Here is a 115343-nt window from a genome sequence, read left to right on the forward strand (position 1 = left end):
CTCAAGATGAGATTTCCCAATTTAGTAAGACCCCTTGAAGACGACGAGGTTGATAGGTTCGGGGTGGAAGTGCAGCAATGCATGGAGCTGACGAATACTAATCGGTCGAGGGCTTATCCAAATATATACTCAAAAAAGTGAGTTCATCATAGCTGATTCCCAGTTCATGGATGAACTGGTGTCGGAATTGCCACAGGAAGTGGCAGTTTATGATCGACCGAGTACTTTTTCGGGGCCCAGTAACAAATGTAATTCCATTTATAATTCTTTGTTTCGCATCTAGTTTTCAGGGAACACTATACATAATGACGCGGGGTGGAGCAGTCTGGTAGCTCGTCGGGCTCATAACCCGAAGGTCGTAGGTTCAAATCCTGCCCCCGCAACCAATTACATATGGAGCTGTGGTGTAGAGGCCTAACATGCCTGCCTGTCACGCAGGAGATCGCGGGTTCGAATCCCGTCAGCTCCGCCATCAAAAAAGAACTGGAAGTTCTTTTTTTTATGCTTACAAATAAGAGGGATGTTGAACCCAGAAGGGTTCGTCGGAGCATAAACTTCGGGAGGAATACATCGCAGTCTCGTAACGAAGTGAAGAGTATCCCGTCAGCTCCGCCATTAAAATAAGAACCGAAGGAATGAAGGTTCTTTTTTTGTTGGTAACTAGGGATGATGAACCCATAGGGGTTCGTCGAAGCATAAACTTCGGGAGGAATACATCGCAGTCTTTAACTACATGTGGCTAAGGGGTCCCCGGAAAGTAATCGGTGAATACATAGAATCATAAGCGTCACTTTTTGGGGTATATACAGTCAGCTCCGCCATCAAAAAAGAACTGGAAGTTCTTTTTTTCTAGTCTGAAGTTGAATTAGCTATGAAATAGCGGGAATTTTTGGTCTTATCTTTAAAAAATTAGCCCAAAGTAAAAATTAGCGGGAATCCGTGGTCTTATATCATTCATATTCACATCAAACTACCATATCTAGCCTTGAAACAGCAATTTAAGACCATAATTTCCCGTTATATTATGAAATTCTTTAGATCGTACGGAATAAGACCTTTTATTTCCTTTAGTTTTTAGTTTTTCTTTAAGCAAGTCTCCTCTAGTTCCAAAATGAAATAAGACAAAGGGACTTCCATTATGGAGTCCCTTTTATAAATTTTAGATTATTCTATATTAGTCCTTAAATTCTTGATATATAACTACTCTTGTTTGTTTCTGTATCTACGAATGAAAAAGATCACTGTAACTGTAATCAGTCCTAAAATGATTAAAATAGGTGAATTACCAATCAGGAGAATAAATAAATTTGAAAAGAAGTGTATGATTCCATTCATTGAGTTTACAAATTGTTCTTTTGTTTTAGCCCAAACATTTAAATTTTTATTATTTAACTCAGGGACACTGATTTTCTCTTCATTGATGGAAATAGAGACACTTGCCAAGGCACTATGATTTTGTAAGTAAATCATTCTGCCCTTAATTTGCTCAATTTCCTCTTGAATTCTAGCCAGACTATCTGATATTTTTAATAAATCTTCCGTTTTATCTGCATTTTCCATAAACCCTAAAAGTCTTTCTTCAACAATCTCTTTTGATTTCATACGTGACTCTAAATCTACATATTCTTCGGTTACATCTGTACCAGATATATTTCGATTCGTTACATTTATACTTAGAGCTTCTACTTCTTCTAAAAATTTAGTAAATTGAGCTTGAGGAATTCTTACATCAAGTTGTGCACTTATATTTTGTTCTGAATGACGATATACTGATGAATTTACGATATACCCTTTCATATGTAATAAAATTTGCTCTATTTTTTGTTGAGTTTGTAAATAATCCTCTACATCGATAGATAGGTTAGCATTGTAAATGATCATTCTTTCTGTATTTTTTTGAACAGATTCAGACTGTATTTCTTCATAACTTTCATTGGACTCACTAAAATATACATCAGCATCAGCTTCATCAAAAATTGCTTCTTCTCCTGACGATTCCTCAGTTGCGATTGATGATAGATCATTACTAATTTTTTCAACACTACTGCAAGCAGCCAATAGAACCGAAACTACCCCAATCATAAAAATAAACCTTATTTTCTTTTTCATCTGTATTTCCCCCTTTTTATAATGAACGTAGTTAAAATATAAAATGTTTCACCATTAGAATTATTTTATGAATGTTAATTACACGAAATAATCATAATTTCTCAAAGTGAAAAAACCCAAAATATGAAACTTTGATTGTCGTTTCATTTTATGGGTTTTGTTTTCATTACTAATAGTATATGCTTGTTCATTAAATCAATCATCTTTTCTCGGTTTGGTTATAACTCTATAATATCGATCTCCATTTTTTGAATTGTAATAAACTTGTTTACGTTCCTTTGAAATGGGATCAATAAAGATCTCATTTGTTTCTTCATAACCAGGTGGAATTTTATCACCGTCTTGGAAATCTGCTCTTCTATCTAAAAGGGGTTGAAGAAGAAGTGCTCCTAAGATGATCAGAATAGGTGTAAAAGCAAAAAAATAGAAAAAGGAATCCATTATTCATCAGCTACCTTTTCTACAATGACAGCCGTACCATAAGCAGCAACCTCACTTAATTGTCCATTTGAACCAGAATCAAAACGCATCATGATGATGGCGTTTGCACCCATCACACTTGCATTTTCTACCATACGATCAATGGCTTGTTTTCTTGAATCCTCAAGTAATACAGTATATTCTTTTATTTCTCCCCCAACTAATGAGCGTAAACCTGCCACAATGTCATTTCCTATCCCTCTTGCACGTACAACAACGCCAAATACAGGTCCTTTTGTCTCTTTCACTTTGTAACCTTTTAAATTTTCTGTTGTTACAACGATCATGTTATTACCTCATTTCTTTTTTAAAGTGAATGTTTTAGAAAAGTACATATTATTTCATACTATTTATACGATTAGATTCTGTATTGTGTTTCAAATTATTCTTTCCATTTTATGATTTGTTAATGTTCTTATGAGTGTTCGATTTTGATTTAGACATCATTTTGACTATTTAGTGTTTTTTGTTTATGAAATAGGGGTTTTTACCAACCCTTTTCAGGGAGTTCCCCGAATTACATATCCTACCTTTGAATCTACAATAAAAGTATAAATTAATTCTTTCTTAATTATAAGATCTGGAGGAGATTAGGATGCAGAGTTCAATTAAAAGATGGGAACCAGAAGATAAAACTTTTTGGACACAAACAGGAAGGAAAGTAGCGACTAGAAATCTATGGATATCAATTCCAGCTTTATTGTTAGCATTTTGTGTGTGGATGGTATGGTCCGCAGTAGCAGTTAACTTAAACAGTATTGGGTTTAATTTTACTGACAACCAATTATTTACTTTAGCAGCATTACCTGGTTTAGTTGGTGCAACATTGAGAGTGTTTTATAGTTTTATGGTTCCTATATTTGGAGGTAGAAACTGGACGATAATCACAACAGCGTCATTACTAATTCCAGCTATTGGAATAGGGATGGCAGTTCAAGATCCAACAACATCTTTTATGACAATGGCTATTTTATCTGCATTATGCGGATTTGGTGGAGGTAACTTTGCTTCTTCCATGGCGAATATCAGTTTCTTTTATCCAAAAGAGGTAAAAGGAGCAGCATTAGGATTAAATGCAGGCTTAGGTAATTTAGGTGTAAGTGTTGTTCAATTTTTAGTCCCTGTGGTTATAGGACTAAGCATGTTTGGAGTTTTTGGTGGAGAATCTCAAACGATGATTACGGACAGCGGGACAAGAGAAGTGTGGATGCAAAATGCAGCTTACGTTTGGGTTATACCTATTGTAATTACTTGTATCGCAGCCTTTTTTGGAATGAACAATTTAGCTTCAGCTCAAGCTTCTTTTAGAGAACAGGCTGTTGTTTTTAAAAGAAAACATACGTGGATTATGAGTTGGTTATATACGATGTGTTTTGGCTCTTTTATCGGTTATTCTGCAGCATTTCCTTTACTAATCAAAACACAATTTCCTGAAGTAAATCCATTACAATATGCTTTCCTTGGACCATTAGTTGGAGCACTGATTCGTCCTGTAGGAGGTTGGATGGCTGATAAATTAGGTGGAGCTCGTGTTACATTCTGGGATGTTATTATCATGATCATAGCAACTGGTGGAGTCGTTTACTTCTTAAATGCAGATAACTTCTGGGGATTCTTCCTTATGTTTATGATTTTGTTTATAACAACTGGGGTAGCAAATGGTTCTACGTTCCGTATGATTCCAGTTATATTTGAACCGAAAGAAGCAGCTCCTGTGTTAGGTTTCACATCTGCAATCGCAGCTTATGGTGCCTTCTTTATACCTAAAGCGTTTGGTACATCCATTTCTGCAACAGGTTCACCAAATGCAGCACTATATGCATTTATGGCATATTACGTTATTAGTTTGTTCGTCACTTGGTACTGGTATTCACGTAAAAATGCAGAAATCAAATGTTAGGGTGAGGGAATTCCCTGATATCATTTAAAAGAATCATTGTAAAAGATTTATGAATTGAAATTTAAGTGGGGGATCTGCCCTCACTTAAATTCATCTTAAGTTATTAGTATTAACATTTCTGAAAAATTTATCTGGATTTATAAGAAAGGAGGTTTTCCAAATGGGCAGCTTGCAACCAGAGATTGAGAAGCATTTAGAAGGTATTCGATTACTAAGCTCAAGTGATTTTGCAGGATTTGCTATCCTAGATCATCAAGAATATATCATTCGTTGGAAATACGTTTCTGGCAACCGAAACGAGCGTTATAAACGTATAAGACTTCGTCCAGGAAAAGGAATTGCTGGTCAGGTCATTAAACATGGTCGCCCTGTGATATTTGATTCTCAATATGATAAAAGGTTAATTGATCTTCGCGAATACCCCATATTACTCGCTGAAAGTTTGGAAGCTGTTGCCGCTGTACCTGTTACTTTGAAATATGCTGTTACTGGAGTATTGATGATAGGTAGCAGGATCCTAAGAGATTTTGATAAACAAACCGTTGAATTATTAGAAAGCATAGCGGAACAACTGGGTTCTATGATTCAAAATTATAATAAACAAGAAGATAGAGATATATTTCAATCAATTAGAACACCAAATTCAAATAAAACAAATAGAAAGTTAGGAGGTTAACCTGAATGAATACTAAAGTAAATCAAAATCAACCCTCCATTCAAAGAGCGTTTGTTTCTAGGTTTGCGATGCATCTATTTTTTACAATTCTGATTCTTTTCATAATGACTTATGTTGGATCAAGAATGTTTACTCATATGGATTTAAATTTATATGGTTACATGGTGGGTACGTTGGTATTTTTAATCGGTTTATTTTACCGCTTTTTAAGTTGGAGTGAAAGGCCACCTGCAAAATTAATGATCAAAAAAGGAAAAAAACTAATTTTTCGTAAAAAAACGGTTAAAACCACAACCACTGATATCGGAATGCAACGTTTCATATGGAATAGAGGTATTTATAGATGGTTTCAACATATGCTCATGGGATGGGGAGTGATTATCTCTTGTTTTGTAACTTTCCCATTAGTATTTGGATGGATGTATTTTACGATGGATGATAATGGATTTTATACGGTCGTTTTCATGGGCTTAAATTTGATGAAAATCAGTGCGGATGGGTTTTTAGCGTTCCTCTTTTATAACTCCTTAAACATTACAGCAATTATGGTTATTACTGGAGCAAGTATGGCCATTTATAGACGTTTGAAAAATTTGCAAGCTAGGGCTGAACAGACGGTTATATTTGATTTTATGCCCTTATATATGCTTCTTTTTATAAGTATTACGGGATTATTACTTACCGTGAGTAATGTGTTTTTCCATGGTTTTATCCAACCTGAATTATCACTAGTTCATCAATTTTCAGTGATTGTGACATTAATTTACTTACCTTTTGGTAAACTTGCTCATATTCCTATGAGACCTTTAGGTATCTATGTCAAAAACTACAGAGAGCATTATGCAAATCAATCCATGAAAAAATGTAAAGTTTGTAGCAATGAATTTGTATCTACTGAACAATCTAATGATGTGATACATGTCTTAGATCAAAACGCAATTCAATTTAAAAAAGAAGAGGGTTTCCACTTAGCAGAGTTATGTTTACCTTGTCGCCGAAATTATCGGATTTCAAAATTTAGTGGTGTAAAAACTCATCTAACAAAAGCAAAGGAGGCGAATCAAGATGCAAGGGGATAAAGCATTAAGAGAGATTCCGAAGAATGTCATCCATCCAAATGAAGAACTGATTAAAACACATTGTAGTTATTGTGGTATGCAATGTGGGATGAACCTTCGTGTAAACACTAAAACTAATAAAATCATCGGTGTAGAACCCCGATATGAGTGGCCTGTAACAGAAGGTAAAATGTGTCCTAAAGGAGTCACTGCATATCAACAAACAAATCATAAAGATCGCCTTTTAAAACCATTAATACGTGACGATGCTTCTAAAAAAGGAACAAAAGAGGGATTTCGTGAAGCTAGTTGGGATGAGGCTCTTGATCTTATTGTAAAGAACTTTAAAGCATTACAAGAGAAACATGGTGATGATACCTTATCTGTATATAGCGGTGTATCAATGACGAATGAAAAATGTTATTTAACAGGTAAATTTGCAAGAGTAGCATTAAAGACACGTTACATTGACTACAATGGTCGATTTTGTATGGCGAGTGCTGCAGGTGGTTCTTTAAGATCACTAGGGGTGGATCGTGGTTCCAGTTTACCTTGGACCGACTTACACCAAACAGATTGTCTATTTATTGCTGGTAGTAATACAGCAGAATGTCACCCTACTTCTATGTATCGAATATGGGAAGTGCAGAATCGTGGTGGGTATCTGATCGTTGTTGATCCTCGTGAGACACCGATTGCTAGACGTGCTGATCTTCATTTAGATTTAAAACCAGGTACGGATTTAGCTTTAGCGAACTGTATGGTGCATTTATTAATTAAAAATGGGCACATTGATGATGAATTTATTAATCAACATACTAACGGATTTGAAGAAACAAAAGAATTAGTAGAAATTTTCACACCTGAATATACAAGTGAAATTACTGGAGTATGTCCAGAAAAACTGATTAAAGCAGCAGAAATATATGGAAAAGCACCGAATGGCATTGTTCTGTTTGCTAGAGGAATTGAACAACAATCTAAAGGTGTAGATAATGTTTCTGGTTATATTAATATGTCTTTGGTCACAGGGAAAATAGGAAGACCTAAATCAGGTGTGGCTACGTTCACAGGACAGGGAAATGGACAGGGCGGAAGAGAACATGGGCAGAAATCAGATTTACTTCCGGGATATAGAAAGATTACCAATCCACAACATGTAAAGGAAGTATGTGAATTTTGGGGCATTACGCCTGAAGAAATGCCTGGACCTGGGGTTTCCGCATATGAATTGTTCGAACTCATGGAACAAAAGACCATTCGTGGAATGTACTTATTATGTTCAAATCCAGCTATATCTGCACCAAATTTAAATTTTGTAAGAAATGCAATGAAAAATTTAGACTTTATGGTTTGCAGTGATTTCTATTTATCCGATTCTGCGGAGTTTGCTGACGTAGTTTTACCGACTACTACTTGGTCAGAGGATGAGGGAACGGTCACTAACTTAGAAGGAAGAATTATCAAGATTAATCAAGCTCAAAAACCGATTGGAGAGAGTAAAACCGATTGGGAAATACAAGTTGAAATTGCTAAACGATATGGAAAAGGTAAGTATTTTGAACATTTAAAAACGGCAAAAGATGTAGCTGATGAATTTAGATTAGCTACAAAGGGAGGTAATGCAGATTATTCAGGTGCTACATGGGAAAAAATCGAAAAACAAAACGGAGTATTTTGGCCATGTAATGAAGAAAATGCGACTGGAACGCCTCACATGTTTTTGGATAAGAAATTTTATCATCCAGATGGAAAAGCTAAGATTTGTGCACTTCCATATAGACCACCTGCTGAAGAACCAGATGAGAAGTATCCTCTTAGGTTAACAACTGGAAGAGTAGTTTATCACTATTTATCTGGAAATCAGACGAGAAGAATTCCATTTTTAAAAGATATGTGTCCTGAACCCTATGTAGAAATTCATCCAGAAATGGCTATGAAGTATCAGATTGAACATGATGAAGTTATTCGTTTATACACACGACGAGGGGAAGCATATTACAAAGTTAAAATAACAGAAGCGATACGTAAAGATACTATATTTGTCCCATATCATTGGGATCATGAAAAATCTATTAATCTACTAACAATCCCTGCGTTAGATCCGATGTCACGTATGCCGGAATTTAAAGTATGCGCTGCACAAATAGAGAAAAAGTGAGGTGTGAACATATGAAAAAGGTTTTATATATTGAATTAGAAAATTGTATTGGTTGTCGTTCATGCCTTGCTGCTTGTACACAGTGCGGTGGGCATGAACAAAGAAATCGAAATTATGTGATAGATGTAAATCCATTTGTAGACCGTCAAACGATGCCAATGATGTGTTTGCATTGCGAAAACCCTCCATGTGCAAGAAGTTGTCCAGTTCAAGCGATTCAAGTACATGAAACTGGAGCGGTATTATCAGCAATGACTGAAAAATGTCTTGGTTGTCAAAATTGTACGATCGCTTGCCCTTATGGAATTCCAAAATTTGATGTAGAGCAAAACTTAATGTATAAATGTGATTTATGTATAGATCGTACGAAGGATGGTATACCACCTATGTGTGCAAGTGTATGTCCTACGAATACTTTACAATGGGTAACAGAAGAAGAGCTGGCTGTGAAGAAAAGTCAATTTAGATTAAACAATGGAATGATGGCTAGTATGGAAGATCCATATTTGGAAAATAAAACGAATGTACATGTCAGTTTGCCGGGTATATTAGAAGGTAAAGAAAAACTATTTTAAACACCCAAAAAAGTGAAGCAAAACATCTAGCTTTTCAGCACAGGACGTGCTGATCCTACATTAGAACAATAAATTCAAATAATCGTTAGGGAGTGAAAAAATGGATAAAAATAATAAAATCCCTTTTGACGAAGATAATTATACTCATAATATTAATAAAAATAATGAACGGAAATTAGATCGAAGAGGTTTCATGAAAACGATGGTTGGAGCTGCAGGGTTATTTGCAGTTTCTACATTACCATGGGGTTCTATTGCTGCTACAGAGTTAATGGGTTTAAGAGAGAAAAAATATCCCAAAAAAGAAATTATAGATGTAAAAAAATTAAAGGTTGGGGATGCATTTGAATTTGCATATCCCACTGATCATGATTCAGCATTGTTGGTCCGATTAGGTGAAAATGAATTTAAAGCATATCAAAATGCATGTACACATCTTCGTTGCCCAGTTTTTTGGGAACAAAGTAAAAGCGAACTTGTATGTCCATGTCACCACGGCTTTTTTGATGTAAAAACGGGTTCACCAACAGCTGGACCACCTAGAAGACCACTTCCTGAAATTACAATTCAAGTTGAAGCGGGTAAAATCGTAGCAACAGGGGTGAAACGATATGAAACGTAGTTATCGAGGGGTTATTTTACTGTGTGCCGTGCTTTTTTTAAACATTATATTTACTCAAAAAGCGATTCATCAATATTATTATGAAGATTATACAGCGACAGTTATTTATGCAGTATTAAATCTGGTATTATTCCCAGTAGCACTATTCATCTACTATAAAGAAAAGAATGTATAACTGTACCCCATAACCTAATTTGAACTATTTAAAAAGGATGGTGGACTAGATGAATGATTTTCGCATGGAGATATGTTTCATTCAACAAAAAGGGTTAGCATTATCGGATAAAGTAAAGAGACAGATGAGTGAATTATTTGGTAAAGAAGCAGAATGTTTTATAGAAACCAAAGAAAAGGACAATATGGAAATTGCTACAACAGAGATTAGAGGTAAAGGTAGCTGGGAAAATGAAGAGCAATTAATTTCCTATATTGAGGAACAATTGGAATTGGAGATACTAACCTCCATATACGGATATAGTGTTCAAGTGTTTCCAAATAAAAAAGGCTGTCGTCATTGCGGTTAACCAATTTTAACATTTATGATAAACTGATAATTAAAATATCTATATTCATGGGAAGTAGGGATATGATATGACAAAAATTCTTATCGTAGACGATCATGCCGTTGTCAGGACTGGTCTAATGATGTTGTTAGATGCAAATCCACATGTTGAAGTCATTGGTGAAGCTGCAGAAGGTAATGAGGCCATTCAAAAATCACTTGATTTAAAACCTGACGTTGTATTAATGGATCTCAGTATGCCACATGGAAAAGATGGCCTATCAGCTACCACAGAACTTAAAAAAATAATGCCAGAAATAAACATATTGATTCTTACAATGCACGATGATGAAGAATATTTGTTTCGAGTGATTCAAGCTGGGGCTTCTGGATACATTCTTAAAAGCGCTCCACATGAGGAATTATTAAACGCGATTCAATGTGTGGCGTCAGGATCTGCTTATTTATACCCTTCAGCAATCAGAACACTTATGGAGGAGTATTTGGAGAAAGTAAAACAGGGTGAAAACTTTGATACTTTTGATTTATTATCTGATCGTGAAAAAGAAGTACTAACTTGGGTAGCTAAAGGGTATGCCAATAAGGACATCGGTGAGCAATTAAATATTAGTGTTAAAACAGTTGAAACACATAAAAGCAAATTAATGGAGAAGTTGAATCTAAGAACAAGGCCAGAATTAGTGAAATATGCCTTGAAAAAGGGGTTGCTTCATTTTGAATAGAAATAATCTATATCCTGATATTAATCAAAATGTAAAACAACTTCTTTCGAATATAGATGCTAGTATCGTTTCTTCGAAAACAAAGGAAAAATTACAAGAAACATTAAATCAATTGGTGGATCTTAAAACGGCACTAGATGAATCGTCCATCGTGGCAGTAACTGATCAGCATGGCATCATTAATTATGTAAATGATAAGTTTTGTGAAATTTCCAAATATACAACAAAAGAGTTAATAGGACAAAATCATCGTATTGTTAATTCTGGACTTCACTCTGAAGAATTCATGAGAGATTTATGGGATACGATATTGAATGGCAAGGTATGGAAAGGTGAAATAAAAAATAAAGCGAAAGATGGGTCGTATTATTGGGTAAACACAACAATCGTGCCTTTTTTAAACGAAACAAACCAACCTTATCAGTTTTTATCAATTCGGACAGAGATTACAAAGCTAAAACAAGCAGAAAAAGAACTTAAAAACATGATGACTAAATTAATGAATGTGCAAGAGGACGAGAGAAGGAAAATATCTAGGGAATTACACGATGGAATTGGCCAGCGATTGTTTTCTTTACTCATACAAATTGATCAGATATCTCATGACATAGAACATGATAGCTTAGAATTAATGAGGAATGATGTTTCGAATATCATACAAGATATTCGTAACATGTCTTGGGAGCTTAGACCTTCTGTTTTAGATGATTTAGGTGTAGTTCCAGCTATTCGCTCCTACTTGAAGGAATATTCTCAGCATTATGGTATTGAAGTACAATTAGATACGAATATAAAAAAACGTCTGGAAATAGATATAGAAACAACAATTTATCGTGTAATTCAAGAAGCTTTGACGAACATAGGTAAATATGCAGATGTCTCTGAAGCATTTGTGAAAATGATGGAGGATGATAGTAAGATTGTAGTTAGTATTATGGATTACGGTCACGGGTTTGTAAGACAACCTGATATGAAGGGTGTAGGATTATTTAGTATGGAGGAGAGGGCAAGGGCTGTGAATGGACACTTAGAAATAGAATCTGAGCCTGAAAAAGGTACTCAAATTAAACTCACCATAAATAAATCACAAGTGAAGAGTCTTATGTGAGAGGAAGACGATATATGAATGGAAACAAAGATATTCCTTCAAAATTCAAGCGAAACATAGTACAAGTTTCAGAAGCCCAGAAGCTTATATTTAAACATATTCAAAATGTTGATATTGAAAAGGTTCCTTTGATTGAATCGTTTGGGAGGCGATTGGCGCAAGATTTTATTGCCCCAATTGACCTCCCTCATTTTCGAAGATCAGGTATGGATGGTTATGCGATACGATCAATAGATACAAAGGATATCTCTTCCTCAAATCCAATCATATTAGAAGTTATAGAAACAATACCGTCTGGTAAAGTACCTTCACAATCTATTTCAATAAAACAAGCCGCGAGAATTATGACAGGTGCAATGTTACCAGACGGAGCAGATGCGGTCATTATGTTTGAAATGACCGAAGAATTTATTGAAAATGATAAAAAATACATTCGTGTTAAAAGAGAGATTAACAAAAAACAAAATGTAACAAATATTGGTGAAGAAATTGAATCAGGCACTCATTTAATGAACAAAGGAAGGAAAATTGGTGTTGGGGAAATAGCCCTGCTTGCTACGTATGGATATCACTCTATTGAAGTATATAAAAAACCTACAGTTGCTATCATTGCCACTGGATCAGAACTTCAAGATATTCAGGAACCTTTAGAACTAGGGAAAATTAAAAACAGTAATTCTAGCATGATTACTTCTCTTGTATTAGAAGCAGGGGGAAATCCAGTATGGATAGATAAATTGCCAGATGATTTAAATATTGCAAAAAATAAAATATTAGAGTTGATTCAAACCGTAGATGTTGTGATTACCACAGGGGGCGTTTCTGTTGGTGATTATGATATCATGTTTGATTTTTTCCAACAGTGGAAGGCTGGGGAGATGTTGTTCAATAAAGTAGCCATGCGCCCTGGTAGTCCCACAACAGTTGGTGTTTTTCAAAATCACTTTTTGTTTGCATTATCAGGCAATCCTGGTGCCTGTTTTATAGGTTTCGAATTGTTTATCCGTCCTGTTTTAAAAGGAATGCAGGGAGCAAAGCAGTTATATCCGGATACTTTCACAGCGTATCTTGAGGAGGATTTTACAAAAGTAAATGCATTCCAAAGATTTATAAGAGCAAAGAGTAGGATTGATCAGGGTTCTGTGTATGTCAAACCTATTGGTGAGGATAAATCAAGTATTATGGTTTCCATAAAAGATTCGAACTGTTTAATTATAATACCACCTAGTGGTCAAGGATTAAGTAAAGGAGATATGGTTACAGTGATCCGGTTAAAGGAATTGGAGTGATAACATGAAAGAACCAAAAGTCATTCAAATTGTTGGATACAAAAATACTGGGAAAACGACTTTAGTATGCAGATTAATTGAAAAGTTACAAATAGATGGGTTCATGGTTGGAGCGATTAAACATGATGCACATGAGTTTGAGCTGGATATGGAAGGAAGAGATACTTGGATGTATCAGAAGGCTGGTGCAGATAGTATCGCAATTACATCTGATAAAGGAAACGAAACCTGTATTATACACAAAAAATATACACCATTAAATAAGCTAATCATGCAAATGAAGGACAAAGACTTGATCATTGTGGAAGGTTTTAAACTTGAAAAATATCAGAAAATTGTTATGATCAAATCTGAAGACGAAATCGAACTTCTCTCTAGTTTGGAAAATGTCATTGCTGCTGTAACATGGATTCCTGTTAAATTTAATGATCTTCCAGTGTTTTCAATAGATGATATCAATTCAATTTTGTCTTTGATTTATTCACAAAAGTAAAGAACAATATAAAAAGGAGATGTTTTAAGATGATAAAAATACTATTATTTGCTGGTTTAGCTGATGCGGCTGGTGTTCGTGAAATTGAAATAGATCTTATTAAACCGAGTATGACAGTTGAAAGTGTCAAAAAATTGTTGAAAAAACAATATTCTTCAACAGCATTTATAGATGAATTAGATAAAAGCTTTGCTTCGATTAATCAGGAATATGTAGATCAAAATACTGCTGTTTCAGATCATGATGAAGTTGCTTTTATTCCACCTGTAAGTGGAGGGTGATTATCTTTGAGTGGCAACTTCGACATCAGCACATCCACGAAATGGCAAATGTCGAAATCAATCCGTCCCGTTTAAGAGCCGAGACGCCCACCCACACTTAATTCCACTTGTTTTGGCACCTTTATACCACAGCTTCCTAAAACTGGCTTAAATCCACATTTATTTTCCTTATAGCTGCACATTTCTACAATCTTATAGTTCGCCTTATAATAAATCAGGTAGTAAATATAAAACAGCGAAGAAGTGGGACACACTTCCTGCAAGTACAAATAGATGCCAAACTGCATGATGGTAAGGGAATTTTCTCCAAACGTAAAAAATAGTTCCAGCGGTATATAATATTCCCCCGAGCACTAACCAAATAAAACCATTTAACATCATATTCTCATACAAAGGTTTAATACCTATCATAATCATCCAGCCCATTAAAACATAAAAAATTGTAGACATTATAATGAATCTTTTTACAAAAAACACTTTAAAGACAATTCCAATAACTGCCAATCCCCATATGATACCAAATAATGTCCATCCTAATGGTCCTCTAAGTGTTACTAATACAAATGGTGTGTATGATCCAGCAATTAACAAATAAATAGCTGAATGGTCTAACACTTCAAATACATTTTTTGTAACACCTTCTTTAAAACTATGTAATAAGGTGGAAAATACATAAAGTAAAACTAATGAAGTTCCAAATATTGTAAAACTAACAATATGCCATGGAGATCCATATAGACTTGAAAACACGATCAATAAAACAAGCGCTGCAATACTCAGTAAAGCTCCAATGCCGTGTGTGATGGCATTAACTATTTCTTCTTTATGCGAATATTCCATAAAAAAAATCCCTTCCTTTATTATAATTTGATATATAAATCATATCTTAATTCACATTCGTAAATCAATCTTTAAAATTCTTTAAAATTTTTGTTTTCAAATCATCCACAACTAGGTATAATAATACAGGACGATTTTTGTCGAACTATGTTTATAATTAAAATCAGGGGGATTTGAAGACTTATGGACTGGCAGGATTTGATTTTTAAATTTGTAGGTGGATTAGGGATCTTTTTATTTGGTTTGAAGTACATGTCAGAAGGCTTACAGAAAACTGCTGGCGACAAATTAAGAAGTTTGTTATCTAAATACACTACGAATCCGTTATTAGGTGTTTTAGTTGGGGTAGTAGTTACGATATTAATACAATCTTCTTCAGGTACAACGGTATTAGCTGTTGGATTAGTCAATGCTGGGTTAATGACATTAAGACAATCCATTGGTGTTATTATGGGAGCTAACATAGGGACTACAATGACAGCTTTTATCATCGCAGGAGTTAAAATTCAAAACTATGCACTTCCGATAATAGCAGTCGGGGTATTTCTTATCTTCTTTCTAAAGAAAAAATTGTACAATTACATAGGACAAGTCATTTTTGGATTTGGAATGTTATTTTACGGACTGAAAACGATGGGAAGTGGAGTTAAACCACTAAAAGACCTTGAAGTGTTTAAAGATTTTATTATTAATTTGGACAATCCGATTTTAGGTGTAGTTGTTGGAACATTATTTACGGTGGTCGTACAAAGTTCAAGTGCAACGATAGGTATATTACAAACCATTGCTTCAGAGGACTTGATCAATATAAGCCAAGCTTTACCTGTATTATTTGGAGATAATATCGGAACAACAATTACTGCAATTATTGCATCTATTGGTGCCTCAGTAGCGGCTAAACGAGCTGCTGCAGCACACGTAATTTTTAATATAATAGGTGCAACTTTATTTCTAATTTTTCTATATCCAGTAACCAATATAATCATATGGTTAGGGGATTACACTGGAGCGAGTGTTAGTATGCAAATCGCTTACGGACATGGTTTCTTTAACATTACTAACACATTAATACAAATACCGTTCGTAGGATTGTTAGCATATCTTGTTACAAAACTTGTTCCAGGTGAAATGAAGGAATTAGAGTTTGAAGCCAAATACTTAGACGAACGTTTATTATCTAATCCATCTGTTGGATTAGGACAAGCTCAGCATGAAATTATTCGTATGGGTGAATTGGCACGAGAAAGTTTACAGGAAGCTTCGGAATACTTTTTTAATAAAAATGACAAAGCCAGAAATATGGTTGAACAAACGGAAGAGTTAATTAATGAACTTGATAAAAAAACAACAGAATATTTAGTCAAAATTCAACAGAATGAACTTAGTGAAAAAGAATCAGGAAAAGCATCAGTTCTAATGCAGTCAATCAATGATATTGAAAGAATAGGTGATCATTCAGAGAACATTATGGAACTGGCTGATTTATCCATTTTAAAGAAAGCTGAGTTTTCAGATGAAGCATGTTCTGAATTGAAAAAAATGATTAACCTTACAGACAAAACAATTCAGCAATCCATCGAAAGTTTAGAGAATGATGATAAGGAGTTAGCTGAGCAAGTATTAGAAAATGAAGCTGAATTAGATATAATGGAAAAACAATTCCGTAAAGCACATATTAAACGTTTAAATCAAAATTTATGTAGTGGGACCTCAGGTGCAGTATTTTTGGATATCTTGAGTAATTTAGAAAGAATGGGAGATCATTCGAAAAATATTGCTCAATACGTTATTTATGGTGAGTAATGAGATTAATTTTATATATTTAAATTTAAAAAAGTGTGGGTTTATTGTGACCCACACTTTTTTGCTATATTTGATATAATAAAATAAAAAAAATAAGAAGTGATGATTGTGAAGAATAAACAAGATACTCAATATAGATCTTACTATTTTGCTTATGGTTCATGTATGAATCGAAGCTCATTTCAAGGAACTGTTCATGAGTTTGAGGTATTAGGTAGAGCTGAATTAATGGATTATAGAGTTGCATTTACTAGGGAATCAGACAAATGGGGTAAAGGAGGAATCGCTGATATCCTTTTTACTCCCGACCATATCATGGAAGGTATTCTTTATTGGATTCCAAATCATCTTATACCTAATCTTGATCGTAGAGAACGAGCTGGAGCAGAGTTTTCAAATCCTATGTACAAAAGAATCAATGTGAGTGTGTTGTTTAATAGTGATCCTATAGAAGCATTTACTTATGAAGTGATTAATAAAGAGGATTCTGAAATTGCACCGAGTGAAAAATATAAAAATGCAATCATAGGTGGAACGGATTTGTTAAGCAGTAAGTATGCGAATAACTTGAAAGAACATATGATTCAATTAATGAAATAATCAAATTGTAAAGGTTATATAATTTATTTTGAGCATGAAAAAAGTATGAACTCGTATTGAACTCATACCCTTTTTATTATCATATTAAAAATTGTTAAACTGAATTTCACGTGATTTATTAAATCTAGGCCCCGCAAAAGTATTAGGACTAATCTTCAAAGCATTATTACTTCACTTTTGTGGGTATCTTAGTAATAAGGTGATATCAATAAATAAACGAGTACACCTGTAAAACTTACGTATAACCAAATCGGCATCGTCCATCGTGCGATTTTACGATGACGTTCGATTTGCATATTGAAACCCCTTGTGATTGAAATGAGTGCCAGTGGTATGATTACGATGGACAATAATATGTGTGTTAATAATACAAAATAATAAATATAACGTAATAAGCCGTCTCCACCATACATTGTAGATTCACTTAAAGAATGGTATGTTACATATGAAATCAAAAATAAAAATGTAGTTGAAAAAGCTAACATAATAAAATTACGGTGCACTTTAATATTTTTCTTCTTAATTGAAATTAAAGCCAACAATAAAAAGATAAATGTAAAGCTGTTAAATATAGCATTAAGCATTGGCAACAAGGTGATATCAAATCCTACCTCAGCATCATATGAAGGTAGAAAGTATAGTAGTGCGATAACAGCTACTAGTGTAATGGATAAAACGATAATTAACGGTGTGAAATTTCGTTGTTTCACAGGTGAATGGTTTGACATGGGTTCCTCCTAATTCATTTTCAAATTTCATTTAACTAAAATTCAAGATAGAAAATCCTAATTTAGGATAAACGATATTTCTTTCAAACACAATAATACCTTTTACAAAAAACATGACTTTTTTATGAACACTATCCACCAATATGAGACATTTCAACTTTTTTTCTATTTAATTCCTTAGTTTCTTTTAGTCTATCTTCAGAATAGCGATCATCTCGTTTGTTCCAAATATTTAGAATGATTTGTTCTATTTCTTTATCGGTAGCTCCGTCTCTTAAAGGTGTTCGCAAATCGTGACTTTTATTTGCAAATAAACAAGTGTATAAAAACCCTTCAGCAGATAATCTTGCTCTAGTACATGAAGAGCAAAATGCTTGGGTTACAGAGGAAATAAATCCAATCTCCGTATTAGATCCTTTATATTTATATCTTTTGGCTACTTCTCCAAAATAATTCGCTTCTACAGGTTCTAATGGCATTTCTTTATGGATTATATCTAAAATTTGTTTACTTGGAACAACTTCATCTAATTTCCATCCATTGCTATTTCCTACATCCATAAATTCAATAAATCTTAACGTGTGCCCTTTATTTTTAAAATATTTAGCCATCGGTAAAATATCTTGCTCATTTATTCCCTTTTTTACAACCATATTGATTTTTATTGGAAAACCCGCCTCATGAGCCACGTCTATAGCTTCTAAAATAGGTTCTACATCATGTCCTATTCCATTCATCTGTTGAAAGCGTTCATGATTTAAACTATCTATACTAACTGTGACGCGATCTAAATTTGCTTTTTTTAAATGCGGAGTGAATTTTTTTAATAGTGAGCCATTTGTAGTTAATGCAATATCCTTAATTCCATTAACTTGTGAAATTTGATGGATCAAATCAGGCAACTGTTTTCTTAAGAGGGGCTCGCCTCCAGTAATTCGTATCTTTTCAACGCCGATATTTGCAAATATTTTAACTAATCTTTCCAATTCTTCGAAAGATAAAAGCTTGTTTTTAGGTAAAAATTCAAAATCAGGTCCAAAAATCTCCGCAGGCATACAATAGGAGCATCGGAAATTACATCGATCAGTGACCGAAATTCTTAAATCGCGTAAAGGTCTTTGATATGAATCCAAATTATTTGAACTATAGTTTTTATTTATCATCTATGATTCCTCCAAGTTGAGAGAACGTTTTGATTAAGAGTTTGATTTTTCATAACTTAGTATTTCTATTATAATACATTAAAAGGGCTTCATGTTGAAAATGTAAAGGATAAAGGATAATGAATATGCATAAACGGGTTACATTGATATTAGCAGGGGGACAAAGTAGAAGAATGGGAACTTCAAAAACATTTCTCCCTCGTAGAGATCAATTGATGATTGAGCACTTAGTATTTATTTCACAAAAGGTTTCAGAGCACACGATCATTATAAGCCATAAAAATGATGTGCTAAAATTGAATAAATTATTCATACAGAATAAAAATATTTCAGTTTTACAGGATGAACAACAATTTAAAGGTTTTGGACCTTTGGCTGGTATATACTCCGGTATGAAACATATCAAAGCAGAGTGGTATTTTGTTTTAGCTAATGATATGCCAAATATAAATATTTCTTTTTTAAAGGGATTACAGCAATGTACATTGACTCATTCCGAGTCTGACATCATTATTCCGATAGATAATGGACGTATGCACCCTTTAGCTGGTGTATATCGAAATCAAAAAAATGAAATATATGAGTATTTAAAAGAAGGTAATAAAAAAATGACGACCTTCATTGATTCTCGTTCAACATACAAGATATTAGAACAGGAATGGGGAGAATGGACGAATCAAGGAAACATATTTTTTAATATGAATACACCTGCAGATTTAACAGCTTGGGAAAAAAATATGGATAGATGAATACAATTGACACGTATGTGGCTATCGCATAAATATAATGACTCGTTGGAGATGATGGTATGGGGAATACAAAACATTCAGGTCCAATCAAAATTTCAAAGAAATTAAATCCCAAACATTGGGTAAGTAAAGTTCCATTTGGATTTGGCAAGGTCAAACCTCATCATATAAAGGACACTTTAAAAGTGGTTTGGGAAAATAGAGACCAGTTACCCTATGCAGGAAGAATATTAACTCAAGGTGTTTGTGATGGCTGTGCTTTAGGTGTAAGCGGATTAAAAGATCAAACATTAACAGGTCCACATGTATGCACGACCCGTTTAAATGTTTTAAGATTAAACACGATGCCTGCTATAAAATCAGACGTGTTACACAAAGATATCTCAGATTTGCAGAAATTAAGCAGTGCGGAGCTGAGGCAATTAGGTAGGATTCCATATCCATTAATTCGAAATGCAGGAGAAAACAAATTTCAGCGAATTACGTGGGATCAAGCACTCGATTTCATCACAAAAAAAATGAAATTAATTGACCCTAAACAAATCGCATTTTATTTAACTTCTCGTGGTATCACAAATGAAGTTTATTATACAGCTGCGAAAGCTGCTCGTTTAATTGGTACAAATCATATAGACAATGCTTCTCGTATTTGTCATTCCCCTTCAAAAACGGCATTAACTCGTTCACTTGGCATAGGGGCATCTAGTTGTAGTTATAAAGATTGGATAGGGACAGATGTGTTAATTTTTTGGGGATCTGTTGCAGCGAATAATCAACCTGTTTCAACGAAGTATATGTATGCTGCTAAACAAAAAGGGACCAGAATTATTGTCATTAATCCATATCATGAACCTGCAATGGACCAATATTGGATACCTTCGATAGCAGAATCTGCATTATTCGGAACAAAAATCACAGATGATTTTTATCAAGTGAATATTGGTGGTGATATTGCCTTTATGAATGGAATTATTAAACATTGGTTAGAAATGGAGGCTAAAACTCCAGGAACAGCCATTAACCATGATTTTGTGGAAAAACATGTGCAAGGATATGAAAACTTAAAGAACCATGTTCAACGAGAAAAATGGGATGAAATTGTGTCTTCTTCAGGAATTTCACATCAACGAATCATACAACTAGCAGAAGTATTAGCAAATGCTAAATCTGCTGTGTTTGTTTGGTCCATGGGATTAACTCAGCATCGTTTTGGATCAGATAATATATCTCAAATTGCAAATTTAGCGTTATTGCAAGGATTTATAGGAAGAGAGTTTTGTGGAGTAATGCCAATAAGAGGTCATTCAGGGGTGCAAGGTGCAGGTGAAATGGGGGCAGATCCATTCAGCTTACCTGGTGGTGGATTTGATTCAATCCATAAAAGACGTATTGAGGAAATATGGGGGTTTGAACTACCTGATTGGCAAGGAGATATCGTGGGGGTATCTTTAGAAAAGACCCTTCTTTCTGAAGAAAATGAACAAAAATTAAAGTTATATTATATGTCTGGTGGAAATTTCCTTGAAACGATGCCAGATCCGACATTTGTTAGAGAATGTTTAGAAAATGTTGAGGTTCGTGTACATCAAGATATTATATTGAATTCTTCAACATTAGTTGATAGTAAGGAAGCGGTTATCGTACTACCTGCCCAAACTAGATATGAACAATTTGGTGGTGGTACTTCGACCTCAACAGAAAGAATGGTATATTATTCACCAGAAATTAAAGGCCCTAGAATTGAAGAAGCCAGAGCAGAGTGGGAAATTTACGTTGATTTGGTTAAACGAATGAAACCAGAATTTAATCATCTTATTAACTTCCAAAACACACAATCAATCAGGGAAGAAATAGCAAAAGCAAACCGGAATTATGATGGAATTCAGCATTTATCCAAAAAGGGTGATTTTTTTCAATGGGGTGGAGCTTGGTTATGTGAAGATGGTTTTTTTCCAACTGAAAACAGAAAGGGAACCCTATTACCTATCCATTTACCAGAAATGAGAAAAACAGAAGGTCACTTTTATATTACGACTAGAAGAGGCAAACAGTTTAATTCAATGATTTATGGTTCAAATGATCCTTTTAATTCAGCTGGTAGAAATGGTGTTCTTATACATCTGGACGATGCTCAAGAACTATACATTTCAGAAAATGATGCAGTTGTTGTTTACAATCAATATGGGTTATTCCACGGTCGAGCTAAATTTGTGAATATTAGAAGAGGAAATGTTGAAGTTTATTGGCCAGAAGGAAATGTTTTAATACCAAAAGGGGTATATGAAAAGCATGCTGGTATACCTGAATACAATACAAAGGTAATAATAGAAAAGGCAGAATCTTTTCATGCACAAAAAGATGTGAAATACATTGAAAAAAGAATTGAAGATTTAGAAATGGATGTAAGCTGATGGATGTTCAAGATGATAAAGTGATGCAAAAAAGGCAGATATTAAAATTTGACCTAAAAAAAATGGATGAACAAGTAAAAGAAGTTTCAGATGATATTGCTGTAGAATTTGCGCTCACGATTAAAGTAAATGGGGAAGAGTTTGCAACGATGATTTGTACACCAACGCATTTAAAAGAGTTAGTGATCGGTTTTTTGGCTAGTGAAGGATTGATTCGGTTTAAAGAGGATATAGAGGATATAAACATCGATATAAATACGGGATTTGCATTCATTGAATTAAAAAATAAATCTATAAAAGCAAGTGAGTTTAATGAAAAACGTTTTGTTGGTTCCTGTTGTGGTAAAAGTAGACAATTTTATTTTCAAAATGATGTAAAAACAGCAAAAACAATAAATAGTAAAATGTCTATCACAGTTCCGCAATGTTTGAACTTAATGTCATTGTTAGAAGGTCAATCTAAACACTTTAAAAAAACAGGTGGGGTCCATCAAGGAGCACTTTGCAATAGTACTGATATCGTTATATTCCAATCAGATATAGGCAGACATAATGTTCTAGATAAAATATATGGTCAGTGGTTATTTAAAAAAATGACGCTTCAAGATAAGTGCATCGTGTTTAGTGGTCGTATCTCTTCAGAAGTTCTTTTAAAAGTTGCAAAAATTGGTGTGGGATTGATCATTTCAAAATCAGCTCCAACAAATTTAGCACTTGATTTAGCTGATGATTTAGGAATTACAGTGATTGGATTTGTAAGAGGAAGTAAATTAAATGTGTATACACACCCAGAACGGATTATCACCTGATTTAATTGAAGATATGAAAGTCGGTATAACTTTATAAGTTATGCCGACTTTTTACTATATAAATTTAGATTTTCATTTTATGTATTTAAAATATGTGATTTTATAACATTGTATTTTCGAAAAATGTTCAAATGTTTTAGAAAAATACTTGTCTATCGGAATATTATGTGTGATATTATTTTGTTTGTATTTGTTATAATATGTGATTTTATTTCATAGTTATGAAAAATAGGAGGGGTTAAAAGATGCTGCCAGCTGAAAGAAGAAATCTAATACTGGATTATATTCGTGAAAAAAAATCACTAAAAATCACTCAGTTAAGTGAAATGTTTAGTGTATCTGAAATGACCATTCACCGTGATATAAAACCGTTAGTTGAAGAAGGATTGATTATTAAAACTTTTGGCGGGATTTCGTTGAATCAGGAACGGAACGGAGCTTTTGTTAACAAGCAAGATTGTGTTTATTGTTATAGTCCAATAAATCAAAGGTTAGCCTATCGATTAATTTTACAAGATCAAAGTATTGAAACGACTTGCTGTGCACACTGTGGTTTGTTACGACACCAACAAAAGGGAGATAAAGTATTACAAGCAATTTGTCCTGATTTCTTAATGCAAACAACGATCAGTGCAACTTCTGCTTGGTACTTAATGGATACTTCTTTGAATCTTGGATGCTGTCAACCTCAAGTATTAGCATTTCAGCACAAAGAACATGCAAATAAATTTGCACTTGGTTTTGGGGGAACCATTTATTCTTTTTCGGAAGCTTTTCATATGGTTTTTAATCAAATGCAAGGTAAGAATAAAGGTTGCTGTGATTAAATTCCTCTTGCATTAGTTAATCAAGATAGAGCAGATGGGGAGTGATGCATATGGAACTGATTTTACAATCAGGTCTTTTGGAATGGAATAAACAATTATTCGTTTTTATCACATTATTATCCACTGTATATTGGTTACTAACAGGATTGCTCATTGAAAGAGGAAGGACGAAAATTCAATCTAAACATAGATTATATTTTTTAATAGGACTTTTTTTGTTTTATATATGTTGGGGAAGTCCTTTGTACGGTTTTGCTCATCTAATGTTTAGTGTACACATGTTGCAAATGAGCCTATTATATTTTTTAGTTACCCCACTATTGCTTTCGGGAATTCAAATACATCAGTTTTATTTTCCTAAAAGGTTTCAAACTATTGTTAAAGTAAGGTCAGTTATAATGAGTCCAATCGTATCACTTATATTATTTAATGGTCTGTTTATTGTTTACCATATTCCAGTAGTAATGGATACAATCATGATGAATAAATGGTTATATTATAGTTTTCATATATTACTAGCCTATGCTTCTTTTTGCGTTTGGAAATCTATAGTTGGAAGCTTTTCACAAAAAAAATTAACAGATCTAAACCGAAGACATTATGTTATGGCAAATACATTAGTTCTACTTCCTGTTTGTTTGTTATTATTTTTTTCTACGTTACCTTATCGAACATTTACTGAAGTTACTACTCAATTTAATATGCTACAAATCTGTTTTGGTCAAAATGTAGATTTAAGTGTTTTAATAGGTATGAACATGATGCCTACTGATGTTGATCAAAAATTGGGTGGTGCAATTATGCTGTTAGTACATAAAATGTCATTTATAGTAGGGCAGTATATTCAACCTAAAACTTCTGATTTAGGAGAGAAATTAGAATAAACCTAAAAAGTTAATTAAATTATTGTTGGAGGAAAAAAATGAGATCATTAATATCAATTTTAATATTACTAACTATAGTACTTACAGGCTGTTCTAATGGAAGTTCAGAAAGTGAAACACATATAGATATGAAGTCTATGGACAATCCTATGGAAGAGTCTCTAAGTCCACTTCAGGTAGAATTAAAAACTGATTCAGAAAATGTAGAGGTAGGGAGTGAAGTAACCTTTGAAGCTGTAGTTTCTCAAAATAATGAATCAGTAGAAGATGCAAGTGAAGTGAAATTTGAGATTCGAATGAATGGAAAAGAAGAATCAGAGATGGTACAAGGACAACACCAAGGTGATGGAGTTTATTCAATTCAAAAAACATTTAATCAAGAAGGAATATATACGATTATATCCCATGTTACTGCAAGAGATATGCATAATATGCCTAGCCTAGTATTAAAAGTAGGTCAAGTAGAGATGTCTCATTCTATTGATGAAGGCCATTCTCAATCAGAAAATCCTATGGATGAATCGACTGAGGGACATACAGACCAGCATTAATTTAGGAGGGATTTTGTGTATAGATCTAGTAAATTAAAAACAATCATATTAAGTATTTGTTTTTTATCCATCATATCTGCATGTAGTTTATCAAGCGAAAAACCGAATGATCTAAATATTGAAGTCGAAAATTTTACTTATACGAATCAAGAAAATGTCCCTTTTGGTTTATCTGATTTAGAAAATAAGGTTTGGATAGCGGATTTTATTTTTACAAACTGTACTACGGTATGTCCAGGCATGACATACAATATGGTTCAGCTTCAATCTAAAATGAAAGAAGCGGGTGTAGATGCAGAAATAGTATCTTTTAGTGTGGACCCAAGTATTGATACACCTGAGGTTTTAAAGGAATACGTGAGTAAATTCGGGGCAGACTTCTCCAACTGGCATCTTTTAACTGGATATTCGGATGATATCATCCAAAAGTTCGCTAAAAACTCATTTCTAACTATTGCGCAGAAAGATGAAAATTCTGATCAAGTCATTCATGGAACTGCGTTTTATTTGATTGATCAGCAGGGGATAGTATTAACGAAATATGATGGTAATAATCCTGATTTTGATCAAATTATAAAAGATATTAAGTCGTTAGAATAAAAATTTTTTTATAGCCCAGAAGTTAAATAACTTTTGGGCTATTTATCATTTCAAGAAGTTCTTTTTCATACATTGGATATATACGATAGATTGTCCATGTGAATAAAGTAAATTGGGGGCGGCATTATGTCTTTATTGAATGAAAAAGAAGGACAAGTCACAATACAAATCTCAGGAATGACATGTGGTAATTGTGCTGCTAGAATTGAGAAATCATTAAGTAAAATAGAGTCAATTCACGAAGCAAAAGTGAATCTAGCGATAGAGCGAGCTTCAGTACGGTTTAATCAAAAAACAATAAATATAGATCAAATCATTCATAAAATTGAAAAGTTAGGATTTGGTGCAAATATTTATAAAGATATATTAAAGAAACAGATAGATTTCCGTAAAATAGAGTATAGAAGTTTACGGAACAGGTTTGTGATATCAGCTATATTAACTATCCCACTATTATGGACTATGTTTACCCACTTTTCTTTTACATCTAGTATTTGGGTTCCAGAGTTGTTCATGAATTCTTGGTTTCAATTAATGTTGGCAACTCCAGTTCAGTTTATGATCGGAATGCCTTTTTATTTTAGTGCGTTTCATGCTGTCAAAAATAAAACTGCCAATATGGATGTGCTGGTTGTTTTAGGTACTTCTTCTGCTTATTTTTATAGCCATTACTTAACTATAAACTCTATCTCTTCCTCGATGGAGAATCACCATGTTCCTCTTTATTTTGAGACTAGCTCTATGATCATAACCGTTGTGTTATTAGGTAAATTATTAGAATTGAGAGCGAGAAGTAAAACGCTACAAGTTGTTCATCGATTACAGGACATTGGAATGAAGGAAACGACGATTATTAGAGATAACATTTCCATGTCTGTTCCAGCTGAAAAGATTCAGGTTGGAGATATAATGATTATTCATGCTGGAGAATACATTCCTGTTGATGGAAAAATTGTTGAAGGAAATTCAGTTATTGATGAATCTATGATTACTGGAGAGTCTATTCCAATTGAAAAGAAACAAGGAGACACTATAATTAGTGGATCGATTAATATGAATGGATTACTTAAAATTGTTGCTACAAGAACAGGTCAACAATCTACGATTGCACAAATCAATAAGTTCATTGAGGAAGCTCAGGTCTCTAAACCACCTATTCAACGCGCAGCAGATCGATTTGCTGGAATATTTGTACCCGTTATTGTTAGCTTATCCTTATTCACTTTTTTCACTTGGTATTATGTAATAAAACCTGGAGACTTTGCGTTATCTTTAGAACATGCAATTGCAGTGATGGTTATTGCATGTCCTTGTGCACTAGGTTTAGCAACACCCACATCTATTATGGTTGCTACTGGAAGAGCTGCAGAGAATGGTATTTTATTTAAAGAGGGGAGTCACATTGAAGCTTTAGATCATGGTAGTGTTATTTTCCTTGATAAAACTGGAACAATAACCGAAGGGAAACCTTCTGTCACTAAAGTTATTAGTACAAATGTTTCTGAATCATATTTATTGTGTATGGCTGCAGCAGTGGAAACTTATTCTGAACATCCTATGGCTAAAGCGATAGTGAAAGAAGCAAAAAATAAAAGATTAATTTTACCTGATTCGCACTCTATCATTACTTTCCCGGGCTATGGCATAAGTGGAAATGTTGAGGGTTCTAAGGTGATCATTGGTACAAAACAATTGTTAGAAAATCAAGGTGTATCGATTAATATAGACAATAGAAGGGTACAACAGTTGCAAGAGCAAGGGAAAAGTGTATTATTTGTATCTATTCAACAGAAATTTTCTGGCATGATATGTGTTTCAGATACATTAAAACAAAATTCGATTGAAGCCATTCGTTTATTAAAACTATTACGCTTTAAGGTTGTAATGGTTACTGGTGATCATGATTATACGTCTAAATCAATCGCCAAAGAAGTTGGGATTAAACATATTTATTCAAATGCTTTGCCAAAGGATAAAGGTGACTTAGTTAGAAAATGGCAGCAAAAAGGAGAAAATGTTGTATTTGTGGGAGATGGTATGAACGACGCTCCTGCTTTAGCAGCAGCAAATATTGGATTCGCGATGGGGACTGGAACGGATTTAACGAATGCAGCAGCTGACGTAAATTTAATGAAAAATGATTTGATAGATGTTTCAAAAGCAATTAAACTAAGTAGAAAAACGATGAGAAATATTAAACAAAATTTGAGTTTTGCACTCCTTTATAATTTAATCGCTATTCCTTTTGCAATAATGGGATTATTAGAACCTTGGATGGCTGGAACTGCAATGGCACTAAGTTCGGTTTCTGTGGTGAGTAATTCTCTCAGGTTACAAAAGTTAAAATTAAATTAAGGAAAAAAAATTCCTATGCTCATATGAACATAGGATAAGGAGTGGAGAGATATTAATTTTTTATCTAAGGAGTATAGAGAATTATTTATTTTTCTATATATGAAGTATCTACAGTACGGTTTCTTTTAAATAAATTTCTAACGTATGGTACTACGTAATAATCTAGACCCATTTTACCAGCATTTGCTCCTGCTACAAGAATAAATATCGTTAAAATAACCATTTGCGGGTTTGTACTTGTTGTTCCAGATAATAAGAATGCAAAGTTCATGATGATTCCCATCAGTGCAGCAAATGTAGTAAATATACCAAGAATTAATGCTAAACCTACTAAAAATTCACCCCATGCAACGAGAAAATTGAAAAGTCCAGCATTAGGAATCGCAAAATCCTCTAAGAAGTTTGCCCACCATGTTTGAACGGCAGGATGATCTCCAGTCGCTTTACCAACAGCTCCTTTTAAAAATCCAGACGTATCAAAATCTCCAGTGATTTTGCCCCAACCAGCAGTTAACCATTCCCAGCCTAAGTAAATTCTTAAGAATAAAAGAACGATAGAAGCATAAATATTTTCTCTTAAAAACTTAACAAACATTTTACTCAACTCCTTTAGAGTTTAACTCTAAACATTTTATTCTTTAATTCATGAGGTAGGTTCCAGCAAGAGCCTATTTGTAATTCTCTTGTCTGTTATTTCTAAGATACTCTTGTGGTTGTTTTGTATAGTTTTATTTTAAAACAGTGCATTCAATTTAAAAGTGAAAAAAATCACAATAAATACTATGATTGTGACAAAATATTGAATGTATTTCATTATTTGACCAAAAAAACACCCTTAATAATCACGTGCATTTGATTGTTAAGGGTATAAGAGATATGAGGTTGTTAACATCATGTTTGTTACATTTTTAATTTAACTCATTCAGGTGAAATTGAAGTGAACTCTAAATGAAATGGACGTGAAGGATAAAACTGGTTGTTAGTTCACATGGATTACACATGATTTAGATATAATATTAGAAAATATTTAAAATAATCTAAGCACATGAACTAATAAGATAGATAACAATAAATAAAAGAGGTATTGAAATATGAATCGAACCGTTTTATTTGTAGAAGATGAGGATAGACTTCGTGAAATTGGTAAGGATTATTTTTCATCTGAGGGATTTATTGTTCTAGAGGCGAGTGATGGTAAACAGGCACTAGAAATTTTTGAAATGAATAAGATTGATTTACTCATATTAGATATTATGTTACCAGAACTGGATGGTTGGGCTGTATGTAGACGAATTAGAAATGAATCAGATGTACCTATTATTATGTTAACAGCGCGAACGGAAGAAGAAGATAAGTTAATGGGATTTGATCTAGGTGCTGATGAGTATGTGACAAAACCATTTAGTCCTAAAGTATTGGTCGCTAGAGCAAAAATGTTGATTAAACGAGCTGAGGGAACGATTGGGAATCAAAACGAAATATTTGATTTGAATGGGATTCAAATCAACAAACAATCAAGGCAAGTGATCGTAAACAATAATGAACTGACATTAACTCATAAGGAATATGAACTATTAGTATTCTTAATAGAAAATAAAGGTATCGTTCTATCGAGAGAAAAGTTGTTGAATCAAGTGTGGGGGTATGATTTCTTTGGTGATTTGCGAACAGTAGATACTCATATCAAAAAAATTAGGAGTAAATTAGGACGACAAAAAGCAAAATATATAAAAACAGTGATCAGATCTGGTTACAAGTTTGAGGTGGCAAATGAAACGTAACAGTATTGTATTTAAATTATTCATTGTGACTACCTTATTCTTTTCAATATTTGTAGGTTTAATTGTCATTAGTCAAACGTTATTTTTTGATACATTTTATATGAAAAAAAAAGAAAAAGAAATTACAAATGAAGTTGAATTGTATCGTGATAAATATTTAGATGATCCTAATCTTTTGGATCAAATATCCAATGAATATTATGAAAAAAATAATGCATTTATCTCCGTTTTAAATGTGGATCAACATTCAGAACCATCTTCTGCAGATCAAGATAGTGTAGATTATGTAATAGTAGAAGTACCTGATCCACCAGTTATTTTTGAAAATGGACTTCAAATTTCCATGCTATCGGAAGATGGAGAAGTATTTACTGTTTCTCTAACTGAATTTTTCTTAAATGGTGCTTTTGATACGACAAATTTAGAATCCATTGGTATGAGTAAAGGGAATTATATTGAAGTAATTGGTATTAGGGAAGAGGGCAAACTTACTCCCGTTTATATAAAGTCATCAAATAAAGAATTAAGATCTTATCAAGTTGACGATAATGGAAAATACGAATTTTTTAGAGGAACAATAATAAAAATGGATATAAACATAGGGGAGGAAACGAAGCTTAAGTGGGACTTATATATGCGTGCATTTCAAAAATTCAGAGAAAATAATAGTTCATTAATATTTTCTACAGATGAAACTATTTTGATGTCATATTATGACTCAAATACTGGAACCGACAATCTCACTTTAGTTCAACCCATTTTTGAAAGTAATAATGCTAAGAAGTATATATTCACTATGGAATCTTTACAACCTGTGAATGAAGCGGTTGATGTGATGAAAGATTATTATATTTATGCTGCATTCATTTTTCTAATCCTTATTTTTATGATGTCGATGTACTATTCAAGAATCATATCTAAACCTTTAATTAAAATAAATAGTGTTGCAACTAAAATGTCCAATCTTAATTTTACTGAAGAACTCGAAATAAAAGCAGACGATGAAATCGGGAATTTATCCAAAAGTATAAATAAACTTTCTTCAAAATTACATGAAACAATTTCAAATTTGCAGAAGGCAAATAAAAAATTACAAGAAGATATAGAGAGAGAACGAAAATTAGAAAAAATGAGAAAAGAATTTGTATCTGGGATTTCTCACGAATTAAAAACTCCGCTGAGTATCATTCAAAGTTATGCAGAAGGTATTAAAGACGGAGTCTCAGTAGATAAGTCGGACTATTATACAGATGTTATTATTCAAGAATCTAATAAAATGAACGAATTGATTTCAGATATGTTGGAGTTATCACGTCTGGAATCTGGTTTTTATCATTTAAATATTGAAAAGTTTTCCATGAGTGATTTAGTGAATGAAGTTCAATCCAAGTTGAAATTTAATATAGATGAGAAAAATTTAAAGATAATGAATAACATAGAATCGGATTGTGTTGTGTATGCTGATCGAAAGAAAATGGAGCAAGTGATTTCAAATTTTTATAGTAATGCAATTCGATATACACCTAAAGATATGGAAATTCATGTCCAAGTGAAAAAGGTAAAAGGTCAAACTTATTTTTCTATCGAAAATCAAGGTGTATCGTTGCCAGATAGTGAGATCCATAAAATATGGGAACGATTTTATCGTATTGAAGGTTCAAGAAATAAAGAAACAGGGGGCACTGGGCTTGGACTTTCTATAGTTAAAAATATATTGGAACTTCATCATGCTCAATTTGGAGTTCAAAATACAGAGAAGGGTATATGTTTTTATTTTAATTTAAACCGAGAAGAATTCACATCATTTACATAACAAGGACACTTCGATTTCACATCCGTTTTGTACATTATTCATGTAAGGAAAAACAAAATCGAAGGAGAGAAAATCATGAGAAGTAAAAAAATGATCACATCAGCAGCATTATCAGCTTTATTATTAGGAGGTGTAGTAGGTGCAGTAAATGCAAATGAAAGTAATGTTCAAGTAATTCCATTTCATGATAATAAAGGTACGGAAGTTGATTTGAACAAATATGAGATGATTACTGTAGATGAAAAAACGGGTAAAGCTTATGATAAAGATGGAAATGTAGTTCAAATACCAAAATCTAATGGGGATGAAACTTGGGTGGAAATTACTTTTGATCAAGAAACAGATAAGTATTACGATCAAGATGGAAACGAAGTTAACATAAATGACTATAATGATAAAAACGTAAAATTTGAACGAGGAGGATTTACAAATACAGAAGCATTAGAGGACTACGAATATACAATACACACAGTAGATGAAGAAACAGGGAAAGTTTATGATCAGGATGGAAATGAAATTGAATTCATTGAGTCTAATTTTTCAGAGGTAGGTGAAATTGTCGAATTTACAATCGACGAGGAGACAGGTAAAGTTTATGATCAAGACGGAAATGAAATTGAACGAGGAGGATTTACAAATACAGGAACATTAGAGGACTACGAATATACAATGCACACAGTAGATGAAGAAACAGGAAAAGTATATGATCAAGATGGGAATGAAATTGATATAGAAGATATAGAATGGGTAACAATAACTTTTGACAGAAAAACAGGTAAATATTATGATCAGGAAGGCAATGAAATTGATATAAACGACTATAATGATAAAAACGTACAAATTGAATTTGGAACATAAAATTAATTTTTATTAATGATGGACACCCTCCAATGAAGGGTGTCTTTATTTATGTCTTCAATTCATTCTTCGATTAAAACTTTTACGTAAAAACAAGTTATCTTTTTTTATTTTGTGGAGGAGAGGGTTCTATTTGTTGTACCTCAAGTGCATCCACCTTTGTTTGAGTTAATTGTTGTTGCATATATTTTACCTGCTGTTCCTGTGATTCATTAGCTTGAAAATCTAGATTCGTTTGTACCTTTTTTAAATTGGTCATCGCATAGTCTAATTGATCTTCAGATTTTTTAATATCCTGGGGACTTGCAGTTGCTTTAGCCTTTAATACAGCTTGTTGTGATTTTTGCAACAAAGTAATTGCATCATCTGCTCTCTCTACAGCATTTTGTAAGTTTTGTTGATGTTGACTCTTTTCAGCCATATTCATACCTCCTTCTTGAATAAGAAACAAAATAAACTTCATTTAGTATGTGATAATTTTAAAACAAACATTCTAAATATATATTTATTTCTTGATGTTTTAAGGAATATTGTTTTGCTGTACTGCAAAACTTAATAAGGTAATCGATAAACAATAGATAAGAACTAGGTGATTAAATGAAAAAATTAATCTTTTTTCTTATAGCATTATTTATATATGTAATTTATGTTTTCACAAAGAGCTTTTGGGATAGTCAAATTTTTACTTTCATTAGTCTTTTTTTTTCTGTGATCTCGTTTATAATCGGAATTCTCCTTATTTTTGAAAATCGCTCCCCAACAAAAACAATAACTTGGTTGATCGTCCTAATATTCTTACCTATCTTTGGTTTCATTTTTTATATATTATTTGGACGTAGTTATTTAAAAAGAAAAATTAATGAAAAGAATATCTTTATTCAGAACAATAACGATAATAATATTGAATTAACCAAATTAATGAGTACAAATATAGAACTGTTGGATGAAAGGCAAAGAATTTTTTCAAGATTAGCCTACAATTTAGGTAACAGTCCATTATCTTACAAAACAGAGGTAAAGATATTAACTAATGGTAAAGTTACGTTTGAAGAAATCATAAAATCATTACAAAAAGCAAAGCATCATATCCATTTGGAGTATTACATCGTCAGAGATGATGAGATAGGTCAAAAGATAAAAAATATTTTGATTCAAAAAGCAATTGAAGGTGTGAAAATTAGATTTATTTATGATCTCTTTGGCAGTTGGAAGTTACATAAACAATACTTAAAGGATCTTAGGTCTGTAGGCGTAACGATTGAACCATTTTTACCTTTGAAAATTCGCTTTTTAAATAATCATATCAATTATCGGAATCACAAAAAAATGATCGTAATTGACGGTAAAGTAGGGTTTACTGGTGGTATTAATATAGGTGATGAATACTTAGGAAAAGATAAAAAGGTTGGGTTTTGGAGAGACACTCATTTACAGCTAAAAGGAGAAGCTGTAAATGCACTTCAGTACTTCTTTCAAAAGGATTGGTTATTTGCTACGAATGAAGAATTTGCTTCAGACGAATATTTTATTAAAAATGTTAAATCAAGTATTCAAAATACAGAGACAGGTGCTGTACAGGTTATTAATAGTGGACCAGATCAAAAGTGGAATGTCATTAAAGATTTATTTTTTTCTATGATTACTTCAGCTAAAAAATCGATATGGCTTGCTTCCCCTTATTTTATACCGGATGAAGATATCATTAGTGCTTTGAGAATTGCTTGTTTAAGCGGAATTGATGTTAAATTACTGTTCCCTTTAAACCCTGACAATCGATTTGTATTTTATGCATCAAGGTCATATTTTTCAGAGCTTTTAGAAGCTGAAATGAAAATTTTTGAATACAAAAATGGGTTTATGCATAGTAAGTTCATTATTATTGATGAAGAATTTGCTACAATTGGAACGACAAATATGGATTTGAGAAGTTTTTATTTGAATTTTGAAATCAATGTAATTTTATATCAACAAGAAAGTGTAAGAAAATTAGTGGATGATTTTCAAGCTGATCTTTTAGTATCAACATTAATTGAATATGAACAGTTTTCACATCGTTCAAGAACCCAGAAAATAGCAGAGTCGCTTGCAAGACTTGCTTCCCCTTTTCTTTAATCATAAAGTTTCAATAGATATATGTGAACATCTCTTGGATGCATCTGTGAAAGGTGATCGGTAGGTGATTTTCTTTTAACTAATGTTATAATATATAATCATGTACATACATAGGAGATGAGTGAACTTTGAAAAAGCTTGAGGGGAAAAAGATTGCAATAGCTGGTGGAAGAAAAGCGGATGAAATTAGCAAACTTATTGAAAATTTCGGAGGTACCCCATTAATACGTCCTGCTCAAGGTACTGTTTTTCTTGATGATTCTAATGTAAAAGAATCATTACATCGATTGCTTCATGAAAAATGTGATTGGATCATTTTTACAACAGGAATTGGAACGGATAAATTACATACTCTAGCTAAAGAATCTGGAAATGAAAATCAATTTATAAATGTTTTAAAAGGTGCGAAAATTGCTGCAAGAGGATATAAAACATTGAATGTTTTAAAAAAATTGGGAATACAACCAACCATAAGGGATGATGATGGGACAACAGCAGGACTTACTCGAATGTTCCAACCTTATCAATTAGAAGGAAAACATATAGCACTCCAGCTCTATGGCGCTCCTGCACCAAAAATGATTAATTGGTTAGAAAAATCAGGTGCTAATTATTTTGAAATATTGCCCTATAGACATGTACCACCTGCTGATGAGAAAATGGAGCAAATTGTTTCTGAAATTTTAAATGGTGAAGTGGATGTGGTGGCTTTTACTAGTGGCCCTCAAATTCGATTTATGGTTGAATATGCTGACAAAAATATGAAGCGTTCAGAATTCATTCACGCCTTAAACGAGAAAGTACTTGCATTATCTGTTGGAAAAGTAACTGAAGCGGCTTTAAGAGAAGAGGGAATCAATAGAGTTGTAACTCCTGAAATAGAAAGAATGGGAAGTATGATCGTTACATTAGCGGAGTACTTTGAAAAAAATAATTAATCAAGAGGTGTATCAAATGCGTAAATATTTTGATGAAACTATTGATCGTAATCGTACGTTTTCATATAAATGGGATGAAAGAAAGAGGTTTTTTGATAGTGATGAAGTATTACCCATGTGGGTAGCAGATATGGATTTTCGTTCCCCTAAACCTGTAGTGGATGCTTTAATTAAAAGAGCAGAACATGGTGTTTACGGATACTCATCCTCTCCTAATTCTTATGATGAAGCCGTAGTAAGTTGGTTAGAACAAAGACATCGCTGGAAAATCGAAAAAGAATGGCTATCTTATTCTCCTGGTGTGATGCCTACAATTGGTTTCTTAATTTCTTGTTTGACTGAACCAGGTGATAAAGTTGTTTTACAATCTCCTGTATATTATCCATTTTTTGATGTTATTAATAGAAGTGGAAGAGTGATTGTAGATAATGCTCTTATTCTTGAAGATAATACTTATAAAATGGATTTAGACAAACTAGAATACCAACTCGATTCCTCTGTTAAAATGTTATTACTTTGTAGTCCACATAACCCAGTTGGCAGAGTATGGACGAAAGATGAGTTGGTACGTTTAGGTGAGATTTGTATAAAACATAATATTATTATTGTTGCTGATGAGATTCATGCAGACTTAGTTTTTAAACAAAGTAAACATATCCCATTAGCTACCATCAGTGAAGAGTTGGCTCAACAGACCATTACTTGTATAGCACCTAGTAAGACGTTTAACATTGCAGGGTTGCAAGCTTCAAGCGTAATTATTTCAAATGCTGATTTACGGTTGAAATTTAGAAAAGAAATTAGCAGGTACTCTTTAAATATGATGAATACTTTCGGAAGGGTAGCTGCTGAAGCTTCATATAAACAAGGTGGTGAGTGGCTAGATCAATGTATAGATTACATATACGATAATAATCAGTATGTAAAACAATATGTAGAAACAAATATGCCACTAATTAAAGTCATCCAGTCTGAAGGTACATATCTTGTATGGTTAGATTGTAGAAAATTAGGGATGAATGGACAAGAACTACGAGAATTTATGTTGAAAAAAGCAAAAGTAGCTTTAAGTGACGGGTTTATTTTTGGTGAGAATGGTGATGGTTTCACAAGAATGAATATCGGATGCCCTAGAGAAATGTTAGTAGAAGGACTGGAAAGAATCAAATCAGCATATATTAGTACCTTTAAATAAAATTAGTATGAGGGCTAGAGAAAGGGTGTTATAATGAAAGTTACTTTTTATGGACATTCATGTTTCCTTGTTGAGGGTAATGGTAAGAGTATTTTGATCGATCCTTTTCTAAAGGGAAATTCACAAACTTCAGCTTCTCCTGATGATTTTAAAGTAGATGCGATCATTTTAAGTCATGGACATGAGGATCATTTTGGTGATTGTTTACAGATTGCTGCTGAGAATCAATGCCCTATTATTGCTACATATGAATTAGCGATGTATTGTCAATCTCAAGGTGCAAATGTACACCCCATGCATATTGGTGGAGCATTTCAATTTGAAGGATTTAAGGTTAAATTAACTCAGGCATTCCACGGTTCTTCAGTAAAACATGGAGATCAAACGATTTATACTGGAATGCCAGCTGGTATTTTATTAACCATGAATGATCGTACATTTTATCATGCTGGGGACACAGGATTATTTGGAGATATGAAAATGATTGGTGAATTAAATAAGATTGATTTAGCCGCTTTACCTATGGGAGATAACTTCACGATGGGACCAGAGGATGCTCTAATCGCAGCTAAGTGGCTTCAGACTAATCGAGTAATTCCAATACATTATAATACGTTTCCAATCATTGAACAGAATGTAGATGAATTTGCTCAAAATTTAGATGAACAGGGAATGAAATGTCATATTTTAATGAGTGGGGATCAAGTTGAAATTTAACATAAAACAGCAGAGAAGGTTATGAACTCTCTGCTGTTTTATTAAATTATTGCTAGAAGGAACTTCGTCACTTTTTGGAGTGCATTTCTTGTTTGGGCAGGTATTTATTAATATTCTTCTTTTACTTTTCTTGAAAATAGTCTTTTCAACCAAGCGAAGAAACCTGATTTCGAGACCTTAGATTCATTTTTTACATTTTCAACCTCTGTTTTTAATTTTTCTATATTTTCATTTAATTCAGCAATATGATTTCCTGTAACTTCAGGTTCTTCTGTTTGTAATTGTAAAATCTCATGGTTTACTTCATTCATCTCATTATCGTTAATTTCGAGTGTTTTTTCCTCCTGTGTCTCTGAATGAGTTTTTACATGAACTTCAGCATTTAAAGTGATCTTTTCATTCATCTTCTCCATAAGTTCTTTTAATCGAGATATTTCAAAATTTAATTCAGATATATGGTTGTTTACATTTTCAAAAGTTTTATCTTGTTCTTGGGAATCAATTAGGGGTTCTGGATGAACTTCTACTTCTATACTCCCGTTTATTTCATTCTGAACCGATGATTTTATTGTTGCAATGTCATCACTTTTATTTACATCTAAATCTTCTTGTTGTTCTGACTCAAGTTCAAAACATTCAATGGGTTTTTCTTCTTCAGGTTCAGGACAAACAGTAACGGGTCCTGGTTCAGGTTCAGGAACAGGTTCAGGAACAGGTTCAGGAACAGGTTCAGGAACAGGTTCAGGTACAGGTACAGGAACAGGTTCAGGTACAGGCGTTGGTTCTGTAACATTAACAGGAGTTTTGATAGAAGTTATTATCGTTTTTACTTGTTTTTGCGTAAGCGTTATCGTTAAGCTGACAACCATTTTTTCTCTAATTGTTGTGAAAGTACCTTCATCTTTAGGACCGTATAGTAATGGGGTACGATTGCTAAATAAATCTCTTTCATTAATTGCAACTTGCTCAACCTCACATTCTACAGGTGAGTTAATAGGTTGCCATAATGATTGATCGAACTGAGTAAGTTTACGTCCATGAAAGCTTTTTGTAGCACTATCATTGTGGTCGAGTATTGGGAATATATTTTCAACGGGTAATGCACAATTGAATGGTACATTCACAGTGCAATGTCTGATTTTACCACAAACCCCATCATTTGAATCGTAATCTACTGAAGAATAACGTATATTTTTACGAACAAACCCGCCTAGAAATAACTTACCTGCTAATTTACAGGGAATATTTGGATTGGTAATTTCAATAAATTCAGATTGAGTAATACAAACTTCTTTATCAATATCTTTGATATCTAAAGCAGGACAATCTAATTCAATATCAGCTTCGATGTCGATTTGAACATTCAATGATCCTAGAACAACATCCAATTGAAAGGTATTCTGGTGGTCTGCTGGTGTTGTCTGAGAAGTACAATCAGATAATATTGGTGTCACTTTTACGCCATCATCATATTTATCAAACACTATATTTTACTCCTTTCTCTATAGATTTAGATATTATATTCTTCTTTATATCTTTTTGATTGGTTATTAGCTGATATATATTAAGAAACGGGCTAATTTCTATTTTTTTAATAATAATAAGATAAATCTGGATTGATGGCTTTAGAATTTATTAGTAATTGTCATGTTAATTTTAAAGTTACTACACCTTTTTGAGTGAGTGTAATGTTTAAAGATACAACCATTTTCTCTCTTATTTGAGTAAAGGCACCTTCATTTTTAGGACCGTGAGATAGTGCAGTACGATTACTGAACAGATCTCTTTCATTAATATTTACACTGTTAATTTCACATTCTACTGGTGCATTTAAAGGCTGCCAAAAACTTTGGTCAAATTGTGTAAGCTTGCGACCATGGAAGCTCATTGCTTCACGTTCGTTATGATTGTTTGTTGGGAATATTCCTTCTACAGGAATAGCACAATTAAAAGGTATATTCGCAGTGCAATGACGAATTTTTCCACACACCCCATCATCAGTTACAGATTCAACTGAAGCATAACGAATGTTTTTGCGAACATATCCACCTAAAAACAATTTTCCTGTGATTGCACAATTAGCAATGGGACTAGATACTTCTATAAACTCAGATTGTGTTACACATACCTCTTTGTCAATATCTTTAATATCTAAAGCAGGAACATCTAATTTAATATCAGCTTCAATATCTATCTGACAATTTAAAGTTCCTAATACGATATCTAATTTAAACATGTTCGGTTCGGCTGGTGTTGTTTGAGCAGTACAATCACTTAAAATCGTTGTTGCTTTAGCACTACAATTACTCATATTTATTGTCTCCCTTCGAGTAAACATAAGTGTAAATTAAAACAATTTTAAATTAACTGGGGTTTTGTTAATTAATTTAAAATGGCTTCTACTTGAAAAAAAATTCACCTCTAACTATCCAATTAAAGGTGAATTTATAAATTTCAATTTACATTTGTACATTTCATTATTATTCTATCAACAGGTAGTAGTACTAGTCTTAGGTGGTTTTATAGTGCGTATAGTTTTTTGAGTAAGAGTAATGTTTAAAAGGATAACCATTTTTTCTCTTAATGTACAGAAAGTACCTTCACCTTCGGGACCATAAGGTAATGGTTTACGATTTTTGAATAAATCTCGTTCATTAATCGTAACACTGTTAATTTCACATTCTACTGGTGCATTCAGAGGCTGCCATAAACTTTGGTCAAATTGAGTAAGCTTACGACCATGGAAGCTTTTTGTTGCACTATCGTTGTGATCAGAAACTGGGAATAATCCTTCAATAGGTACAGCACAATTAAAAGGTACTTTTACAGTACAATGACGAATTTCACCACATACGCCTTGATCCGTTACACATCCAACAGCAGAATAACGAATATTTTTGCGAACAAACCCGCCTAAAAATAATTTTCCAGTTAGTTTACAAACATCAACTGGACTTGTTACCTCAATAAATTCACACTGTGTGACACATACCTCTTTGTCAATATCTTTAATATCTAGAGCAGGTTCATCTAAGTCGATGTCAGCTTCAACATCTATTTGAACTTCACAAGTACCTAATACTAAATCTACTTTAAACGTATCACATTCTGCTGGAAAACATTGAGCTGTACAATCAGATAAAATAGGGGTAACTCTTGCACAATCCTTATCACTCATTTGTTTAACTCCTTTCATTAATTTAAAGTTGAAATGATATTTCAATAACATCATATTCTATTTTTTGTATTTGGTTTGGACATTTGCACTATTTTTTAAAGAAAAGGCTCCTGTGTAGTTTTTAAGAATAAATATTGTAATAAGATTTATGATGATTTCTTGATTAATGTATTCACACTTGTAGTATATTTGTGAATTTATGCATTTGATTGGATTTGAGCCTAAATAAAATACATTATTCAAATACCTATCTTGAGTTCATCTTTATTTCATAAACATTTCATAATTTTAACAACAATCCTTTGCTACAATATAGATATGAAAATAAACTAATGGACGTGAAATAATATGCACAATATTTTTGGACTTTTATCATTGAATCAAGTTGAAAAGAAATTAGATGAAATATCAGTAGGAGATTTAAGTAAAGAAATAAATGAATCAAAAAGAAAAAGGGGTCTAATGAAAAAAATACATCAAACCTCTAAAAGTTTAGTTAGATTAATCATTTCAGTTGATCGAGGTTCAAAAAGATTAGATCAAGAGGTGTTAATGCTTGGTAAAAACTCTGAGATTGTAAACGAGCAAGTAAATACTGTGACAACAACGATACGAGATATTACAAATGGCATTCAAGATGCAGCAGAATATGTACAAACTATTTCAACTGAAATGTGTAACATTAATGATCTTTTAAATGAAGTAAAGACAGATAATCAATCTTTAACTAATAATGCGATGAAGTATATGAATGAATTAGTCCAATCTAAAAAAGAAACAACTTTGACAATGGAACAAATTAGAGTGGTTTCAGAAGATAAGGAAAAAGTGCACCAATCTATGAATCATTTAGATCAATCGATCAGTCATATTAGCTCTGTCAGTACGTTATTAAGTAAGTTATCTAATGAAACCCATATATTGTCCTTAAATGCTAATATAGTTGCTTCACAAGCAGGTGAACATGGGAAAGCATTTCAGGTAATTGCGAATGAAGTATCAATTTTAGCACAGCAATCTAAAGAAGAAATTACTAAAATACAGCAACAGATTCAAGATATATCTGATTATGAGGAACAATTAAAGTATCGCTTTCAAGAAATGGACACACATGTTGAGAAAAGCGTACTTTCAATGCAAGAATCCATTCAAAAATATGAATATATGGAGTCGTTTCTCCTATCTTCAATCAATAACATTGACGTAGTTAATAACAAAATAAATAATATTTCAACAAGTACACATAATTCTGTTCAATCAACAAATCAAACTAATGCATTTTTTCAAGAGATTGCAGCAGGAAGTGAGGAAATGTTAGCGTCTTCTGAAATACAGCTACAAAGTATTAATCAGATGAATGAGGATATACAAAGAATGAAATTAAACAGCTTATCCTTAAGGTCTGTTGTTTCACAATTTAAAACTCCAATTGTTTCTGTCAACATGTATTTAAAAGATGAAATTAATGCATGGATTGATATTGCCATCATGATTCGTGCAATAATGTTATCCATGATAGAGTCGACTGATTTACAAAAGATTCGGGAATGGAATAGTGAGAAAGAGTTAAAGGAAGAGGAATTATCAAAAACTTTTAAAAAGCTCTCTAATAAAATAAATAGAGAAAGTGATAAGGTTTATTTGCAAGCATTAAAGGAAGCATGGGCTGAATTTTCGAAGATTAAAGATCAAAACGCTAAATGGATGTTAGAAGAAGAGTTTAAAAAAGCATCTCAAGCGTTAAAAAATGAAGGTAGAAAGTCTTTTAAAATTGCTTTGGATATTGCTAATGAATGGTTAGAGATTGAATAGAAATTGAATTCTTGTTAAGATATAATTAAGTTTGTTTAATGACTGGAGGAAGATGAAATGAATTATAGACAACTTGGTAATCGTGATCTAAAAGTAAGTGAAGTCAGTTTTGGTACTTGGGCAATTGGTGGTTCTTGGGGTTCTACGAGCGATGAAGAGTCATTAAGAGCTTTACATAGAGCGATGGACGAAGGTGTAAACTTTTTTGATACTGCGGATGTTTATGGTGGAGGGCACAGTGAAGAATTATTAGCTAAGGCTACCAAAGGGAAAGAAGATTCCATACATATAGCGACTAAATTTTGTCGTTTTGGAGACATTCATGATCCAAATACATATTCTATGGAGACAGTCCGAAATTATTGTGAAACAAGTTTAAAAAAACTTAATAGAGAAAGAATCGATCTATATCAAATTCATTGTCCACCTATGGATATTTTAAAAGATGGTAGCGTGTTTGAGGTTTTAGATAAATTGAAGGAAGAAGGGAAAATCCGTCACTATGGCGTTAGTGTTGAAACAGCTGAAGAGGGTTTAGTATGTTTGGAAAATCCTAATGTAGCTGCACTTCAAGTTATTTTTAATATTTTTAGACAAAAACCGTCTGAACAATTACTACCCAAAGCAAAAGAGAAAGGAACAGGTATACTTGTCAGATTACCTTTAGCAAGTGGTTTGTTAACGGGTAAATTCACGGCACAAAGTACTTTTGAAGAAGATGATCATCGAAACTTTAATGAAAATGGTGAACAGTTTAATGTAGGTGAAACCTTTGCTGGTTTAGGTTTATCTAAAGGATCGGAATTAGCAAGTCAATTGAAATGGATTTCGGAAGGCAGAGAGAATATGACAAGAGCTGCTTTACGTTGGATCCTTGACCATGAAGAAGTAAGCTGTGTCATTCCTGGATTTAAAAATGTGAAACAAGTAGAAGATAATTTGCAGGCCATTCAAGTTTCTTCATTTTCAAGTGAAGAGATGAAGAAGTTGAGTGATTTTTATAAAAATGAAGTTTTTGCTCATATTAGAGGTGTTTATTAAGAAATAAGAAAAGATGTTACCATGACTGGAGGTAACTTATGGCATTTAGTCGAATATTTTGGGGCATTATTTTTTGGTTTGATTTTAGAATTAATGGTTTTGATATTTTACCTGATATTATAGGTTATGTGCTTATTTTTTCTGGACTAAAGTTATTGTTACATATCAATACCCATTTTATATCTGCACAAAAAATATCTATTCCATTGATCGTGTTATCCATGTTTAATATTTTTGAAATAAACTTTGGAATTTTTGGTTTTTTAATATTTGTTAGTTTTACGATTTTAAATTTATTGCTTGTGTTTCATCTTTGTAAGGGAATTGAGGTTTGGGCCAAATATAATGGACGGTATCGTCTTGCGGATGAAGCAACCCATAGATGGAAGATTTATTTTGTTTTAACTGTAGTAGCGGCTGTTTTAATGATGGGATCCTTGGTGCTTCTTCCAATCGCTTTGTTATTAGTTATTCCTTTACTTATTGCAAACATCATTGCTCTCATTTTATTATTGACTTTAATGAAAAATGCAGAAAAAGAATTAAGATATTAATCAATATTTTTTATTTTGATTATAGTAAAAGGGTGAGTGAACTATTAAAAGTTCATTCACCTTTTTCATTTTTTGTTCATTGAAAATTCATAATCATATTCAATTATATATTGATTCATTTCTTTCACAATTGTAGACTGTAAAAGTGAATAACAACATTCATTGGTAATAAAGAAATTCCTCAGTGTAAATGAATTATTTATTGTAAACAATGGTTGTTAATGAAAAATACTAAAATGAAATCAACAAGAATGGTGTTGACTTAAGAAAAGGGAAGGTTACATACAAATGGAAAAGAAATTAACATTTAAATCACTAATTATTATGATTATGGTATTAGTATTAGTAACTGGATGTACCGATAGTCAAGAAGAAACGTCTGAATTACCGCCTCTTAAATTATTTGATGTAGACATTCAAATTAGTTCTGAAGAAATTCAACCTGGAGAGCCTGTTACATTCAAAGCCATTGTCACTCTTGATGCTGAAAAAATTGAAGATGCAAGTGAAGTGAAATTTGAATTTAAAAAAGATGGCAGTGAAGATTCTACGTTTGCCTACGGAACTCATCAAGGAGAAGGCGTTTATGCTGTAGAACAAATATTTGATGAAGACGGTGTGTATAGTGTAACTGCACATGTGACCGCAAGAAATATGCATAATATGCCTAAAAAACAGTTTACTGTTGGAGAAGTAGATGAAATGATGGATGAGAACATGGAATCAGGCGAAATGAACCATGAGGACATGGATGGTTCCATGGGGGATTCTGATGAAGGTGGATTAGGAATACATTTAATGGGTGTTGAAACTGTGGTTGCAAATGAAGAAGTAGAATTAACAGCTCATCTTCAACAAGGTGATCAGTTGTTAACGGATGCTAACGTTAAATTTGAGATTTGGTTTGACGATAACGAGAAACATGAATATGTTGATGCTGCTTCTGAGGATATGAAAGGAATGTACAAATCAGATTATATCTTCACTTCAACCGGTACCTATAATGTTACAGTACACGTTGAAAAAGGTGAGGAAATTCATGATCATAAGGAACATACTGTGGTTGTAAAATAAATTATAATAACCTAAGAGAAGAAAGTGGGGGAGATAACCCTCACTTTTTTTCTTTTTTTTTAAAAAATAAAACCTTTTAGATAATTTGTCAGTCTAATATAGAGATAGAATAAAGAGGGGAGAAATATGAGTGGAAATTGAACAACTTGTGAAAGAGGCTCAGAAGAAAAATGATGACGCTTTTTATGAATTAATTTCAATTCATAAAGTTCAATTATATAAAATAGCATATTCTTATTTTAATAATGAACAAGATGCACTTGAAGCCATTCAGGAAGTAACATACCGTACTTACTTAAAAATTAATAAACTCAAATATCCAAAATATTTTAATACATGGATTATTCGGATTTTATTGAATTATTGTAATGACGAGATAAAAAGAAAAAAGAGGATGAATAAACAACAAATTGAGATAAAAGTTCATCAAAATGAAAATGAATTTATAAATAGGCTAGAAATCGAAAGTTTAATAGAGAATTTAGAGCCAAAATTTCAAGAAATAATAAAACTAAAATATATACAGGATTTAACAATCCCACAAATTTCGCAAATCTTAGAATTTCCTGAAGGCACGGTAAAAACCTGGTTGAATAAATCCTTAAAAATATTACGGAAAGAATTAGAAAGGGAGGGTGAATATTATGATGGAAAATAAAGAGGACCATTTATTAAATGAATTAAAAGATCACTATAGCAAATTATCAATTCCAGACCAGATGGATCAAATGATTAACAATGGAATAATGAAAGCAAAAAAGAAACAAAGACTTAAACGATCTACCTACGTAACTACTATTGCGGTTAGTATTCTTATGTTGTTGTTTGTTACTTCGATAAGGGTTTCACCGGTTTTTGCATCATTTGTAACTAATATACCGGGATTATCTAAAGTTGTAGAATTAATTAATTACGATAAAGGTCTTCAATCTGCAGTAGACAATGGATTTATCCAAGTAATTGGGAAATCTGATGAACACGAAGAGATCACTTTTACTGTAGATTCAGTCATTATTGATGAATCAAAATTGATTGTTTTTTATACAATTACTGGAATAGAAGAATATAATTATATCAGTTTGAGTAAAGTTGAATTGTTGAAATCAAATGGAGAGCGTTATAAAGTGGGTACTTCGTACGATCATAACATAAATGAAGTAGAAGATATGGTTAGTAATAAAATTGATTTTTCATTTCATGGAGATACTCCAGAGGAATTCACATTAAATGTGAACATTTCAACAAGTGAAAATGCTGATACGGAAGAAAACTTACCTTATACTTGGTCTGTTCCTTTTCAAGTAGATAAAACGTTATTTGAAAATATGAAACATATATATGATATTAATCAAACAGTGAATATAGAAGATCAGTTGATTACGTTTGAAAAAGTAACAATATATCCAACAAGATCAGAATTAAGTATCTCATTTGATGAAAACAATTCAAAAAAAATATTTGGGTTTGATGACTTACGTATCGTTGACCAGTCTAAAAATGAATGGAGTACAAATAATGGAGTGTCTGCTGTACACATCAGTGATCATGAGAGGCTGCTTTATTTTGACAGTAATTATTTTTATGAGCCTGACGAAATGTATATTGAGTTTAAATCTATAAGGACACTAGATAAAGATAAATTAGAATTACAAGTGGATTTAGAACAACAAAAATTAATTAAAGCACCGGATGAGAATATTACCCTTGAATTTATAAATGAAAAGGGAGGTGAATTAGAAATAGGATTTCGTATTAAATATGACGGATTACATCAGATACGTTCTGAAGAAATATCTCATGAATTTCATGATTCGTCAGCTACTTATTCATTCAGAACTAGTACATCAAGTATTTTAAGTAACGACAATGCAAAGGAAACCGTCTTATTGATTCCAAAGAGAGAATATTCGAATCCACTTACTTTTTCTTTCTGGGATTATCCAGCCAGAATTTATGAGGATGTACAAATTAAAATAAAATGAGTAAGTTTTTTTGAAAAAAGTGATTATAAAATATAAAGTATAAATTAATAAACACAAAAGCTGTCCTTAAAATGTGTGACAGCTTTTGTTTTAATCGTGCATAGTAAATTCATATTGATGTTTATATTCAATATAACTTTACGGACGATGTAACCTTGTACGATCACCGGAGAGTTTTTTCCACTTGTCTTTTTCAAGTTTTTGAGCCTTTTTATCATTTTTTCTTTCTAAAAAAGCTAATTCCTTTTTCAGTTTTAAGTAGCTTTCATATCGAGTTGCTTCTAGACTTCCATTTTCAATTGCTTTTTTAACTGCACATTTTGGTTCATTATTATGAGAACAATCTTTAAAATAACATTCACTTGCTAATTGTTCGATATCTGAGAAGGTATGATCAAAACTATCATCTGCTTCCCACAGTTGAAATTCTCTCATTCCAGGTGTATCCACCATGATCACATCATTCGGCAATACAAATAGTTCTCTATACGTGGTTGTATGTTTTCCTTTATCATCATGTCTTATATCTTGAATCTCTTGAACTTCTTTTTCCATTAATAAATTTACTAAAGTAGATTTACCTACACCAGAGGAACCCGTAAGTGTAATCGTTTCTCCTACATTCATATAGGGACCTAATTGCTCAACCCCTGTATTTTCTACTGAACTAATGACACAAATCGGTACGCCAATTGCAATTGTTTCAACTTGGGATACCTTTTCATCAACATCTTTACACAAATCCGCTTTACTTAACAAAATAACTGGATTTGCTCCACTTTCCCATACCATGATTAAATATCGTTCAATTCTTCTCATGTTAAAATCATCATTTAGAGAAATTACGATAAAAACCGTGTCTACATTCGCTGCTACAATTTGTTCCTCTGTTGTAATACCTGCAACTTTTCTTGAGAACTTACTTGTTCGTGGTAAAACAGCATGGATAATCGCTTTGTTTTCTCCTTCCATTTGTTGAAGGACAACCCAGTCCCCTACTGCAGGATAATCTTCTCGTGAAGCAGACTCAAATCTAAATTTCCCAGATACTTCTCCTAATACCTCTCCGTTCTCTGTATATACTCTGTATAAACGTTTATGTTCTAACGCCACACGACCAACTGTAAATTGTTTTTCCTTATATGGTAAAAATTCATTTTCAAAATATTCGTTCCAACCTAATTTGTTTATATTCAATGTAAAAGCCTCCAATTATTATATACTGTAAATTTTAATTAAAAAAAGACCGTTTTAAACGGTCTTAGTAGTAGATAAGAAGATAAACCTATCTATCCATTAAAAAACCGTGGGTTTAATACACAACCCACGGTACAGTAATCAATTGAAGTCAAACTAACTGATTATCGTATCATCATAATGGAGGGTTGTGTATTATTCAATGCAATTAACGTATAAACTCGTAATTTGATTGTCATAAAACATTCCTCCTTTGATTTAGTAAGTAATTCTAAATTAATATACAATAATTTCATGAAGTTGTAAAGTCGTTTTTTTATTCTCTGCTTCACTTTACTTAATAGGGATCAATTTAAACACTAATCCAGTTACCAACCCATATATGCCATGACTAACCAAGCTTAACCACATGCCTGATGATGAACCCCCACCACAAGCGTTGCCACATGGATCACTTGCAGCTCCGCAAGCGCTTCCACAAATAGAACCACAAACAGCTACATCACCACCCATTAACATTGGCATAATTACAAGGGGGCCGATAACCCATATGATTACTCCAAAGATTACACCTGCAACTATGGGTTGTTTGATAAACCCAATAAAATATGCAAAACCAATCCCAAAGATAGCACTGATGACTAAATGAACAATAAAACCAACAATGGCAGAGTCACTACCAACCATTGATGCGATCCCAGGGAAAGATCCCATCATTCCTAACATGATAGACATCACAAGTCCACCAATTAAACTTGCGTAAATTCCGGCTTTTAGATTAAATTTTTTTGCTGTTCCAGCCATAAAAGTATACCTCCTTTAATTTTAATCTCATTATATTGGTAATGAAAATTATAGTATGTAAAACAGATTACATAATTTGTATTATGTTCATGATATGATTTGATTTAATGGATAAAAAAGAGAGGAAAGTGATAGAGAATGGTATTTAAAAAATATTGGAAGTTAATGATTATGATTGGTGTTCCTTTCTTGTTAGGAACTTTAGAAATTTGGCACCCGCATCATGTTGATTTTAATGACATGGTTTCTTCAAATGAAAAAGCAAATCGGTGGTTAACAATACATCTTTTACAACTCCCATTATTTGGATTGTTGGCTCTATCCATTTTGTTTTTATTAGAAAAAGCTCGAAATGCAGCTTCATTCATAAGTAAAATCGCATTGTGTTTTTTTGTTGTGTATTATACTGCTTTAGACTCTGTCGCAGGCATCTCCACAGGAATATTATTTAATTTTCTAAAATCCAATCCAGATTTAGCTCAAACTGAGGCAATGAATCAACTTTTTTTATCCCTGTTTCACATCCAAGTCCCTGGGGGTACTATGATTGTTAAGATAGCGGTTGTTTCTTGGTTAGTAGCTGGGATTTCTGCAACGATCGCACTTTATATAAAAGGTTATAATCGGGTAGGTGTTATTTTGATAGGAATTGCTACGATTGTTTTTCAATCTCACGCTTATCCAAATGGTACCATTGCTATGTATTTGTTGACAATTGGAATTATAATGATTCAATTTTTCCCATGGCACTTTACGGAAGTGAAAAACCCTTCAACAATTAGAAAAAAATTAGAAATCAAATAAGAACTATGTTAAAATGATCCATGAAAATTGGAGGGATGAACGATGAAAAGGTTAGATGGTCAGTTAGCTTTAGTCACAGGTTCTAGTCGTGGAATTGGTGCAAAAGTTGCGGAAGGATTAGCAGATAGAGGATGTGATGTCATCCTCCATGGAAGAACGATAGAAAATACTTTACATACGAAAGAAATCATTGAATCTAAAGGTGTTAAAGTTTATTCTGTTGAAGGAGAATTATCCTCTGTTGAAGGTGTGAACCACATCATTCATCAAGTGAAAAAAATTGGACATATCGATATTTTATACAATAATGCCGGTATTAGTAATCAATATAAACCTATTTTTGAGTATAAGGTGGAAGATTGGCAAGAAATCATGCAGGTCAATGTATATAGTTTATCCTTATTATGTAGTGCTTTTGCTCCTGCTATGAAAGAGAAAGGGTATGGTCGAATTGTAAATGTTAGTTCTGGTATTCAAGACCAGCCACATTTAGTTGCCTATAGTGTTTCAAAGGCAGCTGTAGATAAGTATACGAAGGATCTTTCATTCGAACTCAAAGATGTAGATATAAAAGTTAGTTATATTGATCCTGGTTGGATTAAAACTGATTTAGGTGGACCCAATGCTGAAAATGATCTAAGTAGTGTTTTGCCAGGTATGTTAATCCCTGTTTTACTGGAAAAAGAAGATGTTACTGGCCAAAGTTTTCGTGCACAGGATTATAGAGACAAAGAAATTTAAGTATATAAACTTATAAAAAGTTACAACATTTTCCTCCTTTATACCGTCTATGGATTAAAGGGGGTTTTTTATAATGAAAAAAATAGGGTTAGTTATATTTAGTTTTGTGTTGTTTTTGGCTATCATCGGGTGCTCTAATCAATCTGAAGAAAATCCAATGTTAGAGGGGGAGAATATTTCTAGAGAAACTGAACGGAATGACATGGTTATTGAGCCACAAGGTCAAGAAGAACCGAAATATGAAGAATCTTCATCAATGGATTCTGCTGTAAGTCTAGAATTTTCTGAAAGTTTAAATCAAAATGAAAAAAGTATGGTTATAACTCCACCAAACAGAGAAGAAATAGAAGATATGAATTTCAAAGGTTATGGCACCAATCCATTTATTTCAACAGAAGATGATACATTATCTACTTTTGCTATTGATGTGGACACTGGTTCTTATACAGTGGTTCGAAACTATATTCAAAGGGGGACATTACCACCTCCAGAAGCTGTGAGGGTGGAAGAGTTTATTAATTATTTTAAAACAGATTTGGAAGCCTCAAAAAATAAACCATTTGCGATTCAAGTTGATGGTGGTGAATCTCCGTTTGGTGAAGGTTATAAACTAATGAGAGTCGCTATTAAAGGGGAAGAAATAGCAGATGAAAACAGAAAACCTGCTAACTTAGTATTTGTCATTGATGTATCTGGTTCTATGAATCAAGAGAATCGATTAGGACTTGTGAAAAAAAGTTTATATCTTCTTGTAGACCAATTAAAAGATAATGATAGGGTAGGTTTAATTGTATATGGATCAACAGCTAGAACTATACTTGAACAAACTTCAGTTGAAGATAAACAACGAATTATAGCAGCAATAGATCAATTAGAATCATCTGGATCAACGAATGCAGAAGAAGGATTAGTCCTGGGTTACGAAACGGTATCTGAGTATTTTCAAAAAAATGCTTTAAATAGAGTGATTCTTTGCTCAGACGGTGTTGCTAATGTAGGCGAAACAGGAGCAGAGGGGATTTTAGGAGAAATCAAAAGGTATGCTAGAGATGATATAACATTAAGTACTTTCGGGTTTGGTATGGGAAACTATAATGACGTTCTAATGGAGCAGTTAGCGGACCAAGGCGATGGTAACTATGCATATATTGATTCTTTTTCAGAAGCTAGACGTATTTTTACTGAAGAATTAACAGGTACATTACAAACGATTGCAAAGGATGTAAAGATCCAAGTTGAATTTGACCCTGAAAAAGTGGATAGATATCGATTAATTGGTTATGAAAATCGTGATGTAAGAGATGAGGATTTTCGCAATGATACAGTTGATGGGGGTGAGATTGGAGCCGGACACGCCGTAACTGCTTTATACGAGATTAAAGTGAAAGATGATGAACTAGATGATTTGGGGTTAATTCGATTAAGATTTAAAGATGTAAAGGTGGATGATGTTATAGAGCTTTCTAGTTCTCTTTCTATCAAAAATGAACTTGATAGGGAACTGAAGTTTCAAGCAGCCGTTGCTGAATTTGCTGAAATATTAAGGCAAAGTTATTGGGCTAAGGAAAGTACTCTGAATCAAGTATTAGAACTAGCTGAACAAAATGCAGTAGGAGAAAAACAATTGCAATTTGTTTCTTTAGTAAGAGATGCAGTCGCTATTCAATCCTATGATTAGTAATCGAGGTTTTTCTTAAAAACCGAACACTATCTCGACAACTACTTCAATTACTTGCTATAATCATGGAATATTGAATTTACTTGAAAGGAAGACGGCAACAGATGGAAGTGAAAGTGGCAAAAAATGAACAAGAACTTAAAGATGCGTTTACAGTAAGAATGGATGTATTTGTTGAAGAACAGAAAGTGCCTTCAGAAATTGAGATTGATGAATTTGAGGATGAATCTACGCATGTTGTTATTTATGATAAAGGAAAACCTATAGCAACAGGACGTATTCGAGAAGCGGATGGTTATGGAAAACTAGAACGTATTTGTGTTTTAAAAACCCACCGTAAATTTGGATTGGGTAAAATGATTATGGATAGTTTAGAGTCAATAGGGCGTAAGATGGATTTAAAACAATTCAAGCTAAATGCCCAAACTCAAGCGGAGTCATTTTACGAAAAGCAAGGTTATAAAACAGTATCTGGAGAGTTTTTAGATGCAAATATACCACATGTGACGATGGTGAAAAAATAATAGAATATAGGTTATTAAACCCGTCTTGGAATCTTTAATAAGAGTAGTCTAAAGGCGGGTTTATATTATCCATTCATTGATTTAATGATTTAGATTGATCTTTATCATTAAATTTAATGAACACCCAAACTCCAAATAATAATATAAATCCAGCAAAAGCTTGTTGAATTGAAATATGTTCATTCAGCAGGAAATATGCAAGTAAAGCTGCTCCTAATGGTTCCCCTAATATAGACATAGATACAGTTGTAGCATTCATATATTTTAATAACCAATTAAACAGTAGATGACCAAATACTGTTGGTACGATAGCCAATATGATAAAAATTCCCCAATCTATTGAAGTATAATTAAAGAAAGAATATCCTAAAAATAAATTATAAAAATGAAGTGAGAAAGCGGCTGTTAAAAATACAAAGAAACTATAAACATAATTGGACATTTTGCGTAGTAATTGTTTTCCAATAAGCATATGTAGTGCAACTGCAATTGCTCCTAACAAAGCTAGTAGATCTCCAAAGAATGCTTCTGAAGAAACTCCAAAATCACCCCATCCAATTAAAACTGCACCAAGAACTGCGATAAACATACCCATTACAGATAGAACGTTTGTTCTTATTTTGAAAAATAGAAAAGATCCAATGAGCACAAATATAGGTTCTAGTGCAACAATTGCTGTTGAATTTGCAACAGAAGTAAATCTTAAAGAACCCATCCATAATAAAAAATGTAAACCTAATAAAAGACCAGATAAAGATAAATAATACCAGTCTTTTTTGGAAAGGCTTTTGATTTCATCCCAGTACCTCAGCATGAATGGTATCATGAATAAGTTTGTAAAATATAAGCGATACATTGCCATAACAGATACGGGTGCATCGGACCATCGAATAAAAATAGAGGAAAAAGAAATAGCTATAATTCCAACGAGTAAAATAATCCAAAGTGGAATGGGGAATGGTTTTGTGTTGTTCATTAAACTGTATCTCCTAATATAATTTGGCTTGTTAGAATGGTCTGATTCTATGAAACTATGAATGAATACCTATTCTTATTTCTCTTCAAATACATATACATAATATATATGATTTTTAAGGTGGGGTAAATGGTGATCGAAAAAATAAAAAAATACGTAGAGCTTAAATCAAAACAGAAACAAATAACAGAGGAATTATCAATTTTACGTGATGATATTCTTTCTTTTATGGAAAAAGTTAATGAAGTGGAGATGGATTTTGAAAGTTATCAAGTTAAAGTTGTGCCTCAGGAGAGGAGATTATATGACGACGATGTATTATATAAATCACTTCCTGATGAGAGCTTATGGAGATTAATGTCTAAAGCAGACACATCAAAAATTAATGGTTTATTAAAATTAAACATTATTAAGGATGAGTTGTTAAATGGTTCTTATCAAATTAAAAAAGTGTCTAATTTACAAATAAATAAGAAATAGAGGTGATCTGGGTTAGGGCAGAAGTTAAATTGATGATTAGTATGAACAAAAACCATCCTCGATTATAACTTACGAGAAGGAAACATGGAAATAAGAAAACAATAGACAAATAACTACGAAAAAGCAGCCTGACGATTAACATTCTGTTTTTCGTCAGCTGCTTTTTCGTTTTCATCTATTAATGGCTAACTCCTAATACAAGTTCTTTTAATCTTTGATCTACAAATTCACTTTCGAAAAATAACCCTTTTACTTCTACTGAAACAAGAATGACATTTCTTTTTAAATAAGATGGAAATAATTCAAGATAAAGGAACTGTGCGATGTTTTCAACTGATGGCACAAAATCAACAGCAAATGGTGATTTTTTCAAGTCATCAGGTGGAGTTACACCTTTCTTGATTAACGTTCGATTATTAATATCATTTCCAATTACTTCATCGAATATTTCAACCGCAGTAGGAGCAAAGATGACAAATCCATTTTCTGGTATAATAGTTGTTATTCCAAATGTTAGTTGGATTTCATTAATTGGAAATTCACCGATCTCTTGTAAAAAATAACAATTGTTGGGATTAGTGATAACTTTAAATAGAGTTCTTCCACCGCTCATACACTCACCTCCTTGTAATACTATAAGGTATGTTAAAGGAGAAAAAATGAGTGTGCGGATGAACATAAAAGTATAGAATTTTAAAAAAAGTGAGGGAAATGAATTGGTATTTCCCGGGCGAGCGCATAGAAAGATAAATATTATAATGAATCGACAACAGTTTAATATTTTTTTATCCTTTCATAGGATATAATGTCGAATCGCCTCGCACTTTTAATCAGATTATAATATGTGATAGACCAAAGCCTCGTGTGGTCTTAAATCAATATCATCATTCTCTAAATCAACTTCCGCATCCTGGTAATTGCTGATGATTAGATTTTTTCTTTTATTCTGATAAGGTTCAGAAAATTGGAACATATGATGATCATCTGAATGATTTAAAATGATCATCCATATGTTATTTTCCAACTTTCTTGTATACACGTATAAATGCTTGTCCTCTGGTAGCAAATCCTCATATTCCCCATAAACCATAATTTCATGCTTTTTTCTGAGAGAAATGAGCTTTTGATAATAATAGTAAATGGAATTAGGATCCTTTAAAGCTGATTTTACATTAATGGTTTTATAATTTGAATTGATATTAATCCATGGGGTTCCATCCGTAAAACCGGCATTTTTTGTATCATCCCATTGAACAGGTGTACGTGAATTATCTCTACTTAGAAGTTTTAAAGACTGGATCACCTCTTTAGGATCTTTCCCTTTGTTTACTTCTTCTTTGTATTTATTCATCATCGCAATATCGTTGTATTCCTCAATGGATTCATAGTTGACACCTGTCATGCCTATTTCTTCACCTTGAAAAATGTAAGGCATTCCAGGCAAGGTATGCAGCATGGTTGCGAACAACTTTGCTGACTCTACTCTATATTTTTGATCATTACCGTATCTTGTAACTTGTCTTGTATGGTCATGATTATTTAAAAATTGTGAATTCCATCCTGAATCTTTTAATGCCACATACCACTCTTTTTGAATCGATTTGTATTTCACCGTATCCCAAGTAGGCATATCATCTGCAACTTGAAAGTGAAACAAAGTATTTAATTCTTTATTTTCTTCTGCAACATATTGTTTTCCCATTTCAGGAGTGACAAAAGGAACTTCACCAACGGTCATAATATCATAATGTTTTAATACTTTATCATTCATTTCTCGTAAATACTCATGGATACCTGGGTTATTTCCAAGATAATGAATGTTCTCTGGATTTTCAACATTGGAAAAATGTTCTGGTTTAGCAAGTAAGTTTATGACATCCATTCTAAACCCATCTATCCCTTTATCCAGCCAAAATTTCATCATGTCATAGATGACTTTACGTACATTGGGATTTTTCCAATTTAAATCAGGCTGTTGGGTGGCAAAGGAGTGCATATAATATTGATTGGTGTTTTCATCAAACTCCCATACAGAAGGTGTGAAATAAGAACGCCAATTGTTTGGCTCTTGTCCATTTTTTGGATCTTTCCAAATGTACCAATCCCGTTTTTCATTCGTTAAAGAAGAACGTGATTCAATAAACCATGGGTGTTCAGAAGAGGTGTGATTTACAACTAAATCCATGATTAATTTCATCCCTCTATTGTGAACTTCAGTTAAAAGCAGATCCCATATTTCCATAGATCCTGCTCGTGGTGTGATGCCTAAATAATTACTTATATCATAACCATTGTCAACATCAGGTGATTCATATATAGGATTTAACCAGATGATGTCAACTCCAAGATTTTCAATGTAGTCTAATTTTTTTATGAGACCTTGTAAATCACCAAATCCGTCTCCATTGGAGTCATAAAAACTTCTCCAATAAACTTGATATACAACAGCCTCTTTCCACCAAGTTTTTTTCATGTCCATCCTCCAATTGTAATAAGTGGAATTTTATTAATTGAAAAGCTTTTCAAATTTTGTTAAAATGAAATAGAAACATTTTAATTATTACACTTTTTTCGTATACTTGTAAAGAATATTTTAAATTGTTAAAGGAAGTATAATTCTCCGCCCAATTTTCTAATGCCCTATATAGCTAATATATTTAAACTTCCAATTTTTCACGTCAATTATGCGGGAAATTTGAAAGTATTTTCAAGGAGGTAAATCATTGACAGCTACAATACATGATGTCGCCAGAAAAGCAGATGTATCTATTTCTACTGTTTCAAGGGTAGTTAATAATCCATCTTCAGTTAGACTTGAAAAACGTAAAAGAGTATTAGAAGCCATCAAAGAATTAAATTATGAACCTAACCCCTTTGCAGCAGGGTTAAGGGACAACAGAACAATGACTATTGCAGCCATTATTCCCGATATATCCAATCCATTTTATTCTTCTCTACTTCGAGGTATCGAAGATGTTGCAAGAAAGAAAAAAAACAATGTAATCATCTGCAATACAGAGCAGGATGATGAGCGTTTTCGAGAATATATGTTGTATTTTAAAAAGAAAAAAATTGATGGGGTTATTTTTACTAGTGCAGCTATTAGTGACTATGTTTATCAATCATTTCAGGAATTAAATAAACCAGCTGTGCTTGCAGCAACAAAAAGTGAAGATCGTAATTTACCCTATGTGAAAATAAATGATTTTCAAGCTAGTTATGATGCAACCCAATTTTTAATAAAAAATGGTCATCATTCTATTGGAATGATTAGCGGCACTTTAAGTGATCCAATCGCTGGAAAGCCTAGACATGATGGTTTTTTAGAAGCATTGAAAGATGAAAATATTCCTTTTTCTGATCAATCAGTTTCCTTTGGTAATTTAGATTTTGATAGTGGTTATGAAGCTATGAGTAAACTTTATGCCCAAAAACCTGAAATCACAGCAGTGTTTGCTGCATCTGATTTAATGGCTCTTGGTGCGATGTCATTTCTACAAGAAAGAGACATACAAATTCCAAAACACATCTCCATTGTCGGATTTGATAATATTGATTTTTCACGTATGGTATCACCACCATTAACTACTATTTCTCAGCCTATTTATGATATTGGGAAAAGTGCAGCAGCTTTATTATTTCAATTTATAGAAGAAAAACAACCTCCAGAAAGTATATATTTGAAACATGAGTTAATAATCAGACATACTGTATTTAATAAAAATTAGACTTAAACATAAGATGCAACCCACTTATTTATAATTTTTACTGATTACTAACATTTGTTATTGACGAGTGATTTGTAATCAGTTAAAATTAAATCGTAATCTTGAAAAGCTTTTCATAATTGAAATATAGAAACAGTAGTAATCAAAATTTAAGACTGAATAAGTTCCATATGAAAAAGAAATAAATAGAGGGAGGGTTTAAGGTGAATGAGGGATCACTAAAAGGAGGAGAGATCTAAATTGAGATTTGTAAAGAAGTACTGGTTGGAAATGTTGATGGTACTTCCGTTGTTCGCTTATTTGTTTTATTTTACATTTATACCTGTATTACAAACGATACAAATTAGTTTTATTGATGATAAAAGCAATCAAGTTTCATTGATAAATTATGAATCCCTTTTCTCTCATATTGATTTTAACAGTGCTTTGTTTAACACTATTTTCATAACTATCGTTGGCATTACTGTGCAGATTGTAATCGCTTTAGTGATTGCTTTGATTTTAAAAAAGAAATTCTTTGGCAGAGGTTTTTTTAGAACCATAATGTTGATTCCAATGGGGGTACCTACTCTTGTATCAGGAGTAACATTACTTTTTGTATTTGGTCAGACAGGTTACTTCAATGAATTGTTATATCGTTTAGGTTTGGTAAGTACACAACCTTATTGGCTAGGTGGAGGATTTGAATCACTGGCAGTTATCATTTTTGCAGACATGTGGAAGGTTTTGCCTTTAACAGTTCTTCTTTTACTAGCTGGATTAGAAAGTATAGGTGAAGATGTTTATGAAGCCTCTTCTATAGATGGAGCAAATGGTTGGAAAAAATTTTGGCATATCACTTTACCGTTACTAAAACCATCGATTACGATGGCGATTATTTTAAGAGCTATTGATTCTTTTAGAATATTTGAATTGCCTCTTGTCATGACAGGTAAAAATGTACCTGTGTTATCGACCTTTGCTTATGAAGCCTTTCAGCGAAATCAATATGGATTGTCTGGAGCAGCCGCAGTTATTTTATTACTCATTATCATTCTATTTATATTACTTTATTTCTTTATAGTAGAGCGGAAGGAAGCGAGGGATGGTAGATGAAGAGATTAACTTCAGATCGCATTTTCAAATTCATATCGTTTCCTTTGCTTCTAATAATCGCTTTTATGATGATTTTTCCAGTATATATTTTAGTGAAAGTTTCGATCAGTGAACCTAGTGAGGTGAATACAGATCATCCAACATTTTTAGTTCATGATATTACACTTGAGCATTGGAAAAACATTATTTTAACGGATAAAAAAACAGAATCAGGTCAAATTGTATATAAAATCAATATTGATGAATTGATGGTTGCAAGTGAAGAAGAAGAGCAAATTATAATCACACCAGATGAACAATACACAATAAATGGTGTGACTAGAAAATTATCCTTTATAGAAGGAGCAACATATAAACTCAGTAGAGAAGAGTTAAAGAAAGTTAGGGATGCCAGTACCACCAAAAAAATCTTTTTTGGGGAAGAAACGATTCAGAAATTATATATGCCAATTTGGAAAAGTTTAAGTGTTGCAACTCTGACAACTATATTTGCTATTTTCATAGCTGCACCAGCAGCCTACGTAATCTCTAGGATGCCAAAGAGTATAGGGTACATCATTATATTAGGTTTATTATTTACACGAATGTTTCCTGATGTTGGAATAGCGTTGCCTATTGCCACAAGATTTGTATCCTGGCAATTAACAGATACAACCTTAGGGTTAATTTTCGCACATTTAATACCTAACTTGCCATTTTTAGCTTGGATATTAGTAGGTACTTTTCAGGTCATACCTAGAGATGTGGAAAAATCAGCGATGATTGATGGTGCAGGCAGATTAACAACCCTTCGTAAAATTATTTTTCCAATTGCTGCACCTGGAATTGCTGTTGGAGCAATGTTTGTTTGGTTGAATTCGTGGAATGAATTTTTATATGCAAGATATTTAACTACAGTGGAAGGAACGTTACCTATCAAAACATTTGAAATCATTACAACAGGTAGTTATTTTACAGCGGCAGCATATTCTACGATTCTTACGATTCCAATCATCATTATTACGTTTTATTTACAAAGATATTTAAAATCTGGGATGTTATCCGGTGCTGTAAAGTAAATCTTTCTTTTCAGTGAAATTTCTATTTTGCTGAAAGTTAGAAAAAATAGGAAGTTTTGATGCATCGTTGACCACATGGACGTGGTCTTTTGTAGATGTAACCCTTACAGACCGTTTTTATACTATTTATAAAAATTACGGACTGTTAATCCGGGGTAAAGTAAATCTTTCTTTCAGATAATTAAGAATAACAGGGGGAATATAAAATGAAGTTTAATAAATTATTTTTATCCATTTTAGCAGTTATATTTATTTTTGGTATTGCAATTGTTGGATGCTCCACATCAGATGATGAAGTGTCAGAGCAACCTACTGAAACTGAAAATCAGTCTGATGAGTCAGCAACTGAAAATGTAGCAACCACTGATCCAGAAGCATTACGTGTAGCTTTTGGCATGGCAGAAACAGAATGGGATCTTTTCAATAATGAGATATTACCAGCATTTGAATCCGAAACTGGTATAAAGGTAGAGGCAGTTGAATTGAAAGCAGAAGATTTAATTAACAGCCTAACCGCACAAGTAGAATCCGGTCAAGTTACAATTGATATGTTTGCTCAAGATATCAATAATTTATCTGGGTTAGTGACTCGAGATTTAGTTGAAGATTTGTCAGCATATAATGATAATATTCCCGAAGCCGTGATCCCTGGGATGTTAGAAGCTACTGAGTTTGATGGAAAAAGATTGTTTTTACCTTATCGCCCAAATGTAGAAATTGCTTTTTATAACGAGAGTAAATTTAATGAGCTTGGCTTACAAGTGCCAACTACTTGGGAAGAATTATTAAACGTTGCAAAAGCTGCGAATGATGCAACTGGCCAAGGAAGAGTAGCGATTAAAGCGAATTTGCAAGGAGACAACATTTTGCATATGTTTGATTTTATAAAACAAGCAGGTGGAGATCCTTACACATTAAATGATGAAGGAAGCGTACTAGCATTTGAATTTTTACAGGAGTTATATCCTTATTTAAATGAACAAAGCTCAACAGCAGCATGGGACACCATGAACGAGTACTTATTGAAAGATAGCGTATATCTCGGAACAAACTGGCCATTTTATATTCCAGAATTTCATAATCAAGGTAAAGATGAAATAAAAGCCTATAGTGGATGGAGTGGACCAGTGAAGGAGTCGCACGTACTAGGTGGAGAAGTGATTGGTATCCCTACAGGATCTACAAAAGTTGACGAGGCGATCCAGTTTGCTGAGTTTTTAATGTCAAAAGACGTACAGGAATTGCTTGTGAGTGAATTAGCCTGGCCTTCTGTTAGATCTGATGCATATGGTTTAGTTCAAGGGTACCAAGAACCATATTTTGAAGCTATACAAAAAGCGTTAAATTATGCAGAGCCAAGAGGGAACGAACCATATTGGGCTGATGCAGAACCAATCTATTTAGAAGTATTTCAAAAAGTTGTTGTGAATGGTGAGGATGTTAAAGCTACGTTAGATGAAGCTGCAGAAAAATTAAGTGCTTTAAAATAAGTTTTTCAAATTATATTATCTCAAACCTCCAGTAAATAGATGAACAACTATCTATTTTGGAGGTTTTTTCTCTTACAGACATGCATATGATATTAGTATAACAATGGTGTATGGAGGAGGGGGAGTCCATTGTATATAAAATCGTACCGGCTGATTTATTTAACGATGTTTATTGTTTTTATAAATGTAATTCTTGTATTACTTCTTATCATTCCGCGAAATCATCATCAAACATCACAAATTTTAGATGGAAGTGAAGCCGCATATATTGTGGAATGGACGGAAGAAATTCCTGTTAATTCTCAATTAAATAGAACTGAAAATACAGAGTCGAAAGGTAATAAGTATTTTGTGACATTGGAAAAGCAATTGGTGGATTCAAAGGTTGAAGGAGAAGTATTGATTGAAACCTATCAGGAATTCGAAATATATAAGAATCAATTTGGAGAAGTGGTGCAGATTTTTCCTACATCAAATTTTGAATATTTAAGATATTCTATACGAAAATAAAATAAAATATCTAAAGAACCCTTTATATTACTAGTACGGTGGTTTAGAAGGGTTCTTTTTATTATTAGATGTTAACTTAATGTCTGAAAAAATAACATGAAGTTGCATGATTTATTCTAAAATGTGGTGAGATTCTAACATTTATGATAATATTAATGATAATAAGTCCAAATGATGACATAGAAATAACTTTTGAGACGGGATGTATGAAAGGAAGAAAAATGATGAGTGAAAAAAATAATGGTAAATTAACTACAAAAGAGAGAATCTTAAAGGCTAGTCTTAAATTGTTTTCTGAAAATGGTTACAAAGGTGCAACATTGAAAAAAATAGCACAAGAAGCAGGAGTTACAGAAATGACTGTTTTCAGAATTTTTGAAACAAAAGAAAAAATTTATGAAGAAATCATGGGAACGTTTAAATCTGCGATACCAAGTATTCGAAATTATATTGAAAAAAAAGCAACTTTTGTTTTGGAAGAAGATTTGAAGGAAATTTCTAAGTTATTTTATAATCAATTGTTAGATAACGCTCAAATTATGATGATTATTTTTAAGGAAAAGGATATAAAATCCATCATTACGGACAAAAGTTTGTTGGAGTTAAGGTATTTGTTCGTTCATTATTTTGATAAAATGAAGGAAAAAGGAAAAATAAGAGAAGATGTTGATTCAGAAATTCTAACTTTCACTTTTTTAACTTCTACGTTAGGAACTTTTTTAACAAGACAAAGATTTTTAGATGTCCCACTACCATCTCAAGACGATCTTATTGAAGCAATGGTTCCTATATTAGCAAGGGGAATTAAGCTTGAATCTTGATCTTAAATAAATGAAATTTGTCACTTTATTTGAATGAACAATACTATCTATTTTTCATATGGTAGTATTGTATTTTTTTCCTCTGACACCAAATTAGTGTTAGCAGATCAGGGTAGTTTACTTCAAATTAAAATGAAGATTTAATGAAAATTGGAATTAAGTATTGTTAATTTTATTTAGATCGTGTAATATACTATTATATATGTTAGTTTATTATAACAAACTAATATTATACGCTGAAGATACCTTCGACTATTTAATATAAAAATATAATTTCTTGGTTTGGAGAGAAATAAAAAATGAGCGGATATCATTTTTAGAGATTATGTCGAAGGTATCTATATTTTAGTTAATATAATATAAATAAAATACATTCAAAATTTTTTCATTCACCCTCTATATTAATGATAGTAGGTGATTTTTTTGATATTAGCAATTATAATTAAAATTACTGCTTCAATAAAAAAGGATGAATTTACAATAATAAATCAAAAGAAATGCAAAAAGTTAATAAATGATTTAATAATTAGGAAGGAGTAGATTAAATGGCAATCGCAGATATTACAATCATACCAATCGGAACAAAAAGTCCTAGTGTTAGTGATTATTTATGTAGTAGAAATCCATAAAAAGCTTGATCAGTTTGCAGATAAAATAAAAGTTCAACTTACACCGATGAGCACACTTATTGAAGGTGAATTAAATGATTTATTTGAAGTCATCAAAGAGATTCATGAAATTCCATTTTCAAAAGGTGCCCAAAGAGTTGCAACCAATATCCGTATAGATGATCGAAGAGACAAACCTTTAAATATGCAGGAAAAGGTAAATAGGGTTCAGAGTAAATTGAAAGATTGATTTTAAAATGAATAAAGATTGAAGGGGGCTTAACATGCCCCCTTTTATTAATTGATGGAACCTATTTTTTATCTATGGTTGGTATGTTAATCCGAAACCATAAGGAAATAACGGATCATACTGTGGATCACCAATATTAATAGGAATTTGCTCCTCTGTAAGAGGCCAACTCATAGGTAAAGTTCCAGTAAAGTTGTAATCCCCAAAAATTACGTCTGCAACACCATCTCCTTCTGTTCCTGGTAACCAAGCTTCAACTAAAGCATTCCAATCGGTCAATTGATCTGTGATAATAAGTGGTCTACCTGACACTAAGATAACAACAGTTGGAACACCAGCTCTTTTCATCTTATCCAAAAGGGTTAAATCAGTACGTTCTAGTCCAAAACTTCCTTGTTTATCTCCGTTACCTTCAGCATAAGGTCTTTCCCCTATGACTACAATGGCAACATCATAATCAGATTTAATTCCAATTCCTCTTTCGTTGTATGTGACTGTAGTGTTTGGAGAGACAGTATTTTGAATCCCTTCTAAGATGGTAGTACCAGAAGTTATATCTCCACTTGTTCCTTGCCAACTTATCGTCCACCCTCCTGATTGATTTCCGATATTATCTGCATTTTTCCCTGCTACAAATACTTTATTTAAGTCTTTAGACAATGGGAGAATATTTCCTTCGTTTTTAAGAAGTACTAAAGATTGCCTTACAGCTTCTCTTGCAACATCTCTGTGTTCTTGTGATCCGATAGAAGCTGTGAAAGTACGATCCGTATATGGGTTTTCAAACAAACCTAATTCAAATTTTTTTGTTAATATTCTAGAAACGGCATCATCGATTCGATTCATTGAGATGCGACCTTCATTAACTTCAGTACGTAATGTATTGATGAAATTCACGTAATTATCAGGGATCATAATCATATCGATTCCTGCATTAATCGAAGTTCTAACATCACTTGCATAGTCTCCTGGCAATTGATCAATAGCAGCCCAATCAGACACGATAAAACCATCAAAACCCAGTTCGCCTTTTAACACATCATGAATTAAGTAATCATGACCGTGAAGTTTCTCACTATTCCAACTGCTATATGAAATCATAATAGATCCGACTCCGCTATTGATGGCATTAATATATGGAGCTATATGAATGTCCCTTAAATCTTGTTCAGATATTTGAGTATCCCCTTGATCGTCCCCGCCTGTAGTTCCACCATCCCCGACCCAATGTTTTGCTGTAGCTAAAATGGTGGAAGGATCATTTAAGTTAGTACCCTGTAAACCTTCTATGATCGTAGCATATGAACTAGCAATCTCAGGATCTTCACCATAGCTTTCATATGTACGTCCCCAACGTTCATTTCTAGCTACGCTAAGAGCTGGTGCAAATGTCCAGTCAATTCCTGTTCCAGCTACCTCTTTAGCAGTGACTTCACCTATTTGGTTTAATAGAGTAGGGTTTCTAGTTGCACCTAAGCCAATATTATGTGGAAATACAGTTGCACCATACACATTATTATGTCCATGTACAGCATCTATGCCATATATGATTGGAATACTGAGGTTGTTTGTAAGTGCTATAGATTGATAATGATCATACATATCAGCCCAAGTTTCAGGGGTGTTTGGTGTTGGGGCAGATCCTCCACCACTTAATAAGGACCCCAAATAATAGGTTGCAATATCGTTATCACTATTTAAAAAAGTGCGATCAACTTGTGTCATTTGACCTATTTTTTCATCTAAACTCATTCTGGCTAATAAATCTGTTACTCGATCAGGAATCGCCGCATTGGGGTCCTGATAAACTAGTGCTTCTCCATTTACAACTTTGGGATCACCCATTGAGGGAATCAATAAACTAAACAACAATACTGTACTGAGTAAGAACACGAACAACTTCTTACTAAAAACAAATTTGTTCATTACCATTGTAATTCCTCCCTTGTATATTCATTTGTTACATCATTTAAAAAGTATTCCATTAAAGTCTGTTCATACATTGATTTACAACACTATTTTGTTATTTATAGCATTAAATTGATACGGACAGTCTGATTTAAAAAAATAAAGAAACTACGAAATGAAAACATTTTCATCTTGACTCAATTTTCAGAATATTATATGATATTTATATCAAATGGTTAGACCATTAGATATTTAAAGGTTATACCATTGGACATTTATGAGGGGGAGATCAACGGACAAAGTTTCCCTTGTCCTAAACCGCTGCGAATGCAGAGAGGAGATTAATTCACTTTTTACACACCTATATTATACATACCAACGAGTAAGCGTTTCCATCAGTTGTGAGGTTTATAAATTTCATTAACGAAAAATTTAATAGATAGATTCAGAACATATCAACTCCCAAATAGGCATCTTAGACTTGTTCAGCCTTTATATCTCCTAATATTTATTTTGACATTTCATTAATGAATTTATGAAAATGAAAAACTCTACTAAATGAAGTAATGGGTTAGGTAATAAAATTGTGTGACAAAGTTGAATGATGTAATTAAAAGGAGGATAACATGATGAAGAGTAGTAACAAGAGAATGATGATGATTTTAGCATTGTTTATGGCTGTAATTGTAGGTCTTGCAGCTTGTGGTGGAGAAGAAACATCTTCTACTGAACCATCCAATTCTTCTGAAACTGATAATAGCAGTGAAGAGGGAAGTAGTAGTGTGGGAGAGCAAGTTTTAAATTTAACAGCAGGTGAACCTACAGCATTAAATCCTGGTCAAGCAAATTATTCGCAAGATCAATTAATTACGAATAATATTCAAGAAGGTTTAATGAGAAAAGGTTTAGACGGTGCTACTCTTGAAAATGGATTAGCAGAAAGTTTTGAAGTAGATGGATTTACGTATACTTTCAAAATTAAAGATGATGTAATTTGGTCTAATGGTGAACCAATTACTGCTCATGACTTTGAATTTGGTTGGAAGGAAGCAATGGATCCTAGAAACGCTTCTCCATACTCTTGGTTGTTTGAGCTTATAGCACTTGAAAACGCTGCAGAATTAGCTTATATGGAAGTACCAGAAGATGAAGCAGAAGCTGAAACACAAATCCAAGCTGCTAAGGATGCAGTAGGTATTAAAGCATTAGATGATAAAACTTTGCAAGTAACTTTAACAAGGCAACATCCAGCATTTTTAGAATTAACAGCATTTCCTACTTTCTTTCCAGTGAATCAAAAGTACTATGAAGAAGTTGGCGGATTAGATGGATATGCCACGGAAGCAGATACAATGTTATATTCAGGTCCGTTTGCTATATCTGAATGGTCTCATGATGAAAAAATAGTATTAGTTAAAAACGAGAAGTATTGGGATAAAGAAGCAGTAAAACTTGACAAAATAGTATTCTCAGATGTAGCTGATGAAAATACACAAGTTCAACTATACAACAGTAATGGCGTTGATGCGATTCGAGTTCCTAACGATTATGTAGATCAATATAAAGATTCTGAAGAAGCTACACAATATGCTAGGATTCAAACTTGGTGGTTCGTATTAAATATGGAAGCTGATGGTGTAGAAGGAGACTTTTTAAGAAACGAGAAATTCCGCGAAGCTATGGCGATTGGGGTAAATCGTGAAGAGTTAGTTAATGTAGCATTTGGAGGATTACATGTACCTGGTACTGGACTCATTCCACCTGGATTAGCTGGCACAACACCTGATCAAGATTATCGTTCAACGAATCCAGAACATACTGATTTTCTTGCATATGACTTTGAAAGAGCACAACAACTTCTTGAAGAAGCAAAGGCAGAGGTAGGTCAAGATTTACCAACATTAGGACTGAGTATTTATGAAAGACAAAGTAAAGAAGCTCAATATTTACAAGAGCAATATCGTAAGTTAGGTGTTAACTTAGAAATCACAGTTACTGATTCAAAAATTAGAAAATCATTATTTAATTCAAGAGACTACCATATCATATATGCAGGATGGTTTGCAGATTATGATGAGCCAAGTACTTATTTAGATCTATTCTCAAGCACATCAGGATTCCCTAAAAATGGGTTTGCAATGGATGAATATGATGCTTTATTAGAGCAAACACAAAATACTATTGATAAAGAAGAAAAATATAAATTATACGCTGAAATGGAATCATTAGTTTTATCCAATTTTTCATTTATTCCAATGTCACATGATGGATTTTATTCTCTACAAAAATCATATTTAAAAGATGTTGCAGTTCATTCAACAGGACCTAGTAGAACTTATAAGTGGGCATATATATCTGGTAAATAAAATTTGTTGTGAAATTTTATATTAAAAGAAATCAAGGTATATGTACCAATACATATACCTTGATTTCTAACTTTAAAATGCATTGAATGTGCCTGTGACATTATAAGATTGGAGATGAGAAAGTTGGGGAAATACTTACTTAGGCGTTTCGCTTTTATGATTATCACACTATGGGTGATCATAACAATTTCTTTTTTCTTTATGAAGTTGTTACCTGGAACGCCTTTTGATGATGAAAGAATTCCAGAAGCTGTTCTTGAGAATATGATGGCTCAATACGGACTTGATAAATCAATTCCAGAGCAATATGTATTATATCTTTCTAATGTAGTACAAGGAGATTTTGGTGTTTCTTATCGAATCAAAAACAGAGAAGTAACTACAATTATAGCTGAGAAATTTGCCCCATCAGCAATTATTGGTATTCATGCACTTATTATTAGTGTTCCATTAGGCATAATCTTAGGAATGATAGCAGCATTAAGAAGAGGAACTGCTATTGATTATGCAGCTGTAGGGTTTGCTGTTATTGGTTTTGCAATACCTAGTTTTGTAGTTGCTGTTGCACTGCAATATTTGATTGCTGGAAATGGACTACTTCCTTCGGCGCTTTGGGGAACCTATGAACATGTCATTCTGCCTTCCATTGCTCTAGCATTAAGTATGTTTGCATACTATGCAAGAATGATGAGGTCTGAAATGTTAGAAGTTCTTGGTCAGGATTATATAAAAACTGCAAAGTCTAAAGGATTATCTAGTACAGCAATCATATTCAAACATGCTTTTAGAAACTCTTTAATTCCAATTATCACGAGCCTACCAGTTGTTATATTGTTTACAATTTCAGGGTCATTGGTTATCGAACAAATATATTCGATTCCAGGTTTAGGTACAGAATTAGTTAAATCCGTATTAAGTAGGGATTACACTGTTAGTATGGGGTTAACTTTATTTTATGCAGTGATGTATATCGTAGCATTATTTATCGTTGATCTTTTATATTCTGTTGTTGATCCTAGAATCCGTGTTGCAGGAGGGAGTGAATAGAATGAATACAAATCCAAGCACAACTAATGAAAAATTTACTCCGTTAAATAAAGAGACCCTTTTTGCAAATGAAAAAGATTATAAAAGCGTCTCTTTTTCACAAGATGTATGGCGTCGATTAAAGAAACATAAACCTGCAATGGTATCCATTGCTGTTTTAATTACGATCACATTATTGGTATTTGTTGGTCCATTTATGAACGAACATGATGCAACTTCTCAAAATTATGAAATGATTAAACTTAAGCCAACAATGGAAGGTAGTTATTGGTTTGGATCAGATGATTTAGGTCGAGATATGTGGACTAGGACGTGGGAAGGCGCTAAAGTATCACTGCTAATAGGTGTTGTAGCTGCGCTATTAGATGTCGTATTCGGTATCGTTTATGGTGTAATTTCAGGTTATTTTGGTGGTAGAACAGACTTTATCATGATGCGGTTTATAGAAATTATAGTAGGTATTCCTAATATTATCATTACAATACTACTTGTTATCATATTAGAGCCTGGGATCACTGCCATTATCATTGCAATTGCAGTATCAGGATGGGCTGGTATGGCACGTCTCGTGCGAGGACAAGTATTAAGTTTGAAAAACAAAGAATTTATTTTAGCCGCTCGTTCTCTTGGAACGAAACCAGCAAAAATGATGCGAGTTCATCTTATTCCTAACATGGTTGGACCAGTATTAGTAAATATTTCTTTTACGATACCTTATGCTATTTTTGCAGAAGCTGTATTAAGTTTTATTGGATTAGGTGTACCTGTTCCAGATGCTTCTCTAGGAACTTTAATTAATGATGGACGGAAATTTCTATTAACTGGTTCACCCTATCTATTATTTATTCCAGCTACGATTTTAACTCTTATTGTCACAGCATTTAGTATTTTTGGAGATGGCTTACGGGATGCAGTTGACCCTCGTTTGCGAAAATAAAAAATGCCATTACTATGTATAGCATAAGGAGGTTTCAATGACGATGAGCAATCTATTAGAGGTGAAAGGTTTAAGCTTTTCATTTGATACATTTCAAGGAGAAGTAGAAGCTATTCGTGGGATCAACTTTGAACTTAAAAAGGGGGAGGTAGTTGCTCTTGTAGGAGAATCAGGCTCTGGTAAGAGTGTTACATCACAGGCAATCATTGGCTTGAACCCAATGCCCCCTGGACGTTATAAATCTGGTTCTATCTTATTTGAAGGGTTAGATATAACAACTCAACCTGAAAAAAATATGCAAAAAATTCGCGGTGCAGAAATCTCCATGATATTTCAAGATCCTATGACATCTTTAAATCCAACGATGAAAATAGGAAGACAAATTGTAGAGGGGTTAATAAAACATCAAGGATTAACAAAACCAGAAGCTAAACGAAGAGCAATAGAAATGTTAGGATTAGTTGGATTACCAAACCCTGATAAGCTTATATTTAGTTATCCGCATCAATTTAGTGGTGGGATGAGGCAAAGAGTGATGATTGCCATTGCATTAGCATGTAATCCTAAATTGTTAATAGCAGATGAACCAACTACTGCTCTGGATGTTACTATCCAAGCTCAGATTATTGAATTGATGAAAGATTTACAAAAAAAATTACATACTTCAATTATGTTAATTACACATGATTTAGGGGTCGTAGCAAATATAGCTCAACGTGTAATCATCATGTATGCTGGTAAAATCGTTGAACAAGGTACATTAAACGAAATTTTTTATGAATCACGGCATCCATATACCTGGGGTTTGTTAGAATCAGTACCACGTCTTGACTCAAAAGAAAGTGGAAGGTTGGCATCTATTCCTGGAACACCTCCACAATTGATACACCCTCCAAAAGGTTGTCCTTTTGCAGAACGATGTGAATTCGCTATGAAGGCTTGTATAGAGGAATATCCAGATGAAACGGCTTTGTCTTCTACTCATAAAGTAAACTGTTGGTTAGAAGATCCTTCAGCTCCAACAGTAAAGAGACCGGTACACTTAGGGGGAAGAGTATAATGGGTGAAACAACAAATACACTATTGGACGTTAAAAATTTATCTAAAGAGTTTAGTGTTGGTGGAGGACGTAAATTGAAAGCTGTAAATGATGTATCGTTTTCAATTTTGGAAGGTGAAACCTTTGGTTTAGTAGGTGAATCTGGATGTGGGAAATCTACCACAGGACGTACTATACTACAATTATATAATGCAAGTAGTGGTGAAATTCATTTTAAAGGCGAAGATATTGTGAAAATGAATAAAAAACAGAAGTATGGATTACATCGGGATATGCAAATGATCTTTCAGGATCCGTACGCTTCGCTTAATCCAAGATTAACTGTTACTGAAATTATTTCTGAGGGTATGGATGCTCTTGGAATGTACAAAGGAGATAAGGCTGGTAAATACGATAAGGTACTTGAATTATTAAATAAAGTTGGTTTAAAGAAAAATCATGCGAATCGTTATCCACATGAGTTTTCTGGTGGACAGCGTCAACGAATAGGAATTGCTAGAGCCCTAGCAGTAAAACCGAAATTTATTATTGCAGATGAACCGATTTCAGCACTTGATGTATCTATTCAAGCTCAGGTGGTTAATTTATTTCAGGATTTACAGGAAGAAGAAAACCTTACTTATTTATTTATAGCCCATGATTTATCTATGGTAAAACATATTTCAGATCGAATCGGTGTGATGTACTTAGGAAAACTTGTTGAAGTATCAGAGAGTGTGGAGTTATATGAAAAACCTCTTCACCCATACACTCAAGCTCTTTTATCAGCAATTCCAATTCCTGATCCAAAAGTGGAAATGGCAAGAGAACGTATTGTTTTACAAGGAGATGTTCCAAGTCCAATGAATCCACCTAGTGGCTGCCATTTTCGAACTAGATGCCCTCATGCAACAAAAGAATGCGAAGAAATAGTTCCTGCTTTAAAAGAAGTGGAAAGTGGCCATTTTGTAGCATGTCATTTGTATTAATAAAAAAAATGAGATGAATCACTTATTTATTAAATAGAAGTATTTATTCATTATGAACTTTTTTTTGGAGGTGTGTTTTTGAACTTGCCAATAAAATTAAGAATCCTCACACCTGTATCAGCAATGATTTTTTGTGTCTTTTACAGTTTGTTTTTTTATGACATTAGCATATACCTAACACTTATTAATGTTTCATTTGTGATTGGCATTTTGCTTTTATCTATGAGTGCAATGATTTATATTTCCAATGGATGGTTTCAACCTTTATATCATTTCATGATTAGAAGGAAAAAACCATCTAAGGAACAATTAAATGAAAGTTTGGTGGATTATCAAATTGCCTCTGATGTTATTAAAGAAAAAGAAAAATTGAGACTAAAAAAACAGAATTTAAGAAAAGAATCTATACTGCTCCCACTCATCACAGCAATTACATTAATGATTACGTCATTCGTTGTTTTGTTTATACATTCTTAATTAAAGAATTTAACTATGAAAGTATTCAATTCTATTATGCAATAATAGAAAATTATAAAATTGTTCTATGTATCTTAAATTTCAACTACAATTCCTTAAAAAATCACCCTTATTTAATTAAGCTCATAACAAATTTCATCACATTAGTCTTGTTGCTAACTTTTATGAACGTTTTCAAATCTGTATCATGACATAATGGATTATTGAAATGTACTCTTACTATATTTAGTCAAGGAGGTGAAACTAGTTTTATATAATGTGAAATATAAAAACAATATTTAAGGAGGATATATCAAAAAATGAAAAAATTCTTATCCGCTGCAATGGCTCTCGCTTTAGGTGTTAGTATACTAAGTCCTGCATTAGCTAAGGACGATGGTAATAAATCCATAGAGTCTTTTAAAGAAACAACTTATTCTCATAACTCTCATTTATCAGCCAGTAATGAAGATAGAGTCATTGAAATGTTGAAAGATAGTGGTTATATAGCAGATAATGCTTCACCAGAAGAAAGTCAATTGCGATTAAAACAATATATTCAAGAATTTGAGGATACATTTACTAAACAAAAAGGTGAACTGTATTCAAATGAAGTTCAGAGACAAGCTTACTTAATGGAACAATATAATAACTCTCCTATAGTTAATGGAGCGGGTAACAAATTAGGATTAGCTGAAGAGGTAGAGTCAGTTGATATCGAAGACTGGGATGGTTCAACTCAAATTGATAATGTTCTAGTATTACTAATTGAATATCCTGATTATCCAGCAACATCTATTCAACCGGAAGATACGGATCATTATTATGATGAGTATTCAAAAGAGCATTATGAGAACTTGGTTTTTGGTGAAAACGGTTATATAGGACCTAATGGAGAAACATTTATTTCTGTAAAGCAATTTTATGAACAACAGTCTGGCGGAAGTTATTCTATTGATGGAGAAATAGCTGGGTGGTATATGGCGCAAAACCCAGCAGCTTACTATGGAGGGAACATTGATGGAGTAAGGGACAAAAATAGAAAAGAACTTATACTTGAAGCGCTAGATGCAGTAGGACAGGATGAAGATGTTGATTTATCTAAGTTTGATATCGAAGATCGATATGACCTAGATGGAGATGGGAATTATCGAGAATCGGATGGGATTATAGATCATCTAATGATTGTACATTCTAGCGTTGGAGAAGATGATGGCGGCGGTGGACTAGGCAGTGATGCTATATGGTCTTATCGCTGGAATTTAGAAGAAATTTACGATATACCTGGAACGGATTTCTCTGCATATGACTATACCATGCAACCTGCAAGTGGAGCTCCTGGGGTATTTGCACATGAATATGGCCATGATTTAGGATTACCAGATGAGTACGATACGTCAAATTCAGGTTTAGGTGAACCAATTTCTCATTGGTCTATTATGGCTAGAGGAAGTTGGTCTGGTACGCTACCTGGTACAGAACCATCAGGGTTTAGTCCTTTTGCTAAAGAATTTATTCAAGCAACAATAGGTGGGAATTGGTTAACAGGAACAACGATTGACTTAGACGATATTGATAGTGAAGGTATTGAAGTTTTAATAGATCAAGCTAGTTCTAAAGGAACAAATCATGATGTAGTCAAAATCCAATTACCTGAAAAAGTGATTGAAATTAATGAGCCATTCAGTGGAAGTTATGCTTACCATAGTGGGAAAGGTGATTATTTAAATCATTCTCTAATCACTTCTGTGGATTTATCGGATGCGATTGAAGCTTCTTTAACATTTAAAACTTGGTATGAAATCGAGCAAGATTTTGATTTCGCTTCTATTCAAGTAAAAGAAGAAAACTCTAATGTTTGGGTTACAATACCAGGAAATATTACAACAGAAGAAGGTTATGAAGACCGAAATCCTGGACATGGAATTACTGGACATAGTAATGGCTGGATTGATGGGATTTTTGACTTATCTGATTTTGCTGGGCAAAGTATTGAATTAAAATTTAATTACTTAACGGATACAAACACAATTGAACTTGGATTGTGGGTAGATGAAATAGAAATCAGTGTAGATGGTGAGGTAGTCATTTTTGACGATGCCGAATCTGAATCAGCATTCTCCTTTGATGGATTTAAATTAAATGAAGGGAAATTTATAGGTGATCACTATTATTTACTTGAATGGAGAAATCACCAGGGAGTAGATGAAGGTTTAGCACATATTAAGTTTGGAAAAAGCATTATGCAATATGACCCAGGACTAGTTGTATGGTACGTGGATCATACTGCAGATAATAATGCTGTAGGTAGCCATCCTGGCGAAGGGTTTTTAGGTGTTGTTGATGCAGACCAACATACTATCACGTGGAGTGATCGATATCTTGCTTCAACTCGTTATCAAGTCCATGATGCTGCGTTTAGTTTAAATAAAACAGAAAAGTTATATGTTGATTATAACTACTTATATGGTGCGGATATTACAGATAACTTTACTCAACAAACACCATTATTTGATGATAGCCAATCCTATTTGAATTCTGGCCAACCTGATGCAGGACGTAACATCCCTAATTACGGCCTTAGGATTCGTGTTATAGGAGAAAGTGATGATCAATCTGTAGGGAAAATACTGATTTTCCGATAAACTATTGATTCTATATAAAAATTCATATTAAATGAATCAACTACGAAGAACCCTACCTTAAATCGGGTTCTTCGTATTAGGACATCTTCTTCTAATCTTTTAAATCGAACTTAGAAAAAGTATATCTTCAAATTGTTGATGTTTATCAATTTCCTCCTTTTGGAAGAAAAATAAGTAATACGCCTACTAATGGGAAAAAACTTAACCAGTACATGACTTGATCTAAACCAATATTTTCAATAGTTAACCCGAGTACTCCTGAACCGATCGCACCTAATCCAAAAGCTAATCCTAGTATAATACCAGTGACAGTTCCAATTTTATTAGGAATCAATTCTTGAGCATAAATTACCATAACAGTGAAGCTAGAAAGCATGATAAACCCTATCATGAAACAAAGTAACATAGCCCAAAAGGGATTAGCGAATGGCAGAGCTAATGAAAAGGGGACTGTACCAAACATAGATAATAACATGATATTCTTTCTACCCCAACGATCCGATAACGTTCCCCCTAAAAAAGTACCTAACACACCACCAAATAAAAAGAGAAAAACATACACTTGAGCATCACTAAAAGTGAGATGATATTTTTCCATAATATAAAACTGATAGAAACTTGTGATCCCTGAATAATACCATGTTCTTGCTGTAATAAAAATAACTAAAATGGAGAAGACATATATTATTTTTTTATTATCTATATGGGATGTCTGATGATCAACTTGTTTTTTCTTTAAAACTTGAAGACTATAAGTTTTTTTATACCAAGCTGATACTTTCAGAAGAGAGAGTATCGCAATCATTACCGCAACACTAAACCAAAGAGTTCCTGATTTACCTAAAGGCGCAAATACTAATGCAGCCATAATAGGAGCAAATGCTTGTCCGAAATTACCACCAACTTGAAATATAGATTGTGATAAACCTCTTTTGTTCCCTGCAGCATAATACACGACTCTTGAGCCTTCAGGATGGTATACAGCAGATCCTATGCCGATAAACATAATTCCAATAAGAAGTAAATAATAGTCATCTACGATGCCAATAAATAAGACACCTATCAATGTAAATAACATTCCTAATGGTAGTGAATAAGGACTAAATCGTGTATCTCCCCACCAGCCCATGAAAGGTTGTATGATCGCAGTGGTAATACTTAAAGTAAAACCCATTATTCCAATTTGGAAATAGGAAAGATTCAAACCCTCTCTTAAAATTGGATATAAAGCAGGAACAATAGCTTGAACTAAATCATTAAGAAAATGAGTAAAACCCATCAAATATACAATGATATAAATAGTTTGGTTTTGCGGTTCTCCAGTTTGTTTACCTATTTGTACCCTGCTCATTTCTATCTCACTCCTTATGTAACTACTCCTAATGGACATTAGTATATTTGTAACATATCTTCTAATGAAATAAAAGATATTATTATTGGTGATTGTAGCCTTTGTTTAAATATTTGCACATTATTTTATATGAAGAGTTATAATATTATTTAAGAGGTTATCCTGAGTTAGGGGATTAATATAGAAGAGAAAATAATAATGAATACTATTAAATTAAGTCACCGTTTTCATGTAAACGATGACTTTTCTTTGTATAGATATATTTAATGATTATTAATATGTCTATAATTTTTTTTATTATCGGTCATATTGTGTATAACATCTCATGTAATAAATATTCATTTTCTTCTTGACTCGAATTAAAGAGTATTGTATGATTATCACGAATGGTTAGACCATTAGACTTTTATTAAAAATATATCAATATATAAGGAGTACATTATGAAAGATAGAGCGAATTTAGGAGGGATCTTTAATAAGGTTAAACCTGTTAGAGGATTCGAAGACATTGCAATGCAAATTCAAGAAGCGATTTATAGCGGTCAGCTAAAAAGTGGTGACCGTTTACCAAGTGAACGTGATTTGGCTGAGATGTTTCAAGTGAGTCGGTCAACTGTACGTGAGGCGATTCGTGTTTTAGAAGCTGAAAAAATTGTAGAAGTTCGTAGAGGAGTTAAAGGTGGGATTATCATAGTTGAACCCAAACCTGAGCAAGTAGGACGCTCTATTGAAGCTTTAATACGATTTAGAGGTGCAACGGCTGAGGAGTTGGGTGAGTTCAGAACAGATTTTGAAAGTCAAACTGCATATTTAGCAGCTAAAAGAGCTACACAAGAGCAATTGGATCGTTTGCAGGAAATTACGAACTTATTTCGTGATGAATCCAGTACTTTTGAAACACCGTGGTCTAGATTGGTAGAATATGATCTTATGTTTCATGAAGAGGTTGCAAACGCTTCCCATAACAAAATTCGTGTCGCGATTATGATGGCCACTCATGGAATACTTCAGAAGTCATCATTGAGTATAGAGAAAGTAGATACGACTGAATGGAGAAAGCAACAAGCGATAGATTTACAGAATATAACGGATGCTATTACGGAGCGTGATCAGGAAAAAGCAAGAAAAGCGATGGAAGATCATGTGGGTAGAAATGTAGATAAATATACGGATCAATGATTTATATATGCATAATTGATAACAACGAAGATTATAATTTTTTAAGATCAGGGAATTAAGTTTTATGGATTAAACATCTGATCGTTTGAACAAAATCAGCATTTTACAATTCTAATTCATTTAATGGTTGGTTTTGTTCAAACTTAGATCTTGTTCTAAGTATTTTTACAAAAGTTCCGTAAAAGTAATTCTATATATATTTGACGGTCCTTTGTTTACTTGGATATTGAAAATCTAGGTTAAAAAATTATAACTTAATACAGTAAGGAGAGGTTTAAATGAAACAGTTTGAAGGAGTATTTGTAGCTATAGTTACACCATTTACCGAAAATTATGAAGTGGATTATCAAGGATTGAAAGATCACTGTGACTGGTTAATTCGTGAAGGAGTACACGGTTTAATTCCAGCTGGGTCTGTTGGGGAATATGCGGCTCTTACAAAAGAAGAAAGAGCCAAAGTTGTTGAAACCGTGATTGAAACTGCAGACGGAAGAGTACCAGTAGTAGTAGGAACAGGCGCACCATCAACTGACCAAGTTGTTAGTTGGGTTCAGCATGCAAAAGATGCAGGAGCAGCAGGTGTAATGGCGCTTCCTCCGATTAACTATAATCCAAGTGAAGCAGAAATTTTTGCTCATTATGAAGCAATTTCAAACGTGGGTCTTCCAATCATTGCATATAATAATCCACATGATTATAAAACCGATTTAACCCCGGAATTATTAAGTAAATTATCTAAGATTGAAAACGTAGTTGCTGTTAAAGAGTTTTCTGGAGATATTCGTAGGGTTCAAGATATTTATGCAAGTGCTGATTTAGAGATTTTAATTGGTGTTGATGATTTAGGTTTTGAAGGTCCATTAATGGGAACAACAGGGTGGATCGCTGGATTTGCGAATGCATTACCTAAAGAAAGTGTAAAAGTATTTGAATTAGGTAGACAAGGGAAAACAGAAGAAGCACTTCCATTATATCGAAAGCTGTTACCTTTATTCCATTATGATGCTAGACCTGATTTAGTGCAAGCTATCAAATATACGCTAGAATTAGCAGGAAGACCTGCTGGACCAACTCGTCCACCACGTTTACCATTAAGTTCATCAGATTTGAAACTAATTAAGGAAGCATATGAACTAGCTATTAGCAAAGATGAAGTTAAAATTTAATAGAAAGGAGAATCAGACTATGAACAGTAAAAATTGGATAGGAGGAGAATGGATTACGCCTAATGAAGGAACTTCAGTTGTGAAAAATCCTTCAAATCTCCAAGAAGAAGTTGGTGTGATTCACTTATCCGATGAATCACAAGTATTCCAGGCAGAACAGGCAGCCAAACAAACTTTTAAGCAATGGTCTAAACTTACTGCAGCAGCTCGAGGTGAACATTTGTATAAAATGGCTGCATCACTTGAAAAACATAGTGAAGAACTAGCTACTCTAGCAAGTTCTGAGATGGGTAAACCTATCACTGAAATGAAAGGTGAAGTAACCAGAGGAATTCATTTATTACGTTATTATGCTGGTGAAGGTGTACGCTCTGACGGAGAAATCATTCCTTCTAGTGATGTGAATGTATTACAATATTCACGCCGTACCCCACTGGGCGTAGTTGGTGTTATTACACCTTGGAACTTTCCTGTGGCGATACCAATTTGGAAGTTTGCTCCCGCTTTGATATGTGGAAATACTGTCATTTGGAAACCTGCAGAAATTGCATCACTAACTGCAACTAAGATGGCAGAAATATTTGAAGAAGCAGGTTTACCAGCAGGTGTATTAAACCTTGTTATTGGTAAAGGAAGAGTTATCGGAGAAACTTTATTAGAGAAAATTGAAATGAATGGGCTTAGTTTTACTGGGTCTACTGATACAGGAAGGAAAATAGCAGCTTTATGTGCAAGTAGGAATATTAAATATCAAACAGAAATGGGCGGGAAAAATGCTGCTATTATTCTGAATGATGCTGATATAACTAAAACGATTCCAATGGTGATCAGTGGTGCATTTCGTTCATCTGGTCAAAAGTGTACAGCTACTAGTAGAATTATTGTGGAAAAAGAGATTTATCCTGCTTTTATAGAACAGTTACAAAAGGCAGTTTCAGAAATTAAAATTGCAAATGCTCTAGATCCTACGGCTTATTTAGGTCCAGTTGCTTCTAAATCTCAATATGACATTGTGAATTCGTATACCGAAATGGCTCGTAGTCAAGCAGAAATCATAGCAGAATGTCAAACTTCCATCTCGGAAGAGGGATATTACATTAAACCTCTAATTGCATCTGGAGTACAGGCGAATCATTCTCTAGTACAAGAGGAAATATTCGGACCAGTGGCTGTGACTTTACAAGCTGAAAACTTTGAAGATGCAATTGAACTATGCAACCAAACCATATTTGGTTTAAGTGCTTCTTTATTTACAACTGATTTATCTAAGGCACATCGTTTTTTAGATGAAGCAAATGCTGGAATGGTAAGAGTGAATCAGGAAACAGCCGGGGTAGAATACCAAGCTCCATTTGGTGGAATGAAACTTTCAAGCTCACATACTCGTGAGCAAGGTCAGGCTGCTTTAAGTTTTTATAGTGAAATTAAGACTTGCGCTATTAAACACACATTCTAAAAACAAATTTATTAGAGGTTGTTCAAAAAGTTTGAACTCGTACCTATTATATTAAGCGCAGGACACACCAACCTTATGGGTAAGGAACGAATGCGCTTAATGTTGTTTTTAGCGAATCAGGAGGATCGTCATGAGAGACCATAAAACAATCATATGTCGTTGTGAAGAAGTAACATTGGAACAATTAGTTCATACTGCAGAGTCATATCGGTGTTCCTCACGAGAGCTTAAACTGCGTACCAGAGCTGGCATGGGACAATGCGGAGGAAGGACATGTCGTGTTTTATTGGATACAATTGTCCAAAAGTGTGCAGATGATCGTACACCGCATGATATACCCTTAGGATATCAAGCTCCAATACGTCCGATTACATTTTCATTAATGGGGGAAAAGGATCATGATTAATAGTAGAATTGTGAATCACCCTATTCTTGGTCGTTTAAAAGAACGAGAAAAGGTTCATTTTACTTTTGATGATAATGAATTTATTGGCTATGAAGGGGAGACGATAGCAGCTGCCATGTTAGCAAATGGAGAACGTGTTTTACGCTGCCATGAGGAGACAGGGAGTTTACGTGGAATCTACTGTAATATTGGTCACTGTATGGAATGTCGTGTAAAGGTTGGCGAACAAAAATCAGTACGTGCTTGTCTAACTCTTGTAGAGGAAGGGATGAAAGTAAACTCTGGTAAAAAATTGCCAACACCATTTAAGAAAGGTGAGACACTATGGTAGATGTCATGATTGTAGGAGCTGGACCTGCTGGTTTATCTGCAGCTAACGTTTGTGCCAAAAATGGCTTAAAAGTAAAAGTTGTTGATGAGTTTATGAAAGCAGGTGGGCGATTACTTGGACAATTACATGAGGAACCTGACGGTACTTGGTGGAATGGCATTGAAGAAGCAAAAAAGCTATATCATAAAACCCAAAGTTTAGATGTAGAAGTCAAATGTGGTGTTTCTGTTTACAATATTAAAAAACTGAAAAAAAGCTGGAAAGTTTATACTACAAAGGGGAACTTTCAAACGAAAGCTTTATTGTTAGCGACAGGTGCTGCTGAAACAGCTTTACCTGTACCAGGTTGGACTCTTCCAGGTGTGATGTCCATCGGAGCTGCTCAAGTGATGACAAATGTACATAGAGTCAGAGTTGGAAATCGAGGGGTTGTCGTAGGTATTAACATCTTGTCGGCCGCCATTACTAGGGAGTTGCAATTGGCAGGAATTGAAGTTACCAGTATGTATCTACCTGGTAAAAATAGGGTCACTAGCGATCAAGCCATTCCATTATCAACGATGAAATCTATGTTAAAAGTTGCTTCTTTAGCTCCTTCAAAATTAATCCGTTTTGGTAGTTATTTTATGAAATTTGAATCGCTTCAATCCTTAGCAGTTAAATTTTATCCTAATAGTGGGATGAAGGTTTGGGGAATGCCAGTCCATTTACGAAAAGCAGTGATTGAAATTGTAGGTGATAAGCAGGTAGAAGGTGTTCGTGTAGCGCAAGTGGATGTGAATGGAGAGCCTATTTTATCCAAGGAAGAATTTGTACCCGCTGATTTTGTTTGCATAGCTGGAGGATTATATCCTCTTGTAGAGTTAGCTGCAGTATCTGGTTGTCCCTTTCAATATGTTCCTGAATTAGGCGGTCATGTACCTGTTCATAATGAAAAGATGAAAACTCCATTAGAGGGTTTATATGTTGCAGGAAACATTACTGGTATAGAAAGCGCGAAAGTAGCCATGAAACAAGGTACAGTGGCTGGCTATTCAGTGGTACAAGATTTGTCAAATAAAAAAGAAACGATTGAAATTCAATTAAAGCAAGCTATGCAAACAGTTGAACATACTCGTGATCAAGCGACGATTCAATTTCATCCTGATATACGTAGTGGTCGTAAGAAAGTGTATATGTCTTTTAATAATATTAAAAAAGCTTAAGCCTCACTTCATACAGTGGTAAAAGGGTTTAAATATGAAAAAGAGGGATTTCTATGGATAGTAGAAATACAGAGGTGTTAATCATTGGTGGTGGTGTAATAGGTGCAGCAACTGCCTATTATGTTGCAAAAAGTGGAATGGAAGTTACCGTCATTGACAAAGGTGATATTGCTTGTGGTACCTCCTCACGTTGTGATGGCAATATTCTAGCCATTGATAAAGAACCTGGATTTGATAGTCAGATGTCTCTAGTAAGCCAAAAGTTAGTTGACCAATTAAGCAAAGAACTTGATCTGCAATTTGAATACAGAGCACCTGGGAGTATTTTAGTTTGTGAAAGTGAAGATGAGATGATAGCTGCAAAGAGTTGGGTGGATAGGCAGAAAAAAGCAGGTCTTTCTTTTAAAATGTTAGATCGAAGTGATATCAAACAAGAATCTCCATATTTTGCTGATGATCTATTGGGTGGACTTGAATGTGAAACTGACTCAACTATTAATCCTTATTTGTTTACCTATTCTTTGTTTCACGGAGCTATGAAATATGGAGCAAAGGTGAAACTTAGATGTGAAATAAAAGGAATGACTAGGGATTCAGAAACCGGCTTATTTAAAGTGAACACGGATAACGGTGAATTTATTGCAAGAAAAGTTGTTAATGCAGGTGGGGTTTGGGCGCCGTACCTTGGAAGTATGCTTGATTTAGAAATCCCTATTAAACCAAGAAAAGGTCATATCATAGTTGCTTCACGTGATATGCCTGTAGGGTTGAGAAAAGTAATGGAATTTGGATATTTAATGTCTAAATTCGGAAAAGAAAGAACAGTTGATGAGGAAACAGATAAATATGGAGTTGCACTTGTCTTCGAACCGACTGAAAGTCAGAATTTTTTAATCGGAAGTAGTCGAGAATTTGTAGGTTTCAATACGAAGGTAGACATGGACGTTGTGAATTGCATTGCTCATAGAACCATACGTTTTTATCCTAAAATAGCTGATTTCCTACTTATCCGTACGTATGCTGGATTAAGACCATGGACACCTGATCATTTACCCATTGTTTCCCCTGTAGAGAAAATTCCAAATTATTATATTGCTGCAGGTCATGAAGGAGACGGCATTAGTTTAGCAGCGATTACGGGGAAATTAATGACAGAATTATTACATGAACAAAGTGATACTATCATTCCTACCGACCCTATTCGTTTTAGTAGATTTCAAAATGTGTCCGAGATTCTAACTTAAGAGGGTGTATTTATGAAAAGTAATAAGATGTTTAGAACGATAGATACGCATACTGGCGGAAATCCAACTCGAACTGTCATCAGCGGACTTCCAAAATTGATTGGGAAAACAATGTCAGATAAAATGTTGCAAATGAAAGAAGAGTATGATTGGATTAGAAAGTTGTTGATGTTTGAGCCTAGAGGTCACGATGTGATGTCTGGAGTATTACTCGTCGAACCATGCCATCCCGATGCAGACCTAGGTGTTATTTATATTGAGACTGGTGGTTACTTACCAATGTGCGGTCACGATACGATCGGATTTTGTACGGCTATGATTGAATCTGGAATGGTGGAAGTTGTTGAACCTATAACGACGTTAACGCTAGATACACCTGCAGGGTTGGTGAAAACGGAAATACTAGTTAAAAACGGAAAAGCAAAGGAAGTATCCTTTCTTAATATAGATTCATTTTTGTATAAAAGTGTTAAGATTTACGTGGAAGGAATAGGGAGCATATCATGTGATATTGCTTATGGAGGAAATTTTTATGCGATTACTGATGCCAGGAAGCTTGGTCTTGATTTAATCCCTTCTAATTCAGCGGAAATTATAGAAACAGCAATTAAAATTCGAAAAGAAATCAATCAAACAGTTGAAGTAGTTCATCCTCAATACCCTTTTATTCATGGATGTACTCATGTGGAGTTTTTTACAGATCCATCCCATAACGATGCTCATGTGAAAAATACTGTTGTAGTACCTCCTGGAGGAATTGATCGCTCACCATGTGGAACAGGAACTTCTGCAAAACTAGCAACTTTATTTGCAAATGATCAAATTAAAATGGAAGAAGAGTTCGTACATGAGAGTATTGTGGGCACATTGTTTAAAGCAAAAGTTAAAGAAAAAACTCAAGTTGGAAGACGACCCGCAGTTGTCACAGAAATAACAGGATCTGCATGGGTCATGGGATTTCATACCTTTTTCAGTCATGATGAGGATGAGTTGAATGAAGGATTTTTACTCATTCCCCCTGCTGATGATCATTAATAGATTGGAGTGGATGAGTTATGGAAATGGTAAAACATTTTACGACGACAGATCTGCATGCGGCTGGTGAACCTCTTAGGGTAATTACGGCGGGAATCCCTTATATAATGGGGAGCACTATGAAGGAGAAACAAGTCTATTTCAATGAACATTTTGATTATGTAAAAAAGATCTTACTTAGTGAACCTCGAGGTCACCTTAATATGAAGGGATGCATCATTACTCCTCCAATATATGAGGAATCAAATTTTGGTGTTTTATTTATAAATCATGATGAAGATCACTCTTTTTGCAGTCATAGTATTATAGCAGTTATTACATACATGTTAGAAACGGGAATGGTAAAATTAAACGAAGAAAAACAAGTGATTATAGATACTCCTTCTGGAAAAGTAATTACATACCCGGTTTGTAAAGGTTCGCAAGTTACAGAAGTTTCTTTTGATCATTTACCAGCTTACGTTTACAAACATAACATTGCAATTCATTCAATTGGAAAAGGACTTACAGCAGATCTGGTGTTTAGTGATTTCTTTTACGTGATGATAAATGCAGAAGAGTTAGGTATACAAGTTGTCATTGATCAACTCCCTGAGCTTAATAAATGGAGTCAAATCATAAAAAAAGAGATTGAAGAACTTGATCTGATAAAAGAAAAGAATCAAAGTATAAAAGGAATAGTTTTCTCAGAAACACCTAATCATTCAGAATCAAATTTACGCTTTGTTACAATATTTGAAAATGGACAAATTGATCGTTCTCCCTATGGAGCTGGAGTTGGCGCGCAATTGGCACAGCTTCATCATAAAGGAGAACTAGAAACAGATGAACGTATTATTTTGGAAAGTATTATAGGTGTTAGAACCCATTGCAAAATATCTATCAACCGTAAAACGATGACGAAATCTATCGTTCCTCATATTAGCGGAAGAGCATTTATTACTGGTATGCATCAATTTGTTGTAGATCCATCAGATCCTTTATTTGAAGGGTTTTTATTAAAGTAGATTTTGTTCAATTTAATACAAAATTTTATAAGTTTACTATATTAAATCATGTAGTAGGCTTTTTATTATGAATTAAATGATTGACTTTTGATTCTTATTGCGGTTATAGTGATTTTGGGAGATGTTCATTACTAACATTAGGGGGAAGATTTGTGGTTAGTAAAAAAACAAAAAAAGCGAGGATGAACCTACTATCATTTTTGAATAAAAACATAACCAAAGCACGGATCATAAAAACATTTATTGTTATTATAGGAGCATTTTTTAATGCAATTGCTTTTAATTTTTTTTTAATACCTGCTGATGTTTATTCTAGTGGTTTTGCAGGACTAGCTCAGCTTACATCCAGTGTTTTTGAAGATTTTACTCCAATTAATATCTCTACAGGTATCGTTCTATTTTTATTAAATATTCCAATCGCAATTCTTGGATGGAGATATTTAGGGAAATCATTTACTTTGTATAGTTTTTTCAGTGTTATATTATTAGCCTTGTTCATGGAATTAATTCCTGTTAAAGCTGTAGCTGAGAATGATATTTTATTAAATGCAGTTTTCGGGGGTGTCATGTCTGCAATAGGTGTTGGATTAACACTAAAGTGGGGTGCTTCTACTGGAGGGATGGATGTCATTGTTATGATCCTGTCTAGAATGAAGGATCGACCTGCAGGGACATATTATTTAATATTAAATGGTGTTATTATAACAGCTGCAGGAGCTTTGTATGGATGGCAAAACGCACTTTATACATTAGTTGCTTTATATGCTGCAACACGTGTAATTGATGCAATACATACACGCCATATTAAATTAACAGCAATGATTATTACATCAAAACCTGACCAATTAGAAGTAGCGATTCGAGAAAAACTATCAAGAGGAATTACGAAACTTCCAGCAAAAGGTTCATATTCTCAAGAGGATAAAGAAATGTTATTAATTGTGATTACTCGTTATGAATTATTTGACTTAAAGAAAGTCTTGAGTGAAACAGATTCAAATGCTTTTACTAATATCGTACAAACGACAGGGATTTTTGGATTTTTCCGAAAGGAATCCAGATTGAGTTAAAAGAAAATTAGTATCTAGATACAAAAAAATGTATAATAGATATGTTGTGGTTAAAAACTGACTTCTTTTCCTATTTTCATAGAGTAATATTATTTTACTCTCAAGATTTAAACAATTTGAAGTGGAAACTCTTTATTTATCGTCTAAAATCATATAATAAAAAACACAAAACAGAGAGCCTTGTGTTTACTGGGATTTTAAATTTTATTGCATATTGCAATATCCAGTATTCTACATTATTTACTATTAATTATTAACTTTAAATTGTTTAGGAGGAAAACATGAGTAAAAAAAATCGAATTAACTTTAAAAAATTGCTAGCACCTTTCGAAAAATCTAGTACCAAATCAAGTACGAGGCAAATATTGAATACATTTCTGCCGTTTTTTATACTTTGGTTCGCAGCGTATCAAAGTTTAAGTGTTTCTTTTTGGTTATCTCTTTTGTTTTCAATCCCTGCTTCAGGGTTTCTAGTACGTATTTTTATTATATTTCATGATTGTTGCCATCAATCCTTTTTCAAAAGTCGAATGAAAAATGATATTCTTGGTTCAATTAGTGGAGTTTTGACTCTGTTTCCTTATGAAAAATGGAAAAGAGAACATTCCATTCATCATGCTACGAATGGAAATTTAAACAAAAGAGGTACTGGAGATATATGGGTTCTTACAGTAGATGAATATGTAAAAGCATCATTTTGGAAAAGATTGGCATATCGGCTGTATAGGAATCCACTTGTTATGTTTGGCTTAGGTCCAATTTATATTTTAATCATTTTAAATCGTTTTAATGCAAAAGATGCAAGAAAAAAAGAACGAATCAGCACTTATATGACTAATTTATTCATTATTGCTCTATATAGTTTAATGTGTATTGTCATTGGTTGGAAAGCATTTTTAATGATTCAAGCACCCATTCTTTTTGTAAGTGGTGTATTAGGAATATGGTTATTTTATGTTCAACACCAATTTGAAGATTCTTACTTTGAAGATGAAGAAAATTGGGATTACGTTAAAGCAGCAATAGATGGCAGTTCATATTATAAATTACCAAAAATTTTACAGTGGATCACTGGGAATATTGGTTTTCATCATGTCCATCATCTTAGTTCAAAAATACCAAATTATAACTTGGAAAAAGTGCATAAATCAATATCTGAATTAAAAAAAGCGACAACGATAAAAATAGGTACTAGTTTGAAATCACTTCGTTTCAAACTTTGGGATGAAAGACGAAAAACTTTTATCAGTTTTAGAGAGTTAAAGAAATTTTATTTTAGTACGAAGGTAAATGCAAAGTAATTCATTCTTGCATCCATATATATAAATTCCTTTTAAGAAAGGTGTAAATTTCATGGGGGTTCATACATGAAATATCCATCATACTTAAAGGGTTTTTTTATTTTTAACTATTCTCTCTAGAACCAAAAACAATGATGGTCATTTATTTTAATGGGCGTGAACCCATTAACAATTTAATGCATAGGATATAGAACCAAAAAAAGATCGGTCAATCAATACAAAGACTAGAGAGGATGATATAAGTTGATTAATTATTTAGCTTTAGGTGATTCCTTAACGGTTGGTGTGGGTGCTTCGTCTCCGCAATATGGTTTTGTTCCTCAGTATATTTCAAAGACAAATAGAGAATTAAAAAAATATATCTTTTGTGAAAATATGGGTGTATCTGGTGCAACTTCAGAGGATGTTTTAGATATGGTTATTAATTTTGAGGATATTCAACTGCTAATTAAGCAAGCGGATATGATTTCCATAACAGTAGGTGGAAATGATATGAAAAATGCTGCAGTGCAATTTTTAAGAAGTAAAAATGAAAGTGTATTAGCTGCAGCCCTTAAACGATTTAATTATAATTTTGACAACATCATTGATATCATACATCAATTAAAAAAACATAATAAGAAAAATTATATGCTCAGAGGTATGAATTTATATAATCCATTTCCAAAAATACCAGGAACTGCAGTTTGGGTTAAACGATTTAATCAACATATAGAAAGCTTTGAAGGTAAGAATATTGGAATTGCTAACGTATATCCAATTTTTGTAGGTAGAGAAAAAGAATTATTATCATCAGACAATTTTCACCCGAATGGTAAAGGATATTACTTGATGGCCGAAGCGTTAAATGCACTAGGTTATTATCCATTATATAAGTGAATCTTGCTACCTCCTCATTGAAATAAAGATCTGCAATATTTAGGAAAAAGAAAAAGACGCTGTTATAGTCCCCACTGTTCATTTAATATAATGTGTTCAGACCTATCACTCTTTTTAACATTTTTAGGGGAGCATTTTCATCAAATAATAAGCACAACAATGTTGAATTTATTTCTCTTCATTTGGCCACAGTCACTAAGACTTTTTATTTGATGAAATTTACTCCTTAGATTAAAACTTCGTGTTGCACCAACTACTCATTAAAAAGTCTCGCCGAATTCTTCTATTGAGAATATTTGAGAAATGTGGTTTTGAAATAGATATTATCGGTATTAAAAGAATCCAGTCCTCAGGATGACGGTGGAGGGCCAAATCTTTCTGCTTTACAACTAGATACAGCAGATGTATTTTGTCCATCACTAGTAACTACAATTCCTTCTCCAACTTTTATAATTCTGGTCTCATCCGAAAAAGTTTCAAATTGACCAGCTACAATTTGTACCAGTTCCCCTATCATAGATTGTGCTAAGTTTGTTGTTGGCTCTTCAGTACACGAGCATTCTCCAGTACTTTTTCTAATGGGTTTTAATTTAAAATCAATTAGTGCTAAAATATCAACAGCACAAATATTATGAATTGGAATTTTGAAAATATCGCCTTCTGTTCCAAATTGATCTGATTCCAAACAAGCGATTAAATTGTCCACACTAAGCAATGTGCCACTATTGTCAGTTGTAAGAGTTAGTATTCCAACGTTCTCTCTCCCCACCAACTGCTCTAACACACATTGCATCGGACAGACACAACAATCACATATAGATTCGTCGAAGTGTCCCATAAGTCTCACCTCCATTCATATTTTAGTTAGTATATTGTATTAGTTTTGTTGGAGGTTTGACTGGACTGATGTTCCACTCTACAGATTTTCCGCTAATATACCGTATCGATCGTATCTACGTAGTCACCAAACGGATGGTTATCCTAGATGTGGTCACATCATTTTTCAAGAACGGTGATATTTCAGAACAAATTTCGATATTTTTTTGTATACTATAAATAAAAAGTATAGATAGGAAGAAATGAGGAATTATTTATGGAACATAAGTTTTATCATAATGAGATGTATCGAATTATGAAAAATCGGGATTCATCGTATGATGGATATTTTTTTATGTGTAATAAGTTAACTCAAACTTATTGTTTAATTTCATGTGAGGCAACCTTGCCTAAAACTGAAAATGTAGAATTTGTTCAAACCTATGCTGAAGCAGATGCTAAGGGCTTTCAGCCTTGTAAATTGTGTAACCCTAATGTTTTTCATGTCAAATGGGTTGACTATGTTGATACCATTGAAATCGAAGTACCTGAAGAATTTGATTTTACTGAATGTTTGGTCTTTTTAAAAAGATCAGAAGAAGAATGTTTACATAAGGTCGTCCAAAATAAACTATTTAAATTACTGAAATTTGATCAAAAATTTGTGCTGTTAGAAATATCAAGTGTTAATAGAAAAATGATCATTACATTTTTGAAGGGAATTCCTACCCATTGGATGAGAGCTCAAACTGCAAAATATATTTGGGATATGTTTGATCTTGATACAGAATTAGCCCCCTTTTATTCATCTTTAAAAAAAGATCCTATAATGGGACAGCTTATTAAAGATTATTACGGATTAAGATTAATTAAAATCAATGATTTATTTGAAGCATTATGTTGGTCTATTCTAGGACAACAGATCAATTTGAGGTTTGCTTATACTTTAAAAAAACGTTTTGTTCAGGCATATGGTGAAAAATTTACATACAAAGATGAAGATTATTGGATTTTCCCTAAGGCAAATCATATATGTGAAATCCCAATTGAAGATTTAAAGGAAATGCAGATATCAACAAGAAAAGCAGAGTATATTGTTGGGGTTGCAAAGAAGATCACGGATGGAACTTTAAATCAAAAACAATTAGGATTTGAAAACAATTATAATAAAATGGTGGATCAACTTACTTCTATTAGGGGAGTAGGAAAATGGACAGCGGATTATACGATTATGAAGTGTTATTCTATCAATAGCGCTTTTCCAATAGCAGATGTAGGAATTCACAATGCTTTAAAAGCAATCTTAGCATTAAATCAAAAACCATCTATTGATGAAATAAAGGTACTAGTTAAACAATGGACAGGTTGGGAGTCTTACGCTGCGTTTTATCTTTGGAGATCATTGTATGATTAAATAATATTTGTTTTAAAATTCTTTAATATTGGTGATTACTCATTAGTTCTAGCTGATGAGTTTTTTTCAATTGAAGTAAAAAGATGAATTGGATTGTATTATATCTATTTCTTAAAGAATGTTCATACAATAAAAACAAAAGCTTCTTGAGGGGGAATAATATTGGTTATCACTCCAGGCATTCCAAACCTTCCTTACGTTATGAAAGACGGTATTAAACATTTTACACTTGTAGCCGAACCTGTGACCCAACAATTGCTGCCGGGGTTGTATATGAATGGATGGGGGTATAATGGGTATATCCCAGGTCCTACAATACAAGTTTTTCACGGGGATAGAGTAAATATTAGAGTATATAACAAACTTCCAGAACCAACGAGTGTCCATTGGCATGGGATTGATTTACCTAATGTCATGGATGGGGTTCCAGAAGTAGAACCTTCCCCTAGAATTGATCCAAATCATTATTTTGACTATCAATTTAATATTATTAACCCACCAGGTACACATATGTATCATACACATTATCATACTGCTAAACAAGAAATGATGGGTCTTGGTGGAACTTTTATTATATTAGAACCACCTCAAAAGAAATCCGTAATTCAAAGAGACTATTTTATGATGTTACAGGAATTTGCAGTTATAGGACTTGAGAAAGGGACTTTATCACCAGGTACATATGATCTTGAACCTCTGTCGCATGAATTAAATTTCTTCACAATAAACGGAAGGTGCTTTCCTTATACAATACCACTCTTCGTTAAAGAAGGTGAAAACATACGAATTCGCATTGGTAATTTAGGAATGAATGCTCATCCCATCCATCTACATGGACACCAATTTATAGTGACTGCTACAGATGGAAATTCTTTTACAGAGAGTAATCAATATTTGAAAAACACGATTTTAGTAGGTGCTGGTGAAACATATGATACTCAGTTTTATACCAATAATCCTGGGATATGGCCATTACATTGTCATATTCCTCATCATTTATCTAATAATTCTACAACAAATACTGGTGGCATGTTTACAACTGTTGTTTATAAATAATAATAAAATCTTTCAAAGCATTGTTATTTTAAAATGAATCTATTAAAATTAAACATTTAAGAGGTAAAAACCGAAAAATTAAAAGGACTTTAACGGATTTAAAGGAGACATCAAGATGGGAACTATGATTCTACACAAACCTTCACAAAAAATACTTAATAAAATGAAGGAACTAGAAAATAGAGAAGTTACAAAATCTGAAATGATAGGGATTAACATTTATTTACTTCGAGAAATGAAACAGCTAACACAAAAAAAATTATCTGCAGAAAGTGGTTTGTCAATTTCATCAATTTCAAAAATAGAACGTGGAAAAAGAGTCTCAAATAAAACAGTTCATCAAATATGTAGTTATTTAGGGTATTCAATAAAAGAATTACAACATAAAGTCATTTTAAACTCAGAAGAAACAGGTATGGATATTAATATCCATATTAAAAAAGAGAGAAAGATGCTAGATTTAGACCTAGAATTACTCAGTTTGTTAGGTGTAAAATAGAGTTTCTGATTTCCAGCGCAGGAAGTGCTGATCTAGCATTTGTAGAAACAGATTTTTATAGTTCGTTGCTCCTCTTGAATAAGTGGGAGTTCACGAACTGTTAATATTAAAATGAAAATGCTTATCCACTTACTTGCAATCAGCAAGTAATATAGGTATAATTTAACTGGAAATTACAATAAGGGGCTGATACAATGAATCAGTTTAGGGATTCCATGTTAATATTATCTAGGAAGTTTGGTATTCTAAACGAACAGTCTTGTGTAAATTGCTGTGGTAAGGAACTATCACTTGTGCAAAGTCATATATTATATGAAGTCAATCGTCAAAATCAACCTTCTATGCAGGATATTGCCGGCGCATTAAGTATGGATATTACAACTTTTAGTCGTCAAGTTAAGAACTTGATTGACAAAAACTTAATTAAAAAAACACCTGACTTAAAAGATAATCGAATTCATATTTTGTCTTTAACAGATAGAGGGAAAGAATTTCAATCTAAAATAGATCAAGAATTTAACGTTTATCTTGAACAAGTATTTAACCAATTAAGTGAATTCGAACGAGATACAATCATAAGATCCATTGAACTATTAAATATTTCGATGAATAAAGCTGAAGTGTGTTGTATTCCAACAAAGTAAGTGAATATCGAGTTAAAACTTGTATTATGCAAGTTTTAACTCGGAAAGAAAGGAGAATGAATTAGGTGGAGAATCAATTTTTTGATATTGTTCAAAAATTAAAGCTGGAACATGAACTTTTAAGAGGGAATTTTGGTTTAGAGAAAGAAAATGTAAGAGTTAACGAATTTGGTGAACTCGCTTTAACCCCTCATCCTGCAGTTTTTGGAAATAAATTAACACATCCTTTTATTACGACTGATTTTTCTGAAAGTCAAATAGAAATGATTACACCTATGTTTCATACGCTTGAAGAGTGTTTTAATTTTTTAGAGAATATCCATCATATCATTACTTTAGAGCTTAAAGAAGAATATTTATGGCCACAGAGTAATCCTCCGATGCTTCCTGAAGAAGAACAGATTCCAATTGCAAAATACGAAAATTCAATAAAGGGAAAAGAAGCAGAGCAATACAGAGAAAAATTAGCAGCTGGTTACGGTAAGAAGAAACAAATGATTTCTGGGATTCATTATAACTTTTCTTTACAAGAGGAGTTTTTAAATAAGATTTACAAAGAAGCAGATACAAATAAAACGTATAAACAGTTCAAAAACGATATTTACTTACAAATAAGCAGGCATATATTGCAATATAGATGGTTGCTCATTTATTTATTTGGTGCTAGTCCAGGGGTGCATACAAGTTATAATAAGGAATGCATTGAGATCATGGAGAAGTTAGATCAAGAAAGTTCATATTTTCAATATGCAAGCTCATTTCGGAATGGGGTATGTGGTTATAGAAATGAGGGAGAGCTGATCGTATCCTATCGTACTGTAGATGAGTATGTGAGTGATATTAAAAAGCTGATAAAGAATGGAAAACTTCAAAGTGCAAAGGAATATTACAGTCCAGTACGTCTGAAATCAAACAATAATTCAGATTTATTAACATCGTTAGAGAGTGAAGGGATTGAGTACTTAGAGTTGAGGATTCTCGATTTAAATCCTTTTTTGAACATAGGTGTAGATTTAGAAACTCTTTACTTTGTACATTTATTTATTTTATTTGGTTTATATAAGAAAGAAGTAAATAAAAATGAACATTCACAGATGACTTCTCTAATAAATCATGAGCTTGCTGCAAGTTTAGGTAGAAAGCAAAACTTGATGCTTTTTAAAACTGTACAAGAGGTTGTTTCAATTCATAAATGGGGGATTGAAATCTTAGATGAGATGCTCACTTTTGTTTCTAAACTTGGCATTAGAAAGGATTATTTTCAACAAATTATTTATGATGCAAAACATAAATTCAATCATCCTGAAAAAGGTACCTCATCACTAATCTTAGAAGGAATTCGTGAAAAGTCGTTTATTCAATTTCATATGGAGAAAGCAAAACAGTATTTGAATAAAAGTAAGACAAAATCATACAACCTTCTAGGTTATGAAGATATGGAGCTATCCACACAAATTTTATTAAAGGATGCAATTAAGAAAGGAATTCATTTTGAAATTTTAGATCGAAACGACAATTTTATATTGCTGAAAAATGGATCTAAGAAAGAATATATTAAACAAGCTACGAAAACTTCGTTGGATTCATACAGTACCATTCAAGTGATGGGAAATAAATTAGTAACAAAAAAAGTGTTAAACGAACAAGGTATACATGTCCCAATGGGTCAACATTATCTAACTAAGGATGAGGCATTATCGAATTACCTGTATTTTAAAAAAATGGAAATCGTGACAAAACCAAAATCAACAAATTTTGGTTTGGGTATATCAATATTAAGAGGGGATTATTCTCAAGCCTCTTTCGAGAGATCGGTTGAATTAGCTTTTCAATATGATGACTCTATCTTGATTGAACAATTCATAAATGGAAAAGAATATCGTTTTTTTGTGATCCAAGATGAAGTTGTGGGTATTCTGCATCGTGTACCTGCAAATGTAACAGGGAATGGACAATCGAATATACAAAAATTAGTAGAGGAAAAAAATAAAAATCCTTTAAGAGGCAAGGGATATAGAACTCCGTTAGAAAAAATAAAATTAAGCGAAAATGAGGAAATGTTTTTAAGGGGGCAGGGGTTAAACTTTCAATCCATTCCTAAAATGGGCGAGATCGTTTACTTAAGAGAGAACTCTAATATAAGTACTGGTGGAGATAGTATTGATTTTACAGATGTTATTCATAGTTCGTATAAAAACGTTGCCGTATCTGCAGCACAAACAGTGGGGGCTTCTATTTGCGGTGTAGATATGATCATTAAAGATGATTATTCACAATATGTTGAAGAAAACTACAGCATTATAGAATTAAATTTTAATCCAGCCATTCATATTCACTGTTATCCCTTTAAAGGAGAAAATAGAAAACTCGGAGAGAAGATTTTAGAAGCACTCAGGTTTTAGATTAGTCAATCAAGTTTAATTAAGAGTAATATAGAAATCTCAATATGATTAGGGTGAGGCTGTGAAAGTATTTGTTTACGATATGTAATGATATAATTTGGTAATAGAAATGATTTAAAGTTCATAGGAAGGTAGGAAACAAGGATATGAGTGAATTAAATCAGGGTGAACCCGTTATAAAAATAGAAGAATTGTATAAAAAATATGGTCAATTTATTGCGGTGAATAAAATTAATTTTGAAGTAAATCAAGGTGAAGTTTTTGGATTGTTAGGACCAAATGGTGCCGGGAAAACAACCACTATGGAAATGATTGAAGGGTTGAGAAAACCCGATAGTGGGAGGGCATTGGTCGCTGGTTTTGATACTCAAAAACAATTGAATAAAGTAAAAGAAGTTATCGGTGTTCAGCTTCAATCTACTTCATTGTTTGATTTATTAAAAGTGAAAGAAATCACAAAAATGTACGCAGGTTTTTATCCTAACCCTGTAGAAATTGAACCTTTGTTAAAAAGTGTCAATTTAGAGGAAAAAATGAACGATAGGGTGAAAAATCTTTCAGGGGGACAAAAACAACGTTTGGCCATTGCTTTAGCTTTAGTTAATGATCCAAAAGTGATTTTCTTGGACGAGCCAACAACTGGCCTTGATCCACAAGCTAGAAGAACGTTATGGGACATTATTTTAAAATTAAAAGAGAAGGGGAAAACGATTATATTATCTACACATTACATGGATGAAGCCCATATTTTATGTGATCGTATCTGTTTAGTAGATCAAGGAAACATCATTGCTTTGAACACACCTCAAGAGTTAATAAAAAGCTTAGACTCGCAAAGTGCAGTGGAGTTTAATTTATCAAATATGAAATTGTTAAATGATACTGATAAAAAACAGATGGAGCATGAGTTTGGTACTATGGCAGCTGTTAAACAAGTGGACATACATCATGATACTTATGTATTGTATACAGATCAATTACAGGAAACTTTAACAGATTTAATACAACAAGCAGAAGAAAAAAAGATTAATTTAGCGGATTTACAAACTAGAACGGCTACATTAGAGGATGTATTTATACATATGACAGGAAGGAGTCTGAGAGAAGAATGAAGGGATATCGACAGTTAACGATAGCACAGTTGAGAATATTTGGACGCAATCGTCAGGTTCTTTTTTGGACATTATTTTTTCCTATTTTTTTAATGATCATGATTGGCTCCTTTTTAGGTGGAGGGAGTAACGTTTCTTTACAAGGTGTTATCATTGATATGGATGAATCCATGGAATCCCGGATGTTTGTAGATGGATTGATATCAAATCAAACTTCTATAGATGCTCCTGTATCTGTACAATTTGAGTTATCAGAGGATGAGTTGATTGCGAAGGAACAACTTAAACAAGGAGATATTCAACTCATTGCAATCGTACCTGAAGGTTATAGTGATGAGGTGAATTCTGAAGATGGAACCTCTAGTATTATTTTATATTACGATGAAACAGATCAATTAAGATCAACCATAGGGATTGGATTAGTTGAAGGTGTAGTAGATCATATTAGTAAACAAATGGCTGGTTATGAACCTGTTATAACAGTACAACAAGAAGGATTACAATCTATAAATTTGCAGTACATTGATTTTCTTGTCCCAGGTATTGTAGCGATGATGATCATGTCAAATAACCTTAATGGTGTTGCTGGTCAAATTGCATCCTGGAGGGAACGAGGAGTTCTTCGAAGAATGCAAAGTACAACATTAAAAGCGTCTACTTTTATTGCTGCTCAAATTACAGCAAGACTTATATTAAATGGTCTTCAAGCTTTAATCGTTTTATTAGTAGGAAGTTTCATTTTTGGAACACAAGTAAATGGATCTTGGTTATTGTTAATTATGTTTGTCGTTTTAGGAACATTAACCTTTATGTCAATAGGTTTCATTATTGCTTCTGTAGCTAAAACACCTGAGAGTGCAGGACCTATAGCAGGCTTTATTTCATTCCCGTTATTATTTCTAGGTGGTGTCTTTTTTCCAATCGACGATATGCCATCTTACTTACAGCCTATTGTAAGTTCTTTACCAATTGCTCATTTAAGTACTGCTTTTAGACAGATTATGAATGTAGGTGCTGATTTAACAACTCTATGGAGTGAAGCGCTGTTATTAAGTGGGTGGATGATTGTAGCCTTTATTATAGCTAGTATTACATTTAAATGGGATTGATGTTTCACAAGTAAGGTAAAGTCAAGTGATAGGCAATAAGCATACAATTACAGTTAAGTATTATTGCCTATTATTTATCAATAAATTCGATAACATACATTCGCAATCTTCATAACTCCGTTAAACAAAATGTTATATAATTTTATAAGAGGTTTGGTATTGCACAATTTATCATTCGAATAGCTCCACATTTTTATAATACTCTAGAAGAAGAAAAATATACAGTTGATCAAATAGCTGATTCTTTATAAGAAGTAATATTTATATATCATTTTATTTTTAATTTATTACAAGGGGTTGTTTGTTTGAATACAAATAAAAATACATTTTTTATTGGAACTTTATACTCACTTGCAGCGTATGTACTATGGGGATTGCTTCCGATTTATTGGAAGTGGATCGAACATGTCCCAGCAGGAGAAATTTTAGCTCATCGAATTGTGTGGTCTTTTGTTTTCGTAATCGGAATTATTTATGTAACTAAAAAATCTTCAACGTTCAGGCAGCAGATATATTTGTTTTGGAAAACTCCCAAAAGTATGGTACCTGTTTTAATTGCAGGGGTACTTATTAGCTGTAATTGGTTCATATATATTTGGGCTGTGAATCATGAACAAATAGTTGAAGCAAGTCTTGGTTATTATATGAATCCTTTACTTAGTGTATTATTAGGAGTGATTGTTCTAAGAGAGAAGATGTCCAATTGGCATTTCATTGCGTTGTTTTTTGCAGGAATAGGTGTAGCTATATTAACGATTCAACATGGACAAATCCCTCTAATATCAATTGCTCTAGCCCTTAGTTTTGCATTATATGGATTAGTAAAAAAAATAATTAAGCTTGATTCTGTATTTTCTCTGGCCATTGAAACAGCTTTAGTATTACCAATAGCATTGATTTATCTAAGTAGCCTACAAGGAAAAGGTACCGGGACATTTTTAACATCCTCACTATCAACAACTATTTTGTTAATTTGTACGGGAGTAGCAACAGCTTTACCATTATTATTTTTTGCTGAGGGATTACAAAGAATTTCCTTATCATTAAATGGTTTTTTTCAATATTTAGCACCAACGATAAGTCTAATACTGGCTATATTTGTATATCATGAACCGTTTTCAAAAATACAACTGATTAGTTTCATGTTTATTTGGTTTGGTCTAATCCTATTTACACTTTCTAGCACAAACCTAATTAGGGTTTCAGAGAAAAAAACAGCAAGCGTATAGTTGAAGTTAATTTATTTTATTTTCACGTAGCACTCATTTAACTTTAGTATATTGAATAATATAGTTTATAAAGGTAGGTAAATTTTTATCCACTTAAATGTCATCTGAAAATATGAGCACTTTATGTTATGATAGTAAATGGATTTATTCATGATATTCCTCACTCCCTCGATAAAATCATGAAATGTTAATAAAGAGAAAACGAAGTAATTTAACCGAGGTGATACATTAATGAACGTAGCTTTTTTTCTAACACCAAAATCTGAGGTCATTTATTTAAATGAATCATGGAGTATGAGACAAGTTCTTGAAAAGATGAAACATTATCGTTATGCAACTGTCCCTATTATTGATGATCAAGGTAAGTATATAGGAACAATATCTGAGGGTGATTTGTTATGGCAGATGCACGAAATGATTGGAGAATCAATAGACAATTACAGCAAAATTAAATTAAATGACATCCCACTATATAACAGTTATAAATCTATCCATGTGCGGGGAGAAATTGAGGATTTAATAGATTTAACGATCAGACAAAATTTTGTACCTATTATTGATGACCTTGAACATTTTATTGGAATCGTAACACGAAAAGATATTATACATCATTTAAATTCAAAATTAAAAACAATATAATTCAATTCATGTTAGTTAAAACGTCACTGTGAGATCAGTGGCGTTTTTTATATGTATTTTTTTTTGAATGGAGATGTTATTTTGGATGCTTTTAAGCTGAAATGTTAATTCCAAGGCACATATTATGCGTTAAAAGTATATGCTAGTGGAAGAAGGAGGATCTCTATAAACAATAAGGTCACCTTATATACATCAACATGATTATTTAAGAATGAGGAGGAGTTGGGGGAATGGATGTCATAGATAATCCAGCATTAAATAGACCATTACTCATTAGCTCATTTATCAATAAAAAAGAATTATCAAATAGGATAAAAAATAATAGTTTCGTAGATCATAAAGTGACTCCATTAATTAAAAAAATTTCCTTTCATGAAATGGACAAATGGTTTTTTGATCATTCTGGTAATCTTAAACATGAGAGTGGGAAATTTTTTGTAATACAAGGAATGAAAATTAAAGATCAACTTCATAAAAAGTTATTATATCGTCCAATCATAAATCAACCGGAACATGGAATTCTCGGGTTAATCATGAAAGAGAAAGATGGCGTTATGTATTTATTAGTACAGCTTAAAATCGAGCCAGGAAATGTGAATTTCATACAAGTATCCCCTACAGTTCAAGCTACTGAGAGTAATTATACACAGGTCCATCGTGGAAAATCAGTACCTTATCTTGAATACTTTACTAATTCTAATAACTCTAAAGTGATTTTTAAGCAATTACAATCAGAACTAGGAAATAAATTTTACGCAAAGAGAAATTATAATATGATTGTAAAATTAGCAGAAGGTTATCAAATTAAACTAAGACCCGATTTTTATTGGATCACATTAGGTGAGATCATTGATTTATTAAGAAAACCTAATCTTATTAATATGGATCTGAGGTCTATTATTTCATGTTTCAGTTTTTCTAACCATAATTTAGACAACAAAAAGTCCTCTGATAAGTTAGAGGATTATGAAAGAAAGATAAAGTGGAATCTACATGGCAAAATGTTATTGCAATCTGCTCTTAATCATAAGGGTGCTATTTATTCATTAGAACACATTAACGAATGGTTATTAGATCTCAAAAAGAAGAAAAGATATGAAACAGAGATGATAAGTTTAAATGAACTTTTAGATAAAGGTTGTTGGGAGAAAAATAATAAACGTATTTTTAATCATAATTATGATGAATTTGAGGTTAATTATTTGAAAATTCACATAGAAAATAGAGAAGTTAATACTTGGTCACAGCCTATTGTTGCTGATCATCAGGTTAAATTAAACGGATTTATAGTGAAAAAAATAAATGGACTGTATCATTTTTTAGCGCAAGCTTGTGAGCAATATGGTTACCATGATGGAGTTGAACTTGGACCTACTGTCCATAATGTTTCTTCATTTTCTTCAGTTACCTATATGGATTTCTTTCAGAATGCAAAAAATGAAAAAATTCTTTATTCCCAAATGTTATCGGAAGAAGGAGGAAGATTCTATCATTGTCAAAATAAATATATGATCATATTTATTGAAGATGAAATCAAGATAAAAAATGGTTATAAATGGGTAACGCTGTATCAATTAAAAGAAATGTTAAAAAAAGAATGTTTTGTAAATGTAGAAGCAAGAACGATAATTTCATGTGTAGATTTTGGAGTGATGAATGAATGAAGAAAATCATTAAAATTGGTGTTTTAGGTTGTTCAAATATTTCACAAAAAGCACTCTTACCAGCCATTTGTAATCATCCAAATTTTCAGCTGGCTGGGATAGCTTCTAGATCTACTGATAAAGCATTGAAATTTTCTAAATTATTTAAAACATTACCGTATTCATATGATGAGCTAATAAATGATGATGATATAGATGCCATTTACGTATCTTTACCTGTAGGTCTTCATTATCTATGGGGAAAAAAAGTACTTCAATCAGGAAAACATCTTTTAATGGAAAAAACGTTTACAGTTTCATTTAAAGAAGCTGAAGAATTAGTATCGTTAGCTTTACATAATAATATAGTTGCAATGGAAGCCCTGATGTATACCTATCACTCACTGTACCAAAAAGTCAGAGAGAGTATTTTGGACGGTACAATTGGAAAAATAAGATCCATCCAAGCATCTTTCGGTTTTCCATCATTACCACAAGATAATATTAGAAGCCAAAAAACAATTGGAGGAGGAGCAACTTTAGATAATTTAATATATCCACTAAGTTTATGTTTAAATTTAGCAAATGAGAAACTAGAAGATTACAACTATAAAATATATAAAGATGATAATTCAGAGGTTGATACGAGAGGTAGTTTACAATTACATTTCACTTCTTTCTCTGCTCATCTTACCTATGGATTTGGGTATACGTATCGTAATGATTATATCATTTGGGGAAGTGATGGTTATTTAAAAGTGAATAGAGGTTTTTCCAGACCGGTTAATTTAGATGCAGAAATATTAGTTGTGAAACAAAATAATGAAAAAATTATAAAAGTGAAACAAGATAATCACTTTTATAATATGATAGATGCTTTTTACCAAAAAGTGATTGGTCAAGACATTATATATATGAATGAGAAGGAGAATATTCTTCAGAGAATGGAAATTATATCGGAACTATATCAATCCTTAGACGTAAATTCTTGATTGATTAATTCTGAAAAAGAGAATATTCTAGTTATTTATTCAGGAGGTGGGAAATGAAAATCTTAATTACTGGTGCTAAAAGTCAATTAGCAAAAGAAATAATAAAACTTACAGGAAATATTAATTTAAACGTACATGAATTTACAAAAGAAGAAATGAACGTAACAAATTATGATGAAGTGAATCGAATTATAAATAACATTCAACCCAATATAGTCATTCATTGTGCTGCTAATGCTAATGTAGATTTTCTAACAAAGTATCCTGATCAAGCTTATCATTTAAACACTTTAGGTACACGTAACGTAGCTGTCGCATCAGAAAAAGTTAATGCAAAATTTTTATTTTTAAGTACAGCTTACGTATTTGATGGTCTACATCCTAGTTATACAGAATTTGATGAACCCTCTCCAGTGAATATTTATGGAAAAACTAAAGCTGCAGCAGAGAAAATAGTGCAAACTTTGCACAGCCGATACTTTATTCTTCGAACATCTTGGTTATGCGGTGAGAGGTTTATTAAGTGGATGCAAGATGCTACATTAAAGAAAAAGAACATAAACATTGAAACGGATTTATTTGGATCTCCAACTCCAACTAGTGATTTAGCTCAATTTCTAATTAAAATCATGATGACTGATTTGTATGGAATTTATCATGTTACAAGTAGTGGAATTTGTTCAAAGTATGATTATTTTCAACTTGTACTAGAAAGTTTGGGTATAAGTGACTATCATTTAGTTCCTATTAAAGTTAAAGATTCAGCACCGAATAGTTTGAGACCAAAATATTCAACTTTAGAAAATATGGCTTTAAAAGTTCAAGGTTTTGATGAGCTTCGTCCATGGAATGAGGGAGTCTATGAATATATACAAAATCTTTATAAATTTTAGTAATAAACTAGGGACATTAATTGCCTCTAGTTTTATTTGTTTTGATAAAAAAACGATTACTCAATAAACAACTGACCATTTTCTCGAGAAGTATCACATTCAAAATCTAAATTATAATACTGCAAGATGTTTCCATGAAAATCTCAGAGTGTGTAATCCACTATATTTTAAACATTATGTTTTTATACAGATTATGTATTCTCCCTATTAAAATTATTTTCAATATTTTCTAAATAAGAATGTTTTTCAATCTTTCTTAGATAATATTGGATTCGTGACAGGCCACTCAATTCCAATATCGGGGTCATTGAAAATCCTTCCGCAGTTTTAATTTTAGATTCTTTTTTATTCTATGATTTAGAAAAGGATAATGTTCCAACGAAGAATTTAAAGACAATTACATATTAATTTGTACTTTTTCATATGAAATGTGTTCAATATGTTTGTATTTGTATTCAACTGATCGTGTAATGGTAGCTATATTGTTGAAAAAACATTTGACTCTTAATATTTAGGTTTATCAATTCCACTGCCGTCCATACGTTCAGTCTTTAACTTGAATACAATAAAAAATATAGTGCTGGAAATCTATAGAAGTGAGGTTATATAAATGAAAGAGTTAAGAAATTTTTTTGATGTTGTGATTGTAGGTGGTGGACCAGCAGGGTTAAGTGCTGCACTTGTGTTAGGGCGCTCTAAGAGAAAAGTAATGTTAATTGATGACAATAAACCCAGACATAATGTGACTTATGAATCTCATGGTTATTTAACTAGGGATGGTATAAAACCTCATGAATTTAAAAATATTAGTAGGAATGAATTAGCAAAATATAAGCATGTTGAATTAATGAATGAACAAGTTGTTCATGTTGAAAAAAAGGAAAAGCATTTTGAAACAATAACCAAGAATGGAGTTAAACTTTATAGTCGAAAAATACTATTTGCAACGGGTGTAACGGATCATTTACCTCATATAGATGGATTAAAAGAAATCTATGGACGGAGTGCGTTTCCCTGCCCTTATTGTGATGGTTGGGAATTTAGAGATCAGCCACTTGCTGTAATAGGGAATTCAGATCGAATTTTTGAATATACAAGATCGGTACAAAATTGGAGTTCAAATCTTGTTTTATTTACTAATGGCTCTGCAAATCTAAACATGGAACAAAAAAAGAATTTGGTTCAACATCAAATTAAAATCATAGAGAGTAAAATAAAACATTTGAATTCTGAAAATGGAAAGTTGCAAAGTTTTCAATTAGAAGATGGAAAACTCATTTTAAGAACTGCAGCTTTTATTGAAGGAATAAAAGAAACTCAAAGTTGTAAAATTCCAGAAAAGCTAGGTTGCAGAATAGATGAAAATGATACTTATATAACGAAGCAGAATGGGTTATCTGATGTTTCTGGTTTATATATTATTGGAGATGCAAAAAATTTATTTTCTGGATTAATCAAATCAGCAAGTGAAGGATATTGTGCAGGAGTATCCATAAATAGAGAAATCATAAAGGAAAATTGGTAATTAGAGTGAAAAGTGGGCAGGACGCTCTGACTTTTTAAATTAAAGGTTTTTTGAAAAAGTTTGCAATACAATGCAATACAAATGTCTATTTTCTAATTTTATCCTCTCTTTGCCTATACAAGTATAACCTTTTTTGAATAAGATAAATTATCCGAATCGAAAGGAGGTAGTACATTGGCAGGTTTTAAGAAAGGTCCAGATGTAATATGTGATTTTAGAGATGTAGGCGTAACACTAACAAATCTAGACCAAGTTATTCTTGAAGTTAAAGTATGTGTGAGGGATCCAAAGAAAGATGTGAAACTTGATTGGTCAGTATGTGAATTTTTAACAGGAACAGATAGTAACATTTTGGGAATTCCCCCAATAAACCCTACTGCTACTGTTAGATATAATCTTTGCAGAGATGGAGACCCTATCGCATCACAAATAACTTCAGCACTTGAAATACGTTATTTTGATATTTTAGGAGGAATAGGTCAGAGTATGACTTTTAATCAAAATTCTCAACCGAACTTTACATTTTGTGATACTCCACCTAAGCTAGGTGTTGTTTGTTATCAGCTTAAAGCTAGAATTGAACCTACCCCTGACCCAAGCCAACAAACGTCTAGGAGCACTGTAGCAGATCGATCATTGGCTGCGGTTTGTATTGATAGGAAACCAGAAGTAAAATCGACAGAAAAAAAGAAGTGAATTGAACATTGGGTTAGATGCAGATTAACTCCGGAAGGGGTTAATCTGCTTCATAAATAAATATATTCATTAAATGTATTTCAGAGTATCTCCATAGAGATGTAAAAATTTTTTACGTAGTTGATGAAATTCCCGAAAATCCTGATTGTTAGTTCCTCTTTTTCCAATAAAGTGGAGCACCCAAGGCATAGGTTGACGTGGAATGACTACATTTAATCCTTGTTTAATAAATCTTATACATTGAGATGTATCGTAAAAGTGAAATCCTTTGATTCGCTCATCCCATTCAATATCATATTGAGTCACGACGACTAAACCGTCAACTGCATGTACATCAACATATTGTGATTCAAATTCTTGAAAACAAAGATAGTTATAACTTTGTCTATACTCAATTACTTTTCCATAACATTCTTTACCTTCCCACCAAACACCTGAGGGTGGTAATTGCTTTACACCAGCTACTCCAAGCATACCATTTTGTTCATCCTCTGAAAAAACCTTTAAGAAATTAGGGATGAAAGTTTTATTTAAAATGAAACAATCTTGATGGATATACACTTTATATTTCGCTTTACTGTTTTTCATAGCTTTGTTATATTCAACAGTTATATTTTCGCAATTATATAATGGAATATGTTCAATCCGGAATCCTGCCGGAACATACAGATGATTAATATGATTTTTACACTCATTATAATGGTTTTCGTTATTGACACAACAAATAAATGCTATAGTTTGCTCATTCATATTTTCACCCTTATCATAATTTTCATCCTAATTACCATTTATTGCTAATCAAGTTTGAAACTAACTTCTTTTACTTTAATCGTTATAAACAATAATTAATATATATTTCATAATTATAAAAAAAGAATAATTGATCAATCCTTTTTATAAAAATTAAATTCTTTTGTGCTAAAAGATTATTAAACAATGTGTACTTGGTCAAAAAACTAACACTTTGAACAATTTATCAAGATTAAAGGAGTTAGAATTATAATGAAATTTACAAACAGAAAAAGAAAATACTTTAAGCGTGATTCATATCATCCTATAAACGAGAAAATTAATAAAAAGAATATCATTATTTTATTTGTAAAATCTGGAAAAAGCACCCCTTATGATACATTAGAGGCATCAGTCATTAAGTCATTTAAAAAAGAAATACAACATTTCCATACCGTTTCACCAAATCAACATATTCATAAAGTAGCTAGTGAAATCAACCCTCACCTTATTATATTTTTTGACGGTTGGAACGTACCAACAACTAAAGTGATTTTATTAAAAACATTAGGTTTTAAGACAGCTATATGGTTTTTAGATGATCCATATTACACAGATTTCACAAAAACGTTGGCACCAAATTATGATTATGTGTTTACAGTTGAAAAAGAGTGTATAGATTTTTATAAGTCATTAGGTTGCGAAAATGTATATTTTCTTCCTCTAGCTGTAGATCATGATATATTTAATCAAAAAAAAGATTTGGAATCTAAATACAACACGAATATTCTGTTTGTGGGGCACGCACATCCTGATAGACTACAATTTCTTAAGTCAATTGATGATGAATTATTTAAGAGAAATATTCGGATTATAGGACCGAATTGGAATCAACTTAAAAATTCTTCACTTCGTGACTGCATATTAATAAACGATAGAATATCTTATGAGGAAACAGCTAGATACTATAATGGGACAAAAATAGTTATAAATATGCATCGCTCTATTGAGAATCCAGAAATAAATAGTAATACAATTAAAATTCCAGCACTATCTCTGAATCCAAGAACATTTGAAATATCTGCTTGTGGAGCTTTCCAACTAACTGATTATCGTGAAGAGTTAAAAAATATTTATATACCAGGTAAGGATATTGCTACTTATACTTCACCTAGTGATTTGATAAAAAAAATTGATTATTATTTATCTCATCCGGTTAAAAGACAAAGAATGGCAAGAAAAGCTATGCAAATAACATTAAAAAGTGAAACTTTTTTAAATAGAATTAATCAATTGTTACAGAATGTATTCACAAGTATTAATGAAAAAAATAAATAGAGTATTAGATTGTATATATTGGATCTTTTCACAAAATACAATATATACATATAAATTATATTGGAGGAAATGAATAAGATGAAATGGAACTATTATTCACCTACATTTTTAATAGAAAAATATGTATCCTCTAGTATATCGACATATAATGATCATAAGAAATTTTCTTATGATTTAGTAAGAAATATAAAACCAAAATTAGTAGTTGAACTAGGTACTCAATGGGGAGTGTCCCATTTTAGTTTTTGTCAGGCTGTAAAAGATGATAAAATTCCTGCGAAGTGTGTTGCTGTCGACCATTGGAAAGGAGACCCTCATACAGGTAAATATAAAGAAAATATATATCAAAAAGTTAAGAAAATTTCTGATATTGAATTCCCTAAAATATCTACTCTAATGAGGACAACATTTAATGAGGCAGTAAACAGTTTTGAAGATAATACAATTGATATTTTACTTATAGACGGTTATCACACTTTTGAGAGTGTTAAACATGATTATGTAACTTGGTTTCCAAAGTTATCAATAAATAGTATTGTTTTATTCCATGATATTGCTGTAAAAAAAGATGACTTTGGTGTTTATAAATTATGGGAGATGTTGAAGAAACATTATCCTTTCATTGAATTTGATCACTCATTTGGTTTGGGTGTTTTATTTCCCAAAGGATGCGATGATCAGTTTATTATCAATCAGCAAGATGAATTTAAGAAAGTGTATGAAAAATAAAGTTTAAAATGAGAGAGAACTTGAAGAATTGGAAAAACTCTCTTTGACAGTGACTTCCTAACGAATTTTTAATTCCGATAAAAATTCCATTAATGCATCCTTCCAATGTCTCATTTTATCAAAACCATTTAATATTAAAGCACGATCACTTAAAACAGAGTAAGAGGGTCGAGGGGTATCATTTTCAAAGGAATCAGATAATATTTTTTTTAAATTCACTATTATCTTTTTCTTCTTAAATATTAAATCTGCAAACTCATACCATGAACAACTGCCAGCATTTGAAATATGATAAATACCGTATTTGTCTGTATGTATTAATTGACCAATTCGTTCAGATAAATCTACCGTATAGGTTGGGCATCCTATTTGATCAGATATGACGGAGAGCGAGTCCTTTTCTGTTGCTAATGTAAGCATGGTTTTAACAAAATTATGACCATGTTTTCCATATAACCATGAGGTTCTGACAATATAAAACTTGGAGTGTAATTCACGTACAAACTGTTCACCTGCTAGTTTTGATTTTCCATATTGATTTAATGGATTAGTCTGGTCAAATTCTGTATACGGAGAGGATGCACTTCCATCAAATACATAGTCAGTACTTACATAAACAAGTTTTGCTCTTATTTGTTCAGACGCAGTTGCAACATTTCTTGTTCCATAGCTGTTTATTAAAAAGGCTTGATTTGGTTCTTTTTCTGCAAAATTAACGTTTGTATAAGCCGCACAATGAATGACAATATCAGGATGTATTTCTTTCATTTTAATTAATACTCGATCTATGTCAGTGATATCTAGTTCCTTTCTGCCAAAAGCAAACACTTTTTCTCCATTTTTTTTAAGTCTTTGCACCATATCTCTTCCCAATTGTCCGTCTGCTCCTGTTACTAGTACTTTAAGATGTTTCAAGTGATTTCCCCCTATCTACTAAATTCACTTAAAGTTTTTTTCACCACCAATTTCTATTTTTGACGTACCACTTAATTGTATCTGTGATTCCTTTTTCGAAGGGAATGTTTGGCTTCCAATTTAGTTGTTTTGAAATTTTCATCGCATCAATGGCATAACGACGATCGTGCCCCAACCTATCTTGTACAAATGTAATTAATTTTTTCGATTTACCAAGTTTCTCAATAATCGATTCAGCAATTTCAAGGTTGTTTCGCTCGTTATGACTACCAATATTATAGATTTCTCCAGTTTTTCCTTTGTGAATGACAAGATCAATTGCAGCACAGTGATCGGTTACATGAATCCAATCTCTTACATTTGTTCCATCTCCGTATATAGGGAGCTCCTTTTCTTCTAATGCGTTTAAAATTAGTAGTGGAATTAGTTTTTCTGGAAATTGATAGGGACCGTAATTGTTAGAACAACGCGTTATATTTACATTTATGTCATAAGTTTCGTGGTAGGCAAGCACTAGATGATCTGAACTTGCTTTGGTTGCTGAATATGGATTCTTGGGGGATAGAGGAGTAGTTTCTCTGAAGTAACCACTAGCACCTAAATCACCGTATACTTCATCTGTAGAAATTTGAATGAATTTTTGTATATTGTTTTCTAATGCTACTTCTAAAAGAGTTTGAGTTCCCAATACATTCGTTTTCACAAAAATAGATGAATCATGAATGCTTCTGTCTACATGGGTTTCAGCTGCAAAGTTTACTATGGTATCAATTTTATTGTTTTTCACAATATGGGTAATCAAGTCTTTATTTTCGATGTTCCCTTGTATAAAAGTATAATAGGGATGATGTTCAAATGTTGCTACATTAGATAGATTACTAGCATAGGTTAATCTATCTACATTCACTACATGGTAATCGTCATATTTATTGAGTATATAATGTATAAAATGGCTGCCAATGAACCCCGCACCACCAGTAATTAATAAATTCATTATGATTTCTCCCAACAAAAATTATTTTCAGTTTCTTTTAAGAAGGGGTGTTTTTCATCTTTCTTAGATAAAATTGGATTAGTAACAGGCCACTCAATTTCAATGTCGGGGTCATTCCAAGCAATACCTCTGTCATTTTGTGGGGAATATCCTTCATCCACCTTGTATAATAAATTTGTGTTGGTAGTTAATGTACAAAAACCATGTGCAAATCCTTTAGGAATGAACAATTGTCGCTTATTATGTTCACTTAATATGACACCAATCCATTGGGAAAATGTAGGCGAACCTCTTCTAATATCAACAACAACGTCCAGTACAACCCCTGTAGCTACACGTACTAGTTTTGTCTGTGAGCTAGGATTTAGTTGATAATGCAACCCACGAATAACTCCTACTTCTCTTGAAAAGGAATGATTATCTTGGACGAAATTAGATGATAAACCAGCTTTAAGAAAAATATCTTTTTGATAACTTTCCATAAAAAAACCACGATGATCTTCAAATAATTGTGGTTCAATTATGAATACTCCCGGTAGTTTTGTTTTTATGAAATTCACATAATTCCTCCCAGTAGCAGGCTCATTTTTTATATCAAAACAAAAGGTCCCCGATAGGTGATTTTTCAATTGTTAACAATGTCAATCAGATATTCACTATAACTGTTGGTTTTCATAGACTTTGCTAACTTAAGTAATTGCTCTGTAGTTATATAACCTTTTCGATATGCAATTTCTTCAATACATGCTATCTTTAAATTTTGTCTACTTTCAATGGTTCTTACAAAATTCGATGCTTCTTGCAAGGCATCATGGGTCCCAGTATCGATCCATGTAAATCCTCTCCCTAACAGTTCAACGTGTAATTCATTCGAATCTAAATAAACCTTGTTTACATCTGTGATTTCAAGTTCCCCTCTTGAAGAAGGGGAAATATGTTCTACAATATCTATTACTTTATTGTCATAGAAATATAATCCTGTAACTGCGTATTTTGATTTTGGTAGATATGGCTTTTCTTCAATTGAAATAACTTGTTTATGGTTGTCTAACTCTATAACTCCAAACCGTTTAGGATCTTTTACAGGATAACCTAATATCGTTGCTCCCGAATTTTGAGTTGTTAATCGTTCAAGTAAATTTATGAATTGATGACCAAAAAAAACATTATCCCCAAGTATTAAGGACACATGATCTTCACCGATAAAATTTTTACCGATCTTAAATGCTTCAGCTATTCCTTTTGGTTCGGTTTGTACTTCATAGGATAAGTCTAATCCTAAATCTTTTCCATCTTTCAGTAGTTGTTTAAACCTGGGTGTATCATGAGGAGTAGAGATGATCAATATTTCTCTAATGTCTGCTAACATCAATACAGATAATGGATAATAAATCATAGGTTTATCATAAATAGGAAGTAATTGTTTTGAGAGAACTTTTGTTAACGGATATAGTCTAGTACCACTCCCACCAGCTAAAATAATCCCCTTCATTTGAAATCCTCCTATGCTGATCTATCTTTAATCTTACAACTTAACCAATGGTTCACTTTATAGAAATTATAATTCAAAGATTATTTTCAATGATTTTTCTATATTGAATAATTTATGTTTTAAAAAAGGAATGTGTTCCTTTATTCAATCTTCAAGATCCACTATTTTCCTAACCTTAATCATATATTGATAAGTGATGATATCATTATATAATTCACTGGTATTTAAACCGTACTTTTGCCCCAATTCTACTAATTCACCTATAAACTCTTTGCCGTTATCTGAAACTTCTTTTTTAATGGGTAGGATAATGGGTAGGATATTCTCAATTATCATTTCTAGAGGGAATAGGGTAGGTATGGTTAACTTTGTAAAAAATCTTAAATGTTCCTTATTAAGGGTACCAAAATTTTTATATGAAAAACTTCCATGTAACAGTTCTGTCAGCACTTCAAGATTATTTACATTAGGAATTAAAATTATCAAGTAGCCATCTTTATGTAGCAAACCAGATAATTGTTTCACTACAGTCCAAGGGTCTTTCAGTTTTTGTAAAATATCGTTACAAATTATACAATCAAATAATCCTAGTTTATTTTTTGATATCTCCATTGTTTCAATGTCACCATGAAAGGCTTGATTCAAATGCTTTTGTGCAAAAGAAAATACATGTTCTTTCTTTTCTATGCCTACTACTTTACACTCGATTTGATTAGTTAGTTCCATCGCCAAAGCACCCATTCCACAATTAATGTCTAAAACACGTGAAATAGGTCTAGGAATTATTGATATCAGGTCTAATGGAGGATGTAAATATCGATGAACATCAAATCCCCACTTTTTATCAAAAATCGCTTTATTTTTTATCATTAAATTAGGATAATTAATTTTTGATGACTTAAACGTAATCCTACCAAAATGATGAATAAAGGAATCTTGCACTATCCTTATTTCATAACCTTTGTTCAAAGCTCGTAAGCATAAATCATCATCCTCGAAATTACCTATACCAAATGATTCATCAAATAGTCCGATTTCATTTAATACTTCTTTTTTACAGGCAAGAGCAAACCCTACAAGTCTTAATACTCTTTTACTACTTTGACTATGTTTAGAACAATACTGTTTAGAGAAATCAGTAAGGCCTTCTAATGTTTCTTGATTATAGTCTACTTGAATTTTCTGTAAGCCATTTACATTATCATTATTTGTTACAGGGCCTGTGATAGCCATTTTCTTACTTGAAAATAAGGTGCTGATTAAGGGTTCCAGCCAACCTTCTGTAACAACAACATCGTTATTTAAAAATACAATAACATCTCCACTAGCTATCTTAACTGCTTGATTGTTCCCTTTAGCAAACCCGACATTTTCTTTATTTAAAATGACAAGAAGATCAGATTGTTTATTTAAATAGTCTACAGTACCATCTTGTGAGGAATTATCTACGACGATGAGTTCATAATCTGAATAAGTATATTTCCTTATACTTTCAATGCACTTTTTTGTGTATGTTAGTTGGTTGTGACTTAAAACAATAATACTTGTATTCATGTTTTAAAAATAGCTCCTTCAAATGTAGATATCGTTTAAAATTAGAAAAGTTACTTTATATTTTATGATTTATCTAAGATTGTGTTCCTAATTAAGTTACATGGAACCTCTGGAAGAGTGGAACATAACTGAATCATTTTTCATTTATTAATAAGATATCTAAAGAATGGAATTGTATTTAGTTAATGAACATGAATGAATCCGAATAGAGGTGTTAAGATGAATAAAGAACAATCTGATAGATTGAGTAAAGAAACTAAGTTAAAAGAAATAGAGTTAGAGATTGAGCAAAAAAATGATGAAATTGAGGATTTAAGGAAAGAAATAGGGCGAAAGAATGAACAGCTCTTTAAAGCAATCACCAACATAAATAAAAAAAATCAAATTATCAATGAATTAAATAGGACTAATGTTTCTAGTCAGATGAATAATGATATACTCCTTAATGATTATCAGAATAACAAATTACAAAGAAAATTTTTCAAGGATATTCTTTTTATTAATGGATGTACATTAGATCATCCTTTTAGGTACAGAGTACTTCATCAGATTGAACAGTTACATTTTAATGGTTACTCATGTGATTGTGTCTTTTATGAAGATTTAGATTTGCAAATGGTAAAGTATTATAGAGGATTTATATTTTATAGATGTCCACATACGAAAAACGTTGAAGAATTTATAATAAAGTGTAAGTACTATAACAAAGTAACGTTTTTTGATATAGATGACTTAGTCATAGACTTTAAATATGTGAATCAAATTAAGTATATTCATACCATGAATGAGAAGGATTATGATTTGTATATGGACGGGGTCAATCGAATGCAACAAACGATGAAGTTATGTGATCATGCTATTACTACCACGGAAACATTAAAAGAAGAGCTTTGCGAATATGTGAATGGTGAAATATTTATTAATCGAAATGTGTCTTCTGATTACATGGCATATTTAGCGTTAGAAGCACTTAAAACAAAAGTACCTGATAATAACAAAATAATAATCGGTTATTTTAGTGGGAGTATTACACATAATGACGACTTTCAAATGATACTTCCTATAATAAAGCGAGTGCTGTCAGAGTATAAAAATTTGTATATAAAAATTGTTGGAATATTAGATGTTCCAGATGAATTAGAAAATTATAAAGAACAAATTATCATAGAAGAATTTCATCATTGGCAAGAGCTGCCTAAAATTATTTCTGCAGTAGACATAAATATATGTCCACTAGAAAATACGATCTTTAATAGGGCTAAATCTGAGAATAAATGGGTAGAAGCTGCTTTTGTCAAAACACCAACAATAGCAAGTAATGTAGGGGCCTTTAATACTTGTATTCAACATGGTGTCGACGGACTATTATGTAATGATAACGACGATTGGTATTTAAACTTGAAATTGTTAATTGATGATGACAGAAAAAGAAATAGTATAGCTGAAAATGCATGTCACAGGGTTAGAAAAAATAATGTAACTTCATATACAGGATTGTCATTATTAAAATTTATTGAATCAAATTTAAATCCCAATATTTTATTTGTTTTACCCTCAACTAATATTAGTGGGGGAGTAAATGTAACGATTAAACATTGTAGTATATTACGAGATCATGGTTATGATGTAACAATCATCAATAATGATAAAAGTGATGAAAATATAAAAAATAAAGATGGTGAAGTTAATGTGGTGTCTTCTTTAAATACTACTTTTCAGGCATTCTTTCACAAGTTAGTTGCGACATTATGGAATACATTAGATTTTGTT

General features: G+C 32.7%; 108 protein-coding genes, 2 tRNA genes, 1 rRNA gene and 1 pseudogene (1 of these 112 running past the window's edge). 87 read left to right on the forward strand and 25 right to left on the reverse strand.

The genetic code is table 11. From position 1 onward, the window contains the following. From EPK97_RS15340 to EPK97_RS15350, 3 genes are all read left to right on the forward strand, one after another. Nucleotides 1-121, forward strand: a 23S ribosomal RNA gene (locus EPK97_RS15340); the annotation flags it as partial. A gap of 188 nt (nt 122-309) precedes the next feature. Beyond that, nucleotides 310-386, forward strand: a tRNA-Met gene (locus tag EPK97_RS15345). Between the two features lie 9 nt (nt 387-395). Next, nucleotides 396-472, forward strand: a tRNA-Asp gene (locus EPK97_RS15350). Nucleotides 473-1200: 728 nt separating this feature from the next. Here EPK97_RS15350 and EPK97_RS15355 read toward each other — a convergent pair. The 3 genes from EPK97_RS15355 to EPK97_RS15365 all read right to left on the reverse strand — a co-directional run bounded on the left by EPK97_RS15355 (nt 1201) and on the right by EPK97_RS15365 (nt 2876). After that, complete coding sequence (locus EPK97_RS15355) at nt 1201-2109, reverse strand: DUF4349 domain-containing protein (RefSeq protein WP_162037510.1); 909 nt, start codon at nt 2107-2109, stop codon at nt 1201-1203. A gap of 195 nt (nt 2110-2304) precedes the next feature. Beyond that, nucleotides 2305-2550 (reverse strand): hypothetical protein, encoded by a 246-nt coding sequence (locus tag EPK97_RS15360; protein ID WP_162037511.1) that lies wholly within the window; start codon nt 2548-2550, stop codon nt 2305-2307. Continuing rightward, on the reverse strand, nt 2550-2876 hold the full coding sequence (locus EPK97_RS15365; RefSeq protein WP_162037512.1) for a YbjQ family protein: 327 nt from the start codon (nt 2874-2876) through the stop codon (nt 2550-2552). The genes EPK97_RS15360 and EPK97_RS15365 overlap by 1 nt, the downstream gene beginning before the upstream one ends. Before the next feature lie 308 nt (nt 2877-3184). Here EPK97_RS15365 and EPK97_RS15370 point away from each other — a divergent pair, with 308 nt between their 5' ends. From EPK97_RS15370 to moaD, 13 genes are all read left to right on the forward strand, one after another. Next, a complete protein-coding gene (locus EPK97_RS15370) occupies nt 3185-4489 on the forward strand; it encodes a NarK family nitrate/nitrite MFS transporter (protein ID WP_162037513.1) in 1305 nt (434 codons plus the stop codon). A 160-nt stretch (nt 4490-4649) separates the two neighbouring features. Next, the gene (locus tag EPK97_RS15375; RefSeq protein ID WP_162037514.1) at nt 4650-5165 is read left to right on the forward strand and encodes a GAF domain-containing protein; all 516 of its coding nucleotides are present in this window, start codon (nt 4650-4652) and stop codon (nt 5163-5165) included. 5 nt (nt 5166-5170) lie between these two features. After that, on the forward strand, nt 5171-6244 hold the full coding sequence (locus EPK97_RS15380; protein ID WP_170295546.1) for a hypothetical protein: 1074 nt from the start codon (nt 5171-5173) through the stop codon (nt 6242-6244). Then, the gene (locus EPK97_RS15385) at nt 6231-8384 is read left to right on the forward strand and encodes a molybdopterin oxidoreductase family protein (protein WP_162037515.1); all 2154 of its coding nucleotides are present in this window, start codon (nt 6231-6233) and stop codon (nt 8382-8384) included. Before EPK97_RS15380 ends, EPK97_RS15385 begins: the two co-directional genes overlap by 14 nt. An 11-nt stretch (nt 8385-8395) precedes the next feature. Then, nucleotides 8396-8959, forward strand: coding sequence for a 4Fe-4S dicluster domain-containing protein (locus tag EPK97_RS15390; protein ID WP_162037516.1), 564 nt, complete (start codon nt 8396-8398; stop codon nt 8957-8959). Between the two features lie 100 nt (nt 8960-9059). Then, nucleotides 9060-9581, forward strand: a complete 522-nt coding sequence (locus EPK97_RS15395) for a Rieske (2Fe-2S) protein (protein WP_162037517.1) — start codon at nt 9060-9062, stop codon at nt 9579-9581. After that, entirely contained in the window at nt 9571-9756 is a 186-nt protein-coding gene (locus EPK97_RS15400; RefSeq protein ID WP_162037518.1) for a hypothetical protein, read from the forward strand. Before EPK97_RS15395 ends, EPK97_RS15400 begins: the two co-directional genes overlap by 11 nt. A gap of 49 nt (nt 9757-9805) precedes the next feature. Next, nucleotides 9806-10105, forward strand: coding sequence for a hypothetical protein (locus EPK97_RS15405; RefSeq protein ID WP_162037519.1), 300 nt, complete (start codon nt 9806-9808; stop codon nt 10103-10105). 67 nt (nt 10106-10172) lie between these two features. Then, nucleotides 10173-10826, forward strand: coding sequence for a response regulator (locus EPK97_RS15410; RefSeq protein ID WP_162037520.1), 654 nt, complete (start codon nt 10173-10175; stop codon nt 10824-10826). Further along, nucleotides 10819-11934: a PAS domain-containing sensor histidine kinase gene (locus EPK97_RS15415; protein ID WP_170295547.1), complete on the forward strand. Its 1116-nt coding sequence runs from the start codon at nt 10819-10821 to the stop codon at nt 11932-11934. The genes EPK97_RS15410 and EPK97_RS15415 overlap by 8 nt, the downstream gene beginning before the upstream one ends. A gap of 14 nt (nt 11935-11948) precedes the next feature. Continuing rightward, entirely contained in the window at nt 11949-13223 is a 1275-nt protein-coding gene (locus EPK97_RS15420) for a molybdopterin molybdotransferase MoeA (RefSeq protein ID WP_162037521.1), read from the forward strand. 4 nt (nt 13224-13227) lie between these two features. Then, a complete protein-coding gene (gene mobB, locus EPK97_RS15425; RefSeq protein ID WP_162037522.1) occupies nt 13228-13716 on the forward strand; it encodes a molybdopterin-guanine dinucleotide biosynthesis protein B in 489 nt (162 codons plus the stop codon). 29 nt (nt 13717-13745) lie between these two features. After that, the gene (gene moaD, locus EPK97_RS15430) at nt 13746-13997 is read left to right on the forward strand and encodes a molybdopterin converting factor subunit 1 (RefSeq protein ID WP_162037523.1); all 252 of its coding nucleotides are present in this window, start codon (nt 13746-13748) and stop codon (nt 13995-13997) included. 204 nt (nt 13998-14201) lie between these two features. On the opposite strand, the gene trhA is transcribed toward moaD, so the two are convergent. Further along, nucleotides 14202-14837 (reverse strand): PAQR family membrane homeostasis protein TrhA, encoded by a 636-nt coding sequence (trhA, locus tag EPK97_RS15435; RefSeq protein WP_162037524.1) that lies wholly within the window; start codon nt 14835-14837, stop codon nt 14202-14204. Nucleotides 14838-15020: 183 nt separating this feature from the next. On the opposite strand from trhA, the gene EPK97_RS15440 reads away from it, so the two are divergent. Beyond that, nucleotides 15021-16640 (forward strand): Na/Pi cotransporter family protein, encoded by a 1620-nt coding sequence (locus tag EPK97_RS15440; protein ID WP_162037525.1) that lies wholly within the window; start codon nt 15021-15023, stop codon nt 16638-16640. Nucleotides 16641-16748: 108 nt separating this feature from the next. Then, nucleotides 16749-17240 (forward strand): gamma-glutamylcyclotransferase, encoded by a 492-nt coding sequence (locus EPK97_RS15445; protein WP_162037526.1) that lies wholly within the window; start codon nt 16749-16751, stop codon nt 17238-17240. Between the two features lie 188 nt (nt 17241-17428). Here EPK97_RS15445 and EPK97_RS15450 read toward each other — a convergent pair whose 3' ends face one another. Beyond that, complete coding sequence (locus EPK97_RS15450) at nt 17429-17968, reverse strand: DUF420 domain-containing protein (protein ID WP_162037527.1); 540 nt, start codon at nt 17966-17968, stop codon at nt 17429-17431. 131 nt (nt 17969-18099) lie between these two features. Then, nucleotides 18100-19131: a GTP 3',8-cyclase MoaA gene (moaA, locus tag EPK97_RS15455; protein ID WP_162037528.1), complete on the reverse strand. Its 1032-nt coding sequence runs from the start codon at nt 19129-19131 to the stop codon at nt 18100-18102. Between the two features lie 119 nt (nt 19132-19250). Between moaA and mobA the strand changes: the two genes are divergently transcribed. From mobA to EPK97_RS15495, 8 genes are all read left to right on the forward strand, one after another. Beyond that, nucleotides 19251-19880, forward strand: coding sequence for a molybdenum cofactor guanylyltransferase (mobA, locus tag EPK97_RS15460; protein ID WP_162037529.1), 630 nt, complete (start codon nt 19251-19253; stop codon nt 19878-19880). A 59-nt stretch (nt 19881-19939) separates the two neighbouring features. Continuing rightward, entirely contained in the window at nt 19940-22291 is a 2352-nt protein-coding gene (locus EPK97_RS15465; protein WP_162037530.1) for an FdhF/YdeP family oxidoreductase, read from the forward strand. Next, nucleotides 22291-23100 carry a formate dehydrogenase accessory sulfurtransferase FdhD gene (gene fdhD / locus EPK97_RS15470; protein ID WP_162037531.1) on the forward strand — a complete coding sequence of 270 codons (810 nt, stop codon included), beginning with the start codon at nt 22291-22293 and terminating at the stop codon, nt 23098-23100. The genes EPK97_RS15465 and fdhD overlap by 1 nt, the downstream gene beginning before the upstream one ends. 245 nt (nt 23101-23345) lie before the next feature. Next, on the forward strand, nt 23346-23927 hold the full coding sequence (locus EPK97_RS15475) for a DeoR family transcriptional regulator (RefSeq protein WP_205690274.1): 582 nt from the start codon (nt 23346-23348) through the stop codon (nt 23925-23927). Between the two features lie 50 nt (nt 23928-23977). Continuing rightward, nucleotides 23978-24811, forward strand: coding sequence for a cytochrome c oxidase assembly protein (locus tag EPK97_RS15480; RefSeq protein ID WP_162037532.1), 834 nt, complete (start codon nt 23978-23980; stop codon nt 24809-24811). Nucleotides 24812-24849: 38 nt separating this feature from the next. Continuing rightward, complete coding sequence (locus EPK97_RS15485; RefSeq protein WP_162037533.1) at nt 24850-25362, forward strand: FixH family protein; 513 nt, start codon at nt 24850-24852, stop codon at nt 25360-25362. Between the two features lie 15 nt (nt 25363-25377). Next, complete coding sequence (locus EPK97_RS15490; protein ID WP_162037534.1) at nt 25378-25962, forward strand: SCO family protein; 585 nt, start codon at nt 25378-25380, stop codon at nt 25960-25962. A 126-nt stretch (nt 25963-26088) separates the two neighbouring features. Then, nucleotides 26089-28317, forward strand: a complete 2229-nt coding sequence (locus EPK97_RS15495) for a heavy metal translocating P-type ATPase (protein WP_162037535.1) — start codon at nt 26089-26091, stop codon at nt 28315-28317. Between the two features lie 85 nt (nt 28318-28402). On the opposite strand, the gene EPK97_RS15500 is transcribed toward EPK97_RS15495, so the two are convergent. After that, on the reverse strand, nt 28403-28912 hold the full coding sequence (locus EPK97_RS15500) for a DoxX family protein (protein WP_162037536.1): 510 nt from the start codon (nt 28910-28912) through the stop codon (nt 28403-28405). Nucleotides 28913-29408: 496 nt separating this feature from the next. Here EPK97_RS15500 and EPK97_RS15505 point away from each other — a divergent pair, with 496 nt between their 5' ends. The 3 genes from EPK97_RS15505 to EPK97_RS15515 all read left to right on the forward strand — a co-directional run bounded on the left by EPK97_RS15505 (nt 29409) and on the right by EPK97_RS15515 (nt 32769). Beyond that, nucleotides 29409-30098 (forward strand): response regulator transcription factor, encoded by a 690-nt coding sequence (locus tag EPK97_RS15505; RefSeq protein ID WP_162037537.1) that lies wholly within the window; start codon nt 29409-29411, stop codon nt 30096-30098. Next, nucleotides 30088-31911, forward strand: a complete 1824-nt coding sequence (locus EPK97_RS15510; RefSeq protein ID WP_162037538.1) for a sensor histidine kinase — start codon at nt 30088-30090, stop codon at nt 31909-31911. Before EPK97_RS15505 ends, EPK97_RS15510 begins: the two co-directional genes overlap by 11 nt. A 75-nt stretch (nt 31912-31986) precedes the next feature. Further along, on the forward strand, nt 31987-32769 hold the full coding sequence (locus EPK97_RS15515; RefSeq protein ID WP_162037539.1) for a hypothetical protein: 783 nt from the start codon (nt 31987-31989) through the stop codon (nt 32767-32769). Between the two features lie 97 nt (nt 32770-32866). Here EPK97_RS15515 and EPK97_RS15520 read toward each other — a convergent pair whose 3' ends face one another. Continuing rightward, nucleotides 32867-33190 (reverse strand): hypothetical protein, encoded by a 324-nt coding sequence (locus EPK97_RS15520; protein WP_162037540.1) that lies wholly within the window; start codon nt 33188-33190, stop codon nt 32867-32869. A gap of 176 nt (nt 33191-33366) precedes the next feature. Between EPK97_RS15520 and cls the strand changes: the two genes are divergently transcribed. The 4 genes from cls to EPK97_RS15540 all read left to right on the forward strand — a co-directional run bounded on the left by cls (nt 33367) and on the right by EPK97_RS15540 (nt 37731). After that, entirely contained in the window at nt 33367-34881 is a 1515-nt protein-coding gene (cls, locus tag EPK97_RS15525) for a cardiolipin synthase (RefSeq protein WP_162037541.1), read from the forward strand. A 128-nt stretch (nt 34882-35009) separates the two neighbouring features. Further along, nucleotides 35010-35819 (forward strand): uroporphyrinogen-III synthase, encoded by an 810-nt coding sequence (locus EPK97_RS15530; protein WP_162037542.1) that lies wholly within the window; start codon nt 35010-35012, stop codon nt 35817-35819. A 16-nt stretch (nt 35820-35835) separates the two neighbouring features. Further along, the gene (locus tag EPK97_RS15535) at nt 35836-37014 is read left to right on the forward strand and encodes a MalY/PatB family protein (protein WP_162037543.1); all 1179 of its coding nucleotides are present in this window, start codon (nt 35836-35838) and stop codon (nt 37012-37014) included. A 33-nt stretch (nt 37015-37047) separates the two neighbouring features. Beyond that, nucleotides 37048-37731 carry a metal-dependent hydrolase gene (locus tag EPK97_RS15540; protein ID WP_162037544.1) on the forward strand — a complete coding sequence of 228 codons (684 nt, stop codon included), beginning with the start codon at nt 37048-37050 and terminating at the stop codon, nt 37729-37731. Between the two features lie 107 nt (nt 37732-37838). Here the strand turns inward: EPK97_RS15540 and EPK97_RS15545 are convergent, their stop codons facing one another. The 3 genes from EPK97_RS15545 to EPK97_RS15555 all read right to left on the reverse strand — a co-directional run bounded on the left by EPK97_RS15545 (nt 37839) and on the right by EPK97_RS15555 (nt 40909). Beyond that, on the reverse strand, nt 37839-39215 hold the full coding sequence (locus EPK97_RS15545; RefSeq protein ID WP_162037545.1) for a CsxC family protein: 1377 nt from the start codon (nt 39213-39215) through the stop codon (nt 37839-37841). 161 nt (nt 39216-39376) lie between these two features. Continuing rightward, nucleotides 39377-40042, reverse strand: coding sequence for a CsxC family protein (locus EPK97_RS15550; protein WP_162037546.1), 666 nt, complete (start codon nt 40040-40042; stop codon nt 39377-39379). A 177-nt stretch (nt 40043-40219) separates the two neighbouring features. Next, entirely contained in the window at nt 40220-40909 is a 690-nt protein-coding gene (locus tag EPK97_RS15555) for a CsxC family protein (protein WP_162037547.1), read from the reverse strand. A gap of 348 nt (nt 40910-41257) precedes the next feature. Here EPK97_RS15555 and EPK97_RS15560 point away from each other — a divergent pair, with 348 nt between their 5' ends. The 6 genes from EPK97_RS15560 (at nt 41258) to EPK97_RS15585 (ending at nt 47372) form a co-directional block, all read left to right on the forward strand. Then, nucleotides 41258-42721 (forward strand): methyl-accepting chemotaxis protein, encoded by a 1464-nt coding sequence (locus EPK97_RS15560; protein ID WP_162037548.1) that lies wholly within the window; start codon nt 41258-41260, stop codon nt 42719-42721. 57 nt (nt 42722-42778) lie between these two features. After that, nucleotides 42779-43762 (forward strand): aldo/keto reductase, encoded by a 984-nt coding sequence (locus EPK97_RS15565; RefSeq protein ID WP_162037549.1) that lies wholly within the window; start codon nt 42779-42781, stop codon nt 43760-43762. Between the two features lie 38 nt (nt 43763-43800). Continuing rightward, nucleotides 43801-44316 carry a hypothetical protein gene (locus EPK97_RS15570; protein WP_162037550.1) on the forward strand — a complete coding sequence of 172 codons (516 nt, stop codon included), beginning with the start codon at nt 43801-43803 and terminating at the stop codon, nt 44314-44316. Between the two features lie 288 nt (nt 44317-44604). After that, nucleotides 44605-45390 carry a FixH family protein gene (locus tag EPK97_RS15575; RefSeq protein ID WP_162037551.1) on the forward strand — a complete coding sequence of 262 codons (786 nt, stop codon included), beginning with the start codon at nt 44605-44607 and terminating at the stop codon, nt 45388-45390. A gap of 130 nt (nt 45391-45520) precedes the next feature. After that, the gene (locus EPK97_RS15580; protein WP_162037552.1) at nt 45521-46048 is read left to right on the forward strand and encodes a sigma-70 family RNA polymerase sigma factor; all 528 of its coding nucleotides are present in this window, start codon (nt 45521-45523) and stop codon (nt 46046-46048) included. After that, nucleotides 46035-47372: a DUF4179 domain-containing protein gene (locus EPK97_RS15585; RefSeq protein ID WP_162037553.1), complete on the forward strand. Its 1338-nt coding sequence runs from the start codon at nt 46035-46037 to the stop codon at nt 47370-47372. The genes EPK97_RS15580 and EPK97_RS15585 overlap by 14 nt, the downstream gene beginning before the upstream one ends. A gap of 138 nt (nt 47373-47510) precedes the next feature. Here EPK97_RS15585 and rsgA read toward each other — a convergent pair whose 3' ends face one another. Beyond that, the gene (gene rsgA, locus EPK97_RS15590) at nt 47511-48569 is read right to left on the reverse strand and encodes a ribosome small subunit-dependent GTPase A (RefSeq protein WP_162037554.1); all 1059 of its coding nucleotides are present in this window, start codon (nt 48567-48569) and stop codon (nt 47511-47513) included. Nucleotides 48570-48902: 333 nt separating this feature from the next. Beyond that, a complete protein-coding gene (locus EPK97_RS15595; RefSeq protein ID WP_162037555.1) occupies nt 48903-49373 on the reverse strand; it encodes a DUF1440 domain-containing protein in 471 nt (156 codons plus the stop codon). Between the two features lie 138 nt (nt 49374-49511). On the opposite strand from EPK97_RS15595, the gene EPK97_RS15600 reads away from it, so the two are divergent. The 4 genes from EPK97_RS15600 to EPK97_RS15615 all read left to right on the forward strand — a co-directional run bounded on the left by EPK97_RS15600 (nt 49512) and on the right by EPK97_RS15615 (nt 53120). Continuing rightward, nucleotides 49512-50177 (forward strand): hypothetical protein, encoded by a 666-nt coding sequence (locus tag EPK97_RS15600; RefSeq protein WP_162037556.1) that lies wholly within the window; start codon nt 49512-49514, stop codon nt 50175-50177. 42 nt (nt 50178-50219) lie between these two features. Next, entirely contained in the window at nt 50220-50918 is a 699-nt protein-coding gene (locus EPK97_RS15605; protein ID WP_162037557.1) for an SDR family NAD(P)-dependent oxidoreductase, read from the forward strand. Nucleotides 50919-50991: 73 nt separating this feature from the next. Next, nucleotides 50992-52596, forward strand: a complete 1605-nt coding sequence (locus EPK97_RS15610) for a vWA domain-containing protein (RefSeq protein ID WP_162037558.1) — start codon at nt 50992-50994, stop codon at nt 52594-52596. Nucleotides 52597-52700: 104 nt separating this feature from the next. Next, nucleotides 52701-53120, forward strand: a complete 420-nt coding sequence (locus tag EPK97_RS15615; protein WP_162037559.1) for a GNAT family N-acetyltransferase — start codon at nt 52701-52703, stop codon at nt 53118-53120. 73 nt (nt 53121-53193) lie between these two features. Here the strand turns inward: EPK97_RS15615 and EPK97_RS15620 are convergent, their stop codons facing one another. Further along, nucleotides 53194-54096 (reverse strand): DMT family transporter, encoded by a 903-nt coding sequence (locus EPK97_RS15620; protein WP_162037560.1) that lies wholly within the window; start codon nt 54094-54096, stop codon nt 53194-53196. Between the two features lie 132 nt (nt 54097-54228). On the opposite strand from EPK97_RS15620, the gene EPK97_RS15625 reads away from it, so the two are divergent. After that, the gene (locus EPK97_RS15625) at nt 54229-54576 is read left to right on the forward strand and encodes a hypothetical protein (protein ID WP_162037561.1); all 348 of its coding nucleotides are present in this window, start codon (nt 54229-54231) and stop codon (nt 54574-54576) included. A gap of 178 nt (nt 54577-54754) precedes the next feature. On the opposite strand, the gene EPK97_RS15630 is transcribed toward EPK97_RS15625, so the two are convergent. After that, entirely contained in the window at nt 54755-55189 is a 435-nt protein-coding gene (locus EPK97_RS15630) for a tunnelling fold family protein (protein ID WP_162037562.1), read from the reverse strand. Nucleotides 55190-55411: 222 nt separating this feature from the next. Then, a complete protein-coding gene (locus tag EPK97_RS15635; protein ID WP_162037563.1) occupies nt 55412-57049 on the reverse strand; it encodes a glycoside hydrolase family 13 protein in 1638 nt (545 codons plus the stop codon). Nucleotides 57050-57299: 250 nt separating this feature from the next. Between EPK97_RS15635 and EPK97_RS15640 the strand changes: the two genes are divergently transcribed. The 7 genes and pseudogenes from EPK97_RS15640 (at nt 57300) to EPK97_RS15670 (ending at nt 64136) form a co-directional block, all read left to right on the forward strand. Continuing rightward, nucleotides 57300-58304, forward strand: a complete 1005-nt coding sequence (locus tag EPK97_RS15640) for a LacI family DNA-binding transcriptional regulator (RefSeq protein ID WP_162037564.1) — start codon at nt 57300-57302, stop codon at nt 58302-58304. A gap of 240 nt (nt 58305-58544) precedes the next feature. Further along, nucleotides 58545-59399: a carbohydrate ABC transporter permease gene (locus tag EPK97_RS15645; protein ID WP_205690275.1), complete on the forward strand. Its 855-nt coding sequence runs from the start codon at nt 58545-58547 to the stop codon at nt 59397-59399. Beyond that, nucleotides 59396-60457, forward strand: a complete 1062-nt coding sequence (locus EPK97_RS15650) for a carbohydrate ABC transporter permease (protein ID WP_240903846.1) — start codon at nt 59396-59398, stop codon at nt 60455-60457. The genes EPK97_RS15645 and EPK97_RS15650 overlap by 4 nt, the downstream gene beginning before the upstream one ends. Before the next feature lie 206 nt (nt 60458-60663). After that, nucleotides 60664-61947 (forward strand): sugar ABC transporter substrate-binding protein, encoded by a 1284-nt coding sequence (locus tag EPK97_RS15655; RefSeq protein WP_162037565.1) that lies wholly within the window; start codon nt 60664-60666, stop codon nt 61945-61947. Nucleotides 61948-62076: 129 nt separating this feature from the next. Continuing rightward, entirely contained in the window at nt 62077-62457 is a 381-nt protein-coding gene (locus EPK97_RS15660; RefSeq protein WP_162037566.1) for a hypothetical protein, read from the forward strand. A gap of 224 nt (nt 62458-62681) precedes the next feature. Next, nucleotides 62682-63278 (forward strand): TetR/AcrR family transcriptional regulator, encoded by a 597-nt coding sequence (locus EPK97_RS15665; protein WP_162037567.1) that lies wholly within the window; start codon nt 62682-62684, stop codon nt 63276-63278. Between the two features lie 545 nt (nt 63279-63823). Next, nucleotides 63824-64136: pseudogene (locus EPK97_RS15670) on the forward strand (MTH1187 family thiamine-binding protein). Nucleotides 64137-64208: 72 nt separating this feature from the next. On the opposite strand, the gene EPK97_RS15675 reads toward EPK97_RS15670, so the two are convergent. Continuing rightward, on the reverse strand, nt 64209-66068 hold the full coding sequence (locus tag EPK97_RS15675; RefSeq protein WP_170295548.1) for a glycoside hydrolase family 3 protein: 1860 nt from the start codon (nt 66066-66068) through the stop codon (nt 64209-64211). A gap of 605 nt (nt 66069-66673) precedes the next feature. Between EPK97_RS15675 and EPK97_RS15680 the strand changes: the two genes are divergently transcribed. From EPK97_RS15680 to EPK97_RS15710, 7 genes are all read left to right on the forward strand, one after another. Continuing rightward, entirely contained in the window at nt 66674-68410 is a 1737-nt protein-coding gene (locus EPK97_RS15680; protein ID WP_162037568.1) for a peptide ABC transporter substrate-binding protein, read from the forward strand. A 114-nt stretch (nt 68411-68524) separates the two neighbouring features. Further along, on the forward strand, nt 68525-69457 hold the full coding sequence (locus EPK97_RS15685) for an ABC transporter permease (RefSeq protein ID WP_240903847.1): 933 nt from the start codon (nt 68525-68527) through the stop codon (nt 69455-69457). Continuing rightward, nucleotides 69438-70394: an ABC transporter permease gene (locus tag EPK97_RS15690; protein WP_420826798.1), complete on the forward strand. Its 957-nt coding sequence runs from the start codon at nt 69438-69440 to the stop codon at nt 70392-70394. The genes EPK97_RS15685 and EPK97_RS15690 overlap by 20 nt, the downstream gene beginning before the upstream one ends. A gap of 43 nt (nt 70395-70437) precedes the next feature. Next, nucleotides 70438-71454: an ABC transporter ATP-binding protein gene (locus EPK97_RS15695; RefSeq protein WP_162037571.1), complete on the forward strand. Its 1017-nt coding sequence runs from the start codon at nt 70438-70440 to the stop codon at nt 71452-71454. Further along, nucleotides 71454-72422, forward strand: coding sequence for an ABC transporter ATP-binding protein (locus tag EPK97_RS15700; protein ID WP_162037572.1), 969 nt, complete (start codon nt 71454-71456; stop codon nt 72420-72422). The genes EPK97_RS15695 and EPK97_RS15700 overlap by 1 nt, the downstream gene beginning before the upstream one ends. Nucleotides 72423-72500: 78 nt before the next feature. Beyond that, nucleotides 72501-72899, forward strand: a complete 399-nt coding sequence (locus EPK97_RS15705) for a DUF3899 domain-containing protein (RefSeq protein WP_162037573.1) — start codon at nt 72501-72503, stop codon at nt 72897-72899. A gap of 299 nt (nt 72900-73198) precedes the next feature. After that, entirely contained in the window at nt 73199-75523 is a 2325-nt protein-coding gene (locus EPK97_RS15710; RefSeq protein ID WP_162037574.1) for an immune inhibitor A domain-containing protein, read from the forward strand. A 145-nt stretch (nt 75524-75668) separates the two neighbouring features. On the opposite strand, the gene EPK97_RS15715 is transcribed toward EPK97_RS15710, so the two are convergent. Continuing rightward, nucleotides 75669-76874 carry an MFS transporter gene (locus tag EPK97_RS15715; RefSeq protein WP_162037575.1) on the reverse strand — a complete coding sequence of 402 codons (1206 nt, stop codon included), beginning with the start codon at nt 76872-76874 and terminating at the stop codon, nt 75669-75671. A gap of 441 nt (nt 76875-77315) precedes the next feature. On the opposite strand from EPK97_RS15715, the gene EPK97_RS15720 reads away from it, so the two are divergent. The 12 genes from EPK97_RS15720 (at nt 77316) to EPK97_RS15775 (ending at nt 89153) form a co-directional block, all read left to right on the forward strand. Continuing rightward, nucleotides 77316-78053 (forward strand): FadR/GntR family transcriptional regulator, encoded by a 738-nt coding sequence (locus tag EPK97_RS15720; protein ID WP_162037576.1) that lies wholly within the window; start codon nt 77316-77318, stop codon nt 78051-78053. 278 nt (nt 78054-78331) lie between these two features. After that, nucleotides 78332-79219: a dihydrodipicolinate synthase family protein gene (locus EPK97_RS15725; protein ID WP_162037577.1), complete on the forward strand. Its 888-nt coding sequence runs from the start codon at nt 78332-78334 to the stop codon at nt 79217-79219. Between the two features lie 19 nt (nt 79220-79238). Continuing rightward, nucleotides 79239-80675: an aldehyde dehydrogenase family protein gene (locus tag EPK97_RS15730; protein ID WP_162037578.1), complete on the forward strand. Its 1437-nt coding sequence runs from the start codon at nt 79239-79241 to the stop codon at nt 80673-80675. A 130-nt stretch (nt 80676-80805) separates the two neighbouring features. Next, nucleotides 80806-81081 (forward strand): (2Fe-2S)-binding protein, encoded by a 276-nt coding sequence (locus EPK97_RS15735; RefSeq protein ID WP_162037579.1) that lies wholly within the window; start codon nt 80806-80808, stop codon nt 81079-81081. After that, the gene (locus EPK97_RS15740; protein WP_170295549.1) at nt 81074-81412 is read left to right on the forward strand and encodes a (2Fe-2S)-binding protein; all 339 of its coding nucleotides are present in this window, start codon (nt 81074-81076) and stop codon (nt 81410-81412) included. The genes EPK97_RS15735 and EPK97_RS15740 overlap by 8 nt, the downstream gene beginning before the upstream one ends. Then, a complete protein-coding gene (locus tag EPK97_RS15745) occupies nt 81406-82617 on the forward strand; it encodes an NAD(P)/FAD-dependent oxidoreductase (protein ID WP_162037580.1) in 1212 nt (403 codons plus the stop codon). Before EPK97_RS15740 ends, EPK97_RS15745 begins: the two co-directional genes overlap by 7 nt. A gap of 53 nt (nt 82618-82670) precedes the next feature. Continuing rightward, entirely contained in the window at nt 82671-83861 is a 1191-nt protein-coding gene (locus EPK97_RS15750; protein WP_162037581.1) for an NAD(P)/FAD-dependent oxidoreductase, read from the forward strand. Between the two features lie 12 nt (nt 83862-83873). Further along, nucleotides 83874-84896: a proline racemase family protein gene (locus EPK97_RS15755; protein ID WP_162037582.1), complete on the forward strand. Its 1023-nt coding sequence runs from the start codon at nt 83874-83876 to the stop codon at nt 84894-84896. A 20-nt stretch (nt 84897-84916) separates the two neighbouring features. After that, the gene (locus EPK97_RS15760) at nt 84917-85903 is read left to right on the forward strand and encodes a proline racemase family protein (protein ID WP_162037583.1); all 987 of its coding nucleotides are present in this window, start codon (nt 84917-84919) and stop codon (nt 85901-85903) included. Nucleotides 85904-86085: 182 nt separating this feature from the next. After that, nucleotides 86086-86973: a YitT family protein gene (locus EPK97_RS15765; RefSeq protein WP_162037673.1), complete on the forward strand. Its 888-nt coding sequence runs from the start codon at nt 86086-86088 to the stop codon at nt 86971-86973. Between the two features lie 281 nt (nt 86974-87254). Beyond that, on the forward strand, nt 87255-88274 hold the full coding sequence (desA, locus tag EPK97_RS15770; protein WP_162037584.1) for a Delta(5) desaturase DesA: 1020 nt from the start codon (nt 87255-87257) through the stop codon (nt 88272-88274). A gap of 243 nt (nt 88275-88517) precedes the next feature. Next, nucleotides 88518-89153, forward strand: a complete 636-nt coding sequence (locus tag EPK97_RS15775; RefSeq protein ID WP_162037585.1) for a GDSL-type esterase/lipase family protein — start codon at nt 88518-88520, stop codon at nt 89151-89153. A gap of 349 nt (nt 89154-89502) precedes the next feature. Here the strand turns inward: EPK97_RS15775 and EPK97_RS15780 are convergent, their stop codons facing one another. Continuing rightward, entirely contained in the window at nt 89503-89991 is a 489-nt protein-coding gene (locus EPK97_RS15780) for a hypothetical protein (protein ID WP_162037586.1), read from the reverse strand. Between the two features lie 255 nt (nt 89992-90246). Between EPK97_RS15780 and EPK97_RS15785 the strand changes: the two genes are divergently transcribed. From EPK97_RS15785 to EPK97_RS15850, 14 genes are all read left to right on the forward strand, one after another. Beyond that, on the forward strand, nt 90247-91383 hold the full coding sequence (locus EPK97_RS15785) for an Ada metal-binding domain-containing protein (RefSeq protein ID WP_162037587.1): 1137 nt from the start codon (nt 90247-90249) through the stop codon (nt 91381-91383). Nucleotides 91384-91545: 162 nt separating this feature from the next. Further along, a complete protein-coding gene (locus EPK97_RS15790; RefSeq protein WP_205690276.1) occupies nt 91546-92439 on the forward strand; it encodes a multicopper oxidase family protein in 894 nt (297 codons plus the stop codon). Nucleotides 92440-92554: 115 nt separating this feature from the next. Beyond that, entirely contained in the window at nt 92555-92938 is a 384-nt protein-coding gene (locus EPK97_RS15795; RefSeq protein ID WP_162037588.1) for a helix-turn-helix domain-containing protein, read from the forward strand. 194 nt (nt 92939-93132) lie between these two features. After that, nucleotides 93133-93582, forward strand: coding sequence for a MarR family winged helix-turn-helix transcriptional regulator (locus EPK97_RS15800; RefSeq protein WP_162037589.1), 450 nt, complete (start codon nt 93133-93135; stop codon nt 93580-93582). Nucleotides 93583-93647: 65 nt separating this feature from the next. Further along, a complete protein-coding gene (gene gshAB, locus EPK97_RS15805) occupies nt 93648-95984 on the forward strand; it encodes a bifunctional glutamate--cysteine ligase GshA/glutathione synthetase GshB (protein WP_162037590.1) in 2337 nt (778 codons plus the stop codon). A gap of 146 nt (nt 95985-96130) precedes the next feature. Next, on the forward strand, nt 96131-97096 hold the full coding sequence (locus EPK97_RS15810; protein WP_162037591.1) for an ABC transporter ATP-binding protein: 966 nt from the start codon (nt 96131-96133) through the stop codon (nt 97094-97096). Continuing rightward, nucleotides 97093-98205, forward strand: a complete 1113-nt coding sequence (locus EPK97_RS15815; protein WP_162037592.1) for an ABC transporter permease — start codon at nt 97093-97095, stop codon at nt 98203-98205. Before EPK97_RS15810 ends, EPK97_RS15815 begins: the two co-directional genes overlap by 4 nt. 305 nt (nt 98206-98510) lie before the next feature. Then, nucleotides 98511-99434, forward strand: a complete 924-nt coding sequence (rarD, locus tag EPK97_RS15820) for an EamA family transporter RarD (protein ID WP_162037593.1) — start codon at nt 98511-98513, stop codon at nt 99432-99434. A 231-nt stretch (nt 99435-99665) separates the two neighbouring features. Continuing rightward, nucleotides 99666-100073 (forward strand): CBS domain-containing protein, encoded by a 408-nt coding sequence (locus tag EPK97_RS15825; protein WP_162037594.1) that lies wholly within the window; start codon nt 99666-99668, stop codon nt 100071-100073. A gap of 230 nt (nt 100074-100303) precedes the next feature. Further along, nucleotides 100304-101737, forward strand: coding sequence for an NDP-hexose 2,3-dehydratase family protein (locus EPK97_RS15830; RefSeq protein ID WP_162037595.1), 1434 nt, complete (start codon nt 100304-100306; stop codon nt 101735-101737). Continuing rightward, nucleotides 101734-102708, forward strand: coding sequence for a Gfo/Idh/MocA family protein (locus tag EPK97_RS15835; RefSeq protein ID WP_162037596.1), 975 nt, complete (start codon nt 101734-101736; stop codon nt 102706-102708). Before EPK97_RS15830 ends, EPK97_RS15835 begins: the two co-directional genes overlap by 4 nt. A 53-nt stretch (nt 102709-102761) precedes the next feature. Further along, nucleotides 102762-103601, forward strand: a complete 840-nt coding sequence (locus EPK97_RS15840; RefSeq protein WP_162037597.1) for an SDR family oxidoreductase — start codon at nt 102762-102764, stop codon at nt 103599-103601. A 610-nt stretch (nt 103602-104211) separates the two neighbouring features. Further along, nucleotides 104212-105126 (forward strand): NAD(P)/FAD-dependent oxidoreductase, encoded by a 915-nt coding sequence (locus tag EPK97_RS15845; RefSeq protein ID WP_162037598.1) that lies wholly within the window; start codon nt 104212-104214, stop codon nt 105124-105126. A gap of 174 nt (nt 105127-105300) precedes the next feature. Beyond that, nucleotides 105301-105822: a hypothetical protein gene (locus tag EPK97_RS15850; protein ID WP_162037599.1), complete on the forward strand. Its 522-nt coding sequence runs from the start codon at nt 105301-105303 to the stop codon at nt 105820-105822. Between the two features lie 69 nt (nt 105823-105891). Here the strand turns inward: EPK97_RS15850 and EPK97_RS15855 are convergent, their stop codons facing one another. After that, nucleotides 105892-106572: a glycosyltransferase family protein gene (locus EPK97_RS15855; protein ID WP_162037600.1), complete on the reverse strand. Its 681-nt coding sequence runs from the start codon at nt 106570-106572 to the stop codon at nt 105892-105894. Nucleotides 106573-106824: 252 nt separating this feature from the next. Between EPK97_RS15855 and EPK97_RS15860 the strand changes: the two genes are divergently transcribed. After that, a complete protein-coding gene (locus EPK97_RS15860; RefSeq protein ID WP_162037601.1) occupies nt 106825-107889 on the forward strand; it encodes a CgeB family protein in 1065 nt (354 codons plus the stop codon). 78 nt (nt 107890-107967) lie between these two features. After that, nucleotides 107968-108618: a class I SAM-dependent methyltransferase gene (locus EPK97_RS15865; protein WP_162037675.1), complete on the forward strand. Its 651-nt coding sequence runs from the start codon at nt 107968-107970 to the stop codon at nt 108616-108618. A gap of 57 nt (nt 108619-108675) precedes the next feature. Here the strand turns inward: EPK97_RS15865 and rfbD are convergent, their stop codons facing one another. The 5 genes from rfbD to EPK97_RS15890 form a co-directional block, all read right to left on the reverse strand. Beyond that, nucleotides 108676-109533: a dTDP-4-dehydrorhamnose reductase gene (gene rfbD, locus EPK97_RS15870; RefSeq protein ID WP_162037602.1), complete on the reverse strand. Its 858-nt coding sequence runs from the start codon at nt 109531-109533 to the stop codon at nt 108676-108678. A gap of 40 nt (nt 109534-109573) precedes the next feature. Beyond that, a complete protein-coding gene (gene rfbB, locus EPK97_RS15875; RefSeq protein WP_162037603.1) occupies nt 109574-110527 on the reverse strand; it encodes a dTDP-glucose 4,6-dehydratase in 954 nt (317 codons plus the stop codon). Then, on the reverse strand, nt 110527-111087 hold the full coding sequence (gene rfbC / locus EPK97_RS15880) for a dTDP-4-dehydrorhamnose 3,5-epimerase (protein ID WP_162037604.1): 561 nt from the start codon (nt 111085-111087) through the stop codon (nt 110527-110529). Before rfbC ends, rfbB begins: the two co-directional genes overlap by 1 nt. A 65-nt stretch (nt 111088-111152) precedes the next feature. Continuing rightward, nucleotides 111153-112019: a glucose-1-phosphate thymidylyltransferase RfbA gene (gene rfbA, locus EPK97_RS15885; protein WP_162037605.1), complete on the reverse strand. Its 867-nt coding sequence runs from the start codon at nt 112017-112019 to the stop codon at nt 111153-111155. 144 nt (nt 112020-112163) lie between these two features. Further along, nucleotides 112164-113573 (reverse strand): glycosyltransferase, encoded by a 1410-nt coding sequence (locus EPK97_RS15890; RefSeq protein ID WP_162037606.1) that lies wholly within the window; start codon nt 113571-113573, stop codon nt 112164-112166. Between the two features lie 219 nt (nt 113574-113792). Between EPK97_RS15890 and EPK97_RS15895 the strand changes: the two genes are divergently transcribed. Next, nucleotides 113793-115343: the 5' portion of a glycosyltransferase gene (locus EPK97_RS15895; RefSeq protein WP_162037607.1), read on the forward strand. 750 nt of this gene lie beyond the right edge of the window; only the first 1551 of its 2301 coding nucleotides appear in the window; its start codon is at nt 113793-113795; its stop codon lies beyond the right edge, outside the window.

The organism is Chengkuizengella sediminis (assembly GCF_010078385.1).
GTDB lineage: Bacteria > Bacillota > Bacilli > Paenibacillales > KCTC-33759 > Chengkuizengella > Chengkuizengella sediminis.

Bases quoted from the DNA above. Each gene is read 5' to 3' on its own strand.
- EPK97_RS15355 (WP_162037510.1), bottom strand. From the start codon at position 2,109: ATGAAAAAGAAAATAAGGTTTATTTTTATGATTGGGGTAGTTTCGGTT.
- EPK97_RS15360 (WP_162037511.1), bottom strand. From the start codon at position 2,550: ATGGATTCCTTTTTCTATTTTTTTGCTTTTACACCTATTCTGATCATC.
- EPK97_RS15365 (WP_162037512.1), bottom strand. From the start codon at position 2,876: ATGATCGTTGTAACAACAGAAAATTTAAAAGGTTACAAAGTGAAAGAG.
- EPK97_RS15370 (WP_162037513.1), top strand. From the start codon at position 3,185: ATGCAGAGTTCAATTAAAAGATGGGAACCAGAAGATAAAACTTTTTGG.
- EPK97_RS15375 (WP_162037514.1), top strand. From the start codon at position 4,650: ATGGGCAGCTTGCAACCAGAGATTGAGAAGCATTTAGAAGGTATTCGA.
- EPK97_RS15380 (WP_170295546.1), top strand. From the start codon at position 5,171: ATGAATACTAAAGTAAATCAAAATCAACCCTCCATTCAAAGAGCGTTT.
- EPK97_RS15385 (WP_162037515.1), top strand. From the start codon at position 6,231: ATGCAAGGGGATAAAGCATTAAGAGAGATTCCGAAGAATGTCATCCAT.
- EPK97_RS15390 (WP_162037516.1), top strand. From the start codon at position 8,396: ATGAAAAAGGTTTTATATATTGAATTAGAAAATTGTATTGGTTGTCGT.
- EPK97_RS15395 (WP_162037517.1), top strand. From the start codon at position 9,060: ATGGATAAAAATAATAAAATCCCTTTTGACGAAGATAATTATACTCAT.
- EPK97_RS15400 (WP_162037518.1), top strand. From the start codon at position 9,571: ATGAAACGTAGTTATCGAGGGGTTATTTTACTGTGTGCCGTGCTTTTT.
- EPK97_RS15405 (WP_162037519.1), top strand. From the start codon at position 9,806: ATGAATGATTTTCGCATGGAGATATGTTTCATTCAACAAAAAGGGTTA.
- EPK97_RS15410 (WP_162037520.1), top strand. From the start codon at position 10,173: ATGACAAAAATTCTTATCGTAGACGATCATGCCGTTGTCAGGACTGGT.
- EPK97_RS15420 (WP_162037521.1), top strand. From the start codon at position 11,949: ATGAATGGAAACAAAGATATTCCTTCAAAATTCAAGCGAAACATAGTA.
- mobB (WP_162037522.1), top strand. From the start codon at position 13,228: ATGAAAGAACCAAAAGTCATTCAAATTGTTGGATACAAAAATACTGGG.
- moaD (WP_162037523.1), top strand. From the start codon at position 13,746: ATGATAAAAATACTATTATTTGCTGGTTTAGCTGATGCGGCTGGTGTT.
- trhA (WP_162037524.1), bottom strand. From the start codon at position 14,837: ATGGAATATTCGCATAAAGAAGAAATAGTTAATGCCATCACACACGGC.
- EPK97_RS15440 (WP_162037525.1), top strand. From the start codon at position 15,021: ATGGACTGGCAGGATTTGATTTTTAAATTTGTAGGTGGATTAGGGATC.
- EPK97_RS15450 (WP_162037527.1), bottom strand. From the start codon at position 17,968: ATGTCAAACCATTCACCTGTGAAACAACGAAATTTCACACCGTTAATT.
- moaA (WP_162037528.1), bottom strand. From the start codon at position 19,131: ATGATAAATAAAAACTATAGTTCAAATAATTTGGATTCATATCAAAGA.
- mobA (WP_162037529.1), top strand. From the start codon at position 19,251: ATGAATATGCATAAACGGGTTACATTGATATTAGCAGGGGGACAAAGT.
- EPK97_RS15465 (WP_162037530.1), top strand. From the start codon at position 19,940: ATGGGGAATACAAAACATTCAGGTCCAATCAAAATTTCAAAGAAATTA.
- fdhD (WP_162037531.1), top strand. From the start codon at position 22,291: ATGGATGTTCAAGATGATAAAGTGATGCAAAAAAGGCAGATATTAAAA.
- EPK97_RS15475 (WP_205690274.1), top strand. From the start codon at position 23,346: ATGCTGCCAGCTGAAAGAAGAAATCTAATACTGGATTATATTCGTGAA.
- EPK97_RS15480 (WP_162037532.1), top strand. From the start codon at position 23,978: ATGGAACTGATTTTACAATCAGGTCTTTTGGAATGGAATAAACAATTA.
- EPK97_RS15485 (WP_162037533.1), top strand. From the start codon at position 24,850: ATGAGATCATTAATATCAATTTTAATATTACTAACTATAGTACTTACA.
- EPK97_RS15495 (WP_162037535.1), top strand. From the start codon at position 26,089: ATGTCTTTATTGAATGAAAAAGAAGGACAAGTCACAATACAAATCTCA.
- EPK97_RS15500 (WP_162037536.1), bottom strand. From the start codon at position 28,912: ATGTTTGTTAAGTTTTTAAGAGAAAATATTTATGCTTCTATCGTTCTT.
- EPK97_RS15505 (WP_162037537.1), top strand. From the start codon at position 29,409: ATGAATCGAACCGTTTTATTTGTAGAAGATGAGGATAGACTTCGTGAA.
- EPK97_RS15510 (WP_162037538.1), top strand. From the start codon at position 30,088: ATGAAACGTAACAGTATTGTATTTAAATTATTCATTGTGACTACCTTA.
- EPK97_RS15515 (WP_162037539.1), top strand. From the start codon at position 31,987: ATGAGAAGTAAAAAAATGATCACATCAGCAGCATTATCAGCTTTATTA.
- EPK97_RS15520 (WP_162037540.1), bottom strand. From the start codon at position 33,190: ATGGCTGAAAAGAGTCAACATCAACAAAACTTACAAAATGCTGTAGAG.
- cls (WP_162037541.1), top strand. From the start codon at position 33,367: ATGAAAAAATTAATCTTTTTTCTTATAGCATTATTTATATATGTAATT.
- EPK97_RS15535 (WP_162037543.1), top strand. From the start codon at position 35,836: ATGCGTAAATATTTTGATGAAACTATTGATCGTAATCGTACGTTTTCA.
- EPK97_RS15540 (WP_162037544.1), top strand. From the start codon at position 37,048: ATGAAAGTTACTTTTTATGGACATTCATGTTTCCTTGTTGAGGGTAAT.
- EPK97_RS15550 (WP_162037546.1), bottom strand. From the start codon at position 40,042: ATGAGTAATTGTAGTGCTAAAGCAACAACGATTTTAAGTGATTGTACT.
- EPK97_RS15555 (WP_162037547.1), bottom strand. From the start codon at position 40,909: ATGAGTGATAAGGATTGTGCAAGAGTTACCCCTATTTTATCTGATTGT.
- EPK97_RS15560 (WP_162037548.1), top strand. From the start codon at position 41,258: ATGCACAATATTTTTGGACTTTTATCATTGAATCAAGTTGAAAAGAAA.
- EPK97_RS15565 (WP_162037549.1), top strand. From the start codon at position 42,779: ATGAATTATAGACAACTTGGTAATCGTGATCTAAAAGTAAGTGAAGTC.
- EPK97_RS15570 (WP_162037550.1), top strand. From the start codon at position 43,801: ATGGCATTTAGTCGAATATTTTGGGGCATTATTTTTTGGTTTGATTTT.
- EPK97_RS15575 (WP_162037551.1), top strand. From the start codon at position 44,605: ATGGAAAAGAAATTAACATTTAAATCACTAATTATTATGATTATGGTA.
- EPK97_RS15585 (WP_162037553.1), top strand. From the start codon at position 46,035: ATGATGGAAAATAAAGAGGACCATTTATTAAATGAATTAAAAGATCAC.
- EPK97_RS15595 (WP_162037555.1), bottom strand. From the start codon at position 49,373: ATGGCTGGAACAGCAAAAAAATTTAATCTAAAAGCCGGAATTTACGCA.
- EPK97_RS15600 (WP_162037556.1), top strand. From the start codon at position 49,512: ATGGTATTTAAAAAATATTGGAAGTTAATGATTATGATTGGTGTTCCT.
- EPK97_RS15605 (WP_162037557.1), top strand. From the start codon at position 50,220: ATGAAAAGGTTAGATGGTCAGTTAGCTTTAGTCACAGGTTCTAGTCGT.
- EPK97_RS15610 (WP_162037558.1), top strand. From the start codon at position 50,992: ATGAAAAAAATAGGGTTAGTTATATTTAGTTTTGTGTTGTTTTTGGCT.
- EPK97_RS15615 (WP_162037559.1), top strand. From the start codon at position 52,701: ATGGAAGTGAAAGTGGCAAAAAATGAACAAGAACTTAAAGATGCGTTT.
- EPK97_RS15620 (WP_162037560.1), bottom strand. From the start codon at position 54,096: ATGAACAACACAAAACCATTCCCCATTCCACTTTGGATTATTTTACTC.
- EPK97_RS15630 (WP_162037562.1), bottom strand. From the start codon at position 55,189: ATGAGCGGTGGAAGAACTCTATTTAAAGTTATCACTAATCCCAACAAT.
- EPK97_RS15635 (WP_162037563.1), bottom strand. From the start codon at position 57,049: ATGAAAAAAACTTGGTGGAAAGAGGCTGTTGTATATCAAGTTTATTGG.
- EPK97_RS15650 (WP_240903846.1), top strand. From the start codon at position 59,396: ATGAAGAGATTAACTTCAGATCGCATTTTCAAATTCATATCGTTTCCT.
- EPK97_RS15655 (WP_162037565.1), top strand. From the start codon at position 60,664: ATGAAGTTTAATAAATTATTTTTATCCATTTTAGCAGTTATATTTATT.
- EPK97_RS15665 (WP_162037567.1), top strand. From the start codon at position 62,682: ATGAGTGAAAAAAATAATGGTAAATTAACTACAAAAGAGAGAATCTTA.
- EPK97_RS15675 (WP_170295548.1), bottom strand. From the start codon at position 66,068: ATGGTAATGAACAAATTTGTTTTTAGTAAGAAGTTGTTCGTGTTCTTA.
- EPK97_RS15680 (WP_162037568.1), top strand. From the start codon at position 66,674: ATGAAGAGTAGTAACAAGAGAATGATGATGATTTTAGCATTGTTTATG.
- EPK97_RS15685 (WP_240903847.1), top strand. From the start codon at position 68,525: ATGAGAAAGTTGGGGAAATACTTACTTAGGCGTTTCGCTTTTATGATT.
- EPK97_RS15695 (WP_162037571.1), top strand. From the start codon at position 70,438: ATGAGCAATCTATTAGAGGTGAAAGGTTTAAGCTTTTCATTTGATACA.
- EPK97_RS15700 (WP_162037572.1), top strand. From the start codon at position 71,454: ATGGGTGAAACAACAAATACACTATTGGACGTTAAAAATTTATCTAAA.
- EPK97_RS15710 (WP_162037574.1), top strand. From the start codon at position 73,199: ATGAAAAAATTCTTATCCGCTGCAATGGCTCTCGCTTTAGGTGTTAGT.
- EPK97_RS15715 (WP_162037575.1), bottom strand. From the start codon at position 76,874: ATGAGCAGGGTACAAATAGGTAAACAAACTGGAGAACCGCAAAACCAA.
- EPK97_RS15720 (WP_162037576.1), top strand. From the start codon at position 77,316: ATGAAAGATAGAGCGAATTTAGGAGGGATCTTTAATAAGGTTAAACCT.
- EPK97_RS15725 (WP_162037577.1), top strand. From the start codon at position 78,332: ATGAAACAGTTTGAAGGAGTATTTGTAGCTATAGTTACACCATTTACC.
- EPK97_RS15730 (WP_162037578.1), top strand. From the start codon at position 79,239: ATGAACAGTAAAAATTGGATAGGAGGAGAATGGATTACGCCTAATGAA.
- EPK97_RS15735 (WP_162037579.1), top strand. From the start codon at position 80,806: ATGAGAGACCATAAAACAATCATATGTCGTTGTGAAGAAGTAACATTG.
- EPK97_RS15740 (WP_170295549.1), top strand. From the start codon at position 81,074: ATGATTAATAGTAGAATTGTGAATCACCCTATTCTTGGTCGTTTAAAA.
- EPK97_RS15745 (WP_162037580.1), top strand. From the start codon at position 81,406: ATGGTAGATGTCATGATTGTAGGAGCTGGACCTGCTGGTTTATCTGCA.
- EPK97_RS15750 (WP_162037581.1), top strand. From the start codon at position 82,671: ATGGATAGTAGAAATACAGAGGTGTTAATCATTGGTGGTGGTGTAATA.
- EPK97_RS15755 (WP_162037582.1), top strand. From the start codon at position 83,874: ATGAAAAGTAATAAGATGTTTAGAACGATAGATACGCATACTGGCGGA.
- EPK97_RS15760 (WP_162037583.1), top strand. From the start codon at position 84,917: ATGGAAATGGTAAAACATTTTACGACGACAGATCTGCATGCGGCTGGT.
- EPK97_RS15765 (WP_162037673.1), top strand. From the start codon at position 86,086: ATGAACCTACTATCATTTTTGAATAAAAACATAACCAAAGCACGGATC.
- desA (WP_162037584.1), top strand. From the start codon at position 87,255: ATGAGTAAAAAAAATCGAATTAACTTTAAAAAATTGCTAGCACCTTTC.
- EPK97_RS15780 (WP_162037586.1), bottom strand. From the start codon at position 89,991: ATGGGACACTTCGACGAATCTATATGTGATTGTTGTGTCTGTCCGATG.
- EPK97_RS15785 (WP_162037587.1), top strand. From the start codon at position 90,247: ATGGAACATAAGTTTTATCATAATGAGATGTATCGAATTATGAAAAAT.
- EPK97_RS15795 (WP_162037588.1), top strand. From the start codon at position 92,555: ATGGGAACTATGATTCTACACAAACCTTCACAAAAAATACTTAATAAA.
- EPK97_RS15800 (WP_162037589.1), top strand. From the start codon at position 93,133: ATGAATCAGTTTAGGGATTCCATGTTAATATTATCTAGGAAGTTTGGT.
- EPK97_RS15810 (WP_162037591.1), top strand. From the start codon at position 96,131: ATGAGTGAATTAAATCAGGGTGAACCCGTTATAAAAATAGAAGAATTG.
- EPK97_RS15815 (WP_162037592.1), top strand. From the start codon at position 97,093: ATGAAGGGATATCGACAGTTAACGATAGCACAGTTGAGAATATTTGGA.
- EPK97_RS15825 (WP_162037594.1), top strand. From the start codon at position 99,666: ATGAACGTAGCTTTTTTTCTAACACCAAAATCTGAGGTCATTTATTTA.
- EPK97_RS15830 (WP_162037595.1), top strand. From the start codon at position 100,304: ATGGATGTCATAGATAATCCAGCATTAAATAGACCATTACTCATTAGC.
- EPK97_RS15835 (WP_162037596.1), top strand. From the start codon at position 101,734: ATGAAGAAAATCATTAAAATTGGTGTTTTAGGTTGTTCAAATATTTCA.
- EPK97_RS15840 (WP_162037597.1), top strand. From the start codon at position 102,762: ATGAAAATCTTAATTACTGGTGCTAAAAGTCAATTAGCAAAAGAAATA.
- EPK97_RS15845 (WP_162037598.1), top strand. From the start codon at position 104,212: ATGAAAGAGTTAAGAAATTTTTTTGATGTTGTGATTGTAGGTGGTGGA.
- EPK97_RS15855 (WP_162037600.1), bottom strand. From the start codon at position 106,572: ATGAATGAGCAAACTATAGCATTTATTTGTTGTGTCAATAACGAAAAC.
- EPK97_RS15860 (WP_162037601.1), top strand. From the start codon at position 106,825: ATGAAATTTACAAACAGAAAAAGAAAATACTTTAAGCGTGATTCATAT.
- EPK97_RS15865 (WP_162037675.1), top strand. From the start codon at position 107,968: ATGAAATGGAACTATTATTCACCTACATTTTTAATAGAAAAATATGTA.
- rfbB (WP_162037603.1), bottom strand. From the start codon at position 110,527: ATGAATTTATTAATTACTGGTGGTGCGGGGTTCATTGGCAGCCATTTT.
- rfbA (WP_162037605.1), bottom strand. From the start codon at position 112,019: ATGAAGGGGATTATTTTAGCTGGTGGGAGTGGTACTAGACTATATCCG.
- EPK97_RS15890 (WP_162037606.1), bottom strand. From the start codon at position 113,573: ATGAATACAAGTATTATTGTTTTAAGTCACAACCAACTAACATACACA.